Below are 115,343 nucleotides of genomic sequence, written 5' to 3'. Positions count from 1 at the left end.
AGCGCCTCGAGGCGGGCGGCCGCGGCCTCCGGCGAGAGCCGGGCCTGGGTCTCCGGCAGGCGGGCGACCGCCTGGAGCAGCGGCCGGTAGAACAACTTCTCGTGCAGCCGCCGCGCCTGGCGGGCATGCCGTTTCCAGGTCTCGGTGAACTCCCCCGCCGGATCGGCGGTCATGCCGAGGGCCCGGCCGAGGCGGCGCAGCTCGGCCTCGCCTGCGGGCACCACGTGCGTACGGCGCAGCCGGTGGAGCTGGAGCAGGTGCTCGACCCGGCGGAGGAAGGTGTACGCCTCGGCGAGCGCCCTGGCGTCGTCCCGCCCGACATATCCGCCCTCGGACAGGGCGGCCAGCGCGGGCAGGGTGGCGCGGCGGCGCAGCCGGGGATCGGCGCGACCGTGCACGAGCTGGAGCAGCTGCACGGCGAACTCGATGTCCCGCAGCCCGCCAGGACCGAGTTTGATCTGCCGTTCGGCCTCGCCCGCGGGGGCGTGACCGCGCGCGTGGGCCTCCACGCGGCGGCGCATCGCCTGTACGTCCTCGACGAAGCCGTCCCGGGCCGACGCCTGCCAGACCAGCTCGCCGACGGCGGCGACGTACGCGTGGCCGAGTTCCAGGTCGCCCGCGACCGGCCGCGCCTTCAGCAGTGCCTGGAACTCCCAGGTCTTCGCCCAGCGGCGGTAGTAGGTCAGATGGCTGTCGAGCGTGCGCACCAGCGGGCCGATCTTGCCCTCCGGGCGCAGGCCGGCGTCCACCTCCCACAGGGCCCCCTCGGCCGTGCTCGCCGAGCAGGCCCGCATCATGGCCTGGGCGAGCCTGGTGGCGATCCGCAGCGCGTGGGTCTCGTCGACGCCCTCCTCCGGCTCGGCCACGAAGATCACGTCGACGTCGGAGATGTAGTTGAGCTCGCGGGCGCCGCACTTGCCCATGCCGATGACGGCCAGCCGGACGTCGCCGGCGTCCTCGGTCTCGGCGCGGGCGATCGCGAGGGCGGCGTCGAGGGCGGCGCCGGCCAGATCGGCCAGTTCCGCCGTGACCTCGACGAGCGACACCTCGCCCATGACGTCCCGCGCGGCGAGCCGCAGCAGCCTGCCGCGGTAGGCGACGCGCAGCGCGTCGAGGGGAGCGGAGGCGGCCTCGACGGCCCGGAGCAGCTCCTCGCGGGGCGGTGCCGTACGGCCGCCGGAACCGGCCAGCCGCCCGATGTCGGCCGGGTGCCGTACGACGTGCTCGGCGAGGGCGGCGCTCAGACCGAACACGCGAAGCAGCCTGCGGCGCAGGCCGGGGTCGGCGCGCAACGCGGCCGGCACGCCGGGGTCGCGGTCCACGAGCCGGCTCAGCGAGGTGAGCGCGAGATCGGGGTCGGCCGCCGCCACGAGGTCGTCGAGCAGTCCGAGGTCGCCTGCCGTATCCGGGCCGAGATCGTGCCGCCCAAGACCGCGCCGTCCAATACCGTGCCGCCCATGTCCGTGCAGCCCGAGACCGTGCAGCTCAAGCTCGTGCAGCAGTCGCTCGGCCCTGGCGCCGTCGGCGAAACCGAGCGCGGCCAGGCGCCCGGCAGTCGTACGGAACCGCGGACCGGCGCTCACCTCGACGCGCCCACCTCAGAGGACGGGCAGATAGCGGTCGAGCTCGAACTGGGTGACCCTGCGGCGGTACTCCCGCCACTCGGCCCGCTTGTTGCGCAGGAAGTAGTCGAAGACGTGCTCCCCCAGTGTCTCGGCGACCAGTTCGCTGCGCTCCATCGTCGAGATCGCCTCGTCGAGCGACTGCGGCAGCGGCTGGATGCCGAGGGCGCGGCGCTCCCGGCTGGTCAGCGCCCACACGTCGTCCTCGGCCTCGGGCGGCATCTCGTAGCCCTCCTCGATGCCCTTCAGCCCGGCCGCGAGGACCAGCGCGAAGGCCAGATAGGGGTTGCACGAGGAGTCCAGCGAGCGGAACTCGACCCGGGTCGAGGCGCCCTTGTGCGGTTTGTACATCGGCACCCGGACGAGCGCGGACCTGTTGTTGTGGCCCCAGCAGATGTAGGAGGGGGCCTCGCCGCCCGCTCCGGCGATCGCCTCGGCGCCGCCCCACAGCCGCTTGTAGGAGTTGATCCACTGGTTGCACACGGCGGTGATCTCGGCGGCGTGCTTCAGCAGCCCGGCGATGAACGACCTGCCGGTCTTGGAGAGCTGGTAGTCCGCGCCCGCCTCGTGGAAGGCGTTGCGGTCGCCCTCGAACAGCGACATGTGGGTGTGCATGCCAGAGCCGGGATATTCGGTGAACGGCTTGGGCATGAACGACGCCCAGATGCCCTGCTCCAGCGCGACCTCCTTCATGACCAGGCGGAAGGTCATGATGTTGTCGGCCGTGGTCAGCGCGTCGGCGTAGCGCAGGTCGATCTCCTGCTGACCGGGAGCGCCCTCGTGGTGGCTGTACTCCACGGAGATGCCCATCGACTCCAGCATCATGATCGCCTGGCGGCGGAAGTCGTGGCCCGCGCTGTGCGGGGTGTGGTCGAAGTAGCCGCCGTCGTCGATCGGCTCCGGCCGCTCGCCCTTCTCCGGTCTGCCGTGCAGCAGGAAGAACTCGATCTCGGGATGGGTGTAGAAGGTGAAGCCCATGTCGGCCGCCTTGGCCAGCGCCCGCTTGAGCACCCATCGCGGGTCGGCGTGGGACGGCGACCCGTCCGGCAGGAGGATGTCGCAGAACATGCGGGCCGCGCCCGGGTTCTCACTGCGCCACGGCAGGATCTGGAAGGTCGACGGATCGGGTTTGGCCAGCATGTCCGACTCGTACACCCGGGAGAAGCCTTCGATGGCGGACCCGTCGAACCCGATGCCCTCGGAGAAGGCGCCCTCCAGCTCGGCCGGCGCTATCGCCACGGACTTGAGGAAGCCGAGCACGTCGGTGAACCACAGCCGGATGAACCGGATGTCCCGCTCTTCGAGCGTGCGGAGGACGAATTCCTGCTGGCGGTCCAAGACGTACCTCTCGGAAAATCATCGGAAACTCACACGTCAGGTCACCTACCAGTGTGCCTGCCGCGTGTTTCGCGCGGGTTACGAAGCCCTCCTCGATACGCCGCCGGTCGAACAGCGGTACGGCGGCGTGCATTGCGTGGGATGCAACGCTCCAGTGCATAATCCATCCCACTATGGACGAGAATCCGCCGGTCTTCCCCGCGCGCGTGGTCGCGTGGGTGATGGCCGCGGTGGCGCTGGTGCTGACGGTCGTGGGGATCGGCGTCCAGCTCCGGATCCCCGCCGAGTGGCAGCCCAGGCCGCCGCTGACGCCGGATTTCGGCGCCGCGCTCACATTCCCGATCACCGGGGCGTTCCTGGTCTCCCAGCGGCCGAGGTTCCGTACGGCATGGCTGATCTGCGTCGGCGGCCTGCTGGCGTCGGGGAACGTGGCCTTCACCGCGCTCACGTTCCACTGGGCCGCGCAGGACGACATGGGGGCCGCCGTCGCCGCCCGGGCGGTCCAGCTCGTGTGCCGGGCCGTGGCCGGCCTGCTGCTGGCCATCATGGTCCCGCTCTGCTCGCCCACCGGCCGGCTGCCCTCGCGCCGCTGGATCCCCCTCGTCGCGCTGAGCATCGCGGTCACCATGGCCGAGGCCGGGCTCGGTCTGCTGCGGCCCGACCCCGACCCCGGCCGGTACCCATGGCCGAAGGTGATCCACAACCCGCTGGGGGTCGATGGGCTCCTCCCCTACTACTCGACGGCCCGGCTGACCCTGCAGTATGTCCTTCAGTTCTGTGTGGTCGCCGCCCTCGCCTCGCTCGCGCTGCGGCTGCGCCACGCCGACCCGGTCACGCGGCGGCAGATCGCCTGGCCCCTCACCGTCTTCGCCGGATATGCCGTGCTCTATCTGCTGGGCCCGGATTGGTGGATCCCGGCGGCGCTGTGGACGGGGCTGATCCCGTTCGCGATCATGTTCGCCGTGCTGCGCCATCGGCTGTACGGCATCGACACGGTGATCAGCCGCACCTTCATCGCCGCCGGGCTGCTGACCATGATCAGCGCGGTCTACTTCGGGGTGGGCGCCCTGTCCGGCCTCGTGGTCTCCGGCTACCACCAGGTGGCCGGGCTCGCCGCTGCGCTGTTCGCCGGCGCGTTCTTCCAGCCGCTGCGCCGCGCCCTGCAGCGCACGATGGACCGCGCGTTGTACGGCAGGGTGGGCGATCCGGCCCTGCTCGCCGAACGGCTGACGCAGGAGGTGCGGCGGGCCGACCCGGGCGACGCGCTGTCCGCCGTGGTCATGGTGGTGCGCGACGGTCTGGCCGTCGACGGCGTGGCGGTCGAGATCCCGGACGGGCGGCCCCGATACGTCGAATGCGGCCGGCTCGGTCCGGACGCCAGGCCGATCCCGCTCGTCTGGCACGGCGAGCCGGTGGGGCGCCTGCTGATCGGCAGTCCGGGCACGCACCGGTTCGCCGCCGCGCACGACGAACGGGTGATCGCCACCCTGCTCCCCCACGTGGCCGACGTGGCCCACGCCGTACGGATGACGGCCGACCTGCAGCGGTCGCGTGAGCGGATCCTCGCCGCCCGGGAGGAGGAGCGGCGACGGCTGCGCCGCGACCTGCACGACGGGCTCGGACAGACCCTCGGCGCGATGGCCATGACGCTCAACATGGCCAGGATGCGCCTCACCAGCTCGCCTTCCGCCGCCGACGGTCTGCTGCGGGATCTGCGGGCCGGCATGGACGCGGTCGCCGGCGACATCAGGGAGCTGGTGTACGGCCTGCGGCCGCCGGCCCTCGACGACCTCGGCCTGGCGGGAGCCGTACGCGCCCTGGCCGAGGAGACGCTCCCGGCCGGGCGGTCCGGGACCGCGCGCGTCGAGGTGCGGGTCGGCGACGAGATGGCCGGGCTGCCTGCCGCCGTGGAGGTCGCCGTCTATCGCATCGTGCAGGAGGCGCTGAACAACATCCGCAGGCACGCGCGGGCCGCCCGGGTGACGATCACGGCGGAACGGCGCGGACCGGACGGTGCCCACGGCGACGACCCCGACGGCGCCGACGCCGTGGGGGTGGGCGAGCTGCGCGTCCGGATCGCCGACGACGGCGCCGGCCTGCCGCACCATGTGCGCGCCGGCGTCGGCCTGTCGTCGATGCGGGAACGGGCCGCCGAGCTCGGCGGCAGCTGTGTGGTGAGCTCCCCCGACACCGGCGGCACGGTCGTGGAGGCCCGCTTTCCACTGGCCGTCTGACGCCGGGACATGGGCCGCGTCGCAGCGGAACGAGCCGTACGCTTACCCGTGCAATGGTGATATTTCGTGCTCTCGGGCCTCTTGAGGTGATCGCCGAGGGCGAGACGCTCGATCTGGGCGGACTGCGACAGCAGACCGTGCTCGCCCGGCTGCTCGTGGCCGGGGGGCGCGCGGTGCCGGTCGGCACGCTGATCGCGGACCTGTGGCCGGGAGAACCGCCGGCCCAGGCCCTGTCGACCATCCAGGGCTACGTGTCCCGCCTCAGGCGGGCGCTGGAGCCGCATCGGGCGCCGCGCCAGGAGGCCGGCGTGCTGGTGTCGGCCCCGCCGGGGTACGCGCTGCGGGCCAGGCCGGAGGACGTCGACTGCTGGTGGTTCGAGAAGCTGGTGAAAGGCGACCACGGCGACGATCCGGCCGGGACGCTCGAACGGATGGAGAGCGCGCTCGGCCTGTGGCGCGGGCCGGCGCTCGCCGAGTTCGAGGACCTGCCGTGGGCGCGGGCGGAGGCGCAGCGTCTCGACGAGCTCCGCCTCCTCGCGGTGGAACGGCGTGGCGAGGCCGCCGTACGGCTCGGCCGTACCGGTCCGCTCATCGCCGACCTGGAGGCCCACGCCTCGGCGCACCCGCTCAGGGAGGAGGCCTGGCGGCTGCTCGCCCTCGCGCTCTACCGGGCCGGGCGACGGGGGGACGCGCTCGGCGCGCTCCAGCGGGCCAGGGAGGTCCTGCGCGACGAGCTGGGTCTGGATCCCGGGCCGACGCTCCAGCGGCTCCAGCAGGACATCCTGGCCCAGGCGCCGCATCTCGACGGCGACCCCGCCGCCGCCGCGCGTCCGGGCGCCGCACCGCATCAGAGCCCCGCGGCGCCTCTCGCCTCCGCTCCGGCTCCGGCTCCCGCGCCGTCCGCGGAGCCGGAGGCGGCCCCGCGGCTGCGGGTGCTGATCGCCGACGACCAGGCGCTGATCAGGACCGGCCTGAAAGTGGTCCTCGCGAGCGAGCCCGGCCTGGAGCTCGCGGGCGAGGCCGAGAACGGTGAGCAGGCGATCGCGCTGACCATGGCGACCCAGCCGGACGTGGTGCTCATGGACATCCAGATGCCGCGCCTCGACGGCCTGGCCGCGGCCCGCCGGATCCTCGCCTCGGGGGTGCCGACCAAGGTGATCATGATGACCACGTTCGGCACCGGCGAGAACCTCTACGCGGCGCTGCGGGCCGGTGTGAGCGGTTTCATCCTGAAGACGTCGCCCCCGGAGCAGCTCATCGCCGCGATCCGCGTGGCCGTGGCCGGGGACGCGCTGCTGGACCCCGCCGTCACCACGCACGTCATCGCCGCCTTCGCCGGGCGCGGCGACCTGGGCGCGCCCTGGGGCCTCTCGGACTCCGACGTCGACCTGATCAAACTGGTCGCCCGGGGCTTCACCAATCGGCAGATCGCGATGACACTGGGCGTGCCGGAGCAGGAGATAGCCGACGAGATCATGGGCCTGCTGCGGCGGCTGGAGCTGGTAGACCGGGCGCAACTCGTGGTCCTCGCCTACGAGAAGGGCCTCGTCAGTCCCGGCACTACCGGCACCTGAGCGGGACTTATCGTCTCTTTGACGACAATAATTCGGACGACCTAGGGTGGATTCGTGGCTCAACTTCGCATCGCGCTCGCCCAGACCAATCCCGTCGTCGGCGACATCACCGGCAACACGGACAAGCTCGTCGAATGGACCCGGCGGGCCGCCGATCGCGACGCCCACCTGGTCGTCTTCCCCGAGCTGTTCCTGACCGGCTATCCCGCCGAGGACCTGGTGCTGCGCTCGTCGTTCGTCGAGGCGTCGCTGTCGGCGCTGTCCGCGGTCGCGGCCCGCCTGGCGGCCGACGGGCTCGGCGGCCTGCCGGTGGTCGTCGGCTACCTCGACCGGACCGGCGCCGGGGGCAGGCCGCTCAACGCCGCCGGCGTCCTGTACGAGGGCGAGGTGGCGATGCGGTCGGCCAAGCACCACCTGCCGAACTACGGCGTGTTCGACGAGCACCGCTACTTCGCGCGCGGCAACCGGTTACCGATCTTCCGGCTGCGCGGGGTCGACGTGGCGATCGCGATCTGCGAGGACCTGTGGCAGGAGGGCGGCCCGGTCTCGGTCGTCGCCGAGGCCGGCGCGGGGCTGCTCGTGGTGCCGAACGGCTCGCCGTACGAGACGGACAAGGACGACGCGCGGCTGGAGCTGTGCGCGCGGCGGGCCAGGGAGGCGGGCTGCGCGCTCGCGTACGTGAACATGGTCGGCGGCCAGGACGAACTGGTCTTCGACGGCGACTCGCTGATCGTGGACGCCGCCGGCGAGCTGATCTCCCGCGCCCGGCGGTTCGAGGAGGAGCTGCTGGTCACCGACCTCGAACTGCCCGGCGGCACGGCCGAGCCCGGCGATCTGCCGATCGGTCTGCACGACGGCAGCGAGATCACCGTCCGGCGGCGGGTGCTGTCGGCCGCGCCGGTGGAACCGTACCGGCCGGAGCCGCCGGTGATCGCCGAGCGGCTGGACGACCTGGCCGAGATCTACCAGGCGCTCGTCCTCGGGGTGCGCGACTACGTCGCCAAGAACGGCTTCCGCTCGGTCATCCTCGGGCTGTCCGGCGGCATCGACTCCGCGCTGACCGCGACGATCGCGGCCGACGCGATCGGGCCCTCCCGGGTCCACGCGGTGCTGATGCCGTCGCGCTACTCCTCCGACCACTCGATCACCGACGCCGAGGAGCTCGTACGCCGCCAGGGGCTGAACGCACGCGTCGTGCCGATCGCCGACATCGTCACGGCCTTCGAGAAGGAGATCGAGCTGAGCGGCCTGTCCGCCGAGAACCTCCAGGCCCGGGTGCGCGGAATGCTGCTGATGAGCCTGTCCAACGAGCACGGGCACCTGGTGCTGACGACCGGCAACAAGAGCGAGCTGGCCACCGGCTACTCCACGCTGTACGGCGACTCGGCCGGCGGCTTCGCGCCGATCAAGGATGTGCTCAAGAGCCTGGTCTGGAAGCTGGCCGAGTGGCGCAACGCACAGCCGGGCGACCCGCCGATCCCGGAGAACTCGATCACCAAGGAGCCGAGCGCCGAGCTGCGGCCCGACCAGCTCGACACCGACTCGCTGCCGCCGTACGACGTGCTCGACCCGCTGCTGCGCGACTACGTGGAGCGGGACATGGGCCGCGACGAGCTGGTCGCGGCCGGCCACGACCCCGGGCTGGTGACGCGCATCCTCCGGCTGGTCGACCTGGCCGAGTACAAGCGCCGCCAGTACCCGCCGGGCCCCAAGATCACCTCGAAGAACTTCGGCCGGGACCGCCGCCTGCCCATCACCAACCGGTGGCGTGACACCCATCCCCCGGCGTGATCTTGTAATTTCTCGCAGGCTTGCCCTGTGACCTGCGCATACGACGTTCGTGATCTTGCAGCATGTCGAGCAGTGCAAGATCACGAACCGTTTCACCGCAGGTCAGAGCCGTACTTCGCGAGAAAGTGCAAGATCACCCGAGGTGTTCAGCCAGGTCAGCGCCTATATGTGCGAGTAATTGCAAGATCACGGCATGGGCGGGGGTGTGGCGGGGGAAGAGACGGGGGAATGGGAGCGGAACCCCAGCAGGGCCTCGTCCACTATGCGCTCGGCCACGTCCTCGGGGGGCTCGGGGCCGGACCTGTTCCACCTCGTGTACCACATCATGGCGCCGGAGAGGATCGCCATCGCCATCTCCTCGTCGAGGTCGGCGCGTAGCTCGCCGGTCTCCATCCCCCGGCGCAGGACGCCGCGCAGGGCGGCCCGGCGCGGTTCGAGGGCGACCTCCCGGAACCGCTCGGCCAGGCGGGGGTGCCGGTCGGAGTGGCTCATGGCGATGTTCATGATGCAGCGGGTGCGCTGGTGGCACGACTCATCGCGGAGCACCCGGAGATAGGTCACCAGGTCGTCCCGGACCGACAGGCCGGCCAGCGGCGGGATCGGCGGCTTGAGCGTCGCCAGCGCGTCGACGACGAGGTCCTCCTTGTTCGACCAGCGCCGGTAGATCGTGGTCTTCCCGACGCCGGCGCGGGCCGCGATCGACTCGATGGACAGCTCCGCCACGCCGATGCCCTCGCCCAGCAGATCGAGGGTGGCGTCGACGATCGCCTTCTCCGCCTTCTCGCTGCGCGGGCGGCCCGCCGGACGGGCCGTGCCTTCAGCCGTCTGCCGCATCTTCATCGCCCGTTCACACTATCGCCAGGTCCTCATCAAACCACGGCCTTTTGCCGCTCTGCCTTCGGCGCCACCGGCGGCACCGCCTCCGGAGCCGTCTCCGCGGCCGTCTCCGGAGCCGTACGGCCCGGCATCCAGCGGGCGACCACGACGGTGCCGATCAGGGCGACGGCGGCAGAGCCGAGGGCGGCCCAGTGGATGCCCTCGACGAACGCACGGTTGGCCGCGTCCATCAGCCTCGCGCCGTCCGGGCCGAGGTGACCGGCCACGCCGGCGGCGCCCGAGATGGACTCGGACACGGCGTGGCGGAGCTGCTCGGGCAGGGCGCTCACCCTGGCCTCCATGTCGTTCCGGTAGACCGCGGACAGCGCAGCGCCCAGTACGGCGATGCCCAGCGTGCCGCCGACCTGCCGGACGACGTTGCTCATCGACGACCCGACACCGGCCTTCTCCCTGGGGAGGGCGTTCATGATGGCGGTGGTCGCCGGGGGCATGAGGTTGGCCATCGCCGTGCCCTGGACGAACCCGAGCGCCAGCAGCATCCAGATCGGGGTGTCCACCGTCACCAGGGCGTACGCCGCGAGGCACAGGGTGATCACCGCCATCGCGGCGGTGCCCACCGCCTTGGCGCCGTACTTCTCGACCACCCGCGCGCTGCGCGGCGCGAAGATCAGCTGGGCGATCGCGAACGGCAGCACCAGCGCGCCGGACTCCAGCGGCGAGTAGCCGCGGACGATCTGCCAGTAGAAGGCCATGAAGAACATCACGCCCATGGCCGCGAAGAACACCAGGCCGACGCTGGAGATGGCGGTCGTGAAGGCCGGGTTGCGGAAGTGGCGCACGTCGAAGGCCGGGTGCTCGATCCGCCGCTCGTACCAGACGAACACCGCGAGAACGGCCAGGCCCGCCAGCGACGGGACGATGACCGAGACGTCGGCGACCGTGCCCAGATCGCTGATCCGGACGATGCCGTAGACGAGGCTGACCAGACCGGCTATGGACAGCAGCACGCCGACCGGGTCGAGGCCGGACTTGTCGGGATCCCTGGAGTCCGGCACCACCGCGGCGATCAACGCCACGGCGACCAGCACGATCGGGACGTTGACCAGGAAGACCGAGCCCCACCAGAAGTGCTCGAGCAGCAGACCACCGGTGATCGGCCCGATCGCCACGGCGATGCCGACGCCGCCCGCCCAGATGCCGATGGCCCTGCCCCGCTCGTGGTAGGGGAAGACGTTCGAGATGATCGCCAGGGTGGCGGGCATGATGGCCGCGCCGCCGAGGCCCATCAGCGCCCGTGCCCCGATGAGCTGCGTCGGCGTCTGGGCGTACGCGCTGACCAGCGAGGAGAGGCCGAACAGCACCATGCCGACGAGGAGCATCCGCTTGCGGCCGTACCTGTCCCCCAGCACCCCGAACGTGAACAGGAGACCGGCGAACACGAGCGTGTAGGAGTTCATCGCCCACTCCAGCTCGCTCTGGGTGGCGCCCAGGCCGTGGACCGGGTCGGCGATCGTCTTGACCGCCACGTTGAGGATCGTGTTGTCCAGCACGACGGCCAGCAGGCTGAACACCATCACGCCGAGGATGCGCCATCGGCGTGGGTGCCCGGTATGCGAGTCCATGTAACCCCCGTTACTTCCTTACGAGCGTACGAGATTTCGATACGAGAGAGTTTCGCAACGGGAGCGTAGCGCTAACCCTATTCGATACGCAACGGGACCGTTTCAGAATTGGGCACCGCATGCCGTGGACCATCCGCCGACACGGCCCGGCCCCGCTGGAACGGCATCGCCATCAGGACCAGCACCGTTCCACCTACCCCAGCCGCCGCCAGCGCCCAGGCCGGGCCGTACGCGTCGAGGAGGCCGCCGGCCACCGGGCCGGCGCAGGCCCCGCCGATGGTCAGGAACGTGCCGTGCAGGCCCATGGCCTCACCCCGCGCGGCCGCGGGAACCTGCCGGTTCACCGCGTCGACCGTCGCGGACAGCGCCGGGGCGCACAGCACCCCGGCCGGCAGCAGCGTCGCGAACAGCCACCACCACGGCCCGCCGATCCACCCGACGGGCGCGGTCAGCACGCACATCGCGCACATCATCACCAGCGGCGGCAGCCCCCGCGACAGCCCTCCGTAGACGAAGCCGCCCACCAGCGAGTAGGCGCACCACACGGCGAGCACCAGGCCGGTCCATGCGGTCGCGTCGTCGGCCTTCAGCATCGCGACCACCGACAGCTCGGTCGCGGTGAGCACGAACGTCAGCGCGGACACCGCGCCGAGCAGCGTGATCAGGCCAGGCCTGAGCCACTGCCGCCCGGGCACCGCCGCCTCCCCCGCGACGGCCTCCTCCGGCGATCTGATGGGCGGGTTCAGCAGGTAAAGCCCCACCCCCGAGCCGACCAGGCCGGCCGCCACCCCGTACATCGTCGCGGTGCTGGAGAACGCGGTCACGCTCGCGACGGCGAGGGCGGGGCCCACCATGTACGACAACTCGACGGCCATCGAGTCGAGGGCGAACCCGGTCTGGTGCCGCTCGGGCGGCACCATCGCGGCCAGGCACTGCCTGATCGCGCCGAAGACGGGCTGGCTGAACACCCCGGCCACCAGCGCGCCCGTCACCAGCGCGGGGAACGGCAGGGCCGGGGCGGTGCACCAGAAGCACAGCTGGGCGAGCGTGGTGACGGCCAGCACCGGCCGCAGGCCGTGCCGGTCGACGAACCGGCCGGCGAGCGGCGAGCCCGCCGCCGCCCCCAGCATGCTCATCGCGCCGACGAGGCCGGCCTGGAAGAACCCCAGCCGCTGGGTGTTGAGCACATGCAGCGTGAGCGTCATGCCCGTGCCGGTCAGCGGGATCCTGGCGGCCAGGCCGACCAGCAGCAGTGTGCGCACGCCGGGCAGCGCCAGCACCCGCCGGTAAGGTTCTATTGCCATGCTGATTACTTACCTCCGCGGGAATTGTGCCCTGCGGAGCCGACAATCCGGTCACGCCGGGGGGTGTTGTATCCATAGCCGACATGCAATGATCTGACTGTCCGGGGACGCCACAGGGGCGCCACGAGGCCTGGAGGTAACCATGTCCTCTGAAACCGCAGTTTCCGCTGCTCCCGCCGTTTCCAGCCCGCCCGCCGCCCTTTACGGGGGCGCGTCGAAGCGCAGGGTCACGGTCCGCGACATCGCGGCGGCCAAGGAACGGCACGAGAAGTGGCCCATGGTCACCGCGTACGACGCGATGACCGCCAGGGTGTTCGACGAGGCGGGCATCCCGGTGATGCTCGTGGGCGACTCGGCCGCGATGGTCGTCTACGGCTACGACTCGACGCTGCCCGTCACCGTCGACGACCTGATCCCGCTCACCGCCGCCGTCGTACGCGGCTCGTCACGCGCGATGGTCGTCGCCGACCTGCCGTTCGGCTCCTACCAGTCCTCGCCCCAGCAGGCCCTGGAGACGGCCGCCCGGTTCATGAAGGAGGCCGGCGCGCACGCGGTCAAGCTGGAGGGCGGCCACCGGGTGCTCCCCCAGGTGGAGCTGCTCGTCTCGGCCGGCATCCCGGTCATGGCCCACCTCGGCCTGACCCCGCAGTCGGTCAACACGCTCGGCGGCTACCGCGTGCAGGGCCGCGGCCAGGCCGGTGACGAGCTCATGGCCGACGCCAAGGCACTCGAGCACGCGGGCGCCTTCGCCCTCGTGCTCGAGTGCGTGCCGACCGACCTGGCCCACCGGGTCACCACCTCGCTGAGCATCCCCACGGTGGGCATCGGGGCGGGGCCCTACACCGACGCCCAGGTCCTCGTCTGGCAGGACCTCATGGGCCTCACCCCGCGGCCGGCGAAGTTCGTCAAGAAGTACTTCGACCTGGCCGGGGAGATGGACCGGGCGGTGCGTGCGTACGCCGACGAGGTCGTCTCCGGCGCATTCCCGACCCCCGAGCACAGCTACCGCTGAGCCGTCACCGATCGAGCAGGGTGGCCGGGTCCGTGTTGGAACCGCACACGATCACGGCCACCCGCTCGCCCTCCCGGGGCACGTACGCGCCAGAGCGCAGTGCGGCCAGCGCGGTGGCCCCGGCGTACTCGGCCGCTACGCGGTGGTCCCGCCACAGGGCGTGCCGCGCCGCCACGATGGCCTCGTCGGTCACCAGGACGCTGGACAGACGTCCGGGGACGATCTCCATCGCGAGCCCGCCGATCCGGCTCGCGCCCAGCGCGTCCGCGCCCACGCCGCTCACCTCCACCTCGACCGGCTCCCCGGCCGCCAGCGCACGGTGCAGCGTGGGGATCCGCTCCGGCTCGACCGCCACCACCTCGGCCCGCCCGTCCAGCGCCGCCACGATGCCCGACACCAGTCCGCCGCCGCCGACGGCCACCAGCACGGTGTCGATCGGCGCGTGGTCGTGCACGGCACCGGCACTCTCACCGTCGCTGTCACTGTCACTGTCGAGCTTCGCCGCCTGTTCGAGCAGCTCGACGGCGACCGTGCCCTGCCCGGCCACCACCTCGGGCTGATCGTAGGCGTGGATGTCCAGCGCGCCGGTCTCGGCCGCGCGTTTCCGCGACGCCTCGTAGGCCTCGGCGTAGATCGCCCCGGTCTGGACGACCCGGGCGCCGAGCCGCCGCAGGCCCTCGACCTTCACCGGCGCGCACACCTCCGGCACGAAGATCTCCGCGGGGACGCCGAGCGCCCGCGCGGCGTACGCGACGGCCATCCCGTGATTGCCGCCGCTGGCGGCGATGACGCCGGCCTCCGGAAGCGGGCCCGCCTCCATCACGGACAGGATCCGGTTGAACGCCCCGCGCACCTTGAACGAGCCGGAATGCTGCATGCCCTCGAGCTTGAGTAGGAGGCCGGGCCCGGCCTGGGCGACCGGCGTCCGGCGGACATGCCCGCCGATGCGCGCCGCCGCCTTCTCCGCCTCCGCGCGCCCCACGATCGCCGCACTCACGCCGCACCCCCGCCGAGAGCCTGCGCGAAGTCGGCCCACAGGTCGTCCGGGTGCTCGATGCCCACGGCGACCCGTACCGTCCCCTGCCCGATCCCCGCCGCGGCCAGCTCGGCGGGGCCGAGCGACCGGTGCGACGTCGTCGCCGGATGCATGACCAGCGTCTCGACGCCGCCGAGCGACGGCGCCAGCCGGGCCAGCCGTACGGCACGCATGAACGCCTCGCCGGCCTCGCGCCCGACGGTCAGGTCGAACGAGAAGACCCCGCCGAAGTCGGGCAGCAGCTTGGCGGCCAGGTCGTACGAAGGGTGGGACGGCAGACCGGGCCAGTGCACGGCGGTGACGGCGGGATGCCCGGCGAGCCGGGTGGCCAGCGCCCGCGTGTTGGCGCAGTGCCGCGCCATGCGCAGCGGCAGCGTCTGGATGCCGCGCAGCACCAGCCAGGCCGCGAACGGATCGGCCGTCGCGCCGACCTCCACGGCGTAGGACCAGACCCGGCGGTGCAGCTCGGCCGAGGCGAAGACCGCGACGCCGGCCAGGACGTCGGAGTGGCCGGACAGATACTTGGTGGCCGAGTGGACGACCACGTCGGCCCCGTGCTCGATCGGACGGCACAGCACGGGCGAGGCGAAGGTGTTGTCCACGACCGTGACGAGCCCCGCCTCGCGCGCCGCCCCGCACATCCCCGGCAGGTCGGCGACCTGCGTCATCGGGTTCGCGATCGTCTCCAGATAGAGCAGCCGGCTGGCGGGCCGTACGGCAGCGAGCACCGCCGCCGGATCGTCCTCCGGCACGTAGGTGATCTCGACGGCGAATCGCGCCGCCAGGTCGGCGAGCAGCTGGGCGGTGCCGCCGTACAACGCCCGCTGCGCGATCACGTGGTCGCCCGGCTTGAGCAGGCCGAGCAGCACCGAGCTGATCGCACCCATCCCCGAACCGGTCGCGACGGCGCCCGCACCGCCCTCCAGACCGGCGACGGCGTCCTCCATCGCCCGCACCGTGGGGTTGGAGTGCCTGCCGTAGGTGAAAGCACCGTCGGGGCGGCTCATCCCGTCGGCGAACACCTCCGGATCGTCGAAGGAGAATCCCGACGTCTGGTAGATCGGCGGAGAGATCGGCGTGCTGCCGTTCAGGTCGGGCCGGGGGAGATGGACGGCCCGCGTCTCGGGATGAAGAGAGCTCATGCCGACAAGGCTAGGCCCCGCGCTCAAGGGAGCGGAGCGGGAGGAAGCGAGGACCGCGAGCGAAGTCACGCGCAGCGGACCGGAGCCTCCCCCCGGCGCGTCCGCTGGTGGAGCGACCGGCCCTTCGCCGCGCTAAACGTCGGTGATCCGGATGCCGGCGTGCGCCTTGTAACGCCGGTTGATCGAGATCAGGTTCGCGGTCAGCGCCTCCACCTGGTGAGCGTTGCGCAGGCGGCCCCCGTACACGCCGCGGAATCCGGGGATGCGCCCGGCGAGCGCCCGCACGATGTCGGTCGCCTCGCGGTCGTCGCCGAGCACGAGCACGTCCAGGTCGATCCGGTCGACCTCCGGGTCGAGCAGCAGCACCGCGGACACGTGGTGGAAGGCCGCGACGACGCGGCTGCCGGTCAGCACCGCCGCCGCCTGCTGTGCCGCGCTGCCCTCCTCGACAGGCAGGGCGTAGGCCCCCCGCTTGTCGAAGCCGAGGGGGTTCACGCAGTCGACCACGATCTTGCCGGAGAGCTCGTCGCGCAGGGACTCCAGCAGCGCCCGGTGGCCGTCCCAGGGCACGGCGACGATCACGATGTCGGCCTCGGCCGCGACCGCGGCGTTCTCGGCGCCCCGCGTGCGCGTCCCCGGAGCGGCGACGCCGCGTGCCGCCGCCTCGGCCCGCTCCGCGTTACGCGAGCCGATCAGTACGGTGTGACCGGCCAGCGAGAACCGGCGCGCCAGGCCCTTTCCCTGGTCGCCGGTCCCGCCGAGGATGCCGATGATCAGCCCGTCGACGTCGGGCAGGTCGATTCTGTGCTCACCCATGAGCCAGATGATGCCAGTCCGCTAGCAGTTGCTTACCACCGGGAGGCCGAGAACGCGCGAGGCCAGCCAGGCGACCGCCAGCGGCGCGCCCTCGACCGCGCCCAGGACGTGGCTCCCGGCGGGCAGTCCGGTCCACAGCACCTTCGCGCCGCCGGCGCAGTACTCGTCGCGCAGCGTCCGGCCCACGCCGTACGGAATGATCTCGTCGCCCTTGGCGTGGTAGAGGAACAGCGGCACCCGGGGTGTGGTCGCGCCCAGCCGGTTCTCCAGGAGGCGCGCCTGCCACTCCGGCCGGTGCATGACGTCGGTCGTCGTCAGCTCGGCGAGGCGGCGTCCGGCGAGCTTGTCGCGCAGGTCGGCGACACAGTCGTCGCGGGCGTCGGCGAACAGCGCCGCCCCCTCGGGGGTGAGGTGGCCGTCCAGCGACAGCTCGGGGTAGGCGGCGTCGAGCCCGGCGCCCGCCGCCGCGGCGAGCCCGAAGTCGGGGGTGCCGTCGAGATGCTCGCCGACGGCCTGCAGATCCGCGGGGACGCCGCCCGCGGCGACGCCCTTGAGCCGCAGCTCCGGCGCGTAGGACGGCTGGAGCTGCGCCGCCCAGCCGGCCGAGGAGCCGCCCTGGGAATAGCCCATCACCACGACGGGGGCGCTGTCGGACAGGCCCGCTTCCGGCACCCTCATCGCCGCCCTGATCGAGTCAAGCACGGCGTGGCCCTGGGACACGCCCACCATGTACGTGTGGTCACCCGGCGTGCCGAGCCCCTCGTAGTCGGTCACCGCCACCGCCCAGCCCTTGAGCAGCATCAGGCTGATGATCGCGAGCTCGGCCTCGGTGCCACGCGCCATGGCCGCCGAGGGCGCGCACTCGTCGCCCAGCCCATGGGTGCCCACCGCGTATCCGACGATCGGCCGCTTTCCGACCCGGTAGGCGGACCCGGGCACCAGCAGTGTGCCGGAGACGACGTCGGCCGTGCCGGTCGCCGAGGTGGACCGGTAGCGCAGGTGCCAGGCCCTGACCGGCGCCTCCAGGAGCTTCCCCGGCGCGAGGTAGACGGTGGTGGGAACGGCCTCCACCACGTCGCCGGCCGCGTCGGCCCGGGCGACGCCGCCCGCCTTCGGGCCGAAAAGGACCGGCAGGAGCAGAAGTGCCCCGATCGTCGACATGATGGCGCGAACGCGAAGGTTCATGTGCCCGCCTTCCGGCAACTCGATTACTGTTCGACGACGCGCCTTTGGGCCGATCGTTACTTCGAGTCAACACCTTGTCAAGAACCGAATTGCCGAGACTTCACGCGGCGGTGTCAGGCACCATTGCGGCATGGACGCCGCATCCGTGAGCCTGCTACGCGAGGTGCTCGCCGGCTCGGGCTGGGTGGAACGCACCCGCGAACTGGGGCTGGCGCTCCGGGCCACCCGGTCACCCGGCGGGCTGCTCGTCGTCGGCTCCCCCGACGAGGAGCCCTGGCACGTCACCGCCCATCTCGACGACGAGGCCAGGCTGTCCGGACTCCCCCAGCTCGCGCCCACCCTCGTACGCTGGGCACCGCCCCTGAACGCACCGTCTCACCTGCGCATCGGACTGGACCGCTTGCGGGACGCCCGGCGTGGGGAGACTCTCTTCGTGGTCACTGAACGGCAGGCCCCGGTGCCGCTGCTCGAGCGGGTCGACGACGCGCGCCGCACCGGCGCGACGATCCTCGCCCTCGACGGCGGCGATCCCGAGCTCGAGTCGCTGGCCCATGACGCGATCGCCGTGCCGGGGGAGGGCGCCCCGCTCAGCTTCGACGGCGCCCAGCATCTGGTGAGCGCCGCCGCCGGGGAGACCCGGCGGCTCGGTCTGCGGGAACGGCTCGCGCGGCTCGCCGACCGGATCAGCGGGCCGCGGGTGAACGATTGAGCGAGCGAGTGAGGGAGCATGACGATGTCCACCCTCATCACGATCATCGGCATGATCGGCGCCGTGGTGCTCCTGTGCGGCTACATGATGGTGTCGGCGCGGAAACTGTCCGGGGACGGGCTGCCGTACCAACTGCTCAACTTCGGCGGCGGGATCGCATTGATGATCAACAGTGCGTACCATTCGGCCTGGCCGTCCGCGATCCTCAACATGGTGTGGAGCGGGGTCGGGGTCATCACCATCGGCCGGGTCATGGCCGGGCGCGCGGCGAGGCGGCCCGGCCTGTGATCGGTCAGTCCTCTTCCCACTCCCTGTCCTGCTCGGCCCAGGCCTTGTTGCGCTCCGCCGCCCGCTGCATGGCCTGGGCGGCGACCTCCTCCGACTCGTAGGGGCCGAGCCGGTCCTTGTTGGGGCAGCCTTTCTCCGGCTCGACCCGCATGTGCTTCAGGCAGAACCACCATTGATCGCTCACGCCTTAATCGTGCCCCCTGGCGGCGCAACTAGACTTGTCGGCATGACGACGCTGCTCCGCCCTGGGCGCATCTCGCCCACCCGCAAGGTCCCCGCCCACATCGCCCGTCCGGAGTACGTGGGGAAGGCCGAACCGAAGCGAGGCGACAGCGACGTCCAGACCGCCGAGACCATCGAGAAGATGCGGATCGCCGGGCGGATCGCCGGCCAGGCCCTGGAGGAGGTCGGCAGGCACGTCGCACCCGGCGTGACCACCGACGAGCTCGACCGGATCGGTCACGAGTTCCTCTGCGACCACGGCGCCTACCCCTCGACGCTGGGCTACCGCGGCTATCCGAAGTCGCTGTGCACCTCGATCAACGAGGTGATCTGCCATGGGATCCCGGACGACACCGTGCTGCGCGACGGCGACATCGTCAACGTGGACATCACCGCCTACATCGGCGGGGTGCACGGCGACACCGACGCGACCTTCCTCGTGGGCGAGGTCGACGAGGAGTCCCGGCTGCTGGTCGAGCGGACCCGCACGGCGATGATGCGGGCGATCAAGGCCGTCGCGCCAGGTCGGCAGCTCAACGTCGTCGGCCGGGTGATCGAGGCCTACGCCAAGCGCTTCGGCTACGGCGTGGTCCGCGACTTCACCGGCCACGGCATCGGCGCCGCGTTCCACTCCGGGCTGATCGTCCCGCACTACGACGATCCCTCGCTGTCGGTGACCATGGTGCCGGGGATGACGTTCACGATCGAGCCGATGCTCACGCTGGGCACCATCGAATACGAGATCTGGCCCGATCAGTGGACGGCCGTGACCAAGGACCGCAAGCGCACCGCCCAGTTCGAGCACACGATCCTGGTCACCGAGTCAGGCCACGAGATCCTCACGCTCCCCTGACGGGGATCACCCCGGTGACCGTGGTGCCGCCACCGGGGACGCTGTTGATCGTCAGCCTGCCGCCGACCTCGGTGAACCTCGCGCGCATGGCGGCCAAACCGCGGCCGCCGTACCGCCCGGCCTGATCGATCACGAACCCGGCGCCATCGTCGCTGACGGTCATCCGCAGGCCGCTCGCGCCCACGGTGACGGCGATCGACACATGCGTGGCTCCGCTGTGCCGTTCCACGTTGGCCAGGGCCTCGACGAGGGTGTCGTACACGGCCCGGGCGAGATCGACGTCCACCGTCCGTCCGGGCAGGGCCCACACTTCGACCGTTATGCCGGACCTGTCCATCCAGTCGGAGAGATAGTCCTCCAGATCCTGGCTGAATCCCTCGCCTTCGCGTAGGCGAACTTCCTTGGACACCGTCGACCCTCCCGACCGGATGCGGGCCTCCAGGTCGTGTTCTGCGAACACTCCCTGAGATTACGTGATTCCCATTCTGGGGTAGTGCCACTCGGAGTGGCGGCGACCTACTGCCCCGCTGCCGCGTCTCGCTTGTTCAGCTCGGCCAGGTAGTCGTTGTAGGCGTCGAGTTCCGCGTTACCGGTGCCGCCGGTCTTCGCTGCGATGGCGTCGGCCCGCCGGTCGGCCCGGCGAGCCGTGCGATCGTCCGCCCGCCACCACTGGACGCCGAGAGCCAGCAGCACGATCAGGGTCGGGATCTCGCCGAAGGCCCAGGCGATCGCCCCGCCGGTCGACTGGTCGGCCAGCGAGGACGCCCCCCAGGTGCGGCCGAGCTGATCGTAGTAGTCGGCGGCCAGAACGGTGCCCATGCTCATCACGGCGATCCCGAAGAACGCGTGGAACGGCATCGTGACCATGAGCAGCAGCAGCCGCCCGAAGTGGGGCAGCTTGTTCGGCGCGGGATCGACGCCGATGATCACCCAGAAGAACAGGCAGCCGCTGAGCAGGAAGTGCACCATCATCGCGAGGTGCCCGATGTGCTCCTTCATCGCCGAGCTGAACAGCGGAGTGAAGTAGAGCGCGAACATGGACGCCACGAAGATCGCCGTCGCGATGGCGGGATGGGTGTAGAACTTCACGACCCGGCTGTGCAGGATCACCGTGAGCCACTCGCGCGGTCCCCGGTCGCCGCGCCGTACGGCCGGCTTGAGCGCGCGCAGCGCGAGCGTGACCGGCGCGCCGAGCACCAGGAAGATCGGAACCAGCATCGCGAGGATCATGTGCTCGGTCATGTGCACGCTGAACAGCACGGGCCCGTAGCGGGCCACCCCGCTCTGCGTGGTCAGCACCATGATCACGATGCCGATGAGCCAGCTCGCCGTACGTCCCCACGGCCAGCGGTCACCCCGGCGCAGCAGGCGTACGACGCCCGCGCCGTACAGTCCGGTGAGCACGGCGGCGAGCGTGGCGAAGAACAGGTCGAACCACCACAGCGTCAGCAGGTTGCCCAGCGTCACCGGGGGCGGCACCAGGTAGCCGAGCAGCTGGAACGCGCGGTCCAGGGGCACGTCGACGGGCGGCGGCGGGGTGCGCGACAGCGTCACGGCGAGGCCGATCGTGACCGCCATCAGCAGGACCTCGCCGAGCGCGAGCTGCAGGAACGCGTTCGGCTTCCCGGACGTCAGCCGGGGCAGCGTCCTGGCGCGGTGGCGCCATCCCATGAACCCGAGCACGAAGAACGCGACCGTCTTGGCCACGAGGAGCAGGCCGTACGCCGAGGTGAACAGCGCGCCGACCGATTCGAGCCGGGCGGCCGTTCCGGCGACGCCGGACACGCCCACGCCGATGAAGCACCATAACGCCATGCGGGAGAAGCGGTCGGCCGCGACGCCGAGGTGGCTCTGTCCGCGTAGTCCGTGCACGCACAGCACGCCCAGCCCGCCCACCCACAGCGCGAGGAACAGCACGTGGAACGCGACCGAGGTGATGGCGAGCCCGTGGTTGGGCGAGGAGGCCGAGTGACCGGTGAGCGGCGGCGGCAGGAGCGTGACCAGCGAGAACACCAGCAGCCCTGCGGCGGCGCCGGCGGTGATCGCACCCCGGGAGAACAGGGCGATGGCGACGGCGAACAGCACCACCAGCGTGAGCGCGACACCCTGCGAAGTCTGGCTCGCGTAGCTGGTCAACATGGTGCCGTCGAGGATCTCGCCGACCGGCTGGCCGAACGTGTCCGACGCGCCGAAGACCAGCGCGCCGGCCGCACCCGCCGCCCAGGCGAGCGCGGTCCACGACGCGGCCCTGACATAGGTCTGCGCGGCCTCGCCGAGCAGGCCCTTGTCACTGGGCAGGAAGGTCGCGGCGGCGGCCAGCAGCCCCACCGTCAGCACCCCGGAGACGTCCACGGTGAGCTTCGAGATGGGCAGCATCCACCGGGTGAACATGCCCTGGTCGGGCAGTCCGGGAATGATCCGCGGCGTGGCCGCGCCGCTGACGATCATCGCGATCGCCAGGGCGCCGGCCGCCGCGCACAGCGCGGCGACGGTCAGGCGCGCCGCCCGGTTCACGACTTCTTCCGCAGGCTGAGGTACAACCCGATGCCGACCCCGGCGATCCCGAAGACCACGGCCCAGGCCCAGCCGGGGATGCTCGCCTGGCCGTCCTGAGCCGCCGCCGTGTCCGTCGCGGCGGCGTCGCCGGAGCCGCCCTGGGAATCTCCGGCGGCCTGCCCGCCCTCGACCTCCTGGGAGCCGTCGGCCCCCGAAGACGCCTGAGAACCCGGAGTCGCCTCAGAACCCGGAGTGGCCTCGGTGGCCGGGGCGTCCGGTGAACCGACCACGGTGAAGGGGATCTCCCCCTCCACCGGGTGTCCGTCGGAGGAGACGACCCGCCAGGCGATCGTGTACGCGCCGGCGGGCACCGACGGCACGACCGCCTGGACGATCTTCGGCCCGTCGACCACGGGGGTGCCGCTCTCATACCGCTTGCCGCCCGGGCCCTGTACGACCACGACGGGGAACCGCACAGACTCGGTGAACTCCAGGGTGACCTTGCTCAGGGTCTGGACCTGGGCGTTCTTCGCCGGATCGCTGCTCTTGAGTGAGGCGTGGGCCCGTGCCGGGAGGGCGAACACCACCCCCAGCATGAGCGTCACGATCAGTGCGGCGACGGAGGCGAACGAGTATTTTCTCATGGCACCTCTAGGCTACCGAGCCGGGTAGCCGGTCGGATCAGAGCCCCGCGCAGGCAAGCGCCCGGTGGTAGGCCTCGATGCTGCGGCCGCGATCGCCGACGCGATCGTGTATCTCCGCCACGGCCAGCCAGTTCTCGGCCGTCTTGCGCGTCTGCGGCACGTCCTCCAGCTTCCGCACGGCCGCGTTCAGCTCCGTGGTCGCATCCTCGTCCTGATGCCGCATCCAATGCGCCTGGCCGAGCACCAGGTGCGCGTCGGTGAGCACGGCCCGGTTCGTCCCCTCGGCCGCCAGGTCGAGCGCCGCCTGGGCGTGCTCGGCCGCCTCGTCCAGATGGCCGAGCGCCATCTCGGCGCGCGCGAGGTGGAGCAGCGTCAGCGGGACCTCCCCGCGCGAGGCAGCGGACTCCTTCACGCCGTGCAGCACCCGCACCAGCAGATCGCGGGCGGTGAGGGCCTCGTCCGGGCGCGCGCGGAGCAGGAGGGTGGCATAGGCGCCGCGGAGCCTGGCGAGGTTGCGCGGCTCACCGTTCTCCGACTGGATGGCCATCGCGCGTTCCATGAGAGGCATGGCCTCCTCATCGGCGCCGACCAGCTCGGCGGTCCGCGCGGCGTTCCAGCACGCGGCCACGATGGCACGGGGCGTGCCGAGTTGCTCGGCCGCCGCCAGCAGCTCGGCGGCGAACTGCCTGGCGCGGAGCAGGTCTCCCCGCTCGTAGTAGACCGACAGAAGCGTCGAGCCGAGCTCGATCAGATCGTCGTTCCAGGAGGGCTGGGCGGACGCCAGCCCGAGCGTCTCCTCGCCGATCCGCACCGCCGTCGCGAAGTCGCCGGAGTTGCGATGGCAGCGGCACAGCGCCAGGGCGATCTGCGTGCGGCGTTCGGGCGACTGTCCCTCGGTGTCGACCTCGCGTAGCGTGTTCAGCACGGATATCGCCTCAGGCAGGTCCCCGCAGGCCTCGACGGCCAGTGCGTAGCCGTACCGCGCGTCCTGCCGCAGCGAGGCCAGACCCGCCAGGTTGTTGTCTTCTAGCAGCTCCGCGTATCGGCGCCTGGCCTCGGCGACCTCCCCGTTCTCCAGGGCGAGGCGGGCGAAGCGAAGCCCCAGCTCGAGGTCTTCCATCTGCTCGGCGGTGACCCCGTTGACCAGGAAGGTGAGCGAGCAGTCCAGCTTCTGGGCGAGCAACTCCAGGACGGCGGGAGTCGGCGTCCGCTTCCCGCTCTCGATCAGGGAGACGTAGCTGTCGGACAACTCGGGATGAGCGAGCTGCGCCTGTGACAGACCCCGCTGCCGGCGGATCATCTTGATCCGCTCACCGACCAAACCTTGACTGGTCACGTGCACCTCTAGAGAGAATATAGACCCGGCCATTGATCCGTCACGAAGGAGACCCACATGCGCCGCCTTGCGTTACTCGTCCTGACCGCCCTGATGTCGGCCGGTCTGGTCGTTGCAGGCAATGTTACGGCCGCCAACGCCGCCACGCCATCGGTCAGCTACTTCAGCTACGACTGCTGCTGACGGCACAAGCCCCACAGGGGGCGTAAGAAGACACCCCGCTTCCATCGCTCAGCCGCTCCCCCATCGCGGCACGATCGAGGGAAGCGGGGTCACCCGCCGCGCGTCGGCATCTACGGGGACCGTGCAGTCCATCCGGGTTTTTCCCGTATGATCACGTTTACTATGCCGGTTCGGCGCGGTCAGCTCGATGTCAAGGTCGACGTCACCGCGAATCTAGATGGGCCCTAGAGTTTCCGAACAGGGTAACTCTGCACCAATTGACGTTATCTCTATGGCAAGTACGACCATGGACACCCGCCCCTTACCGGGTGCCGCACACCTCATGTGGAGATCCGCAGGCGCATGGATATAGCTGGTGAGCACGGAGATTCCCAGCATTCCGAATGCCGTTTCCAGCTGCTCGGCCCCGTTGCGGCCTGGCGCCGGCGGCATCGACTCGACCTCGGACCGCCACTGCAGCGGGCCACCCTGTGCATCCTGGCCGCCCGCCCGGGCCAGGTGGTGACGCAGGAAACCCTGATCAGGGGGTTGTGGGGGGAGACGCCACCGAAAACGGCGCGGCAGAGCATCTACACCTACGTCGCGGGGCTACGGCGGGAACTGGAGCCCGACCTGGGGCCGCGTGGGCCTTTCACGCTGCTTGTGAACAGATCGGGAGGATATGCGCTGCCACGCGGGCGGGTTCGGGTCGACGCCGGGGAGTTCGAGCATCGGACGGCCGCGGCCCGCCGGCTGCTGGCGAATGGCGCCCGTCAGGACTCGTTGAGGGAATTGGACGCGGCACTGGAACTGTGGACCGGCCGGGCGCTGTCGGGAATCCCCGGCCCGTTCGCGGAAATGGAGCGTGCCCGTCTTGAGGAACTGCGCCTTACCACGGTAGAGGAACGCGCCCGCGTCCTCCTCGGATTGAGACGCCATCAGGATGCGCTCGCGGCGCTCCACGACCTGATCCGCGAACACCCCCTCCGGCAACGGGCCCGGGAACTGCTGATGCTGGCGCTCCACCGCTGCGGCCGGCAGGCCGACGCGCTGGACGCGTACCTGGACATCCGCCGCCTCCTCGCCGAGCGGCTCGGAGTGGGTCCGGGTGAGAGCCTGCAGCGGTGTTACGAGGCGATCCTGCGCGGTGATCCGGCCCTGGAGTCTGCCCTGGACCCGGAGTCGGCCCCCGAGCCGGCCGACCTCGATCACGGGCCGAGACGGCTCGTCCCCGCGCCCCCTTCGGCGCCTTCTCCGGCGGCTGATCCGCAGGCGCCGGTGCCGGTGCCGCGTCAGCTGCCGCGGGCCGTGGACGGTTTCGTGGGCCGGACCGACGAGTCGGTGCGGCTGCGATCGTTGCTCGCCCCCTGGTCCGGCGGCCCGCCGAAGGCCACCGTCGTCATCACCGGTCCGGCCGGGGCGGGCAAGTCGGCCCTGGCCGTACAGGCCGCCCACGCCGTGAGCGATCATTTTCCCGACGGCCTGCTCTACGCCAACCTGCTCGGCGCGACACCGGGTGTCGAGCGGCTGAAGCCGATCGACGTGCTCGGCAGATTCCTGCGCGCGCTCGGCGTGTTCGCCGAGGCGGTGCCGCATGACGTCGGCGAGGCCGCGGCCATGCTGCGAGACAGGCTCGCGGGGCGCCGTGTCCTCGCCGTGCTGGACGACGCCTCCGGTCCCGACCAGGTGCGCCCGCTGCTGGATCTGCCGTCGGGCAACGCGGTCCTCATCACGAGCCGTGAGTCGTTCGCCACCGTCGACAACTGCGTCCAGTTGTGCCTCGGCATGATGGCCCGCTCGGAGGCGGTCACCATGCTCGCCAAGCTGATCGGCGCGGAACGGGTCGCGGCCGGACCGGCCGCCGCGGCCAGGCTGGTCGACCTGTGCGACGGCCTGCCGCTGGCCCTGCGACTGGCCGCGGCACGCCTGATGGACCGGCCGCACTGGGGTGTGCGGCACCTGGTCGAGCGGCTGGAGGACCGGGGACGGATCCTGCACGAGCTGGAGTCGGGCGACATCGCCGTACGATCGAGCCTTGAGCTGAGCCACGACGCCCTCTCGCGCAGCACGCGCCCGCTCGACCGCCTGGCCGCCCGGATCCTGTGTCACCTGGGCGTCCTCCATGTGCCGGATGTGACGGCGCACGTGGTCGCCGCGCTCGTCGAGGTCCCCGTCGAACTCGCCGAGCGGGCGCTGGAACGCCTGACGGACGCACATCTGATCGAGTCGCGGGAGTTCGGGCGCTTCCAACTGCACGATCTGGTGCGGCTCTTCGCGATGGAACTGGCTGAGGAGCATCTGACGCGGCAGGTCCGATCGGAGTCCCTCGATCGGGCGCTTCGGATGTACGGCTCGACCGCGCGTCTCGCCACCCGGTTGGTGGACCCTCACCGCGTCCAGCCGCCCTGGCCCGGAGACGAGGCGTCGCCGGCCCCGCTGACCGACGACCAGGACGGCCACGGCTGGCTGGAGCGCGAGCGGGCGAACATCCTGGCCGCCGCTTCCCAGGCCATGGCGTCGGCGGACGACGACCTCGCCCGTCTGGGCGCGTACGTGGGCTTCTCGCTGATGTGGCACCTGTATCGCATGGGTCATCGAATCGAGAACCTGCGGATCAACCAGCAGGCCCTCGACGCGGGGCAGCGCCTCGGCGACCGGGAGGTGACCGCGCTGGCGCACGGCTACGTCGCCATGTCGCTGGCCCGCATGGGTCGCGCCGACGAGGCGTTGCCCCACCAGCAGGCCGAGCTGGAACTCCGGCGCGGACGGCGAAACCGGTTCGAGGAGATGCGGGCGCTCGGCAACCTGAGTGTCACCTACCTCTGCCTGGAGCGGTACGCGGACGCTCTCGGCTGCGCGCGGATCCAGCTGTCGATCGCCCGGGAGATCGGCACGGACGTGGGGGAACGGCACGCGCTGGCCATGCTCGGCTCGGCCTACCGGGGTCTGGGGGATCTGGCCGCGGCCACCGCCGTGCTCGACGAGAAGATCTCGCTGGCGCGAGCGGCGGGAGACCTGTTCCACGTGTCGCACGCGCTGCGCTACCTGGCCGAGATCCGCCTCGACCAGAACGATCCGCTGGCCGCGAAGACCCTGCTCGAGGAGTCGTTCGCCATCGACCGGGAGATCAGGAACCACGACGCCATGCCGCAGTGTCTGGCTCAGCTCGCCATGGCGAACCGGATGCTGGGCCGGTTGGAGAGCGCGCTGGCCTACGCCGAGGAGGCGGCGGCGGTCGCGCACGCGGTCGGTGACAGGCGCTGGGAGGAATCGGCGGCCCGGGAGCTGGCCGCCATCAAGGCCGAGCTAGCGGCCGGCGCTCAGGGCGAGGAAGAGGTCGATGCGGTCGGCCATCGATGACAGGTCCTTGCCGGTGAGCTCCTCGATCCGGCGGATCCGATAGCGGACCGTGTTGACATGCACGTGCAGCCGCTCGGCGCAGCCGTTCCACGACCCCGCGCAGTCCAGGAACACCTCCAGGGTCCGCACCATCTCGGCGCCGTGCCGCCGGTCGTAGTCGATCAGCGGGCCGAGCAGCCGTTCCGCGAACGACCGGCGGATGTCGCCGGGCACGGTCGCCAGCAGCAGCGCATGCGTGTAGATCTCGTCGCTGGTGGCCACTCCCCCGCCGCGTGCCTCGGCCATCCGCCTGGCGTGCCCGGCCTCCTCCAGCCCGCCGCGGATCGCGTGCGCGCCGGTCAGCGCGCTGCTCACGCCGACGGCCACCGTGACGTCGGGCAGCCCGGCCGCCAGCAGTGCCGTGCGCTCGCGCAGCCGCCCCGCCAGCTCGTCCGCGGTGGTCTCCCGTAACGGAACCAGCGCGACGGACTCCCCCGGCTCGGCGCGGGCCACCGCGACCACCCGCCGGTCCAGCAGTTCCTCCACCACCCGGCCGCCGAGCAGGGCCGGATCACGGCCGCCGCCCGCCCCGGCCTGCCGTCCCGCCCCTGCCGTGGCCGTCACCACGACGTACGGCTCGGCCACGTCGATGCCGCAGGTACGCAGTCTGGCCGACAGCTCGGCCGGCTCACCTCCGGCCCACGCGAGCTCGACGAGCTCCTCGGCCAGCCGCCGCTCGACCCGGCGGCCCTCCTCGGTCCGGGTCCGGGCCATCGCCACACACGACGCCAGTTCGAAGCCGATCTCGGCGTCGAGCTCGCCCCGGCAGACCAGCGCCCACCCTGCGGCCCGGTGCGACCGGTCCACCGCGAACAGCGTGAACGTCCCGTCGTCCCGCACGACCGCCGGCAGCCGGACCGCGCCCAGATAGGCGCGCGCCAGCCGTACGGCCCTGGCCTCGGGGAGATCTCCCGCGATCACCGAGCCCGCCGCGGAGATCACCGCCGCGACGACGCCCAGCTCGCTCTCGATCAGCGTGAACAGCTCCGCCAGCTCCGCCCCCTCGGCCACGGCCGCGACGATCCGCCGGCGGCGGCCGAGCTCGCCGCGCAGATCTCCGGCCCTGGCGCCGGCGAGCCGCCTGGCGACGAGTTCGGTGATCGCGCCGAACGACACCTCGACCGGCACCCGCAGCAGCGGCAGGCCCCGCTCGCGGCAGGCCGTCACGAGATCGTCGGGGATCATGCCGAGCCAGGCGTCGCCCGCGCCGAGCGCGGCCACCCCGGCGGCGGCCAGCGCGGCCACGAACCGCTCGGAGTCCGCGGCCTCCCGCCGCCACATGAGACCGGTCAGCACGAGCTCGCCGCCCGTCAGATAGCGGCTGGGATCGGGCAGATCGGTGACGAGGACGTCCCCGATCTCACGGTCGAGCGCCTCGTCCCCGGTCAGCAGCCCGAGCCTGAGCTCCGCGACGGCGAGCAGATCCCTCAGCAGCACACGGCACAGCGTATTCGGCGTAACGGCGAATTTGGAGAAAGCTACAAGCGACCATGCCGCCCGCGGCGGCGTTTCCATGACCACGTCCATTGGCCGGGCCGATCTCCGTTGATGTACTGCGGTCATGACGATGCGGACCGGGCGCCGCTCGGGTGTCGGCGAGAGCGCGCTGCGACCTGACGGGACGCTCAAGGTGACCGGCGAGTTCGCCTACGCCTCCGATCTGTGGCTGGACGGCATGCTGTGGGGGGCGACGCTGCGCAGCCCGCACCCGTCGGCGTGGATCCGCTCGGTCGACCTCTCCCCCGCGCTGGCCATGCCCGGCGTGTTCGCCGTACTGACCCACCGGGACGTGCCCGGCGAGAAGTGCTACGGCCTGGAGCGCGGGGACCAGCCGGTCCTCGCCGTCGACCAGGTCCGCTACCAGGGCGAACCGGTGGCGCTCGTGGCCGCCGATCACCCCGAGACCGCCCGGCGGGCCGCCGCGGCGATCGTGGTCGAGTACGCGCCGCGCGAGGCGGTCGTCGATCCGGAGCGCGCCGCTTTCGACCCGGACTGCCCCCTCGTCCACCCGGACGGCAATCTGGTACGGCACCAGCCGGTCAGGGTGGGCGACGTCGCGGCGGCCGCCCCGGCCGCCGAGGTCGTCGTCACCGGCGAGTACGAGGTGGGCATGCAGGACCAGGCCTTCCTCGGCCCCGAGTCCGGCCTCGCGGTGCCGGCCGAGGACGGCGGGGTGGACCTGTACGTCGCGACGCAGTGGCTGCACGCCGACCGGGACCAGATCGCGCCGTGCCTCGGCCTGCCGGCCGACCGGGTGCGGCTGTCGCTCGCCGGGGTCGGCGGCGCTTTCGGCGCCCGCGAGGACCTGTCGATGCAGATCCACGCCGCGATGCTGGCGCTGCGTACGGGCCGGCCGGTCAAGATGGTGTACGGCCGGGAGGAGTCGTTCTTCGGGCACGTCCACCGGCACCCCGCGCGGATGCGCTACGAGCACGGCGCGACGCGCGACGGCCGGCTGGTCTACATCAAGGCCGAGATCGTGCTGGACGGGGGCGCCTACTGCTCGTCCACCCCGGCCGTGGTCGGCAACGCCGCCTCCCTCGGCGTCGGGCCGTACGAGGTGGCGAACATCAGCGTCGACGCCTACGGCGTCTACACGAACAACCCGCCGTGCGGGGCGATGCGCGGGTTCGGGGCGGTTCAGGCGTGCTACGCCTACGAGTCGCAGATGGACCGGCTGGCGGAGGCCTGCGGGCTGTCGCCCGTCGAGATCCGGATGCGCAACGCGGTCTCGCAGGGCTCCAGGATCGCCACCGGACAGCTGATCGACACGCCGGCGCCGCTCGCCGAGATGCTCGCCGAGCTCGCGGCCATGCCGCTGCCCGAGCCGGTCGCCGTCCCCGCCGACCTGCGGCTGCTGCCGGGCGGCGTCTCGCAGACGACGCACGGCGAGGGCGTGCGCCGGGGCGTCGGATACGCCGTCGGCCTCAAGAACATCTGCTTCTCCGAGGGCTCCGACGACTACTCGACGGCCCGGGTGCGGGTCGAGTCGCTGGGCGGCGAACCGCACGTGCTCGTGCACACCGCGGCGGCCGAGGTCGGCCAGGGCCTGGTCACGATCCAGGCCCAGATCGCCCGCACCGAGCTGGGCATCGACCGGGTGACCGTCGCCCCGGCCGACACCACGGTCGGCTCGGCCGGCTCCTCTTCCGCGTCACGGCAGTCGTACGTCACGGGCGGCGCGGTCAAGACCGCCTGCGAGGCCGTACGGCGGCGCCTCGACGCGTTGCGCGCCGACCACCCCGGGCGGGCGCTGGTGGAGCTTCTCGAACGGTTCGGCCCGGTGGAGGAGACGCGGGAATATCGCCACCGGCCGACCGAGCCGATGGATCCGGTCACCGGCCAGGGCGACACCCACACCCAGCTCGCGCTGTGCGTCCACCGGGCCGTCGTCGACGTGGACGTCGAGCTCGGTCTGGTCAAGGTCGTCGAGCTGGCCGCCGTCCAGGACGTCGGCAGGATCCTCAACCCGCTGGCCCTGGAAGGGCAGATCCACGGCGGCTCCGCCCAGGGGCTCGGCCTGGCGCTCATGGAGGAGATCCAGGTGCGCGACGGCCGGGTGCTGAACCCCTCGTTCACCGACTACCTGATCCCCACCGTCCTCGACATGCCGCCCATGCGGCTGTCGATTCTGGAGAACCCCGATCCGCATGCGCCGTACGGGCTGCGCGGCGCCGGGGAGCCGCCCACGCTGTCGTCGACGCCGGCGGTGGCGGCGGCCGTACGGGCCGCGACGGGCCTGCCGCTCACCCGCGTCCCGATCCGTCCCGAGGACATCGCGCTCACGCCGGCGGACGCCTGATCTCAGGCGAGGTCGCCGGAGTCGCAGGCGACGCCGTCGCCGTCCACGTCCTTGTACCAGTAGTACTCGGCGTGTACTCCCTTGGTGTACGGCCCGAAGCCGTTGGCGGTGGCATCCTCGCAGCTCGCGAACCGCTGCTGCGTCCGTCCCCCCGTGCCCGTGGCCCCGGTGGCCCCGGTGGTCGCGGTGGTCGCGGGCCGGTCGGCCACCGGCTGGGTCGCGGCATCGGTCGGCGTCCCCGTGAACATCGGCTGTGTGGTCTGCGCTGTCGGCTCGGTGTACGCGGTGGGCTGGGTCTGCGTCGTGGGCTCGGTCTGCGGCTGGGTGAACGCCGGCTGGGTCGGCTGCGTGGGCTGGGTGGTCTGGGTGGTCTGGGTGGTCTGGGGGGCGGCGGCGCCGGTGAGCAGGGTGAACAGCGCGTCGGCCTGCTCCTTGGTGAAGCCAGCTACCGCCAGGCTGTCCTGGGTGATCTCCTGCTCGACCCGGGGGGCGGCGACCACCTTGTCTCCCGCGACGATCGCGAGCTGCTGTTTGATGGTCTCCCGGGTCAGATCGGCGATCTGGTCCAGGTTGGCCGGGGACAGGACGAGCCGCAGGGAGTAGCTCCCATCGCGCTCCGGCACCTCCTCGATCTTCTGTACGGTCGTCACCGTGACGCCGGGATCGAGCTGGTAGCACGTGGTGCCCGTGTCGTCGGGGACCGCGTCGGTCTCGGTGCAGGGCGCGGCCTTGACCCCGACCACCGGGGCGAAGTGCACGGGCGTCGCCAGCTGGCGCAGCGACACCCGTGAGAGCGGCGCCGCGTCCGGATTGCGGGTCATCACGACGGCCACGGCGCCGAGAGCGCCGGTCATCACGACGACCAGGGCGAGGGCGATGACAAGGGCCAGCGTCGTCCCCCGGGCGGCCTGCGGCTGCCCCGGCGGTCCGGGGTCCTGTGGCGGCCTCGGCTCATGTGGTGATTCGGGGGCGTCCGAGTCCGGAACGGCGCCCTCGCGCCGTTCTCCGCCGATTTCGGCGGCCCCGCCCGCCTCCGGGTCCACGCCCGGCTCGGGCTCCTCCTGACGCTCGTTCCGCATCCCGTCCTCGATCCCTGCCATCGCCCGCAGAGCCTACCGAGGTAGGCCAAGGGCGGGTAATCATCCGGCAAAACGACACCCACCCCCCGAACCCCCCATCCCCGTGATCTTGCATTTTCTCGCAAGGACGCCCCCCGACCTGGGCACTTCCGTCCCGTGATCTTGCAGTTTCTCGCAGACAAGGCGCCTGACATGCGGGGACGGATGGCGTGATCTTGCAGTCTCTCGCAAGAACGCCCCCCGACCTGGGCACTTCCGTCCCGTGATCTTGCAGTTTCTCGCAGACAAGGCGCCTGACATGCGGGGACGGATGGCGTGATCTTGCAGTCCAACGCAAAGCACAAGATCACGGACATCGTTTTCGCAGCTCAGGCACCGAACCTGCAAGAAACTGCAAGATCACGGAGCGGAAAGTGCCTGCTCACGGCGTAGCCATGCGAGTATTCGCAAGATCACGGGGGTGGGTGGTGGTGGTCGTCGTCAGGAGGCGGCGGGCGACGGGCTCGCCGACTCCTGGGGTGCGGCCGACTCCTGCGAGGCGGGCGACTCCTCGGGAGTGGCGGACTCGTGGGGGTCGGCCGCCGTCGGCGGCGGGAGCGGCTGCTCCGCCGTGGTGCCGATGCCGCTGCTGCAGGCCGCGCCGAACTCCGGTGTGTAGGCCGGGTTCTGCTTGTACTTCTTGATGTAGACCGGCAGGCGGGGATCGTCGGCGCTGTCGAACTTGAGCTGGTGGTTCCAGGAGCTGGCCACGATCTTGGCGGGCAGCCCGGGGTACGGGCTGAGCAGCATGTAATCGGCGGAGGCCAGCGTCTTCAGCTTGTCCACCTCCGCCTTCGGCAGGTCGGGCTGATAGGTGATCCACACCGCGCCGTGCTCCAGCGAGTGGACGGCATGCTCGTTGTGGATGGGCTTGTCATAGATGCCGCAGTTCTGCCAGATGTAGTTGTGCCGGCCGCCGACGGGCGGCGTCTCGGCGTAGGCGACCTTGTCCCAGCTGTGGTCGGAGCCCTCGTACTTGTAGCTCGCCACCCCGTCGAGCGACTTGCTCGACCGGTCGTTGACCACGTAGACCGCGACCAGGCCGACCAGCACGACGATGACGAGACCGCCGATTCCCCACATCAGGAGGGCCACGCGCCGCTCCTTGCGCTTCTGCTCGGCGCGCATGCGGGCGAGGTGCTCACGTCTCGCCTGCGACTTGTCCTTCGCCATCAATCCTCCAGCCGCTGATCACAGGTTTCCCCCCGCGCGTATGGAGAATAGTGGGTATAGGGATAAACCCCGCGCAAGCCCAGAACTCAAGCACAGAACATGTGATCGATCGGCCCCGGGCCCATGCGCACCGCGTGGAGTAGCCTGTGGGCGATGACCATCGACACGAGCCTGCCGCCCGACACCGTCTCACGGCCGGGGAGGACCACGCCGATCCTCGGAGTGATCACGGTCGTCGTCGCCGTGGTCGCGCTGCTGCTGTTCCTCACCAGGTCACAGACCCCGGGCGACGCCTCCCCCGAGGCGGGCTTCGCCAGGGACATGGGCGTGCATCACGCGCAGGCGGTCGAGATGTCGTTCATCGTGCGGGACAAGAGCACGGACGACCAGATGCGGACGCTCGCCTACGACATCATCACGACCCAGAGCACCCAGCGTGGAATTTTCATGGGCTGGATCCAGCAGTGGGGCCTCGACCAGTCGACGACCCTGCCGCCGATGCTGTGGATGGCCGGTCACGGCGGCCACGGCGGGACCGGCGCCACCGCCGCCCCCCGGCCCTGGGCGGAGATCATGGCGTCGATGGGCATGGCCACCGACGAGGAGATGAAACGACTGCGGGAGGCGCCGGCGGGCAAGGACGCCGAGGTCCTGTTCCTCCAGCTCATGATCCGTCACCACGAGGGCGGGGTGGACATGGCCGAGGCCCTGCTGAAGCTGTCCGACCGGGCCGAGGTACGCGGCATGGCCCAGCACATCGTCAACACCCAGTCGGCGGAGATCAAGCAGATGGAGGAGATGCTCACCACGCGGGGCGCCCGGCCCCTGCCCTCCATCCGCACCGAATGATCAGGCGCTGAGCTCCTCGGCGAGGGCGGCGACGAAGGCGTCCACGTCGGCCTCGGTGGTGTCGAACGCGCACATCCACCGCACCTCCACCATCCCGTCGCCGATCTGCTCGTTCCAGTTGTAGAACCGGAACCGCTTGCGCAGCCGGTCGGCCACGTCGGCCGGCAGGATCGCGAAGACCCCGTTGGCCTCCACCGGGCGCGCCACCGTCACCCCGGGCAGGGGCCGTACGGCCTCGGCGAGCCGCCGGGCCATCGCATTGGCCTGCCGGGCGCTGCGCAGCCACAGATCACCCGCGAGCAGCGCCTCGAACTGCACCGAGACGAACCGCATCTTCGAGGCGAGCTGCATGCCGGTCTTGCGTACGTACGGCAGGCCTCGGGCGGCCGACGGGTTGAGCACGACCACGGCCTCGCCGAGCAGCAGCCCGATCTTGGTCCCGCCGAACGACACCACGTCCACCCCGGCGTCGGTGGTGAGCGCACGGAGCGGCAGGTCCAGCGCGGCGGCCGCGTTGGTGATCCGCGCGCCGTCGAGGTGGACGAGCAGCCCCAGCTCGTGGGCGTGATCGCAGATGGCCCTGATCTCGTCGGGGGTGTAGAGCGTGCCGAGCTCGGTCGCGTTGGAGATCGACACCACGCGGGGCTGGGCCCGGTGCACGTCGCCGAAGCCCCACGCCTGCCGGTCGACCAGCTCGGGCGTGAGCTTCCCGTCCGGTGTCGGCACCGGGAGCAGCTTCAGACCGCCGATCACCTCGGGGGCGCCGCCCTCGTCGGAGTTGATGTGGGCGCTCTCCGGGCAGATCACCGCCTCCCAGGGCGCGCACATCGAACGCAGCGAGACCACGTTGGCCGCGGTGCCGTTGAACACCGGGAACGCCTCGGCCTGCTCGCCGAAGTGCCGGCGGAAGACCTCCCGCAGCGCCTCGGTGTAGACATCGTCGCCGTAGGAGACCTGGTGCCCGCCGTTGGCGAGCGCGATCGCCTCCATGATCTCCGGATGCACCCCGGCGTAGTTGTCGCTGGCGAACGCCTTGACCTTCGGGTCGTGCCTGCGGACGGCATCCGTCGTCACGAGAGGTCTCCATCCTTCGCGCCGGGAGTGAGGTCGATCCGCCGGCCGTTGACGGCTTCGGGAGCCTCGTCCCACAGTCCGGCGACGGCCGCCGCGAGGTCCCGCACATCGGTGTGGTTCTTGAACGGTCTGTCCGGCGCGGCGGCGCGCATCCCATCATGCACCAGCGCGGTCACCACGAGGATCGCGGCGGCCGAGGCCGTACCGCGCAGCGCGTCGGCGAGCGCCAGCGTCCAGGCCTCGGCCGCCGCCTTGGCCGCGGCGTAGGCGGCGCCGCCCTGCCTCGGCCGCTGGGCCGCCCGCGCCGAGACGATGACGAACCGGCCGTCGCCGGAGGCCCGCAGCAGCGGCTCGAACGCGAGCGACACGTTCTGCAGGGTGCGGATCAGCAGGTCGTGCAGCAGGTCCCAGTCGGCGAGCGAGGTCTCGGCGAAGGTCTTCGACCCACGCCAGCCGCCGACGAGGTGGACGACGCCGTCGACCCGCCCGTGCTCGGCCCTGATCCGCTCGGCCAGTTCCGCGACGGCCGCCGCGTCGAGCAGATCCACGCTCAGGCATCCCTCGGCGCCGGACCGGTCGACCGCGATCACGGTGTCGCCGCGTTCGGTCAGCCGCCGTACGACGGCCTGCCCGGTGGGGCCGCCCGCTCCCGCGACCAGGATCACTCTGCTCATCACGCCCATCCCTTCCGAGCGAGCCCTATCCGACAGTCTCGGCACCCTTGCGCCTCAGGCCCGGATGCCCCTCGTGGACTCGACCACCTCGGTGAGCTTACGGCGCAGCGCCTCGTAGAACATGCTCAGGGGGAACTCGTCGGACAGCACGGCGTCCACCATGGCCTTCTGCTCGGCCGGCAGCGCGTGCACACCTCGCTGCCACACCGACGCCGGGTGCGGCTCGACGTACGTCGCGACGAGCTGGTGAGCGGCGAGCCAGTGCGCCGCCTTGGACCGGTCGATGCCGTCGCGGTAGAGCTTCTCCACCTCGCCGCGCAGGTCGGCGATGCCGTCGGCGACGCGGGCCCACTCGATCGTGAGCCGGTTGTCGGTCCACCGCACGATGTCGTTGCGGTGCAGGTAGGCGAACAGGAGCTGGCCGCCGAGGCCGTCGTAGTTGCGCACCCGCTCGCCGGTGATCGGGAAGCGGAACAGCCGGTCGAACAGGATCGCGTACTGCACGTACCGCGCGTGCGGCACGCCCGCCGCCTCCAGCTTCACCGCCTCGCCGAACGCGGTCAGGTCGCAGCGCAGCTCCTCCAGCGCGTACAGCCAGTACGGCATCCGCTGCTTGATCATGAACGGGTCGAACGGCAGGTCGCCGTGGCTGTGGGTCCGGTCGTGCACCAGGTCCCACAGGACGAAGGTGTCCTGGGCGAGATCCTGCGAGGCGAGCAGCCGGGCGGCGTCGGGCGGCAGCGCCAGCTTGAGTGTGGCGGCAGCGGCCTCGCTGACCCTGCGGAACCTCGCGGCCTCCCGGTCGCAGAAGATGGCGCCCCAGGTGAAGTGCGACGGGGCCTGCCGTACCGCGACGGTCTCGGGGAACAGCACGGCGGAGTTCGTGTCGTAGCCCGCGGTGAAGTCCTCGAACACGATCGGCACGAACATCGGGTTGTCGTAGCCGCCGCGCTCGAGCTCGGCCAGCCAGTCGGGCCAGACCACGCGGATCCAGACGGCCTCGACGTTGCGGTCGCGGTTGCCGTTCTGGGTGTACATCGGGAAGACGACCAGGTGCTCCAGCCCGTCCACCCGCTGGGTGTCGGGGTGGAAGGCGTTCAGCGAGTCGAGGAAGTCCGGCACGCCCAGCCCGTCCGACACCCACCTGCGGAAGTCGGCCACCACCGCGTCGAGGTAGTCGCCGTCGTGCGGGAAGGCCGGGGCGAGCGTGGTCACGTGATCGCAGATCCGGGCGACCAGCTCGGCCGCGCGGTCCCGGTCGCCGCTGATCGAGCCGTCCTTCGCCTGCAGCGGGCGCAGCTCCTCGACCACCGCCTTGAGCCGGGCGAACTCGGCGGCCACCGCCGCCTTCCTGGTCTCCTCCGGCCGGTGCCGCGCCGTACGGGAGCGGCCGTCCTCGGGCGCGCGTGCGGCCCAGGTGACGAGGTTGGCCCACAGCTGGGCGTGGTCGAAGTCGTCGATCGAGTCATCACCGAACAGGTCGGAGTCGGCCAGCACCACGACGCGGCCGCGGCCGTGCCGTACGGCCGCCGCCAGCGGGCGACCCGCGGGGGCGGCGGTCGGCGAGGTCTCGAACAGGACGGCCGCGCCGTCCGGGACGGCGGCGAGCGTGCCCGCGCGGTAGAAGCAGGCCCGGCGCGCCTGCGCCAGCAGGTCCTGCCCGTCGGCCTGCGCGTCCCCCGGGTCGTACGGCGGCGTGCCGAGGACCCAGGTGGCGACGTTGTTGTGGCGGTTCACCGGGTCCTGGACGGTCGTGTGCTCGACGACGACGCCGAACCGGCCGAGCAGGTCGGCGAGGTTGCTGCCGTACTTGTCCTGCTCGCATTCGGCGAGCACGACCAGCCCGCCCCCGCCGGCCACGTGAGCCTCGATCGCGTCGATCTCCTCGGCGGTGAAGCGCGGGCTTCCGGCCCCCGTGGTGCGCTCCCAGCGCTCGCCGGAGGGATGCGCGATCACGAAGACGTCGCACGCGTCCAGCAGGCCGGGCGTGACCGGACCCTCGACGTGGGGACGGACGGTATGGCCGAGGCGGCGCAGGACCTCGGCGGCCTTCACGTAGCCGCTGTCGTCGGGGTGCGCCGGATTGATGAGCTCCGCGATCTCACGCCGGATCGTCCATGCCTCGCTGTGCGCCTCGTCGAACAGGACCGAAGGGAAGGCCGTCATAAAAAATCTCCCGTTTCGTGAGCTGTCTTCAGAAAAATATACACATAAACACCGGCCGGGCGATAAGTCACCCAAGAGGGTGAGATCGGATCAGCCGTACGGCGGATGTGCGGTGCCCGGGCCGTCGCCTACCGTCCCCGCGGTCAGCGCTCAGCGGACGACCGGAAAAGGAATGATCATGTTCAAGCTGTCCGACGCCATCGACTTCCGGCGGTCGGTCATCGGAGCAACGCTCATCGTCTCGCCTCTCTTCCAGTTCATCGCGACCCTGGTCGATCCGGGAACGTGGGGCGACGACCGCGAGGCCGTGAGCTACGGTGACAACCCGGCGATGGCGCAACTGCAGTCCGTCCTGTACCACTGGAGCTGGGTGCTCCTGCCACTGGCCGTGATCGGCCTGATGCACCTGACCCGCCGCCGGGGCGTCGTGCTGGGCCACATCGGAGGCGCGTTCGCCGCGCTGGGTTTCATCAACGCGTCGGCGCTGCTGATGGGCGACCCGGTCGAGTGGTGGCTCGGCCTGAACCACCCGCCGGACCAGGCGGAGAAGCTGTTCAACGAGATGTTCGACCTACCCGGGGTGGTCTTCGGCTTCCAGCTTCCGTGGCTGTTCCTCGGGCCGATCGGCATGATCCTGGTGGTGATCGCCCTGACCCGCGCCGGCTTCGTCCACTGGTGGGTTCCGGTGGTGGGATCGGCCGTCTGGATCCTGCCGAACGTCACGGGCTACGGCCCGCTCAGCCTGGTCTGGGGCGGCGGGAATCTCCTGGTGCTCGGCTACCTCGGGCTGCGGGTGCTGCGGATGGGCAACGCCGAGTGGGCCGCGCACTATCCGTCCGCCGAGCCGGGGGTGACCACGCCCGACTCGTACGCGAACACGACCGCCTGAGCCCGGTCGCGCAGGTTCAGCTTCATGAGCACCCGGGCGACGTGCGTCTTCACCGTGGCCTCGCCGACGAAGAGCTCCCTGGCGATCTCGGCGTTGGTGAGGCCACGGGCGAGCAACCGCAGCACCTCCAGCTCACGTGGGGTGAGCTCGGACAGCTGCGGCGGGCGCACCGGCTCACGCCGCCCGGCGAAGGAGGAGATCACCCTGGTGGTGACGGCCGGGTCGAGCAGCCCGTCGCCGGCCGCGACGACCTTGATGGCGGCCACGAGCTGCTCGGGGGGCGACACCTTCAGCAGGAAGCCGCTCGTCCCCGCGCGCAGCGCGGCGTACAGGTTCTCGTCGGTGTCGAACGTGGTCAGCATGATGATCTTCGGAGGGTGCGGCGAGTCGAGGAGCCGCTTGGCCGCGGCGAGCCCGTCCATCCGGGGCATCGAGATGTCCATGAGCACGACGTCCGGCCGGACCCGCCGCGCCACGGCCACCGCCTCGACTCCGTCGCCGGCCTCGCCGACGACCTCCATGCCGGGCTCGCTCTCGATCACCATGCGCAAACCCGCCCGGACCATCACCTGGTCGTCCGCCAGCACGATGCGGATCATCACTTCGTCGCCTCGCTCGTCGGCGCCCAATTGGAGAGGGGCAGCGTCGCCCGCACGCGGAAGCCGCCCTCGGGCAGCGGCCCCACGTCGAGTGAGCCGCCGAACAGCTCGGCCCGCTCCCGCATGCCGATGAGCCCGTTGCCCGTGGACGGCGCCGGTCCCCCGCCCCGCCCGTCGTCGACGATCTCCAGTTCCAGCGAGTCATGCTGGTAGGCGATCCTGATCCGGACCTCGGCCTCCCCCGCGTACTTCACCGCGTTCGTCAGGGCCTCCTGCACGATCCGGTAGGCCGACAGGTCGAGGCCGGGCGCGAGCCGTACGGCTTCGCCCTCGACCTCAAGGTGCACCCGCAGGCCCGACGACGCGACCGTGGCGACGAGGTTGGGCACCATGTCGAGGCCGGGCTGGGGCAGCGCCTCGTCCTGGGGCATCCGCAGCGCGCCGAGCATGATCCGCAGCTCTTCGACGGCATCGCGGCCCGCCTGCTCGATCCCGGCGAGGATCTGGGCATCCGGCTCGGCGTACGAGCCGTTCGCCCGGCCGAGCCCCCGCCGCAGCGCGCCGGCCTGCATGACCATCATGCTCACGCTGTGCGCGACGACGTCGTGCAGCTCCCTGGCGATGCGGTTGCGCTCGGCGGCCACCGCCTCGGCGGCCCGGCGCTCCCGCTCCATCTCCAACTGGGCCGCCCGCTCGGCCATCCGGCGCGCGCGGACCAGGTAGCCGCGCAGCGCCAGGCCCGTGGCGTAGGCGGAACCGAACATCACCGTGAGGAAGATGACCTCCTCCAGCGGCAGGATCCGGTGGTCGACGGCACCGGAGTCGAAGACGAGGATGCCGGCCATGGCCCAGGCGAAGCCGGGCCGGAACGGCAGGTGGGCGCCGACGGTGTGGAAGACGATGAGCAGCGCGGCGAGCTGCCAGACCGGGCACTGTTCGTTGCCCTGCCGGTGCCAGGCGTACTGCGCGAGGATCATCAGGATGAACACCGCGACCGGGGCCCTGCGGCGATACCAGACCAGGACGCCGGTGACCACGGCCTGCCCCACCCACCACAGCTGCGGATTCTGGCTGGCACCGTAGGCGGTCGCCACGGTGAACGCCTCCAGGGTGCCGATGGCCATGATGGCGAGGCCGGTCAGCAGGTCGGCCCGCGGGAGACGGGAAGGGAGCATGGTCAGAACAGTAATCGCTCTCCGGGCGGCAGCGGAGACCGATTTATCCGCCTGCAAGCGATCGGCAAGCGACGCATAGATCAATGGGCTGTATCAACTGGATGTCGGCACGGTTCTAAGGCTTGTCCGGCACTGTCCGCGTTGAGACCCTTGGACTGTTCACATCAGGCATAGGAGGCCGGGATGCCCCGCCTGCACTCACTTTTCGCGGGGCCGGCGGCCCATGCCGCCATCGCGGCGCCCCTGCTGGCGGTGTCTCTTGTGGTGATGGCGCAGGTCGCGCAGGCGGCGCCGCTGCCGATGCATCCCCATCCGAGCGGGTCCACCGACCGCGTCACACCCGGCGCCGTGCGGGTGGAGTCGTCCTCACACGTGTCGATCACGCTGCTGGACGACCGGAGCATCATCAAGCAGGTCGTCAGGGAGTACGACAGCGAGCTGGCGAAGGGCAGCGGGTTCACCGTCACCCCCGACGGCGTCGTGGTCACCGCCACCCAGGTGGTGCAGACCGACCGCGACCCCAGGGTCTACGCGGCCAACCGGGTGTTCGCCGAATACTTCAAGGTGAAGGTCCCGGCGGACTTCAAACGGCACACGCTCGACGACCCCGACCTCAACCGGCGGCTCCAGGCCTGCTATCCGCCGCAGAAGACCGACTCGACCTGCATCGCCCAGGTCACCGTCAACGTGACGGTCTTTCCGTACCTCGATCCTCCCGCGCCCGGCGGGCTGCCCGCGCAGATCCTGACGACGGGCGCCGCCCCGGCCGCCCCGGCCGTGCTGAAGGTCGCCAAGGGCGGCGAGAAGGGGACCCTGCCCACCGTGCCGCTCGGGACCGCCCTCGGCGGCGCCGTCGAGTCGATCGACGTGATGACGCTCACCGGCAGGCCGTCGGCGAAGCTGCCGCCCAAGCTGGACACGGCGCATCTGGATCCCCCGGGCAGCCGGACCATCACCGAGAAGGAGCAGGACAAGATCACGGCGCTGCTGAAGAACGGGGCGCCGGGCGCCGCGCTCATCGACGACGCCAAGAGCGAGGTCATCGGGCTGCTGTCCGGCGGCGGCGGCCTCCCGGCGACCATCACCCCCGTCGAGGAGATCCGTACCGCGCTGGTGGCGGCCGGGGTGACCCCGCGTCGCGGGCCGGTCGACAACGTCTACGAGACCGCCCTCGCCTCCTATCACAACAAGCAGTTCGCCAACGCGATCCCGGTGCTGCGGCAGGTGCTGAACCTGCGCCCCGACCATGCGGTCGCGATCGACCATCTGAAGGAGGCCAGGGCGAAGGCGGGCGCGACGGAGGACGGGGCCGGTGGTACGGCCGGGCCCTCCGCAGCGCCGGTCGAGACGGCGTCCGGCGTCTCCCCGCTGGTCCTGGTCGCCGGCGGCTTCGCGGTCCTGGTGGTGCTGGTCGCGACGGCCACGGCGCTGTCGCGACGCCGGCGAACCGTGGCGGCGGCCGCCGGGGATCCGGGGATCTCCTCGATCGACACACCCGTGCAGACGCCGGAGCCGTGGCCGGCGCACGCGGTCACACAGGTCATCGGCGCGCCGCCCCACCACCCGGCCGGGGTCGGCGGGAGCGGCGGCGACCCCTCGCCGCCCGGTGGGACCTCCCAGCCCTCTCATCCCTCCTGGCCGTCGGCGCCCTCGGCGCCTTCCGTGCCCTCAGTGCCATCCACGTCTTCCGTGCCTTCCGTGCCTTCTGTGCCTTCTGCGCCGTCCGTCCCGTCGTCGCCGTCCGTGTCCTCCGGGCCGCCGCACGGGCAGCCGCAGATGAACTTCTGCACCCAGTGCGGCATGCGGCTGGGCCAGGGACACCGGTTCTGCGGCTTCTGCGGCAATCCTGTGGACTCAGTGACATGACGGACACCCCCTCGATGCCCTCGCTGATCGGCCGGCGGCTCGGCGACCACCTGATCGAGGCGGTCATCGGGCGAGGCGGCATGGCCACCGTCTATCGAGCGCGCGACCAGCGGCTGGGCCGGGCGGTGGCCCTGAAGATCCTCGCGCCGCAGCTCTCCCATGACGAGCGGTTCCGCGAGCGGTTCGTACGCGAGTCACGGCTGGTGGCGAGCCTCGATCACCCCAACATCATCCCGATCTACGAGGCGGGCGAGCGCGAGGACCTGCTGTTCATCGCCATGCGCTACGTCGAGGGCAGTGACCTGCGCAAACTCGTCCAGGCGACCGGTCAGCTGCCGGTGGCCCGGGCCAACCCGCTGTTCGCCCAGATCGCCGCGGCGCTGGACGCCGCGCACGCGGGCGGGCTGGTGCATCGTGACGTGAAGCCCGCCAACATCCTGGTGGCCCAGGGCGATCACGTCTACCTGACCGACTTCGGGCTGACCAAGAGCTCGGCCGCTGAGGCGGGGCTGACCAGCCACGGGCACTTCATGGGTACGCCACGCTACGTCGCGCCGGAGCAGATCAGGGGCCTCGCCGTGGACGGGCGCAGCGACCTCTACGCGTTCGCCTGCGTGGTCTACGAAGCGCTGGCCGGGCAGCCGCCGTTCCAGCGCGACACCGAGCTCGCGCTGCTGTACGCCCACGTCTCCCATGATCCGCCGCCGCTCACGCCCTACCGCCCCGACCTTCCGCACGCGGTCAACCCCGTGCTCGCCCGGGCCCTGGCCAAGAACCCGGCCGAACGGTACGCGACCTGCCGGGAGTTCGTCTCCGCGCTCCGCGACGCCATCAGCGGCGGCGAACAGCCGGCGGCCGGTCCGGCGGGCGGACAGCCGTACCCGCAGTGGCAGCCGCAGACGCTCCCGCAGGAGCCCTATCGACCACAGCACCCACATCAGCCGAATCAGGCACAGCCGTCGGCCCAGTCATATCCCGGCGCCCAGCCGTACCCACCCGTCTTCTCCGGACCCACATCCCATCCCTCGCAGCCCTCGCATCCCTCGCATCCCTCTAATCCGTCGCACCCGTCGCAGCCGTCCCAGCCGCCGGTCTCCCACCCGGGGCAGCCGGTCGAGGCGGGCGGTGGGCGCAGGCTGCCGCTCGGGCCGCTGATCGGCGGCCTGGCCGTGCTGGTGTCGATCGCGGTGGCGGCCACGCTGATCCTCACCAAGGGCGGGGACACCTCCGCCCCCTGGAACACCTATCCGGGCAGCACGGCCGCGCCGTTCACCATGGCGTACCCGTCGACCTGGGGCGAGGCCAGGACCAACGCCGACCAGTGGATGATCGCCTCCCCGGCCGTCGGCGAGTTCGACGCGCTGTTCGCCGTGCCGGGCAACACCGACTGGTCGAAGGTCAACCCCGTCATCGCGAACCGGCCGGAGCACGCCGTCGGCGTGTTCGCCCAGGTGAGCAACACGCTCAGCACCTCCGACTCGCCGACCGAGCTCCAGGAGAGCCTGCAGTCGTCGCTCCCGGGAACGGTCGGCTACACCGGCGCCCCGATGCCGACCACGGTGGGCGGCCGACCGGCCTTCCGGCTGGACGGGGTGCTCGGCGACCCGGCGCAGACGGGGGCGCCGGGCGGCCGGCTCGACTTCTCCGCCTATCTCGTCCGGGAGGGTCAGGACGGGATGACGACCCTGATCACGTTCTTCTGCGCCCGGTGCGAGCGGCAGCTCATCGATCACATGATCAATACGGTGGCCTTCACCGGCTGACGTGCCCCTCGCCGGCGAGATACGACACAACGCGCGACATCACTGCTACTTTCTGTTGACGCGAAGATCCTCGCATGCCGAGGAAGCTCGGTCGCGTGCTGAGAAGGAGTAGCGATGTCTCGCTTCGGGATGCCGGCGGTCGCCTCGATCGCCTTCGTCTCCACCATGACCGCGGCTCCCCCTCTGGCCGCGGCCGTGCACGCCGACGCCCTCACGGCCGTACGGATCCCCCAGCGCCTGCAGACCGAGCTGGAGATCACCGTGCCCGACACGAGAGCCCTGCTCAGCGGCACCCCCGGGGGGCAGATCACCCGGGCGCTCACCACGGTGACGGTGCGCGACACGAGAGCCGGCAGCACCGGGAGCAGCTGGGTGGCAACCGTGTCCGCCACGAGCTTCACCACGGGCGGCAAAACGGCGGCCGAGACGATCCCGAGCAGCGCCGTGTCGTACTGGTCCGGCCCCGCGACCGCCACCGGCGGACCCGGCACCTTCACCCCGGGCCAGGCCAACGCATCCGCGGCGCAGTCGCTCAACGTGACCCGCACGGCGTTCAGCCACACCCAGTCGCTTCAGGGGGAGAACTCCGCCTCCTGGAACCCGACCATCGTCGTGTCCGTCCCGTCCGGCGCGGTCGCGGGCACCTACACCGGCACGGTCACCCACTCCGTGGCCTGACCATCCTGCCCGGGGGGACGGGCCGCGGGGATCAGGGAAAAGAATCCGAAAGTCACGATGAAAAGTGGGCAGGGCACCGCCGCCGCGGTCCGCACCGTCGATCATTCCGGCCCAGGATGAGCCGCGTGCCCCAGGAGGATGAGTCGGTTGGAGGGGATGACGACCGTGTCCGCGAGCCGCCCCGGCATCGGCCGTCCTCGCCTGAGCCGCCTCGCCGTCGTGTGCGCGGGAGTCGCGAGCCTGACGCCGGCCATCGTGGCCGTGCTCCCGGCACGGGCGGGCACCTGTCCCGTCTCCACGACCTGCGCCACCACGGTCAACTTCACCGTCAACGCGCCCAACGGGCTGACGATAACCGTGCCCAACGGGCCCGTCGCCATCGGGAGCGGAGCACCCGGCGGCCAGATCACCGGGCAGCTCGGCGCCGTCACGGTGTCGGACCAGCGCGCCGCGCTCACCGCCATCTGGACGGCGTCGGTGATCGCGCCCGGCGGCTTCAAGACGGGGGGCTTCTCCGCCGCGGAGACCATCCCGAGCAGCAGTGTCCAATACTGGTCCGGCGCCGCGACCTCGACCACGGGCTCCGGCACCTTCACACCCGGCCAGGCCAACGCCGGATCCGCCCAGTCGCTGGACGTCTCGCGTACGGCCTTCACCAAGTCGAGCGGGTCGGGTTCCAACAGCGCCACCTGGAACCCGACCATCGTGGTCAACGTCCCGGCCGGCGCGGTCGCGGGCGCCTACAGCGGTGTGGTGAGCCACTCTGTCGCATGATCACCTGGCGCCGCCGCGTCCATCGCTTCCGCCGCGTCCGCCCCTTCCACCGCCGCGTCTGCCCTTTCCGCCGCCGCGTCCGCCCTTTCCGCCGCGCACGCCGATGACGCCGCCCGCCCTCCTGCTTTCGCTGCTCGTCCTGTTCCTGTACGGAGTCCTCGGCGTCGTCGGGCCGGCCGGCGCGACCGCGGACGTACGACATGACGACGGAACCGGCGCCATCGGCATCCGGCTGCTGGAGGCGCCGAAGAGCCGGCTGTCCGACCCACGCGCCCGCGTCTTCATCGTCGATCACGTCAATCCCGGCACGACGTTCACCCGGCGGCTGGAGATCTCCAGCAGCTCCGCGAAGCCGCGGCATGTCGAGGTCTACGCCGGCGCGGCCGCCATCGACGGCGGAACGTTCACGTTCTCCCCCGGCCGCGCGCGCAACGAACTGACCTCGTGGATCGAACTCGACCGGTCCGGCGTCGATCTGCCGCCGCACGGCAGGGCCGAGGTGACGGCCACGATCAGCGTGCCGGGCTCGGCGACCAGGGGCGAACGGTACGCCGTCATCTGGGCTCAGGCCTCCTCCGGGAGACCGGGCCCGAAGCGGAACGTCTCGCTCGTCAACCGGGTCGGCGTCCGCGCCTACCTCGACGTCGGCCCCGGGGGCGAGCCGCCGTCGGAGTTCCGGATCGGCGAGGTGCTCCCCCGGCGGCTGCCGGACGGGCGCCCAGTGGTCACCGCGGCCGTGCGCAACACCGGCGAGCGTGCCATCGACCTGGAGGGGCACCTGTCGCTGGCCGACGATCACGCCTCCCTGCGGGCCGGGCCGTACCCGATCTCCCGGGGCACGACCCTGCCGCCGGGCGAGGCGGGCGCGGTGTCCGTCCCACTGGACACCCGGCTTCCGGACGGACCATGGACCTTCCGGCTCACGGTGCAGAGCGGGCACATCGCGCATACGGTGTCCGGCACGTTCGCGTTTCCGGCGAACCCCGGCGACACGGGAAGGCCCGCCGCGCTCGACTCACCGTCCGCGCTGATCTCCCGGCTCGTGGCGGTGGTGACGCTGACCGGCCTGGTGGCACTCGTTCTCGTCGCCTACCGCCGCCGTCGGCCCGTGCCGTTCTGAGCCTCGAACGGGACAGCGCGCCATCTCGCTCAGGGCCGTGCCGTACCGGCGGCCCGAACGCGCCAGTCGAGCGCGCCGTCGAGGACGGCGCGGTGGACTGCGCGGGCGATCCGCGCCCCCCACTCCGAGCGGGGACCGCCGAACGGCTCCTGCCGCCCCTCCTCGCGTACGGCCACGCACACGGCGTCGGAGGCGGTGCCGGTGCAGGGGAAGCCGGCCTCGATCAGCGCCTGGGTCTTCGCCTCGGTCACCGTCATGACGGCGTTGACCAGGGCCGCGTCGCACAACGCCACCGGCACGGCGACGATGATGTTGATCGTGCCCGGCCGGCGGCCGGCCTCCTCGGACGCGGCACCCGCCGGGGCGGCGGCCCAGGTGGGGACGCCCAGGCCGACGGTGGCCACGACCTCCACTCCCCCGTCGGCGGCCCGGGTGTAGTGCTCGACCATCGCGGCGGTCAGCATCCCGACGCCGGAACCTCCGGGGCCCATCTCGATCAGATGCTCCACCGGGTCCGTCCGCGCGTAGTCCTTGTCGACCTGCGCGTTGAGCACCCACTCCCGGGGGCCGATCCCACCGCCGAGCACGGCCGAGGAGATCATCCGCCAGCCGGGCCCGAAGCGCCACAGGATCGTGCCCATCCGCATGCCGCCCACCGCCCGGAGGGCCAGCGACAGCGACCCCTGCACCGGGGCGTCGGCGGGGGCCGTCACCGTTCCTCCGGCCTGATCAGGCGCACCAGCGGCCGGCCGTCCGCGCCGGGCTCGACCTGGACGTGCGCGTCGAAGTGCCGCGCGAGCAGCGGCTCGGTCAGCACCTGCTTGGGCGGCCCGGACGCGACGGCGCGGCCGGGCGCGAGCAGCACCAGGGTGTCGGCGTACTGTCCGGCCAGGTTCAGGTCGTGCAGCGTGGTCACGACGGTCAGCCCGTCGGCCAGGCGCAGCCGGTCGACGAGTTCGAGCACCTGCTGCTGATGGCCGAGGTCGAGGGCGGTGGTCGGCTCGTCGAGCAGCAGCACGGGGGCCTGCTGGGTCAGCGCGCGGGCCAGCACGACCCGCTGCCGCTCACCGCCCGACAGGTGGCCGAGCCGCCGCGAGGCGAAACCGGTCAGGTCGAGCCGCTCCAGCACCGTCCCCGTCACCTCACGGTCCCGGGCGCTCTCCCTGCCCAGATAGGGGATGTACGGCGTACGGCCGAGCAGCGCGTAGTCGTACACGCTCATGTCCGGGGGGAGGAGGGGGTTCTGCGGCGCGTAGGCGATGAGCCGGGCCCGAGGGCGGTGGCCCAGGCTGCGCGCGCTGACGCCGTCCACGAGCACCTCTCCCGTGCAGGCGATCAGCCCCGCCATGGCGCGGAGCAGGGTCGACTTGCCCGCGCCGTTCGGCCCGATGACGGCCAGCCACTCACCGCCGGCGACCGACAGCCCGACGTCGGCGAGCACCTCCCGCTCGCCGAGCCGTACGCCGAGACCGCGCACCTCGACCCCGTTGGACGTTCCGCCGTTCATGTGTTCACGCCCTTCGTCATGCGCAGGACCATGACGAAGAAGGGCGCGCCGACGAACGCGGTGACCACGCCGATGGGCAGCTCGGCCGGGGCCAGGACGCTGCGCGCGATGAGATCGGCGAGCACCAGGAACGCCGCGCCGCCGACGAACGACACCGGCAGCACGATCCGGTACGACCATCCGGCGAGCCGGCGCACCACGTGCGGCACGACGATTCCGACGAACGCGATGAGCCCGCCGACCGCCACTGCGGAAGCGGTGGCGAGCGACGCGGCGAGCAGCACGATGAGGCGGGCTCGCCCCGCGTTCAGGCCGAGGCTGGAGGCCTCCTCCTCGCCCACCGACAGCACGTCGAGCAGCCGCCCGTGCAGCAGCAGCACGACCGTCGAGACCAGGGTGTACGGCACGACCATCCAGACCTCCTCCCAGCCGCCGCCGACGTTGCCGAGGATCCACGCGTAGATCCGCTGCAGTTCCTCCACCTTGAGCTGCTGCACGAACGTCTGGAGCGCGGTGAGGAACGAGGTGACCGCGACCCCGGCCAGGACGAGCGTGGCCGTGCCGCCGCCCCGACCGGCCGAGCGGCCCAGGGCGTACGCCAGCAGCACCCCGCCGACGGCACCGGCGAAGGCGGCCACCGGCACGGCGATCACCCCGGCCCGGCCGCCGAGGAACACCACGACCAGCGTCACGGTGAGCCCCGCCCCGGCGGCGGCGCCCAGCAGGTACGGATCGGCCAGGGGGTTGCGGAACACCCCCTGATATCCGGCGCCCGCGATCGCGAGCAGCCCGCCCACCATGGCGGCGATCAGCACACGCGGGACCCGGAGCTGGAAGACGATCCCCAGCTCGGCCGGCGTCAGCCCCGGGTCGACGGAGACGAACGGGAGCCGGTCGAGCAGCGCGAGCACGACGCCGCGCGGCGAGATCCCGGCCGCCCCCGTCACCAGGCCGAGGATCAGGCAGAAGGCCAGCACGGCCACGGCGACGAGCAGCGCGCGGCCGCGCGGCCGAAGAAGGGTCACCGTCTCGTCACTTCGTCACTGATCCGCCGAGGCCTTCACCACGGCCCCGCTCACCACCTGGGCGAGGTCGACCACGCGCGGGCCCCAGCGGGAGGCGATGTCGTCGTCGAGCTCGACGACCCGGTCGTTCTTGATGGCGGAAAGGCCGGACCAGCCGGGCCGCTCGGCGAGGGTGGCCGCGCTCTGGCCGCAGCACTTGGTGTCGCCCAGGAAGATCAGGTCGGGGTCGGCCTTCGCGACGAACTCGGCCGACAGCTTGGGGTAGCCGCCGGCGGCGTCGGGGGCCTCGTCCGCGATGTTCTTCAGCCCGAACAGGCCGTAGATCTGACCGAGGAACGTCTTGGAGGTGACCGAGTAGGGCGTGCTGTCCAGCTCGTGGTAGTAGGTGAGCTCCGCGTCCTTGGGCGCGGCGGCGACGAGCTCGTCCAGCCGCCTGCTCATCTCCTGGACGACCTCCCCGGCCTTGTCGGCGTTGCCGGTGGCCGCGCCGAGGTCGGCGATCTGGTCGTAGGCGTCCTCCAGCCGGACGGCGGCCGGCTCCAGCAGCACCGGCACGCCGACCTTGCCCAGCCCGGCGACGACGTCGTCCAGGTCGTTGCCGAGCACGACCAGGTCGGGCTTGGCCGCCACGATCGCCTCGACGTTCGGTTTGAATCCGGACAGCGACGTCTTGGGCGCCTCCGGCGGGTGGTTGGACTGGTCGTCGACGGCGGTGACCTGGCCGCCCGCGCCGATGGCGTACAGGATCTCGGTGGCGGTCGGGGAGAGCGACACGATGCGCTCGGGCCGCTGGGCGATGGTCACCGCGCCGTTTCCGGCCTGGACGGTGACGGGGAAGGCGCCGGCCGACGTGGCGGGGGCGGCCGGGTCTGTGGAGGCGGCGGGGGTGGCCGTGCCGTTCGTCTGACCACAACCGGTCAGACCGACGACACCCAGCAACACGCCCGCGACGACCGTGCGGAAAGGCCTCACGAGAGAGTCCTCCAGGGGGAGAGCCGGGAATCGAGAGACCCGCGGAAAACGACGGATCACCCTTTTCCTCGAGGGTTGATGGCGTCGGCGGCCGTGCAGGCGACCTGGCTCGTCCCCGGGGACGGGGAACCACAGTTGCGGGACAGCGCCGGACTCACACCGGACTTCGCTGCACGGACGCGTCGGACGTACCGTATCAAGCCGACGGATCAACGCACCGCCCGGCTCATGGCGGCGGCTCAGCGGAAGGGCTCAGCCGGAGGGCTCAGCGGCGGGATCGAGCGGCGGGGGCCCGGCGGCGGGGGCCCGGCGGCGGGGCCGCTCAGCGGAGTTGCCGCTCCGCCGCCTCGATGACCTCCTGCAGGCGCAGGCCGTGACGGGCGTTCAGCGGGTGCCCCCCGCCGCGGCGCACCGTCTCGGCGAACTGCCTGGCGACCTCGGGGAAGACGCTCTCACCCAGGTCGGAGCCGAGCAGCAGGGCGCTGCCCGTCCGCCCGTAGACCTCGACCCTGGCGGGCGGCGTCTCACCCCGGGCGGCCATGCACAGCGACGCCTCGCTCACCGCGCCGGTGGCGTGCTCCAGCAGCAGACCGGCCCAGCCGAGCGCGCTGCCGTGCGCCCGGACGGAGACCACGTCGCCGAGCGCGGCGTCGAGCAGGTCGATCATGTGCGGTCCCACGTCGAGCACCGCGCCGCGCTCCAGCCGCCACGGGGTCGCGAACGGGCCGCCGTGCAGGGCGCCGGAGATGTTCGCCGCGTACCCGCCGAACGGCTCCAGCGCCCGCGCCCGCTCCAGGAACTCGGCGGTCGCCCGGGAGTAGCGGAACGTGAAGACCATCTGCGAGGCGACCCCCGACTCCGCGACGGCGTCGGCGAGCCTCCTGGCCCCGTCGAGGTCGGCCGCCAGCGGCTTCTCCAGCAGCAGCGCCTTGCCCGCGGCAGCGGCCAGGACGCCTAGTTCCGCCTGTACGGCCGGCGGCACGCAGAACGCGACGGCCCGGCAGACCTCGAAGAGGTCCTCGATCCGTTCGAACGCCGGGGCGCCGTGCCTGCCGGCCAGCTCGGCCGCGGCCCCCGGCCTGCGTGCCCACACACCCGCCAGGCTCGTGTACGGCCCGGCCGCCAGCATGGGGGCGTGGACCATGTCGGCCCATGGACCGGCTCCGACCAGCCCCACCGGCACCGGTTCCATCAGGCCCTCCATCTCCACGCCGGAAACGATCAAACCAATAAGCCGTCGAACTCGCCGTCCTTGACGCCGAGCACGAGCGCGCGGATCTCATCCCTGGTGTAGATCAACGCGGGCCCCTCGGGATATCGCGAGTTCCGCACGGCGACGCTGCCGTCCGGAAGCTCGGCGAGTTCAACGCAGTTGCCGGTCGAGTTGCTGTGGGCGCTCTTCCGCCACGTGACACCGGTTAGGTCGTTTGCGGGCATCCCGTTATATGTCTGCATTTATGTCTCTCTGAGAAGATCGCCGAGAATCTCGGCGGTGCCCCCGGGCGTCGTGCTCTCCACGCACAGTTGCTCCATGGCCGTCAGGTAGGGATCGACGTCCTCGCGCTTGTCCAGGTAGAGGGCGCCCCAGAGCTGCTCGACGTAAACGACGTCGGAAAGATCGGGCTCCGGGAAGCGGAGGATCGTGAAGGCGCCGCCCTCGGCCGCGTGCATTCCGAAGCGGAAGGGCATCACCTGCAGGGTGATGTTGGGCAGCGTGGCCACCTCAAGCAGATGCTGAATCTGCTCGCGCATGGTCGCCTTCCCTCCGATCGGTCGCTTCAGCGCGGCCTCGTCGATGACGGCCCACAATCTGGGCCCGTCGCTGTTCGTCAGCCGCTCCTGACGCTGCATGCGTAGATGCACACGTTGTTCTATTACGGCATCCGGCGCGTCCGGATACCCGAGCTGGATCACCGAACGGGCGTACGCCGCCGTCTGCAGCAGGCCGGGCACGAACTGCACCTCGTAGGTGCGGATCACATCGGCGGCCTCCTCCAGTCCGACATAGGTGACGAACCAGTTCGGCAGGACCTCGCCGTACTTGTGCCACCACCCGGGCGTGTTCGCCTCGCGGACCATCTCCAGCAGGCCACGCCGTTCGTCGTCGTCGACGACGCCGTACAGCGTGAGCAGGTCTTCGACATCACGCGTCTTGAAACCGACCCTGCCGAGCTCCATCCGGCTGATCTTGGACTCCGAGGCCCGGATATGGAATCCGGCCACTTCTCTGGTGAGCCCCCGCTCCTCACGCAGCCGTCTGAGGCTGGCGCCGAGCATGATGCGCCGAACGGTGGAACCCGATCCGGGTGGATCTATCGACACGTGTCATTCCTCCGCTTAGTGGACTCGTTCACAGTCTGTCAAAGATCGCCCCCTTCGTCCCAGGGTTGTTTGGGGGTAACCGTAGCGCCTGCACACCACACTTGCACGTGCATTCGCTCTTGCAGTTGCACGAAGTGTCCAGCATCATGATCTCGTGCAGTCCACGAACCTGACTCGTGGCCAGATGCCGTGGGCGGCGCGCGACTGGTGGCCGCCGCTCGGCTGGTGGCCGGACAACGCCCGCGACCTGCTGGAACCCAGGCCCGCCGGCAACAGTGCGAGCACCGGAAGCAGCGCCACCTTCGTCCTGCCGCCCCTGGCCGAGTCCGTGCACTCGGCTCGCAGCTTCGCCGCGGGAACCCTGTCCGGGTGGCACATGACCACGCTCCTCGACTCGATGGAGCTGGTGGTCTCGGAGCTCGCGACCAACGCGCTGCGGCACGGCCTGATGCTCGTCGGGCCGGGAGATCAGCGAGAACGCACGGTCATCCGGCTGTCCCTGATCAGACGCGGCCCGCTGGTCACCTGTGCGATCACCGATCCCGGCTCCGCCGCACCGGTCATGCGCGAACCGTCGCCGTTCGAGCCGGGCGGCCTCGGCCTGCACATCGTGGAGTCGCTGAGCCTGCGCTGGGGCTGGTGCACACTCGCCCCGCAGGGCAAGGTCGTGTGGGCCGTGCTCACGACCGGCTGATCGCGCCCGGCGAGCCGGCGAGCCGCGCCGGGAGGGCGTTCCCACCCCCGCCGGCGCGCGGGAAGCCGCCGATCCGGTGCGGAACCGGTGAACTCCCCGCGCGGAATCGCTGAACTTCGGTGCTGAACCGGTGAACCGGGAGGCGATCTGCCCCGAACCGCCCGCGCGGCGAGCCCGGATGTGCTGAGATCGGAGCGTAACGCCCGAGCGGCATCTCCCCGGAGTCCGGTATGGACGATCAGCTGGTCGGCTGGCTGACGACCCTCGACGAAGACAGGCTCGCCCGTGTCCTGGCCAACCGCCGGGACGCCATCGTCGCGCCCTGGCCCCGCCGCATGGACGCCCTCGCCGTACGCCTGACCGACGACTTCGCCGTCATGGAGGTCATGCGGGGGCTCCCGCTGCCGCCCCTCGAACTGCTGCAGGCGTGCCTGGTGGTCGGCGGCCGACCGGGTGAGGACGACCTCGCCCGCTTCCTCGGCGTGCGCACCTCCGAGGTGGTCCCGTGGCTCGACCATCTCTACGATCACGCCCTCGCCTGGCCCGGGCCGGACGGCCGGATCAACCTCGCCCCCGCTGTGGCCCGCTGGTCGACCGCCCCGTGCGGCCTGGGCGACCCCCTCGACGCCTACCTCGACTCCTGGCGGCTCAGCCCCGAGGGACTCCGTCGCATCTGCCGCAACCTGCATCTGCCCGTGCAGGGAGGCAAACGCCAGATGACGGCCAGGATCTCGGCGCTGCTGAGCGACAGCGAGCGCCTCGGCGCGCTGCTCTGCCGGGCGCCGTACGGCACGATGGAACTGCTCGACGGCTTCGCCTGGGACGGCCCGATCCGCACCGTGACCGGCGACCGCTTCGTCACTCCGGGAACGCCGGAGAAATGGGCGCTCGATCACGGGCTGCTCTTCCGCGGGCGGTGGGACCTCGCCGAGATGCCGCGCGAGGTGGCGCTGGCGCTGCGGGGCCCCGACTATCACGGGCCGTTCACGCCGTGCCCACCCGACCTCGCCACGGTTGAGGCCCCGGCGGACGAGGTGGAGCACGCGATGAGCCTGGCCGCGCCGCACCTGCTCGACCGGGCCACCACACTGCTGGAGAACATCGGCAAGACGCCGCTGCCGCTGCTGAAGAACGGCGGCGTCGGCGTGCGGGAGGTCAAGCGGCTGGCCAGGGAGACCGGCTGCGCCGAGGAGGAGACCCGGCTGATCCTCGAGGTGTCGGCGGTCGCCCGGCTGATCGCCCTCGACGAGCGATCCGAGCACTCCGAGTACGCGGAGCACGGCGGCGGCGCGAATCCGGGACGCCCGGCGCTCGGGGGCGCGTTCCCCGGCTTCCTCGTTCCGACCAACCGGTTCGACGCCTGGCGTCTGGAGGACGCCCCGGCCCGGCTGCGCGTCCTGCTGGCCGCGTGGTGGCGCATGGAGCGGTCGTCGCTGCGCCGCGTGGAGGAGCGCCATCCGACCGTGCTGGGCGACGATCCCTCCGGTGAGACGATCGCGCGGATCCGGTGGGCGGTGTTCGGCGTGCTCGCCGGGATCCCCGAGGGCCGGGGCTTCGCCACCCTGCGTGAGCTCGTGCAGTCGGTCCACTGGCGTGCGCCGATGCTCGACCGGGAGCTGCTGGACGAGTGCGCCCCCGCCGTGCTCGATGAGGCCCGGCTGCTCGGCCTCGCGGCCGGGCAGTCGCTCACGAGCCTCGGCCGGGCGCTGGCCGCGCTGGCCGCGGTCGCCGGTGACGAGGGGCACGCGGGGGCGCCCGAGGTCGAACACGACCCGGCGCTGGTCGAGCGCTCGGCCGCCGCGCTCGCGAGCGCACGCCGCACCGCGCTGTTCGGCGCCGACCTCACCGCCGTCGTGACCGGGCCGCCCTCGGTCGAGCTCGCCGCGCTTTTGGACCGCGCCGCCGACCGCGAGGCGCGGGGCGCCGCCTCGGTCTGGCGGTTCAGCCGGGCGAGCGTACGGCGCGCCCTGGACGGCGGGGAGACCGCCGAGGGTCTGCTCACCGCGCTCGCCGAGGTCGGCACCCTGCCCCAGCCACTGGCGTACCTGATCCGCGACGTGGGCCGCCGGCACGGCGAGGTGACGGTCTTCTCCGTCGGCTGCATCATCCAGGGCGCCGATCCCGCTCTGCTGGCCGAGATCGCCGCGCACCGGAGACTGGCCGGGCTGGGGCTGCGTCTCCTGGCCCCCACCGTGCTGGCCGGTGCCGCCTCGGCCGGGACGACGCTCGCCGCGCTGCGGGAGGCAGGGTACGCCCCGGTGCCGGTGGGCGACGAGCCCCCCACGGGCGGGCGGCTCGTCCTGCTGCCCGGAGGCCGGGTCGCAGAACTGGAACGGCCGGCCGCCGTCGTGAGCACCGAGGACATCGCGGACGCCTCACCAGGATCGCCCGGCTCACCCGGGTCGCTCACCGATCCGCCGCCCGACCCGCGCGAGCACGCCAGGCGCCTGCTCTCCGGTGCGGACGCCACCGGCCCGGGACGGCAGACCTGGGCCGTGATCGGACGGATGGCCACCAGGCTGCCGGTCGCGCAGCAGTCGCTGCTGGGCTGTGTGGTGGACCGGAACGTGCGTGCGTTCATCACGCTGTCCGACGGGGTCACCGCGACCGTGAGCCACGGCGAGCTGCGCAGCGGCGTCCTGGACGCCTGGTGCGAGGAGGCCGGCGACTACCTGGAGTTCCCTCTCAACGAGATCGCCTCCGTCACCACCGCGCTCTGACCCCACGTCACGAATCCCCCTCCTCCCCCTCCCCCTCCCCCTCCCCGTGATCTTGCGAATACTCGCACAGGATCCGTTGACCTGCGTCTTTCCCGTTATTGATCTTGCAATATCTGTCACGCCTCGGCGCTGACCAGGGCGTACGGCATCGCTGATCTTGCAGTGCAAGATCACGCATGAAGAATCCCCTGATCAACCCACCATTCGGCGATTATCTGCAAGATCACGAAGGGTGGACCCGCAGGTGAACCATCATTCGTGCGAGCAACTGCAAGATCACCACCAATCGAGGTCAAGGAAGATCTACCGTCCGTTTGGTGTCACTTGTCCCTTTTGCCGTTTCTTTCCCTATACTCATGCACATCATCCGGTTTTTCCGGAATCAACTACCCCAAATCTGTCGAAGTCGCAAAGTCGTCGCCAAAGACGCGTAAAGGGGCTTCCCTCCCGCACCTCTCGGGCCGCTGTCGCATGCCCGCCGAGGTGGGCCCCGCGACCGGGCGAAAGGAACCCATGCTCAAGCACACCCGTCACGCGATCACCCTGACCGTCGCCGGTGTCCTGCTGGCCACCGGCACCGCCGCCACCGCCCACGCCGCGGCCGGGCCGCCGCTCCGGCGCCCCATCCCGGAACCGACCACCTCCGTCCCCCCGTCCCCCGTCCCGTCGCCGGGCCTCTCCGCATCACCAAGCGCCTCCCCCACCCCGGAGGCCTCCCCCACGCCCAAGCTCCCCTCGGGTAAGGCCACGGCCACCTCCTTCTGGGACGCCGCGACCGCCTCGGGCAAGCCGATGCGCTACAAGACCATCGCCAGCCCCTACTGGCCCCTCGGCACCAAGGTGAAGATCACTTATCGGGGCAAGAGCGTCATCGGCGTCGTCGAGGACTTCGGCCCGGCCGAATGGGCGGTCGCCCAGCACGACATTCCGGCCATCGTCGACCTGTCGGAGAAGATGATGGCCGACCTCACCGGAGTCCGCTCCAACACCGTCCACGTCCGCTTCGAGGTGCTCAAGTGGGGCACCGGCCGCGTCTACCGCCGTTCAGGCACCGGTTATGACCTGGCCATGGGCCGGTCCTGACCGCGTAGACTGCCAGCGTGGCCGACCTGAAGTTCGAGATCCAAATGCTCCACGACCGCGTCATGATCAGGATCGAGCGGGAGACCGAGGAACGCCGCAGCAGCGGGGGCATCGTCATCCCGGCGACCGTCAAGATGGCCAACCGGCTGGTCTGGGGCGAAGTATGCGGAGCCGGCGCCAACGCCCGATCCGTGAAAGCCGGGGACAAGGTCCTGTTCAACCCCGAGGACCAGTACGAGGTGGAGGTGCAGGGCCAGATCTATCTGGTGCTGCGCGAACGCGACCTGCACGCGGTGGCCACCCAGCAGACCGAGCACGGCACCGGTCTCTACCTCTGACCCGGCTCTCCCACCTCTGGCCGCGCTCTGCATCTGACCGGCCGGCTGTCCTCTGACGGCGCTCTGCCTCTGACCCGGCCCGGCGGTCCTCACCCGGACCCCGTCACCACCCGGCCCGTACTCGTACACCCCGTCTTCGAGTGCCCTGTTCCCTCACGCGTCCTGTCCTCACATGCCCCGTAGCACGAATGCGCGGGCCATGTGGATGAGATCGATCCCCGTGGTCAGCTTCAGCGTCGCCCACACGATGGCGGCGGCGCAGGCGAAGGTCAGCAGGCCCGCGACGATGCGGACGAACCAGTTCTGCCGCTTGAGCCAGTCGGTCGCGGCCAGGACGATTCGCTTGACGAGCTCCAGCAACCTGGAGGCCCACGGGAACTCGGTGGCCAGCACCGCCAGACCGGCGAACACCACGAGCCAGCCCGGCCCGGGGAACGGCACCATGATCAGTCCACCCACGATCATGATGCAGCCGATCGTCCCGATCACGATCCGCAGAGCCAGGTGACCACCGCGCCGGGCCCGCACGCGGTCACGCCATCCGGGCATCTCGGACTCCCCGGCCCCCGTCTGGCTGTCCTCGGCCAGCGCCATCCGATCACCCCCAGTTTTCAGCAGCCAGAATAACCGGGCCCACCGACGATCAGTGCGACCGCGACTCGACGCAGGCGACCGTCTGATCGGCGATCTCCATCTCCTCGTCGGTGGGGATGACCAGCACGGCGACCTCGGCCCCCTCGGGCGAGATCGTCCGGGGGCCGGTCTCCGGGGCGGCGTTGCGCACCGGATCGATCTCGATGCCGAGCCGGGACAGCCCGGAGACGGCGAGCGCCCGGGTCCGCGCGTCGTGCTCCCCCACCCCGGCGGTGAACACCAGCGCGTCCACCCGGCCGAGCACGGCGTAGTAGGCCCCGATGTAGCCGCGCAGGCGGTGGCCGTACACCTCCATCGCCAGCCGGGCGTCCTGCGCACCGGAGTCGGCGAGCTTCCACACCTCGCGCAGGTCGTTGGCGCCGCACATGCCGAGCATGCCGCTCTCCCGGTTCAGCGCGTCGTCGACATCGGCCAGGCTCATGCCGGCGACGCGGTTCAGGTACGCCGGCAGCGCGGGGTCGATGTCACCCGACCGGGTGCCCATCACCAGGCCGGCCAGCGGAGTGATGCCCATCGAGGTGTCCACGCTGCGCCCGCCGAGCACGGCGGTCGCGCTCGCGCCGTTGCCGAGGTGCAGCACGATCGAGTTGACCTCGTCGTACGGCCTGCCGAGCAGGTCGGCGGCCCGCCGGGAGACGTACGCGGTGGAGGTGCCGTGGAAACCGTACCGGCGCACGCCGAGCTTCTCCGTCCACTCGCGCGGCACGGCGTAGGTGTAGGCGTGCGGCGGGAGCGTGCCGTGGAACGCGGTGTCGAAGACCGCGACGTGCGGCAGATCGGGGAACACGCGACGGGCCACCCGGATGCCCTCCAGGTTGGGCAGGTTGTGCAGCGGAGCTAGCGGAGCGAGCTCCTCGATCGCCCGCTCGACCTCGTCGTCGATGAGCGTGGGCTGGACGAACCTGCTGCCGCCGTGCACCACCCGGTGGCCCACCGCCGCCACCCGGTCCAGCGGCGGCCCGTGCTCCGCGAACGCGGCCAGCACGGCCCGCAGGCCCTCCTCGTGGTCGGCGAGCCGCCGCTCCACCCGGACGCCGTCGTGCGTGAGGACGCTGGTCTCCTCGCCGATCCGCTCCGCGAGGCCGCGTGCGGTCTCCCGGCGTGCCGTCATGTCGATCAGGCGATACTTGATCGAGGACGAGCCGCTGTTGAGTACGAGCACCTGGTCGATCACGGCGTCTCCTCCCGCCCCGGGCCACCCGCCCGGCCATGCGCCTGCGCCTGGATGGCGGTGATCGCCACGGTGTTGACGATGTCGTCGACGGTCGCGCCTCTGGACAGGTCGTTGACCGGCTTGCGCAGGCCCTGCAGCACCGGTCCGACGGCCACGGCGCCGGCGCTGCGCTGCACGGCCTTGTAGAGGTTGTTGCCGGTGTTGAGGTCGGGCACCACGAACACCGTGGCCCGCCCGGCGACCGGGCTGCCCGGCATCTTCGCCCTGGCCACGCTCGGCTCGGCCGCGGCGTCGTACTGGATCGGGCCCTCCACTGGCAGGTCCGGCCGCAGCTCGCGGATGAGCGCCGTGGCCCGGCGCACCTTGTCCACCTCGGGGCCCGTTCCGGACTCCCCGGTGGAGTAGGACAGCATCGCGACGCGGGGTTCGACGCCGAACCTGGCCGCGGTCTCCGCCGACGAGATCCCGATGTCGGCGAGCTGCTCTGCCGTGGGATCGGGGACGACCGCGCAGTCGCCGTACACGAGGACCCGGTCGGCGAGGCACATGAAGAAGACGCTGGACACGGTCCCCACGCCGGGCGAGGTCTTGATGATCTCGAACGACGGGCGGATGGTGTGGGCCGTCGTGTGGGCGGCGCCCGAGACCATGCCGTCGGCCAGCCCGAGGTGGACCATGAGCGTGCCGAAGTAGGACACGTCGGTGACGGCGTCGCGGGCCTGCGCGAGCGTCATGCCCTTGTGCGCCCGCAGCCGCGCGTACTCCTGGGCGAACAGCTCGCGCAGCTCCTCGTCGAACGGGCTGATCACGTGCGCGTCGTCGACGGCCAGGCCCATCTGGGCGGCGGCGGCCCGGATCTCCCGCTCGTCGCCGAGCAGGGTCAGCTCGGCCACGCCGCGCCGCAGCAGGCTGTCGGCCGCGCGCAGGATCCGCGGCTCCGCGCCCTCGGGCAGCACGATGTGGCGGCGCTCGCCCCTGGCCCGCTCCAGCAGGTCGTACTCGAACATCAGCGGGGTGACCGCGGCGGCCTTGGTGATCCGCAGGCTGCGCAGCAGCGCCGCGGTGTCGACGTGACCGGCGAACAGGCCGAGCGCTGTGTCGATCTTGCCCTTGGCGTCGGGGGTGAACATGCCCTCGGCCTCCGACAGCGCCTTGGCCGTCTCGAAGGTGCCCCCGTCCGTAGTGATCACGGGCAGCCGGATGTCCATGCCGTCGAGCAGCCGGATGACCGGCTCGGGCAGCTCCAGCCCGCCGTTGAGGATGATCGCGGACAGGGCGGGGAACGTCGGCGCCCGGTGCGCGGCCATCAAACCGGGCACCAGCGCGGCCGCGCGGTCGGCCGGGACGATGACGGCCACGCCGTCGGAGAGCCGGTCGAGGATGTTCGGCAACGACATCGCCCCGACCATGAGCGCGCCGACCTCCCGGCCGAGCTGCTGCTCGTCCCCCATGAACATCCTGCCGTCGCAGGCGGCGACCAGGTCGCTCACCGTGGGCGCCGACAGCCGCGGCTCCTCCGGCAGGACGTACGCGCTGACGCGGGCGGCGACCTCGTCCACCAGGCCGGGCGTGACGCGGGTGACGACGGTGGCCAGCTCGGTCGCGTGCCGGTCGGCGAGCTCCTTCCTGGACATCTCGACCGCCGCGGTGATGTCGTCGGGCGTGCGGTGCAGCCCGGTCACGACGTTGACCACCGGCGTGCCCAGGTTGGCGGCCAGCTCGGCGTTGAAGACGAACTCGGTGGGCGCGCCGACGTCGGTGTAGTCGGTGCCGACCACGACGACGGCGTCGCACCGGCCGGCCAGCGCGCGATAGCGGGCAAGGATCTCACCGGTCGCCCGTTCCTCGTCGGCGTGCAGGTCCTCGTAGGTGACGCCCACGCACATCTCGTACGGCAGGCCGATGCCGAAGCGGGCACGCACGGTGTTGACCAGGCCGTCCTCCCGGCCCGCCCGGACGAGCGGCCGGAACACGCCCACGGTCTCGACCTGGCGGGTCAGCAGCTCGATCATCCCGAGGGCGATCGCGCCCTTGTTGCTCCTGGCGTCGCTCGCCGCGACGTACACCCCGATCGCGATCGTGTTCACTGGACAAAGCGTATGCGAAACGGCGGACCGGCCCGAGCGTGGCTGGACGCCCGGGCCGGTCCTGTCAGCCTCCCTTGGACGGATGGGTCAGGAGGCCGTGCAGGTCACCGGGGACGGTACGGCGTTGCTGCCGCCGGACAGGTCGGCGGTGAAGCCGAATGTGGTGCCGGCCCCGGAGCCGAGGGAACCGTTCCAGCTCACGTTGCCGACCGTGACGTTCGCCCCGGACTGGGTGAGAACCCCGCTCCAGAGCTGGTTGATCTTCTGGCCGTTGGCGAACGCCCACTTGACCGTCCAGCCGCTGATCGCGGCGCTGCCCGAGTTCTTCACCGTGACCTCGCCCTGGAAGCCGCCGGGCCACTGGTTGGTCACCTTGTACGTCGCCGCGCACGCCTTGCCACCCGGGGTCGGGGTCGGGGTCGGCGTAGGCGTGGGCGTCGGAGTGGGAGTGGGGGTGGGGGTGGGGGTGGGGGTCGGCGTAGGCGTGGGTGTGGGTGTCGGCGTGGGCGTCGGGGTCGGCGTGGGCGTGGGGGTGCCGCCCTTGCGGTCGCCGTAGATGATGCCCCGGCCGTTGGTGCCGAGGTAGACGCGGCCGTAGATCCGGGGGTCACCGGTGAGGGCCTCGCCCATGTTGCCGTACTGGTGCTGGTCGTCGTTGATCCGCACCCAGCTCGCGGCCGTGTCGTCGGACCGGAACAGGCCGGTCACCCCGTCGATCTCACCCACCAGGTAGAGGGCGTGATACGACTTGCCGGGCGCAGCCTTGCCGAAGCCGATGTTGATGGAGTTGGTCACGTTCGGCAGCTTGGTGAACGACGCGCCCGAGTCGGTGGAGCGCCACAGACCACCCTTGCCGGCGAGCCAGATGTCGCCCTCGTGGCCGGGGACGGCCTTGAAGTGCATGTCGCCCTCGGACGGCAGGCCGGTCGCCGCGGTGGCGGAGAAGCTCGCGCCGCCGTTGGTGCTCACGTAGAACCTGCCGCCGGACAGCGCGTAGAACTTCTGCGGGTCGACCCGGTCCGACTCGACGATCGCGTTCGCCGGGACGCCGCTGGAGGCCGTCCAGCTGTTGCCGTACCCCACGGAGTAGACGACCTGCTGCCCGGAGTCGCCCGGCGCCCAGACGAACCTGCTGCCGTCGGCGGCGGCCGCCACGGTGCCGCCGTTGTTGACGCCGCCCGGCTCGCTGCCCTGGAACCAGTTCGCGCCGCCGTCGGTGGAGAACGCCACGTGGCTGTCGTTCGGCCGGTCGGAGTCGGTGAAGTTGCCCGCCCTGACCATCACGCTCGGGTTCTTCTCGGCGTAGTCGAGCGAGGTGGTCGAGGTGAAGGTGGGCGAGGTGAACATCATCGACGGCACCGCGTCGAGGTCGGTGTGGCGGAAGCCGCCGATGTCGCCCAGCGCGCTGACCAGGGGCGCCCCGCTCGGCGGGCTGATCAGGTCGAGGACCGCCGTCTCCTCGAGGCCCTTCACCATCGGCTTGATGGTGAACTGGCCGCCCGAGTCCCACTTCGTGAGGTCGGTGGTGCCGTAGATCGTGGCGCCGGTGCCGTACATCATCCGGTCGGAGTCGAACGGGTCGATCTCGACGGACTCGTTCATCCAGCCCAGCTTGGGCGTGACCTCCGGCGGCTGCGGGTTGGTGCCGAACGTCAGCCAGGGAGCCGCCGAGATATCCATCTTGTAGCGGAAGCTGCGGTTCGGGTAGGACGTCCAGTCCCAGATGCGGGTCCAGGTGGCGCCCGCGTCGGTGCTCCGGAAGAAGATCGCGTCAGGCCACCAGGAGACCTGGGTGGCGACCATGATGGTCTTCGGGTTCTGCCGGTCGATGGTCAGGCCGCTGTACCCGAAGTAGTCGTCCTCGCTGCTGGACGGGATCGGGCTGATCTGGGTCCAGGTGCCGGTCGCGGTGGCGTAGCGCCACACGTCGCCCTTGGCGCCGTCGTACGGCCCGCCGGTGTCGCTCGTGGCGATGTAGAGGTAGCCGTTGACCGTGTCCAGCACGCCCTTGTGGGCGATGTAGCCGGTCGGCTGGCCGGCGAGCCGCTCCCAGGTGGAGCCGCCGTTGGTGGTCCGGTAAACGGTGTTGTCCTTGTCGGCCACGCCCACGTAGATGGTCTGGGTGGCGTTGCCGGAGGTGCCGGTGCGCTTGTCGAACGTCACCCAGACGACGCCCTGGATGTCGCCGTCGTAGTCGCCGCTGCCGGCCCGGTAGTTGCCGGCGTTCGGGAAGTTGGTGACCTTGGCCCAGGTCGCGCCGGAGTCGGTGCTCCGCCACAGCCCCTGTCCGCTCGGCGCGCCGAAGTAAAGGACGCTGTTCTTGTTCGGGTCGACGGCCAGGCGCTCGCCCATGCCGCGGCCGGGCATGTTGCCACCCAGCTTGAACGGCAGCTTGGTCACCTGCCAGGTGTCGCCCTTGTTGGACGAGCGCAGGATCGCGCCGTTGTTGGGATCCCAGCTGTTGGTGTACATGCCGACGGCCGCGTACACCTTGTCGGCGTCAGAGGGGTCGGCGGCGATGCTGGCGACGCCGTTGTAGCCCCAGTTGTCCCAGCCGGCCCAGTCGAGGAGCGGGGTCCAGGTCTGGGAGGACTGGTTCCACCGGTAGGCGCCGCCGATGTCGGTGCGTGCGTAGATCAGGTCCTTCTGGGCCTGGCTGAAGACGATCCCGGGAACGAAACCGCCCCCGGCGATCTGCACGTTCTTGAACGTGTACGGATCCGAGGCGACGGCCGACGCCGACTGCGTGGTAACGGCCACCGCCCCGACCAGGGCCACCGTGGTGGCCGCGAGCATGCTGAAGAATCTTCGCATGGACGGTTTTCCCTTCGACATGGACAACCGCCATGCACGACCAGGAGGGACCCTGACCGTCAACCGCCTCCGTGCATGGAACTTGAGAGAGATTCACACATGCGCGGCCTCGGCGTCAATAGTTTGGGGGCCATACAAAAAAACTAGACTTCGACGCGCTTGCGACAGGTGCCGGATGGAACATAATTCTGGACATGACCAACGCACTCGTGCTCGGTGGCGGCGGAGTCGCCGGGATCGCCTGGATGGCCGGAATCGTAACGGGACTGCGCCGGGAGGGCGTCGATCTCGGCACCGCTGACCGGATCATCGGCACTTCCGCCGGATCAGTGGTCGGGACCCTCATCGCCACCGGAGCCGACCTGGAGCAGGCCGTCACCCACCAGCGAAATGTCGACACCGGTCCGGCGCCGGCCATCGACCTGGACGCCACCGCGCGGTCGTTCGCCGTGCTCGCCGACACCACCATCGAACCGGTGGAGCGGCGCCGCGTGGTCGGCCGGATGGCCCTCGACGCCCGCGTCGACCACGCGGCCGACCGGCTCGCCGCGGTCGGCGAGCGGCTCCCCGTCAAGGAATGGCCCGACCGGGAACTCCTGATCAACTCGGTGGACACGGAGACCGGGGAGTTCGTCGTCTGGACGCGGGACTCGGGCGTCCCGCTCGTGCTCGCCGTTGCTTCGAGCTGTGCCGTACCGATGATCTTCCCACCCGTCGAGATCGGCGGCAGGCGCTACATGGACGGCGGGGTGCGCTCGGCGACCAGCGCCGACCTGGCCACCGGCGCGACGACGGTGATCGTGCTGGAGCCATTGGGCCATCTCACTCCCCGTGCCGCCCTCGACGCCGAACTCGGGAAGTCGGGAGCGGCACGGACGCACGTGATCCACCCCGATGACGCCTCGATCGCCGTGTTCGGCGAGAACGTGCTGGATCCCGCCCTGTGGGGGCCGGCCTTCAAGGCCGGGCTCGCCCAGGCGCCGTTGTCGGCCGGACCGCTGCGCGACCTCTGGGGATGAATCTCCCGCAGAGCGGCGCCCGGTCGACTCGTCTTCGAGTCGACCGGGCGGCTCCCCCCCTGTCGGCGCCCGCGCTCTCACGGGTAGACCCCGCCGGGTGATCCCCGCTCGGTGGCCTCCCGCCGGGTGCCTCGTCACCGAGCGGCGCTAACGCGCCTCGGTGACCGCCTTGCTGACGGCGTTCGGGCCGTCGTACTGCCGGTCCGGCAGCCTCTCCAACGCATTGATCACGTTGTCGTCCGCGCCGTGATCGCGGGCCGTCTGGATCAGGTCGGACTTGCCGGCCGGGTAGTCCACGCCCTTGAGGTGCTTCTGCAGTTGGATCGGGTTCGGGGCGTCCGCCATGGCGGCTCTCCCTTCGTCGACGTTCCGCTGCTCTCCCCCGCCTACCCATCGCTTCCCGCATCACTCCCGCGGGACGTGGTGAAGCGCGCAGCCGGGTGGATCATGACGGCGGGGATCGACGCCGTGGTCCCGTTGGCGACGGTGGTCGTGCCGTACACGGCCTTGCCGGAGGCGAGGTCGACGGCGAGCCGGGCCGCGCTGCCCGCCTCCCGTGTGATGTCGAGGAGGGCCGCGGGCCGCCGCGTCATATCGGCATGAGGCCCGGCGAAGCCCGTGAAGGCGTCCACCGGCCCGTTCGCCAGCCGGTCGTACGCGATGACCTTGGCGCGCAGGAGCTTCGCCCCCGCGACCTGGGACACGGTGTCCTCAGGCCGTACCGCGATCAGGATGAACACCCGCACGCCATCAGCGAGCATCTCGGACAGTTGCCGATCCTGGGTGGCCTGGTCGCCGCCGGCGTTGGCGGTCACGACCTCGCATTTCGGGCATAGGGCGGCGACCGCCCGCATGATGGCGGGCCGATCGTGCGTGTCGTACCTCTCGCCGTCGGGCAGCAGCAGCCCGATCGTGAAACCGTCCGCGAGCCTGCCCACAGCGCCCAGCCCGGTCCCCGAGTACGGGAGTGCCGTGTCACACGCTGGGACTGCCGTCAGGAGGGCCAGGGAAGCGACGGCCGCCACGAGTCGTATCTCCACAGCAATCCCCCGATCGCACGCAGAGCCACTCCGCCATGCCGTACCCGACCATTAGGACACAAAGCCCTGATTGCCCTGCTGCATGCTCATCGACGGCGCGTTCTTGGCGTCGATCACCCCCGGGGTTCCGTCGTCCTCGCCCCTGGTTGGTCCCCGAGCCGGATGAGCATGACGGCCTTGATGATCCGCCTGGCATGCCGCCCTTCTTCTCCTCTCCCCGGGCTCGGGCTCCCTTGGCGACCGGCCGGGACAGGGACATCCGGGAGATCTCCCAGCGCGTTGCCTCCGAGCCGCCTTCGTGCTCCGCATGACGGTGCGGCCGACTCGGAAACCTTCGGATTCTCCTGGGATGCGGGACTGCGCACCCCCCGAGTTGTGAGAGACTGCACCATTGCGGGGCGGTAGCTCAGCCGGTCAGAGCATCGGACTCATAATCCGTGGGTCGTGGGTTCAAGTCCCACCCGCCCTACTCAGCTTCATCATAGGCATACCGCCTGACCTGCGGTTTCACAGGTCTCATAGGTTGATATGCCATGCGGCCACATGCCGCTGATAGCGGCCACACGTCAATGGCCGTGAACATACGTGGAATGGTCTCGGTCTCGTTTTCCCAGGTGAGATCGGCCGTTCTCGCCATCTCGCGGAATGGTTCCACCAGCCGTACGCCGAAGGGGCCCGAGATCTCTCCCGGGGTCCTCACTATGATGTGATCATGGGTGTGGATGTGGTGCTGATGCGAGTGGAGCGACGTGGCAGCAGCCCGAAGCGCAGGAAGCTCACCCCCGTCGCCGTCGCGCCCGATCCTGACGACGCTTTCGTCCGCCTCGTCGACCGGATTCGAGGACGCGGCGGCCATCCCATGCTGGAGCGGGTCGACCCGTACGGCAGCCTGATCCTGACGTCTGCCGAGATGCCGCAGTTCCTCGACGAACTTGCCCGGCTCCCGCGAACAGCACCCGAAGATGCCCGGATGGCCGAGAAGCTGAAGGATCTCGCCGAGCAGTGCGCCGCCGATCCGGCACTGGAACTCCATCTCGACGGCGACTGACAGCCTCCCCGCCCATCCGCCGATCGGCCACCTCGCGTCGCCTGTCGATGCACATGGCGTAGACCCTGAGCACCACGTCCACGTCATGCCGGCTCGCTCTGCCGCCGCCGGAGCGTGGACCGCCATCGCCGGAGGTGAAGGGCTGGCTGAGCCCGGCAGGGCCATGAGCCGGACGGGGTGAATGATCACCATCGGGGCGCTGTCGCCGGTGTTCTGTCGTTCGCCGCTGCTATAGATTGCGCCACCACCTGACATTGGACGACAGGGTTTTCGATGGCATCAGTGACGTTTCGCGATGAGACAGCGACCGGCCGGGCGTTGGCGGAGTTCGCCCTGCCCGACATGCCGGAGCGGATCTCGGCCCGGGAGCTGGTACGGCTGCGCGTACGCGAGGAGGTCGCCCGCTACAACGCCTCACCGACTCACCACTTCCGCGGCCTGATCAAACCCACCGACGCGGAGGCCGAGCTGAACGGCCACCGGATGCGAACCGCACGCGTACTGGACTGGGAGAAGCAGGCCGACGCCGCCGAGGCGGCGTTCGCCCGCAACGGTTTCCTGCTGCTGGTGGGTGACCGGCAGATCGAGGATCTGGACACCGAGATCGACCTGATCACCGACTCCGTCGTCTCCTTCGTCAAGCTCGTCCCCCTGGTCGGGGGCTGACATGAGCGGCCACCTCTCCCCTCTCGCGTCGCGTCTGTACGACCTGATCACCGGGATCGCGAAGGATCCCACGCACTGGCCAGAGGCCTCCCGGCTGAGCGTGGGCCTGGTGGGGCTGGGCAGCGGGCGGATCCAGGTCTGCGACGACGACCCGATCTCGGTCCGGTACGCGCTCGACGAGCACGCCCGGCAGCGGCTGGTCGCGCCCGCCCGTGAGCTGGTCGAATTCCTGCTGCCGGACAGGGTGCGGGACCATCCCTTCACCCTGCTCGTGGCGGCGGGGCTGGCGGGCATGGACGCCGAAGTGCGGCCCCGGCTCGCCGAGGAGCACGGACCGATCGCGGTCGCCGAGATGGACGTGCTGCTCGGGTGGGACGCGGAGCGACGGGCGCTGTTCAGAGAGGCGCTGGGGGGATGGACCTACTATTCCGCTCCGACGCTGTCCGGCGTGCCCGAATGGCTCAGCGGCCAGCCCGGCTACCTGGAGTTCGCCCGGACTGCTCTGGAGATGGCCGGGGCCCGCGTCGCGGCGATCCACGCCGGCGAGATTCCGTACAAGGCGGAGAAGGCGTTCGACGCCGGGGAGACGTCGGCCATCGGCCGGGCCGTACGGATCGCGCTCATGCGGGACGAGCCATGGCTGCCCGAGTCGCTGGACGCGCTGGTCCGCGGAGTCGCGGTGGCGCCCACCGCGGCCAAGACGCTGCCCTCCCAGAAAGTGCTGTTCGAGATCGCCCGCGCGGTGGAGGAGCACCCGACTCCGGAGGCGGTCGCCTCGCTGTACGCCGCCCGCCGGATCACCCGGCACGCCCAGGTGCCCAGGGAACTGGACCGCAAGTTCAAGCGCATCGAGCCCGCCCTCGCCGACCGGCTGGAGGTGGCGTTCCGGCTGCCGGACGGGCGGGTACGGCAGGCCGTCGGCGAGCACACGGCGGTGATCTCGACGGACGGCGAGGTCGAGCTGTCGTGGTGGCACGGGGACAGGAAGCTCAAGACGGTGCCGGCGGCGGTCCGGCGGGAGCACCCCGAGGAGGTCAAGCGGCTGCGCGAGCTGGCCAAGCAGGCTCGGCAGCGGCAGGTCACCCTGATCAGGGCGCTGGAGGCCGGATACGCCGGTGAGACGGCTCCGCCGTACCGGCGGCTCGAGGGTCATCCGGTCACCGACCGGCTGATCTGGGAGTTCGAGGTCTCCCCCGGCGTGTGGCGCGCCGAGTTGGGGCTGACCGTGCCGGACGTGCCGGTGCGGCTGTGGCATCCGGCCCGCGCGTCCGTGGAGGAGGTGCGCGCCTGGCGGGAGGTGGTGCAGGGCAAGGAGCTGCGCCAGCCGTTCAAGCAGGCCTTCCGCGAGATCTACCTGCTCACCCCCGCCGAGGAGGCGAGCGGCGACCACTCCGACCGGTTCGCCGAGCATGTGGTGGACTACCGCAGGCTCCGTGCGCTGTTCAAACAGCGAGGCTGGAAGTCCAACTTCATGGGGCCGTGGGACGGCGGCTACGACGACGGGGACGGCAGGCGGTTGCTGGCGGGCGGACGGTGGCGGGCGACCCTGGAGCACCATCTGTACGACGAGGGCCTTGCCGTGACCGGCCGGGTCCACTTCGACCGGCTGACCGAGGGCGGCTGGCGCCGGGCCACGCTGACGGAGGTCCCGGCACTGGTGTTCAGCGAGGCCATGCGGGACGTCGACCTGTTCGTGGCCGTCACGTCGATCACGCTCGATCCCCGGTGGGCCGACCACGGGCCGGACCGGCTTCAGGACTACTGGCGGACCGGTTCATTCGGGGAGCTGCCGCCGTCGGCCGAGGTGCGACGCGACGCGCTGTCCCGATTGATCGGGCGTACGGCCATCGCCGACCGGTGCACCATCACCGACCGCTTCCTGGTGGTACGAGGCGATCTTCGCACCTACAAGATCCATCTGGGGTCGGCGAACATCCTGATGGAACCCAACGACGCCTACCTGTGCATCGTCTCCGCACGCGACCCCCACGCCCGGCTGTTCCTCCCGTTCGAGGAGGACGGCCGGTTGGCGCTCATCCTCAGCAAGGCCTTTCTGCTGGCGAACGACGGCGCCATCACCGACCCCTCCATCACCCGCCAGCTCCGGGCTTGATCCACCCGGGAAGGGAGCCGCACGACAGCCCGTAGCATCACTGCCATGCGCCCGACGAAGACCGACCTGGCGGCGGCCAGAAACGCGACGATCGACGACGTGATCGGCCCCGACCTGGACGTGCTCTTCTGCGGGATCAACCCCGGCCTCTACTCCGCCGCCACCGGTCACCACTTCGCGCGGCCGGGCAACCGGTTCTGGCCGGCGCTGCACCTGTCCCGTCTCGTCCCGCGCCGGTTGGAACCGTACGAGCAGCATGTCCTGCCGTCGTACGGCCTCGGCATCACCAACCTCGTCGCACGGGCGACCGCGCGGGCCGACGAGCTGTCGCCCGAGGAGTTCCGCGCGGGCGCCGAGCGACTGAGGGGTCTGCTGAAGGAGATCCGGCCGCGCCTGGTGGCCTTCGCCGGGGTGACCGCCTATCGCCACGCCTTCGGCCGGCCCCGGGCCGTCATCGGCCCGCAGGAGGAGACGATCGGCGACATCGCCGTCCACGTCCTGCCCAATCCCAGTGGGCTCAACGCCCACTGGACGCTGCCGGCCATCGCCGAGGAGATGGCCAGGTTGCGACCGGGCCCGGCCGGGCCCGCGTGACGCCACGGCTCATCGCTCCCCCGCGGGACCGGCCCCCGAGTCAGCCCCGCTGCCCGTGGCCGTACCAGCGCCGGCCCGGGTGCCCAGGCCAGTGACCGTGCCAGTGCCCGTACCGGTGGCCGTGCCAGTGCCGGTGACGGTGACCATGACGGTGGCGGACGATTCCGATCACGACCGCCGCCAGCCAGGCGAGGAACAGCAGCCTGAGCGCGGCGAACAGCGGCCATGCCCCGTACATCGCGAGCGCGCCGGCCAGCGCGAGCGCCGGCACCACGAACACGATCGGCGGAGAACCGCGGCGGCCCCGGATTCGCGGGGCCCGCTGCCGCGACTGCGCGAGGTTCCATCCCCACGGCGCCGGGTCGCCGCGGCGCTCCCGCCACTGCGGCGGGTCGTACGACCCTCGCATGCCGGCGCCGGGCAGATCGGCGGTGATCCGCCGCAGGTCGCCGGTGGTGCGGGCGGACAGCGCCGCGTCCAGCCGCTCGTCGAGCTCGCCCCGGGTGATGCGACCCTGGGCGAACGCGTCGTGCAGCACCCGTGTCACCTCGTCGCGTTCCAGGTCGCCTACGCGCAGGCCGTCCTGCTGGTCCATCCCGGTCACTCCTCGGCCGGGTCGCCCTCGGCGAGGATCTGGTAGAGCCTGCGCCGGGTCTCGGTCAGCACCTGCTTGGCCTGCGCGATCTGGCCGTCGGTCCCGTTGTGGGCGACCTGGAACAGCGCCGAGGCGGCCTGCCGGGACAGATGGAAGAGCTCGTGGACGTTCTCCCCGATGTCCGGCGTCATCTCCTCCCATGGGGCGCGAAGCTCGTCCCGGTGCTCCTCGACGTAGGCCAGACCGGCCTCGGTGAGGTGGAAGGTCTTGCGCCCGTCGGTCTCCTCGGCGCGCACCAGACCCTCGTCGGTCAGCTGCTGGAGCGCGGGGTAGACCGCGCCGGGGCTGGGCCGCCAGCCGCCCTGACTACGCTCGGCGATCTCCTGGATGATCTGGTAGCCGTTGCGCGGCTCCTCGGTGAGCAGGGCGAGGATCGCGGCGCGTACGTCGCCCCGCTTCGCCTTGCGGCCCCTGCCGCCGAAGCCCCGCCCGCCGAACGGGAACCCGCCGCCCCAGAACGGCGGCCCTCCGGGCCCGAAGTCCGGACCCCACGGACCGCGCCCCCGCCGGCCGCCCCTGTGCCGGTGCTCACGGGGTCCGCCGGGCCCCTGCTGCCACATCGCCGCCCCCTTCACGATCGCGGTGTGCAGCGTCCGCCGCACATGACGGTGCAGCGCCTCCGGATCGGCCCATTGCCCGCCCATCGCGTGAACGGAACTCATCGCGCACCTCCTTGACGTTACGTTCGCGATTCATTCTAGACCACTCAACGATATATCGTTACTGTTCTCAGAATCAATCCCGGAATCATGGTGAGGCGAGAGGTCAGTTCGCGAACAGCTCGGCCAGATCGTCGAGCCGGGCGACGACGAGCGCGAGTACGGCTCCGGCGGCCGCGGCGGCCGGGTGGAGGAGGGGGATCGGGCCGGCTGCGACACCGACGGCCGACAGCGCGATCAGGGCGGCGTTGCGCACGATGTGGCGGCGGCCGATCGGCGTGCTGGAGGAGCCGAAGCACCGGCAGGGGGTACGCGTGCCCCGCCGCATCTCGGCCAGCAGGCCGGCGGTGAACCCGAGCAGGAGCACGATGGCCAGTGCGAAGCCCGCCCGCGAGGTGGCGGTGACGGCGAGCAGCGCCACGACCGCGATCTCGGCGGTCACGACGGCCGCGCCGACCCACAGGCCGGCGACCCGCCCGATCGGCCGGCCGCCCAGGAGCGCGCCGGTCAGCGCCCGGCCCGATCGGGCGAACTCGGCGAAGGCCGTCCTGGACCGCAGCTTGCCGGCCGCCGACAGGACGAAGACCACGCCGATCAGGCAGCGGGCCACGACGGCGAGCTGTTCTGTCATCTCGTCCGCGACTCCTCCGGGATCTCGAAGATCTGGTCCAGACGCTCCCCCGAGGCCATGATGCGGCCCGTCGCGTCGAGCAACGCGAACACGGGAAACCCCCGGGTCTTGAACGCCCTGCTCAGCTCGCCGCGCTCTGGCTCGACGACCACACCGGCCACCGGTTCGAGCATCCTGACGTACGGCTCGGCGGCGTCCGGCTCCTCGCTCACGATCACGGCGAGCACCGCGTCGGTTCCGCCGGGGAAACGCCCGGCGGTCGCGACGAAGCCGGGAATGCGCTCCACCGCCTCCGGACAGATCGGCGAGAAGAACGCGGTCAGACCGACCTCGGGGAGCAGCTCGCGGGAGACCGTACGGCCGGCCGTCGTGACCGCGTGGAACGGCCCGACCGTCTCGTCCTCCTCCAGGATCATCGGCCGCTGGAGGACCGGCCGGGGCCCGATGAGGCCGGTCAGCCGGCGGACCCGGCGTACCAGCGCCAGGGTCACCCCGAGATGCGCCACCCACATCATGCCGATGAGCGCAGCCACGTACTGCATCGCGTCCCCTCTCGCGGACCTGCCCGCCGACGCGCGGCGAGGGCGAGCAGGCTCACGTGCGTGTCTCTCAGCAGCAGTTGCAGACGTAGTTGCCACAGGAGATGCTCCCGCAGCTGCTTCCGTAACGGCAGCACCTGCGGACGAGGCAGGTGTTGCCCTCGGTCCAGCACGAGCACGCCTGGGCCGTGGCCTTGGGCACGAGGCGGCTCAGCATCCTGTCGGCCAGTGTTTCGGCCAGTCTCACCATGGCGACCTCCGGTCGTCGCGGACAGTTCGCCACGACGGTAGGAGCCCGCCATACAGGGCCGATACTGCTCGGATACTGGCCGCGTACGGCACCGGCGGGGCTGTATGAGCCCTGTACGACCGCTGTATTCCGGCCCTCTAGCGTCGGCGGCCGGAGCACCACGAACCGTGCTGGAGGGCCCATGACTGCCGTCGTCTCACTCGTCGCCGTGGTCGGCGCGATCTGCCTGCTCGACCTCCTGCTCACCTTCGGCGTCATCCGCCGGCTACGCGAGCACACCGAGATCATCTCCACGCTCCAGGCCACGAGCGCGCCTCCCGGGATGCTCGCCCAGGGCGAGACGGCCGGGGAGTTCGAGGCCGTGGCCACGACCGGAGAGATGATCTCCAGGGAGACCCTGCTCGGCAACACGCTGGTCGGGGTGTTCTCCCCGGACTGCTCCGCCTGCGCCGAGCGGCTGCCCGGATTCCTGCGCCTGGCCACCCACTTCAGCGGCGGACGCGACCGAGTGCTGGCGGTCGTCGCGGACATGGGCGGCGACCCCGAGGCGTACCGCGAGCGGCTCGAACCCGTCGCCCGCGTCGTGATCGAGCCGCAGGGCACCGGGATCAACGAGGCGCTGCGGGTGCGGGCGTTCCCGTCGTTCGGCGTCCTGGACGAGTCGGGGACGGTGCTCGTCTCCGGGCTGGACCCCGACCGGACCGAAGTGGCCGTCCCGGCGTGAGCGAGGCCGAGACACCGACGGAGACGGGCGCGGCGAAGGGGCCGGACGGTCTCGGCGGTGTCAGGGCGAGCGCCGCCGGAGTCGCCGGCGCGCTGGCCCTGGCCTGGCAGGCCGGACCGCTGCTCATCGTCGGATCCGCGATCGCGGCGCTGCTCGAGGCCCTGGTGCCGGTGGCCGCGGCCTGGTTCACCAAGGCCGCGCTGGACGCGATCATCAGCCGGGGGGTGGACGGGCGCTATCTGGCCGCCGTCGGCGCCGGTCTCGTGGTGACCGGCCTCGCGACCGCGACACTGCCCCATTTCTCCCAGTACGTCCGCCGGGAGCTGGAGCGGCGGGTCGGGCTGCTCGCGCAGGACCGGCTCTTCGAAGCGGCCGAGCGGTTCGTCGGCCTGGCGCGGTTCGAGGACCCGGTGTTCCTGGATCGGCTGTCGCTGGCCCACCAGTCGGGCGGCACCGCGCCGGGGCTGGTGGTCGGCGGCGTGCTGAGCATCGGCAGGGGCGCGGTCACCGTGCTCGGTTTCCTCGGCTCTCTCCTGGTCATCAGCCCCGTGCTCGCGATCCTGGTGCTGGCGGCAGCCGTACCCGCGCTGCTCGCGGAGCTGCGGCTCTCACGGGGGCGGGCCGCCGTGATGTGGCGCGTCGGGCCGGTCGAGCGACGGGAGCTGTTCTACCGCCAGCTGCTCACCACGGTCCAGGCCGCCAAGGAGTTGCGGCTGTTCGGCACCGGGCCGTACTTCCGCGCGCTGATGACCGGCGAGCGGCGCACCGCCGACGCCGAGCGGCGTCAGATGGACCGGCGCGAGCTCGCCACGCAGTCGGCGCTGGGGCTCATGTCGGCGGGCGTAGCCGCCGCCGGGCTGGTCTGGGCGCTGATCGCGGCCTGGCGGGGTCAGCTCACCGTCGGTGACCTCACGCTGCTGGTCGCGTCCGTCGCGGGGGTGCAGACGTCGATCACCACGCTGGTGAACGAGGTGACCATGGCCCACCAGCAGGTGCTGGTCTTCGATCACTATCTGATGGTCACCCGCTGCGGCCCCGACCTGCCCGTGCCCGCCCGCCCGCGTGCCGTGCCCGCGCTGCGGCGGGGCATCGAGTTCCGCGGCGTGTGGTTCCGCTACTCGCCCGACCGCCCGTGGGTCCTGCGCGACGTCAGCTTCACGATCCCGTACGGCAGAGCCGTGGCGCTCGTCGGCCGCAACGGGGCGGGCAAGAGCACGCTGGTGAAGCTGCTGTGCCGGGCCTACGACCCGGAACGCGGCGCGATCCTGTGGGACGGGGTCGACCTGCGCGACATGGACCCGGCGGAGTTGCGCTCCCGCATCGGCGCGGTCTTCCAGGACTACATGGCGTACGACCTGAGTGCCGCGCACAACATCGGCCTCGGCGACGTGACCGCGATCGAGGACCGGGAGCGCATCGAGGCGGCCGCCCACCGGGCCGGGGCGCACGAGACCGTGATGGCGCTGCCCCGGCGGTACGACACCCTGCTGTCGCGGATGTTCGCCGATCCCATGGCGGACGGCGATGACGCGACGGCCGGGGTGACGCTGTCCGGCGGGCAGTGGCAGCGACTGGCCCTGGCCAGGGCGATGCTGCGCGACCGGGGCGACCTGCTGATCCTGGACGAGCCCAGCTCGGGTCTCGATCCCGAGGCGGAGCACGAGGTGCACACCCGGCTGCGTCGGCATCGGATGGGCTTCACCAGCGTGCTCATCTCGCACCGGCTCGGGGCCGTACGGGACGCGGACCTGCTCGTCGTGCTCGACGCGGGCGTGGTGGCCGAGCAGGGCACGCACGACCAGCTGATGCGGCGGGGCGGCGTCTACGCCGGCCTCTTCGGCCTGCAGGCCCGTGGGTACGGGACACCGGAACCGGCCGATGCGGGGACGCCGTGACCGCCGCGCTCACGCTGGCCGACGCCGCACCTGTCGCTGCGGGACTCGTGGCCGGATCCGTGGCCGGAGTCATGGCTGCGCTCGCGGGGGCGGCGACGCTGGTGACGCTGCGCCGCAGGCTCGCGGTCATCACGGTGGAGGGCAGGAGCATGGAGCCCGCGCTGCGCTCCGGTGATCGCGTCCTCGTCCGGCGGGTGCCGCTCGGCCGGGTGCGGCGGGGAGACATCGTGGTGATCGCGCAGCCCGAGCCGGCGCCCCGGCATCCGGCCACCGTCGGGGGGCGGCCGGATCGGGGCGTCCGCGACATCGCACAGGGAAGCTGGGTGATCAAACGGGCCGCGGCCCTGCCCGGTGACCCCGTGCCCGCGCCGGTGGCGGCGGCCGTCTCGGCCGCCCCCGGCTCACCCGTACCGGCCGGACGGCTCGTCGCGCTCGGGGACAACGCCGCGTTGAGCTTCGACTCGCGGACGCACGGCTACTACTCCGGCGACCGGGTGCTCGGCGTGGTCCTGCGCCGGATCTCCACCCCCTGAGCGGGTCACGGGGTGGGGACGTACGGCTTCAGCGACGTCCGTGTTCACGGTGCCCCCGGTGATGGTCCCGGTCCGTACGGTGCCCGCGGTGCCGCGGACGCCCCCGGCCCGGCGCCCCCGGCCCGGTGGCTCCGGCGGCTGCGGCTCCGGCGTCCAGGTCCAGCGCGGGGTCCCTGGCCAGCATCCTGCCGTGCAGCGCGACCAGATCGGCGCCGGGGTCGACGCCCAGCCGCTCGGTCAGCGACCGGCGCGCCGTCGTGTACGCCGACAGGGCGGCGGCGAGGTCGCCGGAACGGTAGAGGGCGAGCATCAGGTGCCCCCACAGCCGTTCCCGGGTCGGATGGACCGCGAGCAGATCGCGCAGGTCGGTGATCAGGCCGTCGTGCTCGCCCAGCGAAAGGCGGGCGGCGGCGTGCGCCTCCAGCGCGAGGCACCGCTGCTCCTCCAGGGAGTCGAGCCATCCGGCCACGGCGAGCGTGCGCGGGACGTCCTCCGCCGGCCGGCCGCGCCACAGCGCCAGCGCCTCCGACAGCCGCCGGAGCGCCTGGCGCGGCGCCCGGCGCGCCAGCTCGGCCCGCCCCTCGCGCAGCAGACGGCCGAACTCCACGCTGTCCAGCTCGCCGGAATCGACCACGAGCGAATAGCCCGGCCGGCGCCCGACGATGCGGAGCTGCGACGACCGCGCCCTTCCTTTCCGCGCTTTCTCTTCATGGGGTCTCTGTGCTTTCTCCTCCTGGGGGTCGCGCAGCGCCTGACGGAGCTGGTTCACGTAGGTGCGCACGTTGAACACCGCGGATTTCGGCGGCCTGTCCTCCCACAGCGCGCCGACCAGATCATCGAGTGAGACCGTCCTGTTCCGCTCCAGCAGGAGCACGGTGAGCAGCAGGCGTTGCTTGCGCGTGCCGAGCCGTACGGCCTGGCCGTCACGTGCCACCTGCAACGGGCCCAAAACCCCGAACCACAGGCCCATTCGCCCTCCTTCCGATAGTGGGAGCGCTCCCAAAAGAGGTCGGCGTCGTAGCGGTAGCCGCCGTGATCAAGCGTGCAGGCCGAACGCCCCCGCGCACATCGGCGTGCCGGAGCGATGTCGGCTCCGCCGCTGCGCGTAGGCCCTGACCGCCGGGACGCGTACCGGCCTCCGCCGGCACGCGTACCCGGGGTGGGGTGGGTCAGGTGGGGCGGGCCAGGTTGTTCTCGTAGGCGAAGACGACGGCCTGCACCCGGTCGCGCAGGTGCAGCTTGGCCAGGATGCTGCTGACGTGCGTACGGACGGTCCCCTCCGACAGGTACATCCGTTCGGCGATCTCGGCGTTGGACAGGCCGCCGGCGACCTCCGCGAGCACCTCGCGCTCACGCGGGCTGAGCAGCGCCACCCGCGCGTCCGGCGCCGTGCCGCACGCGGGCAGACGCGGGACGAAATGGGAGATCAGCCGTCGGGTCGTGGACGGCGCGATGACGGCGTCGCCCCGGTGCACGACCCTGATCGCCTCGACCAGCGATTGGGGCGAGGTGTCCTTCAGCAGGAAGCCGCTGGCTCCCGCCTTGATCGCGCCGTAGACGTACTCGTCCAGGTCGAAGGTGGTGAGGATGAGCACCCTGGGTCCGCCGCGTTCGTTGATCAGCCGGGTCGCCTCGATGCCGTCCACGCGCGGCATCTGCACGTCCATGAGCACCACGTCGATGTCCTGCCGTTCCAGCAGGTCGATGACCTCCTGGCCGTCGCGTGCCTCGCCGGCGACCTCGATCCCCCGCTCGCGCCGCAGCACCAGCCGCAGACCGGTGCGGACCAGCTCCTGATCGTCGGCCACCAGCACTCGGATCACATCCACGACGGCGACACCTGCATCTGGAATCCGTACGGGACGAGTCGCCCGGCCCTGGCCGTGCCGCCGGACACGGCGGCGCGCTCCCGGATGCCCGCCGGTCCCTGCCCGGGCCCCGTCAGGGCGGGACGGCCGTTAGGAGGACGGCCGCCGCCGGCTCCGTCGTCGGTCACCTGGATGTGCGGCTCGTCTTCGGCGTGGCGCAAGAGCACGTCGGCCTTGGCATCCTTCCCCGCATGCTTGAGCGTGTTGGTGAGAGCCTCCTGCACGATCCGGTAGGCGGCGGGCCCCGAGCTCACCGGCGCCGCGGACCCGCCCTTCCGTGTGCAACCGTACGTCAAGCGACGGCCGCACGACCAGATCTTCGATCACCGTCGGCGGGCGAGACCGGCGTTCGCCGCGGCGAAGACGGACGGCACCCGGTCTCGTGCCGCGCTCAGGCTGTGAACCCGCCTGTCAACCTCCTCCCTCGGGTCGATCCGCCGCGTCTCCCCGCCCGTCGGCGACGGCCACGCCCCGACGCGCCCGGGATGAAACGTTCAAACCATCCGGCCTCCGGCACGGAGCCGAGCGGCGGCGGCGCGCGCTCGCTCAGGGCACGCCTGAGCCGAAAGGCCGCGCATGGCGGCGATAGTGTGGGGCCCGTGGCCAGTGACCGCGTTGTGGACGTGTACACCGACGGCGCCTGCCGGGGCAATCCGGGGCCCGGTGGCTGGGGCGTGATCCTTCGGTACGGCGAGCACGAGCGGGAGCTACGCGGCGGCGAGCCCGACACGACGAACAACCGGATGGAGCTCATGGCCGCGATCATGGCCCTGGAGACGCTGACCAGGCCGTCGGTGGTCCGGTTGCACACCGACAGCCAATATGTGCGCAACGGCATCACCGGCTGGGTGGCCAAGTGGAAGCGCAACGGGTGGCTGACGGCGGGAAAGGAACCGGTGAAGAACGCGGACCTGTGGCGACGCCTGGAGTCGGCGGTCCAGCGGCATCGGGTCGAATGGCTCTGGGTACGCGGGCACAGCGGCCACCCGGAGAACGAACGCGCCGACGCCCTGGCCCGGCTCGGCTGCGAAGAGGTGACGACTCCCGGCGGCCGGCGCTGACCGACCGGGCACACCCATCGGACACGACCCTCCGTCGGTTTCAGACCTAGACGGGGTCTCAGACCTAGAGCATCGGTCACGTAATGTCACCGGTGTTCGGCGGCTTCGGTCCCTCCACCCCCGGACATGGGTTATCTGACCGGTGTTCTAGGCGGCCGAGTCCGCGATCTCCGCCCAGACGACCTTGCCCTGCCCGGTGTAGCGGGTGCCCCAGCGCTGGGTGGTCTGGGCCACGAGGAACAGGCCCCGCCCGCGCTCGTCCATGGTGCGGGCGTGGCGTAGATGAGGGGCCGTGCTGCTGTGGTCGGAGACCTCACAGCTGAGCGTGCGGTCGCGGATCAGCCGCAGCCCGATCGGCCCGCTGGCGTACCGGATGGCGTTGGTGACCAGTTCGCTGACGACCAACTCGGTGCTGAACGCCAGATGGTCGAGGTCCCAGGCCGCCAGCTGGCGGGCCGTCATCGTGCGCGCCGCGGCCACGATCGCGGGATCGCAGGGCAGGGTCCACGTGGCGACGTGGTCGGCGGTCAGGGTGCGGGTGCGGGCCAGGAGCAGTACGGCGTCGTCGCCGGGGTGGGCGGGCACCAGGGTGCCGAGAACGACGTCGCACCTTTCCTTCAGGGGACGGTCAGCGGGGGTCAGCGCCCGCTGGAGCTGCTTGAGCGCCGCCTCCACCCCGCCGGGCTTTCCCTCGAGGAGTCCCTCGGTGTAGAGGGCGAGCACACTGCCCTCGGGAAGTTCCAGATCGGTGCACTCGAAGGGCAGACCCCCCTCCCCCAGGGGTGGTCCGGCCGGAAGCCTCAGGAGGTCCGCGCTGCCGCCGGGGTGAACGAGCACGGGCGGCAGGTGCCCCGCCCGGGCGAGCCAGCAGTGCCGGGAGATCGGGTCGTACACCGCATAGGTGCAGGTCGCCCGCGTCGGCGGCCGCTCATGTACGTCCGTGCGACCGGTGTGCTCGTCCGCCAGGTCGATCACCAGGTCGTCCAGGCGCGCGAGCGTCTCGTCCGGGGCCAGATCCAGTGCCGCCAGGGTGCGGATCGCGGTGCGCAGCCGGCCCATGGCCGCCGCGGCGTAGATGCCGTGTCCGGCGACCTCCCCGACGACGAGGCCGACGCGCGCCCCGGACATCGGAATCACGTCGAACCAGTCGCCGCCCGCTCCGGCGGACCGGTGGCCGTGCACCACCTCCACCCCGCTGGTGTGGGCCAGGTTCGACGGAAGCAGGCTGCGCTGCAGGACGCTGGCGATGGTGTGTTCGCGCAGGTAGCGCCGGCCGTTCTCCATGCATACCGCGGCGCGGTCGGCGAGTCCGGCGGCGAGCGCCAGATCGTCGTCGTTGTAGGAGCCTTCGCCGCGCCACCGGTAGAAGGAGACCAGGCCGAGGACGACTCCCCTGGCGGCCAGTGGCACCACCATCGCCGAATGGACCCCGGCGGCATGGATCAACTCGGCCCGGGCGGGATCGTCGGACGGCCAGCGTACGTCGCCGACGCCGTCAAGGCGGCGGATGAGCCGCGGCCGCAGGTCGATCAGGCTCTGCCCGTGGGGCGTCCCGGTGGGGAAACGGCCGACCTCACCGATCCTGGTGAGGCTCCTGTCCGTCGCACGCACCGCGCGGAAGGCCAGCCGCCGCAGGGAGACGCTCTCGCCCTCACTCACGAGCGAGGGAGCCTCACCTCTCAGCACGGAGTCCAGCACGTCGATCGCCACGACGTCGGCCAGTGTCGGCACCACGACGTCCGCCAGTTCCTCGGCGGTGCGGGAGACGTCGATGGTAGTGCCGACCCGCGCGTTCGCCTCGTGCATCAGATCGAGCCGGGCGCGGGCCCGGACCCGGTCCGTCACGTCGATCAGCGAGACGGCCACGGCCAGCGGACGCCCGGCGGTGTCGTGCAGCCGGAACGCCGACATGGACTGGACATGCTCGGTGTCGGGATCGCTCAGCGGATAACCCCTGATCTCTTGCTCGAACACCGGCTCACCCGTGTCGCGGACCCGTGTCAGGATGCCTTCGATCTCGGATAGGTCGAACCCTGGCACTATCTCTGGCAGGGGCCGCCCCAGCAGCTCGGCGGACGGCACGCCCCGCATCTCGCGCCCGGCGGTGTTGTACTTCACCAGCCGCAGATCGAGGCTGAACACGTACAGGCCAACGGGAGACTGGCTGAACACCATCGCCAGAGTCGCCTGATCGATGTCTCGATCGCGCTCTTCAGCCCCGTCAGGCGGATTTCCCCCCATACCGCAATTATGCGCCTACCTCTGGCTTTGCTGGAGCGAGCATGCTCCGGTAAAGCCGGAGGCCGCGTTTGGTTTTACCATGATCTGGTGGGCACCAAGCGCATGGCGTTCGCAGGGTGGCCGTCCCGGGCTCTGCGCCTGCTCGCCGCCCGTCCGCTGATCGTCGACACGCTGGTCGCCGTGAGCCTGGCCGCCGGCAGCTGGCTGGGGGCGATGTACGAGTCGCCTCCCGGCGCACCCCCGCCGGACGGGTTGTCCCTCGCGCTGATCCTGGCGGTGAACCTTCCGCTGATCTGCCGCCGGAAGGCGCCGATCACCGTGCTGGTCGTCTCGTGCTCCTGCGCCATCGTGTACCACCTGCTCGGCTATCACTACGGGGTGAACAACATCGGCCCGCCGCTGGCCCTGTACTCCGTGGCGGCCCGCCGCCCCCCCGCCGTGTCCGCCGCGAGCGCGATGCTCGTGCTGGCCGAATGGACCCACGCGGGGATGATGCAACCGCTGGTGGCGCCGTGGGCGGCCGCCGGGACCGCGATCCTGATCACCGTGAGCGTGCTGTCCCTGGGCACGGCGGTACGGTCGCTGACCGAGCGCAACCGGCGCCTGGCCGACCTGGCCGTGCGGCTCGAGCTGGAGCAGGAGAGCAGGGCGCGGCGCGCGGCGACCGAGGAGCGGGTGAAGATCGCCCGTGAGCTGCACGACGTCGTCGCACACCACGTGGCGCTGATCTCGATGCAGGCCGGTCTCGGCCGCTATGTCTTCACCACCGATCCCGCCACCGCGCACGCCACCCTCGAAACGATCTCCGACGCCAGCCGGGAGGCCATGACCGAGATGCGGCGCATGCTGTCGATCCTGCGCACCGATCAGGACGGTGGAGACGACGAAAGCCGTGACTTCACCCCCGGCCTGGACCGGCTCGAACAGCTGGTGCGGCGGCTGGACTCCTCCGGGGTGCCGGTGCGGTTCCGGTTCGCGGGCACGCGACGTCCGCTGAACCCGGGGCTGGAGTTGTGCGCCTACCGGGTCGTCCAGGAGTCCCTCACCAACGTGCTCAAGCACGCGCCGGGGGCCCGTACGGAGGTGGTGGTGACCTACGGCGACAGCGCGCTGGGCATCCGGGTGACCAACGAGCCGGGTGACCCGCCCGCGGCGGCGCGGTCCGGCGGGCAGGGATTGATCGGCATGACAGAACGTGTCAAACTCTACGGCGGAACGATCGTGGCAGGTCCGCGGCCATCAGGGGGATTCGAGGTCGAGGTCGGCCTTCCCTTCGCTCCGACCGAGCAACCGGCCCTCGGACACGGATGAGGTCGATGACCGCAGTACTTGTCGCCGAGGATCAGGTCCTGGTCCGGGCGGGTCTGGCCGCGCTGATCCGCGCGGACCCCGGGCTGGAGGTGGCCGGGGAGGCGGCCGACGGCGGGGAAGCCCTGCTGCTGGCGCAGGCCGTCCGGCCCGATGTCGTGCTGATGGACGTACGGATGCCCGGCATGAGCGGGATAGACGCCACCCGAGAGATCATCTCGGCGCTGGGACGCGACGCCCCGAGGGTCCTCATCCTCACCACTTTCGACCTGGACGAGTACGTGTACGACGCGGTGCTCGCGGGCGCCTCCGGCTTCCTGTTGAAGGACACCCCGCCCGAGCGTCTGCTCGCCGCCATCCACACCCTGGCCGGCGGCGACGTGCTGCTGGTCCCGGCCGCCCTCCGGCGGCTGGTCGAGTCCTGCTGCCGTCCGGCCGTCTCCGTGGCCCGCTTCGAAGGTCTCACCGCGCGGGAGACCGAGGTGCTGACGCTGGTGGCGCGCATGCTGTCCAACCGGGAGATCGCCGACCGGCTGTCCGTGGCCGAGGCCACGGTGAAGACGCACCTCAACCGGACCATGGCCAAGCTGGGCCTGTCCAGCCGCGCCCAGGCGGTCGCCTTCGCCTATGAGCACGGCCTGGTCAGACCCGGCCAGACCACACGTCCGGGGACTCAGTAGTAGTTGTCGATCGTCGGAGTCATGGTCCCGATGAAGCCTGCATAGGTCGCGTTCTCGTCAACCCTGGCCAGTAGCCTGGATCCCAGGCTCCATGTGCCCGCTCTCCGAGTCGCTCTGTGGGCCACCTTGACCCGGTACGCTATCCGTACTCGTGCCTGTGTCCGCGCCGCCAGCCCCGTGGCCTTCCTCAGCGCTCTCTGTTTCAATCCCCCGTTCGGATCGAACCACGCCACCGACGGAGACTTCTTCTCTATGAGGCGGTCCGCCTTCGAAAGCAGCGCACCGGACCTCTTGGCGGCGAATCTGCCGGCGTAGCCCGAGCCGACACCGACCCCGCCTATCCCCAGCCCCGCGAGGTTCATCAGCCCGGCCGAGGTATCGCCCTGGTGGAACTCGTAGATGGCGGTCCCGGCTGAGTTGATCGTGCCGGCCACCGCACAGAGCGTGCCGACAGGTGCCCCGACTCCGGTGGCGCTGGCGGCCACCGAGCATGTGGCCAGGATCTCCGCTCGATATTTCCAGGCGGTCTTGAGGCCGTTCCAGGTGACCTTGCCGGTCCAGACCGCTCCGTTCTTGAGCTTGCACTTCCAGTCGCACCGCCGAACCGGGGCCTTGTAGACGGGTGTGCTGTAGCGCGGGGTCCACCTGTCCGCCGTGCCGCCGCCGTCCGTGCACTCCCAGCCCCAGCAGTCCGACCTCGGCTTCGGGGCGACGTACCAGCGGAAACCGGCGCCGGTGCACTCCCAGCCCCAGCAGGGTGGTGTCCTGGTGCAGCCCTTGCCCGAGTAGTAGCAGTTGGTGTTGCCGCGCAGCGGGCCGTCGAGCCCGTCGGGGTCGCTCAGCGTGATCGGGCTGTGGTTGGCGTAGGAGTAGCCGTTCCAGCTCTGCGGATACTCCATGTTGAACAGCGAATCCACCGAGAGGAAGCGGCCGATCGCCGGGTCGTACTCACGGGCGCCGAGATGGGTCAGGCCGGTGGCCCGGTCGGCGGTGCCGCCGACGAAGGCGCGCTCGTCCGGCCAGATGCCTACGGCGGTGCCGCGTGGAGCGCCGAAGGGGGTGAAGCGCCGCTGGGTGAGCTCCTGCGTGGCGGCGTCGACGGCCAGCAGCGCCGTGTCCTGGTGATCCGCGGCCAGCAGGGACACCCCGCGACCGGTGCGCACCGCGACCGTCTCCCCGTTGTGCGCGTAGTAACGGGTGGCCGTCACAGTGCTCGCACCCTTGGCCAGACGCACCTCCATGCCGGCCAGATACAGGGTGACGCCGGAGGGGTCGCGGCGCAGCAGTCGCTCACCGTCGACGTCGTACACGAAGGAGGTGGTGGAGCCCGCCTCGGTGACCGAGCTCAGGTCGCCGAAGGAGTCCCAGGTGAGGGACTGGGCGGCGGTCGGACCGGTGCGGGAGACCGTGTTACCGGTGGGGTCGTAGCCGAAGGAGTCGGTGCGCGCGCCGGCGCCGCCGGACTGCGCGACCTCGACGAGCAGGTGCCCGCTGCCCGGCCGGTCGTAGGTGTAGTCGCGGCGGGTGTCGGCCTGGCCGTTCAGCCCGTGCCACGTCTCGGTCGCCCGGTTGCCGGCCGCGTCGTAGGTGTAACCGTGCCAGTAGGGAGCGGGACCGCCGATCGCCCCCGGCGTGGGCGCCGCGGCGCAGGAGGCGGACGCCTGGGTCCACGCCTCGCTCAGCCGTCGCAGGTGGTCGTAGCGGAAGCACTGGGTGTCGGTGCCGGACCTGGAGACGTCGGAGATGGCGGTGAAGTCCCCGGCCGGGTTGTAGGTGTACCTCGCCTCCCGGTCCACCCCGGCGACGCCCTCCCGGTCGACACGTGAGGTGGCCAGCCGGTCGGTGCCGTACTCCCAGGTGAAGGTCTGATAGACCGTCTTGCCTCCGGCGTTCAGGGCGTACTGCAACGGCCGGCCCGTCCTGGAGTACGCGGTGGCGGTGACGTAGGCGCCGAGGCTGCCGGTCAGCCGGACGGGCCGGGCCAGGGCGTCGTAGACGACGCCCACGGTCTCGGCCGGCAGGTCGCCCGCGGCCGGAAAACCGGTGGACTGTACGGAACCGTCGGGGTTGTAGGCGGTGCTGAAGGTGTAGTCGCCGGCCAGCGCGCCCTCACCCGAGGGGATCGTGACGGTCTGCCGCACCGGGCGGTTCTGCCTGTCGTACACGTCGATCCTGCTCGTGTACGACCGGCCCCCGGCATGGGCGGTGGCGGAGGTGAGCAGTCCCTTGCGCAGGGTGTCGTAGGTCCAGGAGCGCAGCAGAGTGCCGTCGGCGGAGCCCTCCCGGGTCTCGATCTCCCGGCCCAGCGGGTCGTATCGGTGGACCAGCGTGCGGCCTCTCGCGTCGGTCTCGGAGGTGACCCGGTCGAGGTCGTCGTAGGTGTACCGGGTGGTGCCGCGGTCGGGGTCCTCGACCCTGATCTGCCGGCCGCGCAGGTCGTAGCCGGTCGTCCAGGCGTTGCCCGCCGCGTCCGCGATGGTGGCGAGCTCGCCACCCGGGGTGTAGGTGTAGGTGCTCGCGGTGTAGGCCCCGGTCGGCGAGTCGCCCTGGTACTGCCGCACTTCTGTGGTGTGGCCCCTGGCGTCGGTGTAGGTGCGGGTGGGAATGCCGCCGTCCGGCGGGTCGACGGCCACCCAGTCACCGCCGTAGGTGGTGACGGTCCGCCAGATCTCCCGGGTGTCGTTGCCCCCGATCAGTTGCCGTTCGACGGTGACCCGGCCGAGACCGTCGTGGTCGGTCTGGACCTGCGCCTCCACGTCACCGGGATCGGCCACGCCGAACAGGCTGGGGGCGGGGGCTCCGGTCGCGTAGTAGGGGGCGTACGTCCTGGTGACGTTGCCGCGGCTGTCGTAGAAGGTGTCCTCGATCACGCGGCCGCCGTCGGGGCCCTCCACCTGGGTCTGGCGTTGGCGGAGCAGCCCGTCGTAGAGGTCGTGGCGCACGCGCTGCCCGCCCTCGGGGGTCGGCGTCCTGGTGGTGACTGCGGCGATCTTCCCCTCTTCGATCCGGTAGGCGTACTCGGCGGTGGGGGTGGCGCTGGTGGGCAGGCCGGCCCACACCTTGACCGTGCGGCCGAGCGCGTCGTAGGCGATGGTCGTGGTGCGCCCGCCGGGGTCGGTCTCCGCGGTGGGCAGCCCCCACGCGGGGTCGAGGACGGTCGTGGTGACGTGGGCGCTGCCGGGCACGCCCGGCGTCGCCGGAGGCCCGGTCACCGTGGTCTTGACGGTCAGCCCGGCGGTCTCGGTGTAGGCGGTGGTCGTGGTGTTCCCCAGGGCGTCCTTGACGCTCACCGACCGCCCGTAGGGGTCGTACCCGGTGCGGGCCACCGGGATGTAGCGTGCCGTCGTGCCGTCGTGGGAGGCGATCTCCTCGACCATGGTGGCGTCGCCCTTGGTCGGCGCCTCGCCGAAGCCCCGGCCGTCGTAGGAGGTCCGGGTGTCGGACACGAGCTGCCTGGACCGGTCGGGGGTGGCCGAGCAGCGCGCGGCGACGGTCTCCACCCGGGAGGGCAGGTCGCGCAGCCAGGCGGTCGCGTTGATCGCGTAGGTGGTACGGGTGCACAGGTCGTCCGACGCCGTGGACACGTCCGCCTGGTCGTCCACCTGGAGGGGCAGCCCGGTCACGGTGTCGTGTGCGGTGTCGACGCGGGTCTGGCGGCGGCCCCCGTCGGACAGGGCCGTCCACGTCCTGGTGGTGGCGACGCCGGTGAGGTTCGCGACGGTGGTGCCCCACGAGCGGACGCGTCTGGCCGTCTCGTGACGCCAGGGCGTGTTCACCGTGCGCGTGTACACGACGCCGTCGGGGCCGGTGTACTCCGTACGCTGCAGTTCGAATCCGGCCAGGCCCTCGTGGTCCACGTGGGTCCCTCCCTCATCGTCTGAGACGGTGACGCTCTTGACGCCACCCGACGGGGCGCGGCGGTCGCCGTCCATGCCCCGCAGGAACAGGTGCTCGGTGCGCGACAGCGGCTGGTCAGCGCTTCCCGTGGTGACGCGCACCCGGCCGTACCCGCGCCACTGCGACCAGGTCTTCTCCTTGGTCTTGGTCAACCCGTCGTCGTCGTCGAAATGCCAGGCGGCGCCGCCGAGGTAGGTGTAGGTGGTGACCATGTCGGGGGCTCGGGCCGTACGGTCGGAGACCACGGTCCGGGTGACGACGTACTTGTGGAACCAGTCCCGGATGGGTTCGTCGTGCCCGGGGGGCTGCCAGTAGGTGGGGAAGCAGCGACGGGTGTTGGTCTCGGGGGTGGGCAGATCGGACAGCGTGCAGTCGGTGGTGGAGTAGTCGACGTCGACCTGGCCGCCGTACTCGTCGTAGATCGCTCCGACCCGGTACTTGATGAACGGCGGGATGTCGTCGCCGGATCTGTCCACCCGGTTCATCAGCTGCACGTGGTTGAAGGTGACCTTCGGCAGGGTGACGGCCGTGCCGCCCGCCCGCCCGGTGTGCTCGATCGAGCGCAGCAGCAGCGCGCGGTCGATGTCGGCGTCGCCCCAGATGTGGGACAGCTTCCACGCGTCCACGTCCCGGTAGGTCCCGTCGGCCCGCCGGATCTGGGTGGTGACGCCGGTGAGCCGCTTGCGCGACCAGAACGTCGGAGAGATCTTGCCGTGCTTGGTGCAGTCGGAGGTGCAGTTCTGGTCCCACGGCACGTCCGGCCACCGCTCGGGCCGGTCTCCGATCTTCCCGGACGCGCAGTCGAAGGCCGAGTCGGGCAGGCACCGCTCCGCGGTGGTGAAGACGACCTTCGCCGGGGGGCCGGCGAACAGGGCGCCGGTGCGCAGGCCGTACTCGATTCGCTCCAGGTGACCGCCGCGGTCATAAGAGGTGTCGGCGGAGGTGGAGACGTTGCGGCCGTAGCGGTTGGTCTCCTTGGTGTAGTAGTAGGCGATCGCGTTGCCGTTGGTGTCCACGACATAGTCGAGGTTCCACCGCCAGGCCTGGCGGCACCACGACCGGTCGAACCCGGCGGCGTCGTGGCAGGGCTCGCCCGCGTCGTCGCCGAACACCGGGGTGGTCCAGGCGGAGCCGGTCTGCGGCCGTTCCGAGGTCCAGCCCGGGAGGCGGTTCAGGCCGAAGAAGTACTGGGTGCCGTCGGTGGTGGTGGCCTTCCAGTACTCCCCGTCGTCGTCGCCGTTGCCCGTCGAGGCGGCGGTCAGCCGCTCGAACCGGGTGCCGTCGTCGCCCTTCATCCGCCAGGTGCCGTCGCCCGCCTTGATCAGTTCGCCGCCCTTGCCGTTCCAGGTGACCGTGGCGTTGTCGTAGGCCCAGCACTGGTCGCCGGGGTCGACCCCGTTGGATTTGGGCGCGCCGTCCTGTGAGCACGGCTTGTAGCTCCGCTCCACGTATCCGGGCCACAGATCGAAGCCCTCCCCCACCCAGCTGGGCTGGTTGTTGGTGTTGGCGGTGCGCCCGTCCACGGACCCCGAGGAGTAGCCGATGGCCAGGTCGGGATCGAGTCCGCCGGGCACCGGCGGCACCCGAAGCGGATAGGACCAGGTGAAGTCGCCGGAGTTGCCGCCGACCTGCCAGGTGGCCGAGGAGGACAGCGTGGTCGCCTTGTAATCGCCCTTGTCGCTCTCGGGGGCGGCCGCCAAAGCGAGCACCGTGGCCTGGCCGGCCGTCAGGCCGACTTCGGCGCTGAGCGTCCCGTTCTCACCGTCGTTGCGAGTGGGCAACGGCGTCAGATCACCGCACTCCGGCCGTTCCGGGGTGGTCGACGCGCACGCGGGCAGCCGTGCCAGGCGCAGCCGCGAGCCGTAGGAGCCGCCGTACGCCTCGGTGAAGCCGGTGTAGTCGAGCGACACCGTGACCCGCTCCGCCGAGGGGGACTCCAGGCTGATCCGGATCGGGTCGTCCGATCCCCGCGTTCCCAGCGCCTCGGCCGTCCCTTCGGTGCCGCCGCGTGCGCCGGCCGTACCCGCCGTCTTCGTGTGTGCGTCCCGGCCGTTCAGCACGCGCACCCGCACACCGGCGTCGTGATCGGCCGGGCCTGTGGCGCCCACCCACACCGGCAGCGCGCCCGCTCGTACGGGTCGCTCCCGGCTCGCCGCGGTCAGCGCGACCTCCGCCTCGCCCGCCGGCCAGATCGGCGGGTCGACCCGGCCGTGCGCCGGCGGATCCGCTGGGCGCGGCAGCGTCCTGACCGGATCGCCCTGCACCACCGGGGTCAGGTCGGCCACTCGCGGACGCCCGCCCGGCGACGTCTCGACCTGCGCCTGACTCTCCGGTCGCGCCTGCGAAGGCGCCACCTGCAACTGCATGATCATGGTGGACAGAACCGCCGCGATCGCGACCGCCCGGACCCCGCCAGTACGCACCGCATCTCCCTTCGACAGGTAGGTGACTGCCAGGTCGCATCCCTAGAAGGGAGACTCGGAGGGCAGCTCGGTGTATCCGGCCAGCACCTGTATCTGTTCCTGGTCGAGAACTCCGGAGAAGGCCCACACGTCGTCGATGACGCCGGGCCAGTACTCGCCCCACGTGCCGGCGGTCTTGGCCCGGCCCAGCTGCAACGGCCCGGTGGCGTCGAACCCGACGGTGTGCCAGCGGGTGGACACCCGGGTCTCGGTCTCCTCCAGCCAGCCGTTCACGTAGAGCCGCAGCACGTCGGCGAACGAGTCGTACACCACCGCCACGTGATCCCACTGCAGCTGGAGTTGATAGGCCGAGTGGTCGGCGCGCTGCATGGTCGCCCCGGCGGTGTCGGCGTCGGGCATCTCCACCTGCCATCCGCCGTCGCCCGCGGGATCGTAACGAAGGATGAAACCGCTGTTGGCGGTGCCCGCCTGGGAGAACACCGTCGCCTTCGATTCCGGCCGGGCGGCCGCCGTGACCCAGCCGGCCACGGTGAAGCTGCGGTCGGTGGCGACGACCTGCTGCGCGGTGGCGGCGTGGTCGCCGGAGCCGTCGAGGACGAGACCGCCCATCGGACTGCCGAGCCAGCCCGCCGACTGATCCACATGGGCCTGGTCGCCGAAGGTCAGGGCCCGGCCCCGGCCCGAGTCGTCCGCACCGTCGGTGTTGAGCTTCCACCGGCCGGCCAGGACCGGATGCCGGGTGAACAGGTCGGCCGCCTCGTCCGCCGAGACCACCCGGTCGAAGACCCGCACGTCGTCGATCTCGCCGGGGAAGAAGTCCACCTTCGCGCCGCTGTGCTTGGCCCGCCCGATGGCCATCGGGCCGGTGGCCTTCCAGGTCACGGTGAACGGCTTCTCCTGCTGGAGCACGCCGTTGACGTACAGCCGCGCGGTCTTGGCCACCGCGTCGTACACGCCGAGCAGGTGCGTCCATTCGCCCACGGCGGGCGGCGCGTCGGACAGGACGCGCACTCCTCCCTTGGGCTCGTCGGCGTTGGTCAGGCTGAACGACCAGCGATCGTCGTCCTGGACGTACTGCAGGAAGAAGCCGCTGCCCACGTCGCCGTCCTGGTTGAGGATGGTCGCGAAGCCGTCGGTGTGGGCGATCCTGGCCCAGGCGGCCACCGAGTACGTGCCGCTCGTGTCGATCACCGGAGCGGAGGTCTGGGCGTATCCCGTGGCCCCGTCTCCGCGCATCGCGGTGCCCACCTGGCCGTCCACGCCCAGGGTCACCCCGCCGGCGGTGCCGGTGGTGACGGCGGGCGCGCCGGGTCTGACCTCTGCCGTCAGCGCCGTGGCGCCGGCGGGCTCGTCCAGCGGCCAGTGGACCAGCGGGGCGGAGCCGGCGGCGACCCGGAACATGTACGCGGTGGGGGCGCTGGCGTTGCCCGCCGCGTCGACCGCCTTGACGTACAGGAAGTTGACTCCCGCCTTCGTGGGCATCAGCGGCACCGTGACCGGGCCGCCGGGAGCGGCGGGACGGTACTCGTTCGCGGCCGATGGAGTGGTGTTGACCCCCACCCAGTAGCGGTTCACGTCGGCCTGGGTGGTGCTGATCGTGAAGTCGCCGTACCGGCCCACCCCGTCGTGCCAGGGATCGGCCGGGTCTTCGGGATCGGACGGCGGGTAGGCGGCGGAGGAGACCGACGGCGCCTCGGGCGCGGTGGCGTCGTAGTAGAAGTAGCAGCCCGTGGCGCTGCCCGCCGAGCTCCACGGGCTCCACTGGTATCCGTCCCAGGCGCGCACGTGCCAGCCGATCAGCGTGTTCTGCGGGATCGTCGACGGCGCGGTGACCTGGAACGTCGAGCCCGTGGTCTTGGCCGCACTCAGCGGGGACACCCACTCGCCGCCATCCCAAGCGATCTTGAACTCGGCCTTGAGCTTGGCCGCCGAACCGGAGTCCGGGTCGAACAGGATCGCGTACAGGGTGGGCGGCTTGTTCACCCGGACCGCCGCCGCCGGTGCCGCACACGGGCCGCCGGGGCTCATCGACTGGTTCTTCATCAACGGCTGCGGCGGCGGGGTGTTGTACTCGATCCGCAGGTAGGCGTCGTTGGCGAAGCGCTTCCACCAGGCCATCGACGACTCGGAGTAGGCGCGCAGGCCGAACGTGATCACGGCGTCCTTGCGATTCACCGCGGCGCGGACCACGTCACGCAGCGCCGCTGTGGAGAACTCCACCGGGGTACGCGAGCAGTACGCCACGTCGCGGGAGGCGAGACGCTTGATCCAGTTGTCGTCGGTGCTGTTCCACGTCGAGCTCGACCCGAATCCGCTGGCATGCCAGAGCTGGACCGACGTGGGGTTCTTGCAGTTGTAGGCGTGCGTCTCGTAGGCGACGAACTCGGTCGAGACCACATATTTGCCCGCCAGCGCGCCGATGGGCATGCGGAAGAACAACCGCTTCTTCTGGTCCTTCACGCAGGCGCCGTCGTACTGCACATCGCACAGGCCCACCCCCTGCGTACCGCTGAAGTTGTAGTAGGAGGTGGTCGGGTAGCCGCTGGAGACCATCAGGCGGGCCGACCTGGCGACCGTCTTCCAGGTGGGATCGATGTAGACGGGGAATCGGGTCCGCGGCCCGGTCAGCATGCCCGGGTCGGGCAGCAGCGTGATCTCTCCGGACCCCACGCCCACCCCGAGCCTGGCCACGTTCGCCCCCTCCGGCGGTGCCACCGACGGTTCTGCCAGGTCGGCGACGAGGGACGACGGCGCCGATCGCGGAGCGGCCGCCGGGCCGGAGTCCCACATGAGCGGCGCGGGCGCCTCGAACACGTCGTTCCCCGAGACGGTGTCGCGAGCGCGCAGGACGCCGGACGCGTCCATCTCGACGGACAGGCCCTCGGTGTCCAGACGCAGGCGCAGTCGGGTCAGTGCCGGGTCGCGCGCGGCCTCGGGCGTCTTGACCACGATGACGTGGGCGAAGCCGTCGACCTCTGCGCGCACCCGCAGGTCGACGCCCGGCAGCACCTCGGGGTAGGTCGCCGTGTCACCGCTGACCTCCGGCTCGGGCAGGGCCCGCGGCCAGGTCAGGCTGAGCCGCCGGCCGGCCCTGCTCATGACGGCGAAGGGCCCGGTTCCCCCGTCCGACAGGCGCAGTTCGACCGTCGAGGCGGCGGGCGCCAGCCCACCGCCGGGCAGCCTGGTGAGCGTCGGATCGACGTCCGCCCACGCCCCCTCTCGCCGGGTGCGCACCGGGCGCAGGTGCTGGACGAACTCGAACCTTCCGTTCGGCAGAGCCCGCACCTCTCGCGTCTCGCCCCGATGCGACAGCACCTCGACGGGCCGGCCCGAGGCGCGTGCGGCCGCCGATGCGGCGGCCTCGGTCAGCGCGGTGTCCGGAGGCAGCCCGGCGGTCTGCGACGACCCGGCGACCGGTGACGATTCGGCGGTGGTCGGCGGCTCGGCCCGGGCCGGCGAAGGGCCGGCCTGCACGGAGATCGTCGCTGCGACGGCCGCGGTGACGGCCGCGACCCGTCGCAGCACCCGCCGGATCCTCGCCCCTGTCCCTCTACCGTCCAGCTCGCGCATCCCAACCCCGCTCCCCGGGCACCCTCGGCCAGGTTGATCACATGGTCGGGTGCCGGGGGACGAAGCGACATTCGGCAGCGGGTTGATTTCCGGCATACCGCCGACGTATCAGCGCACCGTTCGGTCGAACTCCGGCGGCAGCGCCCCGGCCGCCGCGGCCCTGGCCCCGCACGTCCGGGTCTCCTCCGCCCGGACGCCCGTCACCGGCCGATACTGGAGACCGTGATCGAGCGAATCCTCCCCCGCCATGTCGCCTGCGCCGACACCTTCGAGGACTCCCCGGACGCCCGGCTGTTCCCGGAGGAGGAGACGATCGTCGCCAACGCGGTGACCAGGGGGCGGCTGGAATTCACCACGGGGCGGGCATGCGCGAGGACCGCGCTGGCCATGCTGGGGCGGGAGCCCGAGCCGATCCTCCGCGGCGCGGCCGGACAGCCGCTGTGGCCCGCCGGGACCGTCGGCAGCATCACCCACTGCCGGGGCTATCGGGGCGCCGCCGTCGCCGAGATCCGCCGCGTACGCTCCATCGGGGTGGACGCCGAGCCCGACGAGCCGATGCCCACCGGCACGTTCGAGAAGATCTCGTCGGCCGACGAACGCCGGGAGATCCGGCGCCTCGGCGCGGGACACCCGGGCGTCCATTGGGACCGGCTGCTCTTCTGCGTCAAGGAGTCCGTGTACAAGGCGTGGTTCCAGCTGACCGGCGCAGCGGTGTGGTTCACGGACGTCGGCGCCGTGATCGATCCGGTCGCGGGCGTCTTCGTGGCGCGTCCGCACGGGAGCGGGACCGCGCTCCCCGGTCGCTGGCTCGCCGAGCGCGGCCTGCTGCTGACCGCCGTCGTCGTTCCCGGCCCGGACGAAGGGTGAAAGAGACGGGGCCGAACGGTGAGACGTACGGAGACGACGCGGTCCCGCCGGGCGTGATGCCCGGCGGGACCGCGTCCCCGGGACCGCGGAGCGGGCCGACCCCCTCGGATCAGGGGCCTTCCCCGGCGGCGGTGAGCGCGGCGACCACTTCCCCGGCCGTCACAAGCTGGACGCCGATCCGCCGGATCTCCTCCAGACCCTGGTCGTTGACCTGGGAGACCGCGTCCGGCACCAGGACGACCCGGTAGTCGCGCTCGCTGGCCTCCACGAGGCTGGCACGGGGGCAGTTGGGGAAGTTGCACCCGGCGAAGACCACGGTGTCCACCTCCAACCGCTCCAGGAGACCCTGGAGCGGGGTCTGGAAGAAGGCACCCCAGCGCGGCTTGAAGATCACATATTCGGCCGGCCCGATCTCCTGCACCCCACCCGCGAGCAGGTGCTCGTGGTCGAGATCCGGTGCGCCCGGCGGCGCGAGCCCGGGGGCCAGCTCACTGCCGGGCGACCCGGGCGCGACGAGGTCGACGCCCGAGGCCAGCAGGGAGCGCCGGACCAGGTCGGCGTTCGACCCACCGGGCCGATAGAGCCGCACGATGTGGACGACCGGCCGCCCGGACGCGCGGCAGGCCTCGGCGAGCTTCGCGATGGCGGGGATCACCTCGGTCGTGCCGGCCAGGCCGTACGGACTGTCGCTCAGGAAGTCCCGCTGCATGTCGATCGTGATCAGCGCGGCCGAACGCCAGTGCGGGAGGATGTTGGGGTCATCAGCCGCGGTCACGTCAGCCCACCTCCACCGCGTCGGGCGAGAGGAACCGCTCCTGGATCCGCGTCAGCGTCCGGAAGTCGTCCACCGTCACCTCCTGCAGGTCGATCGTCCGGCCGGAGATGTCCTCCAGAAGATAGATGAACTCGAGGAACTGCAGGGAATCGATCAGGCGGGACTCGATGAGGTCGGCGTCGTCGCCCACCTCACCGGTCAGCTCGGGATTCTTCGCACGCAGCCATTCGATGACTCGTTCCATTGGAACTCCTTCAGGCTCGGCCGACGAGCAGTCGGGCAGAGGGCTCGCCGGTCGGGTGGACCGCTATGTCGGACAGGCCGGCCTCGGCCATGATCTGTTCCATCTCCTCGACGGTACGGCTCTCGCCGCCGTCCCAGAGCACGAGCGCCGACAGGTTGTGCAGGGTGGTGAAGACGGGAGACGTCCTCGTCTCGTCGAGCACATGGCCGTTGACCAGCACCCGACCGCCCGGCCGCAGCGCCTTGGCGGCACGCCGCAGGATGTCGACGCTCCTGTCCCAGGACTCCTGGTGCAGGACGTTCGACAGCAGGACCACATCCGCGTCCTGGCCGAAACGGTCCTGGTAGTAGTCGCCCTCCCGCACCGTGATCCGGTCGCTCAGTCCCTCCCCCGCGATGACCCGCCGGGCGATGTCCGTCACTCCCGGCAGGTCGATCAGCTCGCAGGTCAGCCCCGGCCAGGCGCGGCAGAACGCCATGCTGTGGGTGCCGGCCCCGCCGCCCACGTCGAGCAGGACAGCCGCGTCCTCCCGCTGCAGCGAAGCGGGCAGCGATCCGGCGCTCCTGGAGTTGTACTCGTGCATGCCGAGGATGAAGTCCTCCAGGTAGGCGGGGTCATCGCCCAGGCGGGCGGCCCGCTCCTCGGCCGCGGAACCGGTGCGCACGGCGGTGGGCAGCTCGCCCCACGGTCCGTACCACCGGTGCATGACCCGCACCCACCGCACGAGCGAATCCGGGGAGTCCGTGACGAGGAGCCTGCGGGTGTGCGGCGCGTTGGCGTACCCGTCCGCGTCCCGGGTGAGGAGCCGGAGCCCCACGCACGCGTCGAGCAGCCGGCGCAGCCGCGGCGCCGGCACCGCGCACCGCTCGGCGAGCCGCGCCGGGGTCAGCCGCCGGTCCGCCAGCGCGTCGAAGATCCCCAGCTCGGTCGCCGCGAACAGGACCTGCGCGTGCCAGTAGCCGAAGGCCAGCTGGCTCACCTGGGCCAGTTCCAGATCGGTTCTCATCTCACTCCCCCTGCGATCCGGTCGTCGGCGTCCCGCTCGGGCCCCGGGCCGGCCGGAGCCAGGCAGGCCGTGCCAAGCGATCGCGTCACCTGCGCGGCCGTACGGATCGACCCGATCGCGCCGCAACCGGTGCCCGCGTACCTGGCCATCTCCTCGATGGCGCCGTCGGCCTCGACGGTCGGCGCCGACGCCGAGCCCCTCGGCACCGGCCGCCGCTCTCCCATCACGGTCGTCCAGGCGATGAACGACGAGGGGAGCGGGGCCGGGTGGTCGGTGACCGCGCTGCGCAACGCCCGATGGGGACGCCCGGGCCAGCCGATCGAGAACCGGTCGGTGATCACGGTGTCGTCCGCTCCGGCGTCGACCAGGGCGGCCTTGTACGCCGGGTGCGCGGCCGACTCGACGGTGGCGACGAAGACCGTGCCGCACATCACGCCGCCGGCGCCGGCTTCGAGCACGCCGCGGGCCGCCGCCGCGTCGGCGACCCCTCCCGCGCCGAGCAGCGGCAGGTCCGGATGCGCCGCGCCGACCCGCGCGAGAAGGTCGCGCAGCGGCGCCCGGCCGAGGTGGTGGCCGCCGGCCTCCACCCCCTGGCAGACCAGCACATTGGCGCCGGCCTCGACCGCACGCCCGGCCTGCTCGGGCGAGCCGACCTGGACCAGCAGCGTGTGCCCGGCCGCGCGTACGGCCGCGCCGACCTCGGGGGGCGGCGGACCGTAGCTGTTGACCACCAGCCGCCGGTCGGCCGCGGCGAGCACGGCGCCGATCTGCCGGTCGAGCAGCCGCCCGGCGACCTCCGGGATGACGTTGACGCCGACCGGTCGGCGCGTACGGCCCTGCACGTCCCTGACCATCGCCTCGACGTCCGCCGCGGCGAGCTTGTACAGGGCGATCGTGCCGAGCGCGCCGGCCTCGCTCACGGCCGCGGCGAGCTCGGGCACCGCCACGCCGCCCATTCCGGCCTGGACGACCGGGAAGCGGACGCCGAGCGCCTCGGTGACGCCGGCCACCCTGCGGTCGAGATCACCCGAGGGCATCGCGCGCCCATCGCAGTGCGGCCGCCGCGCTGCCGTGCGCGAGCACCAGGGCGTGCACCCAGCGCTCCAGGCCGAAGGCGACGCAGCTGCTGTAGGCGGCCTGTCCCGACAGGGAGATGCCCAGGCGCTCCCCGAAGAAGTTGCGGTGCCGGTTGACCGAGGCGATCGCCGTGCCGTCCGGTGCGAGGAACTCGTGCTTGACGGGGTCGAGGGCGGACAGCCGGGCCCGTGAGCTCTCCTTCCGGTAGAAGGGGTCGTTGGCCGGTTCGACGGTGAGCGTGAGCCCCATGACGGCGGCGGTCTCCTCGATGCGGGCGCGCCACTCGTCCAGGTGGGACTGGGCGCCCTCGCGGTCGCCCACGTAGAGAATCTCGCGCATGTGGAATCCCCACAGCCTGCGCAGTCCCGAATACTCCCGCTCGTTGCGGAAGCACCGGCCCACCGAGGTCAGCAGCGCAGGCCCGCCCAGCTCCTGCTCCCTGAGCTGGAACAGCAGGCCGTAGCAGGTCGCCGAGGGCAGCAGGAACCCGGTTGGGGCGTGGTGCTCGGCGGTGAGCTCGGCGAGGTCGCGCTCGTCGGCGAGCAGCTCCATGGCCGGTTCTGTGAACCTGGCCGCCACCACGCCGAGGTGCGGGAAGTTGGCGAAGTAGTCGAGCCGGGCCAGCATGTCGGCGGGCAGCAGCGGCGGGCCGATCAGGGACACCGCGGCGGTCTGCGCGGCGAGCCTGGTCACGACGGCGTCGACGGTCGTCAGCAGCTCGCTCTCGGCCGGTCCCAGCGCGGCCAGGCCGGGGCCGAGCGAGGTGAGGGCCGGGGTGTCAGCGGTCACCGAGGTGTGCACGGCAGGGCTCCAATGCGGTTGTAGAAGGCGTAGGTCCGGCCGGCGATGGCCTGGTGCGCCTGCTGCCGGGCCGGGTCGGCCAGGAGCCTGGTCCGGAAGGCGAAGGGATCGGGGATGCCGCTGTCGCGGTAGACGTCGATGCTGTAGAGCTGCTCCAGGGAGGCCTGGATGTAGCGCTCGATGTACCTGCGTGCCGCGGAGATCTCCTCCTCGTTCCCGGCGGCGAGGAGCCGTTCGAACAGGGCGCGCACGAGCTGGCAGCCGAAGGCGATGTGCCGGGACTCGTCCTGGTGGTGCACCCGGTTGATCGCCCTGATCGTCTCGTTCAGCGAGGTGTCGGCGGCCATCCGGCTGTTGAAGTGGTCGACGATCTGCTCGAAGATCAGGATCCGGCTGAACACGATGAAGTTGTCCAGCAGCGCCGAGCCCTTGCCGTCGCCGGGGAAGGCCATCGCCCGGCTCGGATACAGCTTGCCGCCGTATCGCAGGCAGAACTCGGCGAAGAACCACATGTGCTCGTTCTCCTCACCCAGGAAGTGGTGGAAGAACGGGGTGGGCACCTCGAATCCGGGCGCGTAGAGCCGGTTCGTCACCTCGAACATCAGCTCTCGGATGCCGTGCACGTTGAGGCTGTAGAAGTTGACGCTCTCCCACTTCGACAGCGCGCGCAGCTGCTCGTCGTCGAGCTGCTCGGCCGCCTCCGTGCCGTGGACCGTCATCAGGTCGGCGCTCATCCAGAGCCCGTCCACCTGCAGATCGGCGGGCCAGTCGAAGGTCTTGTAGGGGTTGTAGTAGTGCTCGGTCGAGGCTTCGGTAAGCCTGTCGACCGCGGCGCGGACCTCTTCGTCCCACACCTGGCCGATGCCGGTCGGCATAATGATCACCCTTCGCTCGGTCGAGAGTCGAGAAAGATCGGCGGCGGCTCCTGTCTGCCGTCGCCCTGCCACAGCACGCCGAGCGTCTGCCACGCCTCCGGGTCCTCGGTGGCGGGAAGCGCACGATCGTGCAGCACATACCAGTCGGGGGCCGTCACGCCGGTACGCTCGCGCAGCGCGTCGACGACCGCGACGTGCAGCTCGGGACCGGTGGGGCCGCCGGGAGCGGCCGCGACATGGGCGACGAGCCGCGGCCACGGCTCGCCCGCCTCCACCACGATGGACGCCTCGGCGCCCGCCGCCTCTGCGACGAGCCGGCGTACGGCCTCCGGATCGACCCGGCCGCCCCGGACGCGCACCCAGTCGCCGGGCCGGTCCGGCGGAGTGATCCCCACGGCGGCGGCCAGCTCGCCCAGGGGCACCTCGCCGAACGCGCTCTCCACGAGGAGGGTCTCCATCGCGTTCAGCAGCATGGTCAGCTCGTCGCGGGTGATGTAGGCGGTGTCGCCCAGCAGGTGCAGGACGGCGCTGTCGGGCCGGTCGGTCACGGCCAGGAACAGCTTGCAGTCGACCCGGTCGTACGCGCCGACCTCGAAGACGCGGTTGTGCGCCCGGAGCGCCTTGAGCCCGCCCTCGTCGGCCACGGCGGGCAGGCCGGTCCAGCGGTCCGCCAGCCGCACGTCGTTGAAGAACGCCGACTTGTCGTGCACCACACCCCACCGGTGCTCGTTCCGCCTGATCGTCTCGGCGAGCACGGCCGGGTCGTAGTGCCCGTGCTTGTAGGCGTTGATGGCCGGCAGGTAGCCGCGTTTGACGGCGTCGTGGAAGGTGCCGTCGCCGCGGGGCAGCAGGAGCAGCCCGTCCTGCGCCAGTGGGGAGACCGTGCGCCGGGCGTCCGGGTCGTGACGGTTGCCGACGATCAGCCTGAGCAGGGCGGGGTCGTGTCCCGTGTACGCGCCGAGCACGCAGGCGGCCGCGGTGAGCAGGACGGTCGTCGTGCTGGTGCGGCAGGCGTCGGCCACGATGTGGGTGGCGACCGCGAGCGACCGGGAGTCCAGGCCGAGCCTGACGTACCGCTTGGCCTCCGGAGTGCGGGCGGGGTAGTCGAACATGCTGTGCGGCGCCCGCTCCAGCGTGCGGGCCCAGTGCCGCAGCGATTCCGTGCTGCGCCCGGCGCCCCTGGCCGACCCCTCGAAGTCGACCTGATCGAGCGGCTGCCGGGCCGGGGGCTCGGGAACCTGTCCGGCCAGCAGGTCGAGCAGGTCCTGCCGCATCACCCCCAGCGACCAGTTGTCCACCGCGGTGTGCGACAGCGCCAGCACCACGGCGGGAACGGCGCCCTCCGACCGAATGACGGCCCAGCGCACCGGCCACTCCTCGGTCAGCCGGAACGGCCTCGCCGCCAGCGCTGCGGCGACCTCCCTGCTCTGCTCGGCGACATCGGCCGAGGCGTCGATGTCGTACACCTCCAGCGCGAGGGAGTCGCGCCGCTCGACCCGCTGGCGCCACTCCCCGTCGGCGCCGGCCCTGACGAGCACGGTGCGCAGCGACTCGTGCGTCTCCGTCAGGCGTGCGATCGCGCCGGCCACGTCGGCCACCGAGTGGCGGCCGGGCAGCGCCCAGTCCAGGGGGATGTTGAAATAGGTGTCCTCCGTGTCCAGCCAGCTCACGGTCGCGAGGATGGCGCGCTGTCCCCAGGCCAGCGGTCCCTCCCGTCCGGCCGGACACTCGATGGGTACGGTGATCGTCTCCGCGGGGTTCGGCATTGCTCCCTCACTGATAGACACGTGCCTGCATGCGGAACAGCTCCGCGTACGCCCCGTCGCGGGCCATGAGAGCGGCGTGGTCGCCGAACTCGGCGATCCGGCCGCCGTCGAGCACGACGATCAGATCCGCCATGCGGACCGTGGAGAACCGGTGCGAGACGAAGACGGTGACGCCGCCGGACTCCGCGGCGGTCTGCGCCGCGGTCGCCTGATAACGCTCGAAGATCTCGTGTTCCGCCGTGGCGTCGAGCGCCGCCGCCGGCTCGTCCAGCACCAGCAGCAGCGGGCGCTGCCGCATCGAGGCGCGGGCCAGGCCCAGGGCCTGCCACTGCCCGCCCGACAGCGACATGCCGTCGCCGTACTCCCGGCCCAGCAGCCCGGAGATCCCGCCGGGCACCAGGTCCGCCAGTCGCGAGGCGTTGGCCCGGCGCAGCGCGGCGAGGATCGCCTCGTCGTCCCGCAGCCGCGGCAGGTCTCCCACGCCCACGTTCTCCCGCAGCAGCAGCTCGAACCTGGCGAAGTCCTGGAACAGCGGCGCCACCCTGAGACGCCACTCGGCCAGGTCGGCCTCGTCGAGGTCGAGCGAGTCGACGAGGATCCGGCCGCCGGTCGGCCGGTAGAGCCCGCACAGGAGCTTGACGAGCGTGCTCTTGCCGCTGCCGTTCTCCCCGACGACGGCGACCGACTTCCCGGCGGGAATGTGCAGGGACACCCCGTCCAGGACCAGACGGTCGGTGCCCGGATAGGCGAACCGGACGTCGTCGAGGGTGATCCCCTCGCGCAGCCGTGCGGGCATCCGCCGCCGGGCCGGCGGCGCGGGCTCCGCCGTACGGCCGATGGCCAGCCGCCTGAGCTCCTCGAGCCGCTCGACCGTGCGTCCCGTGCCCTGCAGCGTGGTCAGCAGGCCGAGCGCGGTGGACACCTGGACGCTGACCTGGACCGCCAGGGTGATCACCAAGATGGCGTCTCCGACGCTCGCCTGTCCGTCGATGCCCTGCATGACGACCAGCGAGATGGCCACGCCGTAGGCGATGGCGAACACCAGCTGGCCGCCCGCCCGGATCAACGCCCCGCGACGCTGGGCCCGCCACACCTCGGCGGTCACCTCGCGCCACGCCTCGGCCTGGCGCTTCATCAGCTCCGGCGCGGCCCCGCACAGCCGCACCTCCTTGGCGGCGTCCGGCGTCGTGCTCACCTGGAGCAGGTGGCGGCTGAGCCGGGTCCGCTCCGCCGTACGCTCCTGGGCGGCGTCGATCAGCCGCTGCGCCCGCCGGCCGAGCAGCACGGGGGGCACCGCCGCGAGCGGGAGCAGCAGCAGCCACGGGCTGAGCGCGACCAGGATGACGGTGGTCAGCACGATCTGCAGGGCTATCCCGCCGAGTTGGAGAACGGCGGTGAACGCGGTCCGCGTCTTGGCGAGGTCTTCGCGGATCAGCACCAGCCCGTCGGCGAACTCGGGGCTGTCGAAGTGCTCCAGGCCCTTGGAGCCGTTGGAGAGCTCGATGATCTCCTCGTTGAGCGCGAGCTCCTCCAGCTCGCCCAGCTCGAAGTAGGACAGGTGGGCGAAGTGCTCCATCATGAGCTCGAAGACCAGCAGCAGCGCGATCCCGAGCGCGAGCCACAGCGCGAGGGTCGCCTCCAGCCGGATCGAGGCGTCGACGAAGTTCCGCACCCCGAGCGCGATCAGCGGGGTGGCGGAGTAGCCCACGACCATGAGCACGGCCGCCTTGGTCAGGCGGGACCGATCGGTGCGTGCGGCGAGCCGCAGCAGGAACGCGATGGCGCGTAGCAGGGTCCTCATGCCGCGTCCTGGTCCGGGTCGGCGCTGTCGGCGGCGAAGCGCTCCGCCTGGATCCTGAAGAGCTTGGCGTACTTGCCGTCCAGCTCCATCAACTCCTCGTGGCCGCCGCTCTCCGCGACGCGGCCGCTCTCGATGACGACGATCCGGTCGGCCCTGCGCACGCTGGAGAACCGGTGCGAGATCAGCACGCTGGTCAGCCCGCGGGTCAGCGCGAGGAAGCGGTCGTAGAAGGCGACCTCCGCACGGACGTCGAGCTGCGCCGTCGGTTCGTCGAGCACCAGGACCGAGGCGCCCGCGTCGACGGCGAACAGCGCACGCGCGATCGCGATCCGCTGCCACTGCCCGCCGGACAGGTCGCGGCCGCCGCGGTATTGCCGGGACAGCGGGGTGTCCCATCCGTCGGGCAGCGCCGCCACGACTTCGAGGGCGCCGGCGCGTTCGGCCGCCGACACCGTCGCCTGACGGTCCGACAGCCGATCGGGCCGGCTCATGCCGACGTTGTCCGCGGCGCTCAGCTCGTATCGCACGTAGTCCTGGAAGATCACCGCCATGTGGCGGTGCCAGGCGGCGTCGTCGATGGTCTCGAGATCGCGGCCGTCCACCGTGATCCTGCCGGAGACCGGCCGGTAGAGCTTGGCCAGCAGCTTGACGATGGTGGTCTTGCCGGCCCCGTTGAGCCCGACGATCGCCGTCGAGCGGCCGATCGGCAGCTCCAGGTCGAGACCGTCGAGGATCAGCCTGTCGGAGCCCTCGTAGGCGAAGGACACGTTCTCGAAACGGATCGAGCCGCGCGGCGCCCCCTCCTCCGGGCCCGGCCCGGTTCCGTCCGCCGCGGCCGTTCCCGTGATCGCGGCTCCCTCGACCGGATCCGTCCTTTGCGCCGTCCCCGCCGCCGTCTCGGCGAAGGCGTTCATGGCGTCCTGCGCCTGCATGCCGTACTGCGTCTGCACGTCGCTCTCGGGGAAGAACACCCCGAACCGCATCGGGATGAGGATGGTCTGGATGGCGAGCGACAGCGCGAGGAGGCTCAGCGATCCGTCGGTCGCGGCGCCGGACAGGGCGGCGAGCGCGATCGCGCCGCCCACCAGGCCGGCCGCCGCGTAGCCCACGAACGGCGGGCCGAGGATGCGCCGGCGGCCCGACCACAGCGGGGCCAGGTAGCTCATGCTGTCGGCGGTGTGCCGCTCCTTCAGCCAGGGCAGCAGGCCGAGGACGCGGATCTCCTTGGCCGCCGTCGTGCCCGACGCCAGCGTTCGCAGATAGGTGACCCGGCGGCGTTCGGAGGCCAGGGACTTCCACAGGGCGGCGAACCGGCCCAGCGAGCCGCGCTGCCCGAACCTGATCGTCAACGCCACCGCTCCGACGAGCAGCGCGACCAGCGGATTCAGCACGACCCCCAGGACGACGACCGCGCCGGCGAGCTGGCCGTACCTCGCGATCAGGCCGAGCGCCCCGGACGCCGCGTCACCGGGCGTGGGCAGGGTCCGGTCGAATCCGCCGCGGGCGTCGGCCAGCGTGTCGAGCGCGTCCGGCCGCTCGACGACGGGCAGCGGAGCCGACAGCGCCGAGCTCATCAGGCGTTGGATGGCGGCGCCGTCGATGCGCCGGGAGACCACCTCGCCGAGCGCGCTCTGGAACGGGACCAGCAGCTGCTGGAGCACGAAGGCCGCCACGGCCAGCACGAGCGCGGTGGCGAGGGACGAGATCGACTCGGGCGCCGACGACTGCGCGGCCGCCGGGAGGCGGCTCAGCATCACGCTGGTCAGGATGACGAAGGCCGTCGGAAGGGCACCGATGAGCAGGTTGAGTATGAGCGCGGCGGCGAGCACTCCGCGGCCCGCCGACGGCAGGAGGCGCAGGATGGACACCCATCGCCCGGCACGCCGACGGAACCCGGCCAGGGCATGGTGACGCGATATCAACAGCAACGTCCTTTCCAATGCGCAGGGATCTCCGGCGCTTTCCAAGCTGTGATACAGGCTGTGATACAGCGGACGAAGACAAGGCCGCGCATGGATTTACGGCGTGTTAACACCGGTGATTGTGTAATGCCTGCCGGCAGCCTTCCCCCGTTGCTTCATGGGCGTCATCGACCATGGCGAAGCAGAGAGCGCAAATATGGATGGGAGCGCTCCCAGCACCAGAGTATCCCCAGTCGAGAGAGAGCAGTCAAGACCCGAATCAGGTCGCCTTCCCCCATTTCGGACCTCAGGAAAGTCGAATTATCCGAATTCCGAAACCAGCGAAACTCGGCAATCGAACCTTCAAGAACGACGCTCTGACCTGGGGATATGTCGCCGCATCAGGGAGCGGTCCGCGCGGATCTCGCGGGACGACCCTTTACGGCTCCTTCCCCGGCGCAATTCGGTCTGCTAATGTCAGCGCGCCGATCCCGAGGCCCTTGACTTCTCACATAATGAGACGGATGGTCTGATGAGCACTGCGGTGACCGACATCCAACAGCCGAGCAGGACCAGAGTGGCTATCGCCAGCTTCACCGGCACCGCCATCGAGTTCTACGATTTCTACATCTACGGCACGGCCGCCGCGCTGGTGCTGAACTCCGCGTTCTTTCCCGAAATGGACGACCTCGCCGGCAAGCTGGCGGCGTTCTCCACGTTCGCCGTCGCCTTCATCTCCCGCCCGCTGGGCTCGGCGATCTTCGGCCACTGGGGGGACCGCATCGGCCGCAAGTCGATGCTGGTGGCCTCGCTGCTGCTGATGGGTCTGTCCACGGTGGCGGTCGGGCTGCTGCCCGGATACGCGACCCTGGGCGTCTCCGCCGCCGTCATCCTGGTCGCGCTGCGCTTCCTGCAGGGCGTGGGCCTCGGGGGCGAATGGGGCGGCGCCGCACTCCTGGCCGCCGAGCACGCACCGCCGGGCAAGCGCGGACTCTACGCGATGTTCCCCCAGCTGGGACCGGCCGTCGGGTTCATCTTCGCCAACGGCCTGTTCCTCCTCCTCGGCGCGACGCTCACCGACACGGCGTTCAACGAGTGGGGCTGGCGCCTGCCCTTCGTGGCGAGCCTGCTGCTCGTGCTCCTCGGCCTCTACGTCCGCCTGAAGATCGCCGAGACCCCCGTGTTCCTCGCCGCGATGGAGCAGCGGAAGCTGGCCAGGACACCCCTGGCCGGGCTGCTGCGCCGGCAGTGGAAGCAGGTCCTGCTCGCCGCCGGGTCGATGGTGATCAGCTACACCCTGTTCTACACCGCGACGACGTACTGCCTGAGCTACGCCACCGGCACCCTCAAGCTCCCGCGGACCACCATGCTGGCCCTCACCATGGTCGGGGTGGTCTTCATGGCGATCGGCGTGATGGCCTCGTCGTTGCTGTCCGACCGCTTCGGCAGGAAGCGCACGCTCGTCGCCGGGGCCGGTGCCGCCGTGGTGTGGGGGCTGGCGATGTTCCCGCTGATGGACACGGCGTCCGTGCCGCTGGTCGGCCTGGCCCTGGCCGGCGCCCTCGGCATCATGGGCGTGGCCTTCGGCCCGATGGGCGCGTTCCTGCCGGAGCTGTTCCCGACGGAGCTCCGCTACAGCGGGGCCTCGATCGCCTACAGCCTCGGCGGTGTGCTCGGCGGTGCGGTGCCCCCGCTCGTCGCGACCGCGATGCAGGCGGAGGGCCTGGGTTCGATGGCCGTCGGCGGCTACGTGTCCGCCATGGCCGTGCTGAGCATGCTGTGCCTGCTGGCGCTCCCGGAAACCGGCGACCGCACGCTGTAGGCAGCAGACCAGCCGCTCCCGTCGCCCTCGGGAGCGGCTGCCGCCCGACCGGGTCGGGTCCTATCTGATGAGCTTGGGACCCGATCCGGTCGAGCGTCGCACGATCAGCTCGGGTCTGAAGACGAGCTCGTGGTGCCGCGACGGCGCTCCCGCCATCAGTTCGCGGAGCGTGTCGACCGCGGCGGCCGCCATGGCCCGCACGGGCTGGCGCACGGTCGTGAGCGGCGGATCCGTGTACGCGATCAGCAGCGAGTCGTCGTACCCGATGACGGAGACGTCACCGGGCACGGACAGCCCCCGGTCGCGGCACGCCTGGATGGCGCCGATCGCCATCAGGTCGCCCGCGCACACGATGGCGGTGCAGCCGCGCTCCAGCAGGTCGACCGCCGCCGCGTGCCCGCCCTCGACCGAGAAGAGCGAGTGGGAGACCAGCGTGTCGGCCTCGGCCTCGCCGACGCCGAGCAGCTCCCCCATCGCCTGCCGGAACCCGCGGATCTTCCTGATCACGGGCACGAACCGCGCCTGGCCGACCGCCAGCCCCACCCGCTCGTGCCCGAGGTCGGCCAGGTGCCGTACGGCCAGGCGCACCGCGACCAGGTCGTCGGTCGAGATGAACGGCGCCGCCACCTCGGCGGAGTAGCCGTTCATCAGCACGATCGGCACGCCTCTGGCGATCAGCCCGGCGTACCGGTCCGGCCGCGCCGTGGTGTCGGCGTGCAGCCCCGAGACGAACACCATCCCGCTCACGCCGCGCTCCAGCAGCATCTCGACGAACTCGTCCTCCGGCACGCCCCCGGGCATCTGGGTGCAGAGCACCGGGGTGTATCCGTGCTGGGCGAGCGCCTGGTCGATGGCCTGGGCGAACGCCGGGAAGATCGGGTTGTCCAGCTCGGGGGTCACCAGGCCGATCAACCCGTTGCTGCGCCGCCGGAGCGGCTGCGGCCGTTCGTACCCCATCAGGTCCAGGGCGGCGAGCACGGTCTGCCGGGTGGCGGTGGAGACACCGCCGCGAGCGTTGAGCACCCGGCTGACCGTCGCCTCGCTCACCCCGGCCTGCACGGCGATGTCGGCGAGCCGGGGAACGACGGCCGGCCGCTGGACGCCGGCCGCGTCAGGGCCCGGCATCAGCGGCTCCGCCGCCACCACACGGCCGAGTCCGGCGCCAGCCGCACCCCGCCACCGTCCGCCCGCACCACCGGGGAGGCGCCGCCGGCCAGCAGCGGCTCTCCCTGCGCCGGCAGCTCCACCTCGTGGTCGTTCAGGTTGACCGTGCAGGTGAAGCCGTCGCCCCGGGCGAACACCAGCGTCCCGTACGGCGACTCCAGCCAGCGCAGGTCGCCGTCGCCCAGGTCGGGGAGTTCACGGCGCAGCCGCAGCGCCGCCCGGTAGAGGTGCAGCGTCGAGCCGGGGTCGGCGAGCTGCGCCTCGACGCTCAGCGCGCGCCACTCCTCCGGGATCGGCAGCCAGCTCTCCCGCGCCCCCGGCGGGGCGAAGCCGAACGGCGGCTCCGTCCCGGCCCACGGCAGCGGCACCCGGCAGCCGTCCCGGCCGCTGTCGGGGGCGCGCAGCCGCTGCGGGTCGCGCAGATACTCCTCCGGCAGGTCGAGCACCTCGGGCAGCCCCAGCTCCTCGCCCTGGTAGATGTAGGCCGAGCCGGGCAGCGCGAGCGTCAGCAGCACGGCCGCGCGGGCGCGGCGCAGGCCGAGCTCGCCCCCGCCGTACCGGGTGACGTGCCGTTTCACGTCGTGGTTGGACAGCACCCAGGTCGAGGGCGCACCGACCAGGGACACCGTGGCCAGCGACTCGTCGATCGCCGCGCGCAGCAGGCCGGCGTTCCACGGCGTGCTGAGGAAGTGGAAGTTGAACGCCTGGTGCAGCTCGTCGGGGCGGACGTAGTCGGCGAGCCGCCGCGGGGTCGGCGCCCAGGCCTCGGCCACGCCGATCCGCTCGCCGTCGTAGGAGTCGAGGATGCGCCGCCAGGAGCGGTGGATCTCGTGCACGCCGTCCTGGTCGAAGTACGGCACCACCTCGGTGCCGATCATCCGCACCTGGCCGGTGTGGCCGACGTCCGGCAGTCCGGGCGCCTTGACCATGCCGTGCGCCACGTCGATCCGGAAGCCGTCCACGCCGAGGTCGAGCCAGAACCGCAGCACATCGGCGAACTCCTCGTGCACCTCGGGGTGCTCCCAGTTGAGGTCGGGCTGCTGGGGGGCGAACAGGTGGAGGTACCACTGCCCGTCGGCCACCCGGGTCCAGGCCGGGCCGCCGAAGATCGACTCCCAGTCGTTGGGCGGCAGTTCCCCGGTCGTGCCCCTGCCGTGCCGGAAGATGTAGCGCTCCCGCTCGGGGGAGCCGGGGCCGGCCGCCAGCGCCGCGAGGAACCAGGGGTGCTCGTCGGAGGTGTGGTTCGGCACGACGTCCACGATGATCTTCAGGCCGTGCCGGTGGGCGTCGTCGATCAACGCCCGGGCATCGGCCAGCGATCCGAAGATCGGGTCGACGTCGCGGTAGTCGGCCACGTCGTAGCCGAAGTCGGCCATCGGCGAGGGGTAGAACGGCGTCAGCCAGATCGCGTCCACGCCCAGATCGGCCAGGTAGCGCAGCCGGCTGCGGACGCCGAGCAGGTCGCCGACGCCGTCGCCGTTGCCGTCGGCGAAGCTGCGCACGTACACCTGGTAGATCACCGCGTCCCGCCACCAGCGGGTCACGCCCCTCGGCGTGACGGCGGGCTCGACGAGCTCGGTCATGAGGTCCCCCATAGAGAATTCGGATGTCATTGGGCCGGCGGTCACATCTTGGTGGCGCCGCTGGTCAGACCGGCCACGAGATGCCGCTGGACCAGCAGGAAGACGACCGCGGCCGGGATCGCGATCAGTACGGCCGAGGCGGTGAGGAGCCCCCAGTCCGACCAGTGCTGCCCGACGAACTGCTGAAGCCCCACGGCCAGCGTGCGCTTCTCCTCGGCGGACACGAACACGGTGGCGTAGGCGACCTCGCCCCAGGCCGTCATGAAGCAGTAGAACGCGGTGACCGCGAGGCTGGGCCTGGCCAGCGGCAACACCACCCGCCAGAACGTGCCGAACGGCGTCAGCCCGTCGACCAGGCCCGCCTGGTCGATCTCGCGCGGGATGGAGTCGAAGTAGCTCTTCATCATCCACGCGCAGAACGGCACGGCGACGGTCAGGTACGCGATGACCAGGCCGGGGATCCGGTTGAGCAGCCCGAGCGCGGCCATCAGGTTGTACAGCGGCACGATCAGGATGGCCACCGGGAACATCTGGGTGACCAGCAGCATCCACATCACCCCCCGGTAACCGGGGAAGCGGAACCTGCTGATCGCGTAACCGGTGGTGGAGGCGACGAACACGCCAAGCACGGTGGTCAGCGCGGCGGCCAGCACCGAGTTCAGCAGCCACGTCGGGAACGGCGTGTCGCCGAGCACCCGGGTGTAGTTGTCCAGCGACGGCTGGTTGAAGATCTCCAGCTCGGACGACAGCCATCCGTCGCGCGGCTTGAGCGAGGTCAGCACCAGCCACACCACGGGGAAGATCGAGATCAGCGTGGCCACGACGAGCGTGGCGTGCAGCAGTACGGACGCCGCCGTTCCGCGTTCGCCTCGGCGTACGGCCTTCGCGGCGCCCGCGCCGGCGCCCACCGGGACAGTGCTCACCAGACCTCCCCCTGCCTGCGCAGCGCGCGGCGGTAGACCATGGCCAGTACGACCAGCAGGGCGAGGATGAGCACGCCCCAGGCCGCCGAGCCGGAGTAGTTGCGCACCCCGGTGAACGCCTCCCGGAAGGCGTAGGTGACCAGGATCTCGCTGGAGTTCCCCGGCCCGCCGCCGGTGATCAGGAAGATGATCGGGAACATGTTGAACGTCCAGATCGTGCCGAGCAGGACGACCGTGCTCGAGACCGGGCGCAGGCCGGGCAGCGTGATGTGGCGGAACCGCTGCCACGGGGTGGCGCCGTCGACCTCGGCCGCCTCGTGCAGTTCGGCCGGGATCGACTGCAGGCCGCCGAGCAGGGCGACCATCATGAACGGCACGCCGAGCCAGACGTTCACCGCGATGACCGCGATCTTCGCCGTGGCCGGGTCGTCCAGCCAGCCGACCGCGCCCAGCCCGGCGGCCTTCAGCATCGCGTTGATCACGCCGAAGTCGCTGTTGTAGAGGTAGCGCCAGATGAACGCGGCCACGAACCCCGGGACGGCCCAGGGCAGGATCAGCAGCACCCGGTAGACGGAGCGGAAGCGCAGCTTTCTGTGCAGCAGCACGGCCAGGCCGAGGCCGATCCCGTAGTGCAGGCCGACGCAGACGACGGTCCAGGTCACGGTCCAGCCCAGCCGCTCCCAGAACAGGCCGCTGGTCAGGATGTCGAGGTAGTTGCGCAGCCCGACGAACTCGTAGCTCGCCGGGATGACGTTGACCCCGATCGTGCGGCCGACGTTGGCCTCGGTCGCGTCGGTCAGGGACAGGTAGACGCCCCGGGCCAGCGGCCAGCCGACCAGCACCCCCACCACGATGATCACCGGGGCGGTCATCGCCCACGCGTACCAGTGCCGGGTGAGGGCACGCCTGATCGGGCCGGGCCGGGCCCCGCGGTGTCCGCGGGAGCCCCCGGCGCCCGCGGCCCCGCCCCTGGCCGTGCGGACCGCACGTCCAGTCGTGATCGCCACGGTCAGCTCCAGTCCTTCATGATGCCGTGGTACTTCTCGTCGACCTGCTTGAGCACGTCGGCGGGCCCGGTGCCGGCCAGCAGCGCCTGGTAGCCCTCGAGCAGCGGCTGGAAGAGCTGGCCTCCCTCGGGGATCCACGGGCGGCCGACCGCGGTGTCCAGGATCGGCTTGAAGACCGCCACGTCCGGGTTCGCCTGGACCTTCGGGTCGTCGAAGCTGGACGCGCGGGTGGGCAGCAGGCCCAGGTCGCCGGAGACCGTGGCCAGCGACTCCGCCGAGCTCATGAAGCGCAGGAACTCGTACGACGCGTCGATGTTCTTCGAACCGGCGTAGATGGCGAGGTTCCAGCCGCCGGTGGGCGCTCCCGCCCGGACCGAGCCGGCCGGGACCGGGGCGATGCCCAGGTTGGCCCGGTCCTTGAACTCCTTGCCCTGGTAGATCTCCGACAGCGCCCACGGGCCGTTGTAGATCATCGCGGCCTTGCCGTCCTTCAGCGCGGTCATCGCGTTGGCGTAGCTGTCCTGGAGGGCCGGCTTGGCCGCCGCCCCGGACTCGACCAGGTCGGTCACCCGGGCCAGCGCCTTCGCGTTCTCCGGCGAGTCGACGACGATCTTCTTGTTCGCCACGTCGAGCAGGTCGCCGCCCTCGCCGTAGATGAACGGCAGCAGGAAGTAGGAGTCGACGTTCAGCGCCAGGCCCTTCACCCCGGTCTTGGCCTCGACGTCGAGGGCGACCTTCTTGAGCTCCTCGACCGTCTTGGGCGCCTCCTCGTGGCCGGCCTCCTTCAGCAGCCGCTTGTTGTAGAGCAGCGCGAGGGTGTCGGTCACCTGCGGCACCGCGTACGTCTTGCCCTCGTACTTCGTGCTGCTCAGCGGCCCGGCCAGGTAGTCGCTCTCGTTGTCGACCGCCCGGGTGCCGTCGAGCGGCTGCAGGTATCCGAGCGAGGCGAACTGAGAGGTCCAGGCGACCTCGGAGCGGATGACGTCCGGGGCGCCGGTGCCCGCCTGCGCCGCCGTCTGGAACTGGCCCTGCGCCTGGTCGGACGGGACGTTGACGTACTTGACCTTGATCTTCGGATACTTCGCCTCGAACTCCTTGATGAGCTTCTGGAAGGTCGGGCCCTCGCTGTCGGGGCGGGTCGTGTCCCACCAGGTGATCTCGCCGCTGATCTGGGCGGGGTCGGCGGGGGCGGAGTTCGCGGGCGTGGCCGACGTACCGCTGTCACCGCCGCCGCAGGCGGTGGCCGCCAGCGCGAGGGCCGCGACGACGGTCACGGCTGAAAAGGCTCGCCGCATGTCTATCTCCTCATCGGAACGCTCAGGGGGATCGGACGCCGGAGCGATGCCTCGTCGACGTCCCGGGGCGAGCGTGACGTTACGCGCTTGCAAGAAATTTTGAAAGACCTTGCAATGATCGATTTCCGTTTCGTTATTCAGGCACACACGGCACCTGGATGACTACATAGCGCGAAATGTCGACATGCATACGGGGCAAATCGGACAGAACCCCGACCTCGGCTCACGACGTGGTAGAAAAACGCGCCGGAAATTTCCGCAACGTATTGCAAAGACGGGGATCTCTGGGTAGCTTCCAGGCGACACCGGGGAAACCTGAACACGGAGGCCCTATGGTGTGCCCGCCCCCCGCCGGCCCGAGGTCGCGCCTCGCCCGCGCTCCGCCCCCACCGCCCGCGCCTCGACACCGTCAGTCGTCCCGACGCCGCCGCTCTCGTGACCCACGCCGCGGTTCGTGCGCGACGACGTGCGCTCGACCGTCGGCGGCCCATGCCGCCGTCCGAAGAACCCGTACGCCTCTCGGCAGGCGTTTCCCTTAGTGGCGGGCCAGGTGGTCGGCCCCACCCGGCCCGCACTCGCGGGATCCCAACCTCAGTTCTGGAGACCCCCTCATGAGACTTTACAAGGCAATGGTGACGGGCGTGCTGACCGTGACCGCCGCGGCCGGCGCGGCGGTGGCGCTGCCCGCGCTCACCGAGACCCCCGCCAACGCCGCGTCCGGCCCCGGCGTGACGGCCAACCTGTGGAACTGGAACTGGAGGTCGGTGGCCAGGGAGTGCACCGACGTCCTGGGCCCGGCAGGGTACGGCTCCGTGCAGGTGTCCCCGCCATCCGACTCCATGTCCAAGGGCGGATCGGTCTGGTGGGACATCTACCAGCCCGCCCGTTACGTGCTGACCGGCAAGTTCGGCGACGAGGCCGCGTTCAGGAACATGGTCGACGCCTGTCACGCCGCGGGCGTGAAGGTGCAGGTCGACACCGTCATCAACCACATGACGGGGCAGGGGGCCACCAGCTACGGCGGCTACGGCTTCAGCAAGTACGACTATCCCGGGCTCTACTCCTCCCAGGACTTCCACCAGCCGGCCTGCGGCATCAACGACGCCGACTACGGCAACAACGCCTGGCGGGTGCAGAACTGCGAGCTCGTCGGCCTGTCCGACCTCAACACCGGCTCAGAGTACGTACGCGGTCAGATCGCCGCGTACATGAACAAGTTGCTCGATCTCGGTGTGGACGGCTTCCGCATCGACGCGGCCAAGCACATGAGCCCCGATGACCTGACGGCGATCAAGTCCAGGCTCAAGGGCTCTCCCTACATCCACCAGGAGGTCATCTACGGCGAGCACGAGGCCGTACAGCCGAGCCAGTACACCGGCGTCGGCGACGTCGACGAGTTCGTGTACGGCCGCAAGCTCAAGGAGCAGTTCACCGGCCAGATCAAGTGGCTGCGGACCTTCGGCCAGAGCTGGGGCCTGTCGGTCGGCAGTGACAAGGCCATGGTCTTCGTCGACAACCACGACACCGAGCGCAACGACTCGACGCTCAACTACAAGTACGGCGACGCCTACCGGCTGGCCAACGTCTTCATGCTGGCCTGGCCGTACGGCAAGCCCAACGTCTACTCCTCCTTCACCTGGAGCGACAAGGAGGGTGGTCCGCCCTCGGCCGACGGCGGGTTCGTCACCGACACCGACTGCTCCAACGGCCGGTGGACCTGCTTCGACCGGGAGATGGCCGGCATGGTCGGCTTCCACAACACCGTCGCCGGCACCTCGGTCGGCAACTGGACCGACAACGGCGGCAACCTGATCGCCTTCAGCCGGGGCGACAAGGGCTGGGTGGCGATCAACAACGAGAGCGGCGCCGTCACCCGCACCTTCACCACCGGCCTGCCGGCCGGGACGTACCCGAACGTCGCGGGCGGCGGCACGGTGACGGTGAACGCCGGCGGGACGGCGACGGTCACCGTGCCGGGCAAGAGCGCCGTGGCCATCCGCGTCGGCGGCCCCCGGCCCTCCCCCACCGTGACACCCACCGGTGACGACACGGCCACGGTCTACTACAAGACCGGCTGGAGCACCGCCAACATCCACTACGGCATCGCCGGCACCTGGACCACCGTCCCCGGCACCCCCATGGAAACCGCCTGCACCGGCTGGAAGAAGAAGACCATCGACCTCGGCACCACCACCACCTTCGAGGTCACCTTCAACAACGGCTCCGGAACCTGGGACAACAACCAGGGCAGGAACTACACCATCGGCACCGGCACCACCACCGTCAAGGA

General features: G+C 71.2%; 95 protein-coding genes and 1 tRNA gene (1 of these 96 running past the window's edge). 36 read left to right on the top strand and 60 right to left on the bottom strand.

Annotated elements, in window-relative coordinates; genetic code table 11:
* Positions 1-1,583, bottom strand: partial view of a bifunctional [glutamine synthetase] adenylyltransferase/[glutamine synthetase]-adenylyl-L-tyrosine phosphorylase gene (locus tag AP234_RS23115; RefSeq protein ID WP_055481799.1) — the 5' portion only. 1,498 nt of this gene lie to the left of the window's left edge; 1,583 of the gene's 3,081 nt are visible here — the first part of the coding sequence; it begins with the start codon at positions 1,581-1,583; the stop codon falls past the left edge of the window.
* Positions 1,584-1,598: 15 nt separating this feature from the next.
* Positions 1,599-2,960 carry a type I glutamate--ammonia ligase gene (gene glnA / locus AP234_RS23110; RefSeq protein ID WP_055481798.1) on the bottom strand — a complete coding sequence of 454 codons (1,362 nt, stop codon included), beginning with the start codon at positions 2,958-2,960 and terminating at the stop codon, positions 1,599-1,601.
* A gap of 173 nt (positions 2,961-3,133) precedes the next feature.
* Here glnA and AP234_RS23105 point away from each other — a divergent pair, with 173 nt between their 5' ends.
* From AP234_RS23105 to AP234_RS23095, 3 genes are read left to right on the top strand one after another with little or no spacing between them, the layout of a single operon-like run.
* Positions 3,134-5,194 carry a histidine kinase gene (locus AP234_RS23105; protein ID WP_055481797.1) on the top strand — a complete coding sequence of 687 codons (2,061 nt, stop codon included), beginning with the start codon at positions 3,134-3,136 and terminating at the stop codon, positions 5,192-5,194.
* 53 nt (positions 5,195-5,247) lie between these two features.
* Positions 5,248-6,768, top strand: a complete 1,521-nt coding sequence (locus AP234_RS23100) for a BTAD domain-containing putative transcriptional regulator (protein ID WP_055481796.1) — start codon at positions 5,248-5,250, stop codon at positions 6,766-6,768.
* A 54-nt stretch (positions 6,769-6,822) separates the two neighbouring features.
* Positions 6,823-8,559, top strand: coding sequence for an NAD+ synthase (locus tag AP234_RS23095; protein ID WP_055481795.1), 1,737 nt, complete (start codon positions 6,823-6,825; stop codon positions 8,557-8,559).
* A gap of 186 nt (positions 8,560-8,745) precedes the next feature.
* Here the strand turns inward: AP234_RS23095 and AP234_RS23090 are convergent, their stop codons facing one another.
* The 3 genes from AP234_RS23090 to AP234_RS23080 all read right to left on the bottom strand — a co-directional run bounded on the left by AP234_RS23090 (position 8,746) and on the right by AP234_RS23080 (position 12,322).
* Positions 8,746-9,399, bottom strand: coding sequence for a TetR/AcrR family transcriptional regulator (locus AP234_RS23090; protein ID WP_152990570.1), 654 nt, complete (start codon positions 9,397-9,399; stop codon positions 8,746-8,748).
* A 29-nt stretch (positions 9,400-9,428) separates the two neighbouring features.
* Complete coding sequence (locus AP234_RS23085; protein WP_055481794.1) at positions 9,429-11,018, bottom strand: MFS transporter; 1,590 nt, start codon at positions 11,016-11,018, stop codon at positions 9,429-9,431.
* Positions 11,019-11,095: 77 nt separating this feature from the next.
* Positions 11,096-12,322, bottom strand: a complete 1,227-nt coding sequence (locus AP234_RS23080) for an MFS transporter (RefSeq protein ID WP_055481793.1) — start codon at positions 12,320-12,322, stop codon at positions 11,096-11,098.
* Positions 12,323-12,464: 142 nt separating this feature from the next.
* Here AP234_RS23080 and panB point away from each other — a divergent pair, with 142 nt between their 5' ends.
* On the top strand, positions 12,465-13,334 hold the full coding sequence (gene panB / locus AP234_RS23075; protein ID WP_055481792.1) for a 3-methyl-2-oxobutanoate hydroxymethyltransferase: 870 nt from the start codon (positions 12,465-12,467) through the stop codon (positions 13,332-13,334).
* A 4-nt stretch (positions 13,335-13,338) separates the two neighbouring features.
* Here the strand turns inward: panB and AP234_RS23070 are convergent, their stop codons facing one another.
* The 4 genes from AP234_RS23070 to AP234_RS23055 all read right to left on the bottom strand — a co-directional run bounded on the left by AP234_RS23070 (position 13,339) and on the right by AP234_RS23055 (position 17,513).
* Positions 13,339-14,331, bottom strand: a complete 993-nt coding sequence (locus tag AP234_RS23070) for a threonine/serine dehydratase (protein ID WP_235558329.1) — start codon at positions 14,329-14,331, stop codon at positions 13,339-13,341.
* A complete protein-coding gene (locus tag AP234_RS23065; RefSeq protein ID WP_055481791.1) occupies positions 14,328-15,512 on the bottom strand; it encodes a trans-sulfuration enzyme family protein in 1,185 nt (394 codons plus the stop codon). The genes AP234_RS23070 and AP234_RS23065 overlap by 4 nt, the downstream gene beginning before the upstream one ends.
* A 132-nt stretch (positions 15,513-15,644) precedes the next feature.
* Positions 15,645-16,328 (bottom strand): NADPH-dependent F420 reductase, encoded by a 684-nt coding sequence (npdG, locus tag AP234_RS23060; protein WP_055481790.1) that lies wholly within the window; start codon positions 16,326-16,328, stop codon positions 15,645-15,647.
* 21 nt (positions 16,329-16,349) lie between these two features.
* On the bottom strand, positions 16,350-17,513 hold the full coding sequence (locus AP234_RS23055) for a lipase family protein (protein ID WP_055481789.1): 1,164 nt from the start codon (positions 17,511-17,513) through the stop codon (positions 16,350-16,352).
* Between the two features lie 130 nt (positions 17,514-17,643).
* On the opposite strand from AP234_RS23055, the gene AP234_RS23050 reads away from it, so the two are divergent.
* Together AP234_RS23050 and AP234_RS23045 are read left to right on the top strand one after the other, a co-directional pair.
* Positions 17,644-18,222, top strand: coding sequence for a hypothetical protein (locus tag AP234_RS23050; protein WP_055481788.1), 579 nt, complete (start codon positions 17,644-17,646; stop codon positions 18,220-18,222).
* A gap of 24 nt (positions 18,223-18,246) precedes the next feature.
* On the top strand, positions 18,247-18,510 hold the full coding sequence (locus AP234_RS23045) for a CBU_0592 family membrane protein (RefSeq protein WP_063843063.1): 264 nt from the start codon (positions 18,247-18,249) through the stop codon (positions 18,508-18,510).
* A gap of 4 nt (positions 18,511-18,514) precedes the next feature.
* Here the strand turns inward: AP234_RS23045 and AP234_RS23040 are convergent, their stop codons facing one another.
* Positions 18,515-18,694: a hypothetical protein gene (locus AP234_RS23040; RefSeq protein WP_055481786.1), complete on the bottom strand. Its 180-nt coding sequence runs from the start codon at positions 18,692-18,694 to the stop codon at positions 18,515-18,517.
* Between the two features lie 42 nt (positions 18,695-18,736).
* Here AP234_RS23040 and map point away from each other — a divergent pair, with 42 nt between their 5' ends.
* Positions 18,737-19,585, top strand: a complete 849-nt coding sequence (gene map / locus AP234_RS23035; protein ID WP_055481785.1) for a type I methionyl aminopeptidase — start codon at positions 18,737-18,739, stop codon at positions 19,583-19,585.
* On the opposite strand, the gene AP234_RS23030 is transcribed toward map, so the two are convergent.
* Genes AP234_RS23030 through AP234_RS23015 form a run of 4 tightly spaced genes read right to left on the bottom strand, consistent with a single transcriptional unit; the run spans position 19,572 to position 24,061 of the window.
* Positions 19,572-20,045, bottom strand: coding sequence for an ATP-binding protein (locus AP234_RS23030; protein WP_055481784.1), 474 nt, complete (start codon positions 20,043-20,045; stop codon positions 19,572-19,574). The two genes, map and AP234_RS23030, sit on opposite strands and share 14 nt — an antisense overlap.
* 56 nt (positions 20,046-20,101) lie before the next feature.
* On the bottom strand, positions 20,102-22,099 hold the full coding sequence (locus AP234_RS23025) for a cytochrome c oxidase assembly protein (RefSeq protein WP_055481783.1): 1,998 nt from the start codon (positions 22,097-22,099) through the stop codon (positions 20,102-20,104).
* Positions 22,096-22,725, bottom strand: coding sequence for a copper resistance CopC family protein (locus AP234_RS23020; RefSeq protein WP_055481782.1), 630 nt, complete (start codon positions 22,723-22,725; stop codon positions 22,096-22,098). Before AP234_RS23020 ends, AP234_RS23025 begins: the two co-directional genes overlap by 4 nt.
* 37 nt (positions 22,726-22,762) lie before the next feature.
* The gene (locus AP234_RS23015; protein ID WP_055481890.1) at positions 22,763-24,061 is read right to left on the bottom strand and encodes a helix-turn-helix domain-containing protein; all 1,299 of its coding nucleotides are present in this window, start codon (positions 24,059-24,061) and stop codon (positions 22,763-22,765) included.
* A gap of 57 nt (positions 24,062-24,118) precedes the next feature.
* Between AP234_RS23015 and AP234_RS39260 the strand changes: the two genes are divergently transcribed.
* Together AP234_RS39260 and AP234_RS23010 are read left to right on the top strand one after the other, a co-directional pair.
* A complete protein-coding gene (locus AP234_RS39260; RefSeq protein WP_268778081.1) occupies positions 24,119-24,244 on the top strand; it encodes a hypothetical protein in 126 nt (41 codons plus the stop codon).
* A gap of 342 nt (positions 24,245-24,586) precedes the next feature.
* The gene (locus AP234_RS23010) at positions 24,587-27,583 is read left to right on the top strand and encodes a BTAD domain-containing putative transcriptional regulator (protein WP_083502353.1); all 2,997 of its coding nucleotides are present in this window, start codon (positions 24,587-24,589) and stop codon (positions 27,581-27,583) included.
* Here AP234_RS23010 and AP234_RS23005 read toward each other — a convergent pair.
* Positions 27,530-29,059: a PucR family transcriptional regulator ligand-binding domain-containing protein gene (locus AP234_RS23005; protein WP_055481780.1), complete on the bottom strand. Its 1,530-nt coding sequence runs from the start codon at positions 29,057-29,059 to the stop codon at positions 27,530-27,532. The two genes, AP234_RS23010 and AP234_RS23005, sit on opposite strands and share 54 nt — an antisense overlap.
* Before the next feature lie 124 nt (positions 29,060-29,183).
* On the opposite strand from AP234_RS23005, the gene AP234_RS23000 reads away from it, so the two are divergent.
* Positions 29,184-31,424: a molybdopterin cofactor-binding domain-containing protein gene (locus AP234_RS23000; RefSeq protein WP_200926666.1), complete on the top strand. Its 2,241-nt coding sequence runs from the start codon at positions 29,184-29,186 to the stop codon at positions 31,422-31,424.
* Positions 31,425-31,426: 2 nt separating this feature from the next.
* Here the strand turns inward: AP234_RS23000 and AP234_RS22995 are convergent, their stop codons facing one another.
* The gene (locus tag AP234_RS22995) at positions 31,427-32,524 is read right to left on the bottom strand and encodes an excalibur calcium-binding domain-containing protein (protein WP_055481779.1); all 1,098 of its coding nucleotides are present in this window, start codon (positions 32,522-32,524) and stop codon (positions 31,427-31,429) included.
* A 459-nt stretch (positions 32,525-32,983) separates the two neighbouring features.
* Positions 32,984-33,715: a DUF3105 domain-containing protein gene (locus AP234_RS22990; protein WP_055481778.1), complete on the bottom strand. Its 732-nt coding sequence runs from the start codon at positions 33,713-33,715 to the stop codon at positions 32,984-32,986.
* 153 nt (positions 33,716-33,868) lie between these two features.
* On the opposite strand from AP234_RS22990, the gene AP234_RS22985 reads away from it, so the two are divergent.
* Positions 33,869-34,564: a DUF305 domain-containing protein gene (locus AP234_RS22985; RefSeq protein WP_055481777.1), complete on the top strand. Its 696-nt coding sequence runs from the start codon at positions 33,869-33,871 to the stop codon at positions 34,562-34,564.
* Here the strand turns inward: AP234_RS22985 and AP234_RS22980 are convergent, their stop codons facing one another.
* The 3 genes from AP234_RS22980 to AP234_RS22970 are packed head-to-tail and all read right to left on the bottom strand — an operon-like array spanning position 34,565 to position 38,478.
* Entirely contained in the window at positions 34,565-35,638 is a 1,074-nt protein-coding gene (locus tag AP234_RS22980) for a threonine aldolase family protein (protein ID WP_055481776.1), read from the bottom strand.
* Positions 35,635-36,312 (bottom strand): SDR family NAD(P)-dependent oxidoreductase, encoded by a 678-nt coding sequence (locus tag AP234_RS22975; RefSeq protein ID WP_083502370.1) that lies wholly within the window; start codon positions 36,310-36,312, stop codon positions 35,635-35,637. The genes AP234_RS22980 and AP234_RS22975 overlap by 4 nt, the downstream gene beginning before the upstream one ends.
* 54 nt (positions 36,313-36,366) lie before the next feature.
* Positions 36,367-38,478 (bottom strand): DUF6421 family protein, encoded by a 2,112-nt coding sequence (locus AP234_RS22970; RefSeq protein WP_055481774.1) that lies wholly within the window; start codon positions 38,476-38,478, stop codon positions 36,367-36,369.
* Positions 38,479-38,656: 178 nt separating this feature from the next.
* Between AP234_RS22970 and AP234_RS22965 the strand changes: the two genes are divergently transcribed.
* On the top strand, positions 38,657-39,367 hold the full coding sequence (locus AP234_RS22965) for a hypothetical protein (RefSeq protein ID WP_055481888.1): 711 nt from the start codon (positions 38,657-38,659) through the stop codon (positions 39,365-39,367).
* On the opposite strand, the gene AP234_RS22960 is transcribed toward AP234_RS22965, so the two are convergent.
* Entirely contained in the window at positions 39,307-39,969 is a 663-nt protein-coding gene (locus tag AP234_RS22960; RefSeq protein WP_200926665.1) for a response regulator, read from the bottom strand. The two genes, AP234_RS22965 and AP234_RS22960, sit on opposite strands and share 61 nt — an antisense overlap.
* The gene (locus tag AP234_RS22955; RefSeq protein WP_055481772.1) at positions 39,966-41,141 is read right to left on the bottom strand and encodes a sensor histidine kinase; all 1,176 of its coding nucleotides are present in this window, start codon (positions 41,139-41,141) and stop codon (positions 39,966-39,968) included. Before AP234_RS22955 ends, AP234_RS22960 begins: the two co-directional genes overlap by 4 nt.
* A 183-nt stretch (positions 41,142-41,324) precedes the next feature.
* Between AP234_RS22955 and AP234_RS22950 the strand changes: the two genes are divergently transcribed.
* The 5 genes from AP234_RS22950 to AP234_RS22930 all read left to right on the top strand — a co-directional run bounded on the left by AP234_RS22950 (position 41,325) and on the right by AP234_RS22930 (position 47,342).
* Positions 41,325-43,007, top strand: coding sequence for a zinc ribbon domain-containing protein (locus AP234_RS22950; RefSeq protein WP_055481771.1), 1,683 nt, complete (start codon positions 41,325-41,327; stop codon positions 43,005-43,007).
* Complete coding sequence (locus AP234_RS36515) at positions 43,004-44,770, top strand: serine/threonine-protein kinase (RefSeq protein ID WP_152990568.1); 1,767 nt, start codon at positions 43,004-43,006, stop codon at positions 44,768-44,770. The genes AP234_RS22950 and AP234_RS36515 overlap by 4 nt, the downstream gene beginning before the upstream one ends.
* Before the next feature lie 114 nt (positions 44,771-44,884).
* Positions 44,885-45,448, top strand: coding sequence for a hypothetical protein (locus tag AP234_RS22940; RefSeq protein ID WP_055481770.1), 564 nt, complete (start codon positions 44,885-44,887; stop codon positions 45,446-45,448).
* 156 nt (positions 45,449-45,604) lie between these two features.
* Positions 45,605-46,222, top strand: a complete 618-nt coding sequence (locus AP234_RS22935) for a hypothetical protein (protein WP_235558328.1) — start codon at positions 45,605-45,607, stop codon at positions 46,220-46,222.
* Between the two features lie 103 nt (positions 46,223-46,325).
* Positions 46,326-47,342, top strand: coding sequence for a hypothetical protein (locus AP234_RS22930; RefSeq protein ID WP_063843054.1), 1,017 nt, complete (start codon positions 46,326-46,328; stop codon positions 47,340-47,342).
* A 29-nt stretch (positions 47,343-47,371) separates the two neighbouring features.
* On the opposite strand, the gene AP234_RS22925 is transcribed toward AP234_RS22930, so the two are convergent.
* The 7 genes from AP234_RS22925 to AP234_RS22895 form a co-directional block, all read right to left on the bottom strand.
* Positions 47,372-47,989, bottom strand: coding sequence for an adenosylcobinamide amidohydrolase (locus tag AP234_RS22925; RefSeq protein ID WP_055481885.1), 618 nt, complete (start codon positions 47,987-47,989; stop codon positions 47,372-47,374).
* Positions 47,990-48,051: 62 nt separating this feature from the next.
* A complete protein-coding gene (locus AP234_RS22920) occupies positions 48,052-48,849 on the bottom strand; it encodes an ABC transporter ATP-binding protein (RefSeq protein WP_055481769.1) in 798 nt (265 codons plus the stop codon).
* Entirely contained in the window at positions 48,846-49,874 is a 1,029-nt protein-coding gene (locus AP234_RS22915) for a FecCD family ABC transporter permease (RefSeq protein ID WP_055481768.1), read from the bottom strand. The genes AP234_RS22920 and AP234_RS22915 overlap by 4 nt, the downstream gene beginning before the upstream one ends.
* A 15-nt stretch (positions 49,875-49,889) precedes the next feature.
* Positions 49,890-50,846: an ABC transporter substrate-binding protein gene (locus AP234_RS22910; protein ID WP_055481767.1), complete on the bottom strand. Its 957-nt coding sequence runs from the start codon at positions 50,844-50,846 to the stop codon at positions 49,890-49,892.
* A 322-nt stretch (positions 50,847-51,168) separates the two neighbouring features.
* A complete protein-coding gene (locus AP234_RS22905; protein ID WP_055481884.1) occupies positions 51,169-52,038 on the bottom strand; it encodes a Gfo/Idh/MocA family oxidoreductase in 870 nt (289 codons plus the stop codon).
* 29 nt (positions 52,039-52,067) lie between these two features.
* Positions 52,068-52,301: a DUF397 domain-containing protein gene (locus AP234_RS22900; protein ID WP_055481766.1), complete on the bottom strand. Its 234-nt coding sequence runs from the start codon at positions 52,299-52,301 to the stop codon at positions 52,068-52,070.
* Positions 52,302-53,123 carry a helix-turn-helix domain-containing protein gene (locus AP234_RS22895; protein ID WP_062414503.1) on the bottom strand — a complete coding sequence of 274 codons (822 nt, stop codon included), beginning with the start codon at positions 53,121-53,123 and terminating at the stop codon, positions 52,302-52,304.
* A 199-nt stretch (positions 53,124-53,322) separates the two neighbouring features.
* On the opposite strand from AP234_RS22895, the gene AP234_RS22890 reads away from it, so the two are divergent.
* From AP234_RS22890 to AP234_RS22875, 4 genes are all read left to right on the top strand, one after another.
* Complete coding sequence (locus tag AP234_RS22890; RefSeq protein WP_055481764.1) at positions 53,323-53,862, top strand: ATP-binding protein; 540 nt, start codon at positions 53,323-53,325, stop codon at positions 53,860-53,862.
* A gap of 230 nt (positions 53,863-54,092) precedes the next feature.
* The gene (locus AP234_RS22885) at positions 54,093-56,582 is read left to right on the top strand and encodes a helicase-associated domain-containing protein (protein ID WP_055481763.1); all 2,490 of its coding nucleotides are present in this window, start codon (positions 54,093-54,095) and stop codon (positions 56,580-56,582) included.
* A 513-nt stretch (positions 56,583-57,095) separates the two neighbouring features.
* A complete protein-coding gene (locus AP234_RS22880) occupies positions 57,096-57,665 on the top strand; it encodes a hypothetical protein (protein ID WP_055481762.1) in 570 nt (189 codons plus the stop codon).
* A gap of 44 nt (positions 57,666-57,709) precedes the next feature.
* Complete coding sequence (locus tag AP234_RS22875; RefSeq protein ID WP_200926673.1) at positions 57,710-58,003, top strand: GroES family chaperonin; 294 nt, start codon at positions 57,710-57,712, stop codon at positions 58,001-58,003.
* Positions 58,004-58,171: 168 nt separating this feature from the next.
* Here the strand turns inward: AP234_RS22875 and AP234_RS22870 are convergent, their stop codons facing one another.
* From AP234_RS22870 to AP234_RS22855, 4 genes are all read right to left on the bottom strand, one after another.
* Positions 58,172-58,597: a TIGR02611 family protein gene (locus tag AP234_RS22870; RefSeq protein WP_055481760.1), complete on the bottom strand. Its 426-nt coding sequence runs from the start codon at positions 58,595-58,597 to the stop codon at positions 58,172-58,174.
* Between the two features lie 49 nt (positions 58,598-58,646).
* A complete protein-coding gene (locus AP234_RS22865; protein ID WP_055481759.1) occupies positions 58,647-59,831 on the bottom strand; it encodes an acetate/propionate family kinase in 1,185 nt (394 codons plus the stop codon).
* Complete coding sequence (pta, locus tag AP234_RS22860) at positions 59,828-61,909, bottom strand: phosphate acetyltransferase (protein ID WP_055481883.1); 2,082 nt, start codon at positions 61,907-61,909, stop codon at positions 59,828-59,830. Before pta ends, AP234_RS22865 begins: the two co-directional genes overlap by 4 nt.
* 96 nt (positions 61,910-62,005) lie before the next feature.
* The gene (locus AP234_RS22855; protein ID WP_055481758.1) at positions 62,006-64,732 is read right to left on the bottom strand and encodes a cellulose binding domain-containing protein; all 2,727 of its coding nucleotides are present in this window, start codon (positions 64,730-64,732) and stop codon (positions 62,006-62,008) included.
* 194 nt (positions 64,733-64,926) lie between these two features.
* Between AP234_RS22855 and AP234_RS22850 the strand changes: the two genes are divergently transcribed.
* A complete protein-coding gene (locus AP234_RS22850) occupies positions 64,927-65,751 on the top strand; it encodes a patatin-like phospholipase family protein (RefSeq protein ID WP_055481757.1) in 825 nt (274 codons plus the stop codon).
* Between the two features lie 147 nt (positions 65,752-65,898).
* Here the strand turns inward: AP234_RS22850 and AP234_RS22845 are convergent, their stop codons facing one another.
* The gene (locus AP234_RS22845) at positions 65,899-66,096 is read right to left on the bottom strand and encodes a DUF2795 domain-containing protein (RefSeq protein WP_055481756.1); all 198 of its coding nucleotides are present in this window, start codon (positions 66,094-66,096) and stop codon (positions 65,899-65,901) included.
* 41 nt (positions 66,097-66,137) lie between these two features.
* Complete coding sequence (locus AP234_RS22840; RefSeq protein ID WP_152990567.1) at positions 66,138-66,791, bottom strand: substrate-binding domain-containing protein; 654 nt, start codon at positions 66,789-66,791, stop codon at positions 66,138-66,140.
* 395 nt (positions 66,792-67,186) lie between these two features.
* Here AP234_RS22840 and AP234_RS22835 point away from each other — a divergent pair.
* From AP234_RS22835 to AP234_RS22815, 5 genes are all read left to right on the top strand, one after another.
* Positions 67,187-67,260, top strand: a tRNA-Ile gene (locus tag AP234_RS22835).
* A 243-nt stretch (positions 67,261-67,503) separates the two neighbouring features.
* Positions 67,504-67,839, top strand: coding sequence for a hypothetical protein (locus AP234_RS22830; RefSeq protein WP_055481754.1), 336 nt, complete (start codon positions 67,504-67,506; stop codon positions 67,837-67,839).
* 273 nt (positions 67,840-68,112) lie between these two features.
* The gene (locus AP234_RS22825; protein WP_055481753.1) at positions 68,113-68,505 is read left to right on the top strand and encodes a hypothetical protein; all 393 of its coding nucleotides are present in this window, start codon (positions 68,113-68,115) and stop codon (positions 68,503-68,505) included.
* Between the two features lies 1 nt (position 68,506).
* The gene (locus AP234_RS22820; RefSeq protein ID WP_055481752.1) at positions 68,507-70,618 is read left to right on the top strand and encodes a DUF4132 domain-containing protein; all 2,112 of its coding nucleotides are present in this window, start codon (positions 68,507-68,509) and stop codon (positions 70,616-70,618) included.
* Between the two features lie 45 nt (positions 70,619-70,663).
* Positions 70,664-71,212, top strand: a complete 549-nt coding sequence (locus AP234_RS22815; protein ID WP_055481751.1) for a mismatch-specific DNA-glycosylase — start codon at positions 70,664-70,666, stop codon at positions 71,210-71,212.
* Between the two features lie 40 nt (positions 71,213-71,252).
* Here the strand turns inward: AP234_RS22815 and AP234_RS36510 are convergent, their stop codons facing one another.
* The 5 genes from AP234_RS36510 to AP234_RS22790 all read right to left on the bottom strand — a co-directional run bounded on the left by AP234_RS36510 (position 71,253) and on the right by AP234_RS22790 (position 73,946).
* Positions 71,253-71,807 carry a DUF1707 SHOCT-like domain-containing protein gene (locus tag AP234_RS36510; protein ID WP_055481750.1) on the bottom strand — a complete coding sequence of 185 codons (555 nt, stop codon included), beginning with the start codon at positions 71,805-71,807 and terminating at the stop codon, positions 71,253-71,255.
* Between the two features lie 5 nt (positions 71,808-71,812).
* A complete protein-coding gene (locus tag AP234_RS22805; RefSeq protein ID WP_055481749.1) occupies positions 71,813-72,529 on the bottom strand; it encodes a PadR family transcriptional regulator in 717 nt (238 codons plus the stop codon).
* Positions 72,530-72,632: 103 nt separating this feature from the next.
* Positions 72,633-73,157: a MauE/DoxX family redox-associated membrane protein gene (locus AP234_RS22800; protein ID WP_055481748.1), complete on the bottom strand. Its 525-nt coding sequence runs from the start codon at positions 73,155-73,157 to the stop codon at positions 72,633-72,635.
* Entirely contained in the window at positions 73,154-73,699 is a 546-nt protein-coding gene (locus AP234_RS22795) for a hypothetical protein (RefSeq protein WP_055481747.1), read from the bottom strand. Before AP234_RS22795 ends, AP234_RS22800 begins: the two co-directional genes overlap by 4 nt.
* A gap of 67 nt (positions 73,700-73,766) precedes the next feature.
* The gene (locus AP234_RS22790) at positions 73,767-73,946 is read right to left on the bottom strand and encodes a hypothetical protein (protein ID WP_055481746.1); all 180 of its coding nucleotides are present in this window, start codon (positions 73,944-73,946) and stop codon (positions 73,767-73,769) included.
* Between the two features lie 181 nt (positions 73,947-74,127).
* On the opposite strand from AP234_RS22790, the gene AP234_RS22785 reads away from it, so the two are divergent.
* Genes AP234_RS22785 through AP234_RS22775 form a run of 3 tightly spaced genes read left to right on the top strand, consistent with a single transcriptional unit; the run spans position 74,128 to position 77,098 of the window.
* A complete protein-coding gene (locus AP234_RS22785; RefSeq protein ID WP_055481745.1) occupies positions 74,128-74,670 on the top strand; it encodes a TlpA family protein disulfide reductase in 543 nt (180 codons plus the stop codon).
* Positions 74,667-76,565: an ABC transporter ATP-binding protein gene (locus AP234_RS22780; RefSeq protein ID WP_083502351.1), complete on the top strand. Its 1,899-nt coding sequence runs from the start codon at positions 74,667-74,669 to the stop codon at positions 76,563-76,565. Before AP234_RS22785 ends, AP234_RS22780 begins: the two co-directional genes overlap by 4 nt.
* Complete coding sequence (locus tag AP234_RS22775; RefSeq protein ID WP_200926664.1) at positions 76,562-77,098, top strand: S26 family signal peptidase; 537 nt, start codon at positions 76,562-76,564, stop codon at positions 77,096-77,098. Before AP234_RS22780 ends, AP234_RS22775 begins: the two co-directional genes overlap by 4 nt.
* Before the next feature lie 28 nt (positions 77,099-77,126).
* Here the strand turns inward: AP234_RS22775 and AP234_RS22770 are convergent, their stop codons facing one another.
* The 3 genes from AP234_RS22770 to AP234_RS22760 form a co-directional block, all read right to left on the bottom strand.
* Positions 77,127-78,068 carry an AfsR/SARP family transcriptional regulator gene (locus tag AP234_RS22770; RefSeq protein WP_055481744.1) on the bottom strand — a complete coding sequence of 314 codons (942 nt, stop codon included), beginning with the start codon at positions 78,066-78,068 and terminating at the stop codon, positions 77,127-77,129.
* Positions 78,069-78,267: 199 nt separating this feature from the next.
* On the bottom strand, positions 78,268-78,921 hold the full coding sequence (locus tag AP234_RS22765) for a response regulator (protein ID WP_055481880.1): 654 nt from the start codon (positions 78,919-78,921) through the stop codon (positions 78,268-78,270).
* Complete coding sequence (locus AP234_RS22760; protein ID WP_055481743.1) at positions 78,918-79,220, bottom strand: ATP-binding protein; 303 nt, start codon at positions 79,218-79,220, stop codon at positions 78,918-78,920. Before AP234_RS22760 ends, AP234_RS22765 begins: the two co-directional genes overlap by 4 nt.
* A 345-nt stretch (positions 79,221-79,565) precedes the next feature.
* Between AP234_RS22760 and rnhA the strand changes: the two genes are divergently transcribed.
* Positions 79,566-80,027, top strand: coding sequence for a ribonuclease HI (rnhA, locus tag AP234_RS22755; protein WP_235558327.1), 462 nt, complete (start codon positions 79,566-79,568; stop codon positions 80,025-80,027).
* 147 nt (positions 80,028-80,174) lie between these two features.
* Here the strand turns inward: rnhA and AP234_RS22750 are convergent, their stop codons facing one another.
* Positions 80,175-82,268: a SpoIIE family protein phosphatase gene (locus tag AP234_RS22750; RefSeq protein WP_083502349.1), complete on the bottom strand. Its 2,094-nt coding sequence runs from the start codon at positions 82,266-82,268 to the stop codon at positions 80,175-80,177.
* Between the two features lie 87 nt (positions 82,269-82,355).
* On the opposite strand from AP234_RS22750, the gene AP234_RS22745 reads away from it, so the two are divergent.
* The gene (locus AP234_RS22745; RefSeq protein ID WP_055481740.1) at positions 82,356-83,579 is read left to right on the top strand and encodes a histidine kinase; all 1,224 of its coding nucleotides are present in this window, start codon (positions 82,356-82,358) and stop codon (positions 83,577-83,579) included.
* 5 nt (positions 83,580-83,584) lie between these two features.
* Positions 83,585-84,256, top strand: coding sequence for a response regulator (locus AP234_RS22740; RefSeq protein ID WP_055481739.1), 672 nt, complete (start codon positions 83,585-83,587; stop codon positions 84,254-84,256).
* Here the strand turns inward: AP234_RS22740 and AP234_RS22735 are convergent.
* Both AP234_RS22735 and AP234_RS22730 read right to left on the bottom strand, forming a co-directional pair.
* The gene (locus tag AP234_RS22735; protein WP_055481738.1) at positions 84,250-90,576 is read right to left on the bottom strand and encodes an RHS repeat domain-containing protein; all 6,327 of its coding nucleotides are present in this window, start codon (positions 90,574-90,576) and stop codon (positions 84,250-84,252) included. The genes AP234_RS22740 and AP234_RS22735 overlap by 7 nt on opposite strands.
* A 42-nt stretch (positions 90,577-90,618) precedes the next feature.
* Positions 90,619-94,101: a LamG-like jellyroll fold domain-containing protein gene (locus AP234_RS22730; RefSeq protein WP_055481737.1), complete on the bottom strand. Its 3,483-nt coding sequence runs from the start codon at positions 94,099-94,101 to the stop codon at positions 90,619-90,621.
* A 267-nt stretch (positions 94,102-94,368) separates the two neighbouring features.
* Between AP234_RS22730 and AP234_RS22725 the strand changes: the two genes are divergently transcribed.
* Positions 94,369-95,013: a 4'-phosphopantetheinyl transferase superfamily protein gene (locus AP234_RS22725; protein ID WP_083502346.1), complete on the top strand. Its 645-nt coding sequence runs from the start codon at positions 94,369-94,371 to the stop codon at positions 95,011-95,013.
* A gap of 109 nt (positions 95,014-95,122) precedes the next feature.
* On the opposite strand, the gene AP234_RS22720 is transcribed toward AP234_RS22725, so the two are convergent.
* The 9 genes from AP234_RS22720 to AP234_RS22680 are packed head-to-tail and all read right to left on the bottom strand — an operon-like array spanning position 95,123 to position 105,286.
* Complete coding sequence (locus tag AP234_RS22720; RefSeq protein ID WP_200926663.1) at positions 95,123-95,788, bottom strand: cysteine hydrolase family protein; 666 nt, start codon at positions 95,786-95,788, stop codon at positions 95,123-95,125.
* Between the two features lies 1 nt (position 95,789).
* The gene (locus AP234_RS22715) at positions 95,790-96,032 is read right to left on the bottom strand and encodes a hypothetical protein (RefSeq protein WP_055481736.1); all 243 of its coding nucleotides are present in this window, start codon (positions 96,030-96,032) and stop codon (positions 95,790-95,792) included.
* Between the two features lie 10 nt (positions 96,033-96,042).
* Positions 96,043-97,038, bottom strand: coding sequence for a methyltransferase (locus AP234_RS22710; protein WP_055481735.1), 996 nt, complete (start codon positions 97,036-97,038; stop codon positions 96,043-96,045).
* Complete coding sequence (locus AP234_RS22705; protein ID WP_055481734.1) at positions 97,035-98,075, bottom strand: NAD(P)H-dependent flavin oxidoreductase; 1,041 nt, start codon at positions 98,073-98,075, stop codon at positions 97,035-97,037. Before AP234_RS22705 ends, AP234_RS22710 begins: the two co-directional genes overlap by 4 nt.
* Positions 98,062-98,916: a hypothetical protein gene (locus AP234_RS22700; RefSeq protein ID WP_055481733.1), complete on the bottom strand. Its 855-nt coding sequence runs from the start codon at positions 98,914-98,916 to the stop codon at positions 98,062-98,064. Before AP234_RS22700 ends, AP234_RS22705 begins: the two co-directional genes overlap by 14 nt.
* Positions 98,901-99,791, bottom strand: a complete 891-nt coding sequence (locus AP234_RS22695; protein ID WP_055481732.1) for a diiron oxygenase — start codon at positions 99,789-99,791, stop codon at positions 98,901-98,903. The genes AP234_RS22700 and AP234_RS22695 overlap by 16 nt, the downstream gene beginning before the upstream one ends.
* 5 nt (positions 99,792-99,796) lie before the next feature.
* On the bottom strand, positions 99,797-101,557 hold the full coding sequence (locus tag AP234_RS22690; protein ID WP_055481731.1) for a condensation domain-containing protein: 1,761 nt from the start codon (positions 101,555-101,557) through the stop codon (positions 99,797-99,799).
* 7 nt (positions 101,558-101,564) lie between these two features.
* Entirely contained in the window at positions 101,565-103,358 is a 1,794-nt protein-coding gene (locus AP234_RS22685) for an ABC transporter ATP-binding protein (RefSeq protein WP_055481730.1), read from the bottom strand.
* The gene (locus AP234_RS22680) at positions 103,355-105,286 is read right to left on the bottom strand and encodes an ATP-binding cassette domain-containing protein (RefSeq protein ID WP_235558326.1); all 1,932 of its coding nucleotides are present in this window, start codon (positions 105,284-105,286) and stop codon (positions 103,355-103,357) included. Before AP234_RS22680 ends, AP234_RS22685 begins: the two co-directional genes overlap by 4 nt.
* Before the next feature lie 505 nt (positions 105,287-105,791).
* On the opposite strand from AP234_RS22680, the gene AP234_RS22675 reads away from it, so the two are divergent.
* Complete coding sequence (locus AP234_RS22675) at positions 105,792-107,081, top strand: MFS transporter (RefSeq protein ID WP_055481729.1); 1,290 nt, start codon at positions 105,792-105,794, stop codon at positions 107,079-107,081.
* A 60-nt stretch (positions 107,082-107,141) separates the two neighbouring features.
* On the opposite strand, the gene AP234_RS22670 is transcribed toward AP234_RS22675, so the two are convergent.
* From AP234_RS22670 to AP234_RS22650, 5 genes are read right to left on the bottom strand one after another with little or no spacing between them, the layout of a single operon-like run.
* Positions 107,142-108,206: a LacI family DNA-binding transcriptional regulator gene (locus AP234_RS22670; protein WP_055481876.1), complete on the bottom strand. Its 1,065-nt coding sequence runs from the start codon at positions 108,204-108,206 to the stop codon at positions 107,142-107,144.
* Positions 108,206-109,828 carry a glycoside hydrolase family 13 protein gene (locus AP234_RS22665; protein ID WP_055481875.1) on the bottom strand — a complete coding sequence of 541 codons (1,623 nt, stop codon included), beginning with the start codon at positions 109,826-109,828 and terminating at the stop codon, positions 108,206-108,208. The genes AP234_RS22670 and AP234_RS22665 overlap by 1 nt, the downstream gene beginning before the upstream one ends.
* A gap of 41 nt (positions 109,829-109,869) precedes the next feature.
* A complete protein-coding gene (locus AP234_RS22660) occupies positions 109,870-110,751 on the bottom strand; it encodes a sugar ABC transporter permease (protein ID WP_235558325.1) in 882 nt (293 codons plus the stop codon).
* On the bottom strand, positions 110,748-111,758 hold the full coding sequence (locus AP234_RS22655) for a carbohydrate ABC transporter permease (RefSeq protein ID WP_055481727.1): 1,011 nt from the start codon (positions 111,756-111,758) through the stop codon (positions 110,748-110,750). The genes AP234_RS22660 and AP234_RS22655 overlap by 4 nt, the downstream gene beginning before the upstream one ends.
* A gap of 2 nt (positions 111,759-111,760) precedes the next feature.
* Positions 111,761-113,053, bottom strand: coding sequence for an extracellular solute-binding protein (locus tag AP234_RS22650; protein ID WP_055481726.1), 1,293 nt, complete (start codon positions 113,051-113,053; stop codon positions 111,761-111,763).
* 611 nt (positions 113,054-113,664) lie between these two features.
* Between AP234_RS22650 and AP234_RS22645 the strand changes: the two genes are divergently transcribed.
* Positions 113,665-115,343, top strand: a 1,679-nt coding sequence (locus AP234_RS22645; RefSeq protein WP_200926662.1) for a carbohydrate binding domain-containing protein, incomplete at its 3' end; no start/stop codon positions are given.

It is taken from the genome of Sphaerimonospora mesophila, assembly GCF_001417795.1.
GTDB classification, from domain to species: Bacteria; Actinomycetota; Actinomycetes; order Streptosporangiales; family Streptosporangiaceae; genus Sphaerimonospora; species Sphaerimonospora mesophila.
Note: the sequence above shows the minus strand (reverse complement) of the source record. Positions and strands in the feature narration are given on the sequence as shown.

Excerpts from the sequence above, each read along its gene's own strand:
- AP234_RS23090 (WP_152990570.1), bottom strand. The coding sequence starts at position 9,399 with ATGAAGATGCGGCAGACGGCTGAAGGCACGGCCCGTCCGGCGGGCCGC.
- panB (WP_055481792.1), top strand. The coding sequence starts at position 12,465 with ATGTCCTCTGAAACCGCAGTTTCCGCTGCTCCCGCCGTTTCCAGCCCG.
- AP234_RS22825 (WP_055481753.1), top strand. The coding sequence starts at position 68,113 with ATGGCATCAGTGACGTTTCGCGATGAGACAGCGACCGGCCGGGCGTTG.
- AP234_RS23000 (WP_200926666.1), top strand. The coding sequence starts at position 29,184 with ATGACGATGCGGACCGGGCGCCGCTCGGGTGTCGGCGAGAGCGCGCTG.
- AP234_RS23105 (WP_055481797.1), top strand. The coding sequence starts at position 3,134 with ATGGACGAGAATCCGCCGGTCTTCCCCGCGCGCGTGGTCGCGTGGGTG.
- npdG (WP_055481790.1), bottom strand. The coding sequence starts at position 16,328 with ATGGGTGAGCACAGAATCGACCTGCCCGACGTCGACGGGCTGATCATC.
- AP234_RS23045 (WP_063843063.1), top strand. The coding sequence starts at position 18,247 with ATGTCCACCCTCATCACGATCATCGGCATGATCGGCGCCGTGGTGCTC.
- AP234_RS22850 (WP_055481757.1), top strand. The coding sequence starts at position 64,927 with ATGACCAACGCACTCGTGCTCGGTGGCGGCGGAGTCGCCGGGATCGCC.
- AP234_RS22670 (WP_055481876.1), bottom strand. The coding sequence starts at position 108,206 with ATGCCGGGCCCTGACGCGGCCGGCGTCCAGCGGCCGGCCGTCGTTCCC.
- AP234_RS36510 (WP_055481750.1), bottom strand. The coding sequence starts at position 71,807 with ATGGACCAGCAGGACGGCCTGCGCGTAGGCGACCTGGAACGCGACGAG.
- AP234_RS22795 (WP_055481747.1), bottom strand. The coding sequence starts at position 73,699 with ATGCAGTACGTGGCTGCGCTCATCGGCATGATGTGGGTGGCGCATCTC.
- AP234_RS22815 (WP_055481751.1), top strand. The coding sequence starts at position 70,664 with ATGCGCCCGACGAAGACCGACCTGGCGGCGGCCAGAAACGCGACGATC.
- AP234_RS22820 (WP_055481752.1), top strand. The coding sequence starts at position 68,507 with ATGAGCGGCCACCTCTCCCCTCTCGCGTCGCGTCTGTACGACCTGATC.
- AP234_RS23085 (WP_055481794.1), bottom strand. The coding sequence starts at position 11,018 with ATGGACTCGCATACCGGGCACCCACGCCGATGGCGCATCCTCGGCGTG.
- AP234_RS22940 (WP_055481770.1), top strand. The coding sequence starts at position 44,885 with ATGTCTCGCTTCGGGATGCCGGCGGTCGCCTCGATCGCCTTCGTCTCC.
- AP234_RS36515 (WP_152990568.1), top strand. The coding sequence starts at position 43,004 with ATGACGGACACCCCCTCGATGCCCTCGCTGATCGGCCGGCGGCTCGGC.
- AP234_RS22930 (WP_063843054.1), top strand. The coding sequence starts at position 46,326 with ATGACGCCGCCCGCCCTCCTGCTTTCGCTGCTCGTCCTGTTCCTGTAC.
- AP234_RS22965 (WP_055481888.1), top strand. The coding sequence starts at position 38,657 with ATGTTCAAGCTGTCCGACGCCATCGACTTCCGGCGGTCGGTCATCGGA.
- AP234_RS22650 (WP_055481726.1), bottom strand. The coding sequence starts at position 113,053 with ATGCGGCGAGCCTTTTCAGCCGTGACCGTCGTCGCGGCCCTCGCGCTG.
- AP234_RS22685 (WP_055481730.1), bottom strand. The coding sequence starts at position 103,358 with ATGAGGACCCTGCTACGCGCCATCGCGTTCCTGCTGCGGCTCGCCGCA.
- AP234_RS22985 (WP_055481777.1), top strand. The coding sequence starts at position 33,869 with ATGACCATCGACACGAGCCTGCCGCCCGACACCGTCTCACGGCCGGGG.
- AP234_RS22925 (WP_055481885.1), bottom strand. The coding sequence starts at position 47,989 with ATGCGGATGGGCACGATCCTGTGGCGCTTCGGGCCCGGCTGGCGGATG.
- AP234_RS39260 (WP_268778081.1), top strand. The coding sequence starts at position 24,119 with ATGCGCCGCCTTGCGTTACTCGTCCTGACCGCCCTGATGTCGGCCGGT.
- AP234_RS22710 (WP_055481735.1), bottom strand. The coding sequence starts at position 97,038 with ATGAGAACCGATCTGGAACTGGCCCAGGTGAGCCAGCTGGCCTTCGGC.
- AP234_RS22800 (WP_055481748.1), bottom strand. The coding sequence starts at position 73,157 with ATGACAGAACAGCTCGCCGTCGTGGCCCGCTGCCTGATCGGCGTGGTC.
- AP234_RS22805 (WP_055481749.1), bottom strand. The coding sequence starts at position 72,529 with ATGAGTTCCGTTCACGCGATGGGCGGGCAATGGGCCGATCCGGAGGCG.
- AP234_RS22715 (WP_055481736.1), bottom strand. The coding sequence starts at position 96,032 with ATGGAACGAGTCATCGAATGGCTGCGTGCGAAGAATCCCGAGCTGACC.
- AP234_RS22705 (WP_055481734.1), bottom strand. The coding sequence starts at position 98,075 with ATGCCCTCGGGTGATCTCGACCGCAGGGTGGCCGGCGTCACCGAGGCG.
- AP234_RS22845 (WP_055481756.1), bottom strand. The coding sequence starts at position 66,096 with ATGGCGGACGCCCCGAACCCGATCCAACTGCAGAAGCACCTCAAGGGC.
- AP234_RS22690 (WP_055481731.1), bottom strand. The coding sequence starts at position 101,557 with ATGCCGAACCCCGCGGAGACGATCACCGTACCCATCGAGTGTCCGGCC.
- AP234_RS22990 (WP_055481778.1), bottom strand. The coding sequence starts at position 33,715 with ATGGCGAAGGACAAGTCGCAGGCGAGACGTGAGCACCTCGCCCGCATG.
- AP234_RS22740 (WP_055481739.1), top strand. The coding sequence starts at position 83,585 with ATGACCGCAGTACTTGTCGCCGAGGATCAGGTCCTGGTCCGGGCGGGT.
- AP234_RS22975 (WP_083502370.1), bottom strand. The coding sequence starts at position 36,312 with ATGAGCAGAGTGATCCTGGTCGCGGGAGCGGGCGGCCCCACCGGGCAG.
- AP234_RS22875 (WP_200926673.1), top strand. The coding sequence starts at position 57,710 with ATGCTCCACGACCGCGTCATGATCAGGATCGAGCGGGAGACCGAGGAA.
- AP234_RS23050 (WP_055481788.1), top strand. The coding sequence starts at position 17,644 with ATGGACGCCGCATCCGTGAGCCTGCTACGCGAGGTGCTCGCCGGCTCG.
- AP234_RS22870 (WP_055481760.1), bottom strand. The coding sequence starts at position 58,597 with ATGGCGCTGGCCGAGGACAGCCAGACGGGGGCCGGGGAGTCCGAGATG.
- AP234_RS22750 (WP_083502349.1), bottom strand. The coding sequence starts at position 82,268 with ATGGGGGGAAATCCGCCTGACGGGGCTGAAGAGCGCGATCGAGACATC.
- AP234_RS22770 (WP_055481744.1), bottom strand. The coding sequence starts at position 78,068 with ATGGGCCTGTGGTTCGGGGTTTTGGGCCCGTTGCAGGTGGCACGTGAC.
- AP234_RS22995 (WP_055481779.1), bottom strand. The coding sequence starts at position 32,524 with ATGGCAGGGATCGAGGACGGGATGCGGAACGAGCGTCAGGAGGAGCCC.
- AP234_RS23010 (WP_083502353.1), top strand. The coding sequence starts at position 24,587 with ATGGATATAGCTGGTGAGCACGGAGATTCCCAGCATTCCGAATGCCGT.
- AP234_RS22665 (WP_055481875.1), bottom strand. The coding sequence starts at position 109,828 with ATGACCGAGCTCGTCGAGCCCGCCGTCACGCCGAGGGGCGTGACCCGC.
- AP234_RS22935 (WP_235558328.1), top strand. The coding sequence starts at position 45,605 with ATGACGACCGTGTCCGCGAGCCGCCCCGGCATCGGCCGTCCTCGCCTG.
- AP234_RS23020 (WP_055481782.1), bottom strand. The coding sequence starts at position 22,725 with ATGAGAAAATACTCGTTCGCCTCCGTCGCCGCACTGATCGTGACGCTC.
- AP234_RS22790 (WP_055481746.1), bottom strand. The coding sequence starts at position 73,946 with ATGGTGAGACTGGCCGAAACACTGGCCGACAGGATGCTGAGCCGCCTC.
- AP234_RS22785 (WP_055481745.1), top strand. The coding sequence starts at position 74,128 with ATGACTGCCGTCGTCTCACTCGTCGCCGTGGTCGGCGCGATCTGCCTG.
- AP234_RS23065 (WP_055481791.1), bottom strand. The coding sequence starts at position 15,512 with ATGAGCTCTCTTCATCCCGAGACGCGGGCCGTCCATCTCCCCCGGCCC.
- AP234_RS23100 (WP_055481796.1), top strand. The coding sequence starts at position 5,248 with ATGGTGATATTTCGTGCTCTCGGGCCTCTTGAGGTGATCGCCGAGGGC.
- AP234_RS22675 (WP_055481729.1), top strand. The coding sequence starts at position 105,792 with ATGAGCACTGCGGTGACCGACATCCAACAGCCGAGCAGGACCAGAGTG.
- AP234_RS22970 (WP_055481774.1), bottom strand. The coding sequence starts at position 38,478 with ATGACGGCCTTCCCTTCGGTCCTGTTCGACGAGGCGCACAGCGAGGCA.
- AP234_RS22900 (WP_055481766.1), bottom strand. The coding sequence starts at position 52,301 with ATGCAGACATATAACGGGATGCCCGCAAACGACCTAACCGGTGTCACG.
- AP234_RS22895 (WP_062414503.1), bottom strand. The coding sequence starts at position 53,123 with ATGCTCGGCGCCAGCCTCAGACGGCTGCGTGAGGAGCGGGGGCTCACC.
- AP234_RS23080 (WP_055481793.1), bottom strand. The coding sequence starts at position 12,322 with ATGGCAATAGAACCTTACCGGCGGGTGCTGGCGCTGCCCGGCGTGCGC.
- AP234_RS22955 (WP_055481772.1), bottom strand. The coding sequence starts at position 41,141 with ATGCTCCCTTCCCGTCTCCCGCGGGCCGACCTGCTGACCGGCCTCGCC.
- AP234_RS22885 (WP_055481763.1), top strand. The coding sequence starts at position 54,093 with ATGGACGATCAGCTGGTCGGCTGGCTGACGACCCTCGACGAAGACAGG.
- AP234_RS22905 (WP_055481884.1), bottom strand. The coding sequence starts at position 52,038 with ATGGAACCGGTGCCGGTGGGGCTGGTCGGAGCCGGTCCATGGGCCGAC.
- AP234_RS22880 (WP_055481762.1), top strand. The coding sequence starts at position 57,096 with ATGCTCAAGCACACCCGTCACGCGATCACCCTGACCGTCGCCGGTGTC.
- AP234_RS23055 (WP_055481789.1), bottom strand. The coding sequence starts at position 17,513 with ATGAACCTTCGCGTTCGCGCCATCATGTCGACGATCGGGGCACTTCTG.
- AP234_RS22920 (WP_055481769.1), bottom strand. The coding sequence starts at position 48,849 with ATGAACGGCGGAACGTCCAACGGGGTCGAGGTGCGCGGTCTCGGCGTA.
- AP234_RS22950 (WP_055481771.1), top strand. The coding sequence starts at position 41,325 with ATGCCCCGCCTGCACTCACTTTTCGCGGGGCCGGCGGCCCATGCCGCC.
- map (WP_055481785.1), top strand. The coding sequence starts at position 18,737 with ATGACGACGCTGCTCCGCCCTGGGCGCATCTCGCCCACCCGCAAGGTC.
- AP234_RS22695 (WP_055481732.1), bottom strand. The coding sequence starts at position 99,791 with ATGCCGACCGGCATCGGCCAGGTGTGGGACGAAGAGGTCCGCGCCGCG.
- AP234_RS22855 (WP_055481758.1), bottom strand. The coding sequence starts at position 64,732 with ATGCGAAGATTCTTCAGCATGCTCGCGGCCACCACGGTGGCCCTGGTC.
- AP234_RS22830 (WP_055481754.1), top strand. The coding sequence starts at position 67,504 with ATGGGTGTGGATGTGGTGCTGATGCGAGTGGAGCGACGTGGCAGCAGC.